The 115,343-nt window shown below is 48.2% G+C and carries 102 protein-coding genes and 6 pseudogenes (1 of these 108 running past the window's edge); 71 read left to right on the plus strand and 37 right to left on the minus strand.

Going from position 1 to position 115,343, the window contains the following annotated elements:
* Positions 1-507: IS256 family transposase (locus FYJ39_RS05155; protein WP_195840382.1), on the plus strand; the 507-nt coding region annotated here is incomplete at its 5' end.
* A gap of 202 nt (positions 508-709) precedes the next feature.
* Here the strand turns inward: FYJ39_RS05155 and FYJ39_RS05160 are convergent.
* The 11 genes and pseudogenes from FYJ39_RS05160 to FYJ39_RS05215 all read right to left on the minus strand — a co-directional run.
* Positions 710-1,914 (minus strand): annotated as a pseudogene (locus tag FYJ39_RS05160) (IS256 family transposase).
* A 113-nt stretch (positions 1,915-2,027) separates the two neighbouring features.
* The gene (locus FYJ39_RS05165) at positions 2,028-3,332 is read right to left on the minus strand and encodes an RNA-binding domain-containing protein (protein ID WP_154471411.1); all 1,305 of its coding nucleotides are present in this window, start codon (positions 3,330-3,332) and stop codon (positions 2,028-2,030) included.
* 1,208 nt (positions 3,333-4,540) lie between these two features.
* The gene (locus tag FYJ39_RS05175; protein ID WP_154471412.1) at positions 4,541-4,768 is read right to left on the minus strand and encodes a hypothetical protein; all 228 of its coding nucleotides are present in this window, start codon (positions 4,766-4,768) and stop codon (positions 4,541-4,543) included.
* Positions 4,756-6,747, minus strand: a complete 1,992-nt coding sequence (locus FYJ39_RS05180; protein WP_154471414.1) for an HD domain-containing protein — start codon at positions 6,745-6,747, stop codon at positions 4,756-4,758. The genes FYJ39_RS05175 and FYJ39_RS05180 overlap by 13 nt, the downstream gene beginning before the upstream one ends.
* A gap of 94 nt (positions 6,748-6,841) precedes the next feature.
* Positions 6,842-6,982 carry a hypothetical protein gene (locus tag FYJ39_RS05185; protein WP_154471416.1) on the minus strand — a complete coding sequence of 47 codons (141 nt, stop codon included), beginning with the start codon at positions 6,980-6,982 and terminating at the stop codon, positions 6,842-6,844.
* A 27-nt stretch (positions 6,983-7,009) separates the two neighbouring features.
* Positions 7,010-8,155: a plasmid recombination protein gene (locus tag FYJ39_RS05190; RefSeq protein WP_456236680.1), complete on the minus strand. Its 1,146-nt coding sequence runs from the start codon at positions 8,153-8,155 to the stop codon at positions 7,010-7,012.
* A 150-nt stretch (positions 8,156-8,305) separates the two neighbouring features.
* Positions 8,306-8,545, minus strand: a complete 240-nt coding sequence (locus FYJ39_RS05195; protein ID WP_154471418.1) for a hypothetical protein — start codon at positions 8,543-8,545, stop codon at positions 8,306-8,308.
* Between the two features lie 74 nt (positions 8,546-8,619).
* Positions 8,620-8,853 (minus strand): complexin-2, encoded by a 234-nt coding sequence (locus FYJ39_RS05200; RefSeq protein WP_154471420.1) that lies wholly within the window; start codon positions 8,851-8,853, stop codon positions 8,620-8,622.
* 69 nt (positions 8,854-8,922) lie between these two features.
* Positions 8,923-9,918, minus strand: a pseudogene (locus tag FYJ39_RS05205) (AAA family ATPase).
* A gap of 99 nt (positions 9,919-10,017) precedes the next feature.
* Positions 10,018-10,395, minus strand: a complete 378-nt coding sequence (locus FYJ39_RS05210) for a plasmid mobilization protein (RefSeq protein WP_154471422.1) — start codon at positions 10,393-10,395, stop codon at positions 10,018-10,020.
* Positions 10,392-10,568 (minus strand): annotated as a pseudogene (locus FYJ39_RS05215) (site-specific integrase); the annotation flags it as partial. The gene FYJ39_RS05210 and the pseudogene FYJ39_RS05215, both read right to left, overlap by 4 nt.
* A gap of 261 nt (positions 10,569-10,829) precedes the next feature.
* Here FYJ39_RS05215 and FYJ39_RS05220 point away from each other — a divergent pair.
* The 21 genes and pseudogenes from FYJ39_RS05220 (at position 10,830) to FYJ39_RS05330 (ending at position 27,204) form a co-directional block, all read left to right on the plus strand.
* Entirely contained in the window at positions 10,830-11,744 is a 915-nt protein-coding gene (locus tag FYJ39_RS05220) for a ParB/RepB/Spo0J family partition protein (protein ID WP_154471424.1), read from the plus strand.
* Between the two features lie 54 nt (positions 11,745-11,798).
* A complete protein-coding gene (locus FYJ39_RS05225; RefSeq protein ID WP_154471426.1) occupies positions 11,799-12,413 on the plus strand; it encodes a hypothetical protein in 615 nt (204 codons plus the stop codon).
* Positions 12,403-12,669: a DUF5720 family protein gene (locus FYJ39_RS05230; protein WP_154471428.1), complete on the plus strand. Its 267-nt coding sequence runs from the start codon at positions 12,403-12,405 to the stop codon at positions 12,667-12,669. The genes FYJ39_RS05225 and FYJ39_RS05230 overlap by 11 nt, the downstream gene beginning before the upstream one ends.
* Positions 12,670-12,689: 20 nt before the next feature.
* Positions 12,690-13,193 (plus strand): hypothetical protein, encoded by a 504-nt coding sequence (locus FYJ39_RS05235; protein WP_154471430.1) that lies wholly within the window; start codon positions 12,690-12,692, stop codon positions 13,191-13,193.
* A 34-nt stretch (positions 13,194-13,227) separates the two neighbouring features.
* Positions 13,228-14,010: a phosphoadenosine phosphosulfate reductase domain-containing protein gene (locus tag FYJ39_RS05240; protein ID WP_154471432.1), complete on the plus strand. Its 783-nt coding sequence runs from the start codon at positions 13,228-13,230 to the stop codon at positions 14,008-14,010.
* Between the two features lie 28 nt (positions 14,011-14,038).
* Positions 14,039-14,905 carry a DUF6017 domain-containing protein gene (locus FYJ39_RS05245; RefSeq protein WP_154471434.1) on the plus strand — a complete coding sequence of 289 codons (867 nt, stop codon included), beginning with the start codon at positions 14,039-14,041 and terminating at the stop codon, positions 14,903-14,905.
* A gap of 48 nt (positions 14,906-14,953) precedes the next feature.
* Complete coding sequence (locus tag FYJ39_RS05250; protein ID WP_154471436.1) at positions 14,954-15,316, plus strand: DUF7768 domain-containing protein; 363 nt, start codon at positions 14,954-14,956, stop codon at positions 15,314-15,316.
* Positions 15,309-15,656: a hypothetical protein gene (locus FYJ39_RS05255; RefSeq protein WP_154471438.1), complete on the plus strand. Its 348-nt coding sequence runs from the start codon at positions 15,309-15,311 to the stop codon at positions 15,654-15,656. Before FYJ39_RS05250 ends, FYJ39_RS05255 begins: the two co-directional genes overlap by 8 nt.
* A gap of 86 nt (positions 15,657-15,742) precedes the next feature.
* On the plus strand, positions 15,743-16,219 hold the full coding sequence (locus FYJ39_RS05260) for a PcfB family protein (protein ID WP_328597521.1): 477 nt from the start codon (positions 15,743-15,745) through the stop codon (positions 16,217-16,219).
* Positions 16,216-18,003 (plus strand): VirD4-like conjugal transfer protein, CD1115 family, encoded by a 1,788-nt coding sequence (locus FYJ39_RS05265; RefSeq protein WP_154471440.1) that lies wholly within the window; start codon positions 16,216-16,218, stop codon positions 18,001-18,003. Before FYJ39_RS05260 ends, FYJ39_RS05265 begins: the two co-directional genes overlap by 4 nt.
* A gap of 99 nt (positions 18,004-18,102) precedes the next feature.
* Positions 18,103-18,231: pseudogene (locus FYJ39_RS05270) on the plus strand (Maff2 family mobile element protein); the annotation flags it as partial.
* Positions 18,232-18,883: 652 nt separating this feature from the next.
* Entirely contained in the window at positions 18,884-20,803 is a 1,920-nt protein-coding gene (gene tet(W), locus FYJ39_RS05280; protein ID WP_154471442.1) for a tetracycline resistance ribosomal protection protein Tet(W), read from the plus strand.
* Between the two features lie 50 nt (positions 20,804-20,853).
* Entirely contained in the window at positions 20,854-21,621 is a 768-nt protein-coding gene (locus FYJ39_RS05285) for a class I SAM-dependent methyltransferase (protein ID WP_002586626.1), read from the plus strand.
* 171 nt (positions 21,622-21,792) lie between these two features.
* On the plus strand, positions 21,793-22,215 hold the full coding sequence (locus FYJ39_RS05290; protein WP_002586616.1) for a sigma-70 RNA polymerase sigma factor region 4 domain-containing protein: 423 nt from the start codon (positions 21,793-21,795) through the stop codon (positions 22,213-22,215).
* On the plus strand, positions 22,208-22,420 hold the full coding sequence (locus tag FYJ39_RS05295) for a helix-turn-helix domain-containing protein (protein ID WP_002586615.1): 213 nt from the start codon (positions 22,208-22,210) through the stop codon (positions 22,418-22,420). The genes FYJ39_RS05290 and FYJ39_RS05295 overlap by 8 nt, the downstream gene beginning before the upstream one ends.
* A gap of 497 nt (positions 22,421-22,917) precedes the next feature.
* On the plus strand, positions 22,918-23,316 hold the full coding sequence (locus FYJ39_RS05305; protein ID WP_002596229.1) for a plasmid mobilization protein: 399 nt from the start codon (positions 22,918-22,920) through the stop codon (positions 23,314-23,316).
* A complete protein-coding gene (locus FYJ39_RS05310; RefSeq protein ID WP_002596230.1) occupies positions 23,288-24,913 on the plus strand; it encodes a relaxase/mobilization nuclease domain-containing protein in 1,626 nt (541 codons plus the stop codon). The genes FYJ39_RS05305 and FYJ39_RS05310 overlap by 29 nt, the downstream gene beginning before the upstream one ends.
* Positions 24,903-25,289 carry a cysteine-rich VLP domain-containing protein gene (locus FYJ39_RS05315; RefSeq protein WP_002596231.1) on the plus strand — a complete coding sequence of 129 codons (387 nt, stop codon included), beginning with the start codon at positions 24,903-24,905 and terminating at the stop codon, positions 25,287-25,289. The genes FYJ39_RS05310 and FYJ39_RS05315 overlap by 11 nt, the downstream gene beginning before the upstream one ends.
* Positions 25,290-25,304: 15 nt before the next feature.
* Positions 25,305-26,156: a replication initiator protein A gene (locus FYJ39_RS05320; RefSeq protein WP_002596232.1), complete on the plus strand. Its 852-nt coding sequence runs from the start codon at positions 25,305-25,307 to the stop codon at positions 26,154-26,156.
* Entirely contained in the window at positions 26,153-26,995 is an 843-nt protein-coding gene (locus FYJ39_RS05325) for an ATP-binding protein (protein ID WP_002596233.1), read from the plus strand. The genes FYJ39_RS05320 and FYJ39_RS05325 overlap by 4 nt, the downstream gene beginning before the upstream one ends.
* A gap of 14 nt (positions 26,996-27,009) precedes the next feature.
* Entirely contained in the window at positions 27,010-27,204 is a 195-nt protein-coding gene (locus FYJ39_RS05330; RefSeq protein ID WP_002596234.1) for a transposon-encoded TnpW family protein, read from the plus strand.
* Between the two features lie 64 nt (positions 27,205-27,268).
* Here the strand turns inward: FYJ39_RS05330 and FYJ39_RS05335 are convergent, their stop codons facing one another.
* Entirely contained in the window at positions 27,269-27,469 is a 201-nt protein-coding gene (locus FYJ39_RS05335) for a hypothetical protein (RefSeq protein WP_002596235.1), read from the minus strand.
* 225 nt (positions 27,470-27,694) lie between these two features.
* On the opposite strand from FYJ39_RS05335, the gene FYJ39_RS05340 reads away from it, so the two are divergent.
* The 14 genes and pseudogenes from FYJ39_RS05340 (at position 27,695) to FYJ39_RS05405 (ending at position 41,966) form a co-directional block, all read left to right on the plus strand.
* Positions 27,695-29,311 carry a recombinase family protein gene (locus tag FYJ39_RS05340; protein ID WP_002596236.1) on the plus strand — a complete coding sequence of 539 codons (1,617 nt, stop codon included), beginning with the start codon at positions 27,695-27,697 and terminating at the stop codon, positions 29,309-29,311.
* Between the two features lie 87 nt (positions 29,312-29,398).
* A pseudogene (locus FYJ39_RS20810) lies at positions 29,399-29,494 on the plus strand (Maff2 family mobile element protein); the annotation flags it as partial.
* 79 nt (positions 29,495-29,573) lie between these two features.
* On the plus strand, positions 29,574-30,443 hold the full coding sequence (locus tag FYJ39_RS05350; protein WP_154471444.1) for a VirB6/TrbL-like conjugal transfer protein, CD1112 family: 870 nt from the start codon (positions 29,574-29,576) through the stop codon (positions 30,441-30,443).
* A gap of 20 nt (positions 30,444-30,463) precedes the next feature.
* The gene (locus tag FYJ39_RS05355; protein ID WP_154471446.1) at positions 30,464-30,895 is read left to right on the plus strand and encodes a PrgI family protein; all 432 of its coding nucleotides are present in this window, start codon (positions 30,464-30,466) and stop codon (positions 30,893-30,895) included.
* Positions 30,816-33,221 carry a VirB4-like conjugal transfer ATPase, CD1110 family gene (locus tag FYJ39_RS05360; protein WP_154471448.1) on the plus strand — a complete coding sequence of 802 codons (2,406 nt, stop codon included), beginning with the start codon at positions 30,816-30,818 and terminating at the stop codon, positions 33,219-33,221. The genes FYJ39_RS05355 and FYJ39_RS05360 overlap by 80 nt, the downstream gene beginning before the upstream one ends.
* Positions 33,218-34,954: a C40 family peptidase gene (locus FYJ39_RS05365; protein WP_154471450.1), complete on the plus strand. Its 1,737-nt coding sequence runs from the start codon at positions 33,218-33,220 to the stop codon at positions 34,952-34,954. Before FYJ39_RS05360 ends, FYJ39_RS05365 begins: the two co-directional genes overlap by 4 nt.
* 13 nt (positions 34,955-34,967) lie before the next feature.
* On the plus strand, positions 34,968-35,207 hold the full coding sequence (locus FYJ39_RS05370) for a DUF4315 family protein (RefSeq protein ID WP_154471452.1): 240 nt from the start codon (positions 34,968-34,970) through the stop codon (positions 35,205-35,207).
* Positions 35,200-36,225 carry a CD1107 family mobile element protein gene (locus FYJ39_RS05375; protein WP_154471454.1) on the plus strand — a complete coding sequence of 342 codons (1,026 nt, stop codon included), beginning with the start codon at positions 35,200-35,202 and terminating at the stop codon, positions 36,223-36,225. The genes FYJ39_RS05370 and FYJ39_RS05375 overlap by 8 nt, the downstream gene beginning before the upstream one ends.
* A complete protein-coding gene (locus FYJ39_RS05380) occupies positions 36,222-36,410 on the plus strand; it encodes a hypothetical protein (RefSeq protein ID WP_154471456.1) in 189 nt (62 codons plus the stop codon). The genes FYJ39_RS05375 and FYJ39_RS05380 overlap by 4 nt, the downstream gene beginning before the upstream one ends.
* Positions 36,398-38,439 (plus strand): annotated as a pseudogene (locus FYJ39_RS05385) (DNA topoisomerase 3). The gene FYJ39_RS05380 and the pseudogene FYJ39_RS05385 overlap by 13 nt, the downstream one beginning before the upstream one ends.
* A 6-nt stretch (positions 38,440-38,445) precedes the next feature.
* Positions 38,446-38,784, plus strand: a complete 339-nt coding sequence (locus FYJ39_RS05390) for a hypothetical protein (RefSeq protein ID WP_154471458.1) — start codon at positions 38,446-38,448, stop codon at positions 38,782-38,784.
* Positions 38,781-39,146 carry a cysteine-rich VLP domain-containing protein gene (locus FYJ39_RS05395; protein WP_154471460.1) on the plus strand — a complete coding sequence of 122 codons (366 nt, stop codon included), beginning with the start codon at positions 38,781-38,783 and terminating at the stop codon, positions 39,144-39,146. Before FYJ39_RS05390 ends, FYJ39_RS05395 begins: the two co-directional genes overlap by 4 nt.
* A gap of 170 nt (positions 39,147-39,316) precedes the next feature.
* On the plus strand, positions 39,317-41,734 hold the full coding sequence (locus FYJ39_RS05400; RefSeq protein WP_154471462.1) for an LPD16 domain-containing protein: 2,418 nt from the start codon (positions 39,317-39,319) through the stop codon (positions 41,732-41,734).
* A 1-nt stretch (position 41,735) separates the two neighbouring features.
* Positions 41,736-41,966 (plus strand): transposon-transfer assisting family protein, encoded by a 231-nt coding sequence (locus tag FYJ39_RS05405; protein ID WP_154471464.1) that lies wholly within the window; start codon positions 41,736-41,738, stop codon positions 41,964-41,966.
* Position 41,967: 1 nt separating this feature from the next.
* Here the strand turns inward: FYJ39_RS05405 and FYJ39_RS05410 are convergent, their stop codons facing one another.
* Positions 41,968-42,729, minus strand: coding sequence for a hypothetical protein (locus tag FYJ39_RS05410; RefSeq protein WP_154471466.1), 762 nt, complete (start codon positions 42,727-42,729; stop codon positions 41,968-41,970).
* Between FYJ39_RS05410 and FYJ39_RS05415 the strand changes: the two genes are divergently transcribed.
* The 10 genes from FYJ39_RS05415 to FYJ39_RS05465 all read left to right on the plus strand — a co-directional run bounded on the left by FYJ39_RS05415 (position 42,728) and on the right by FYJ39_RS05465 (position 56,637).
* The gene (locus tag FYJ39_RS05415) at positions 42,728-43,081 is read left to right on the plus strand and encodes a TnpV protein (protein ID WP_154471468.1); all 354 of its coding nucleotides are present in this window, start codon (positions 42,728-42,730) and stop codon (positions 43,079-43,081) included. The two genes, FYJ39_RS05410 and FYJ39_RS05415, sit on opposite strands and share 2 nt — an antisense overlap.
* 59 nt (positions 43,082-43,140) lie before the next feature.
* Positions 43,141-51,849, plus strand: a complete 8,709-nt coding sequence (locus tag FYJ39_RS20815) for a MutS N-terminal domain-containing protein (RefSeq protein ID WP_456236682.1) — start codon at positions 43,141-43,143, stop codon at positions 51,847-51,849.
* Positions 51,846-52,346 carry a DUF3849 domain-containing protein gene (locus tag FYJ39_RS05430; RefSeq protein ID WP_235919745.1) on the plus strand — a complete coding sequence of 167 codons (501 nt, stop codon included), beginning with the start codon at positions 51,846-51,848 and terminating at the stop codon, positions 52,344-52,346. Before FYJ39_RS20815 ends, FYJ39_RS05430 begins: the two co-directional genes overlap by 4 nt.
* 3 nt (positions 52,347-52,349) lie before the next feature.
* A complete protein-coding gene (locus FYJ39_RS05435) occupies positions 52,350-52,688 on the plus strand; it encodes a plasmid mobilization protein (protein WP_154471470.1) in 339 nt (112 codons plus the stop codon).
* A gap of 127 nt (positions 52,689-52,815) precedes the next feature.
* Entirely contained in the window at positions 52,816-53,133 is a 318-nt protein-coding gene (locus FYJ39_RS05440; RefSeq protein ID WP_154471472.1) for a hypothetical protein, read from the plus strand.
* Positions 53,121-53,408 (plus strand): CD1845 family protein, encoded by a 288-nt coding sequence (locus FYJ39_RS05445; RefSeq protein ID WP_154471474.1) that lies wholly within the window; start codon positions 53,121-53,123, stop codon positions 53,406-53,408. Before FYJ39_RS05440 ends, FYJ39_RS05445 begins: the two co-directional genes overlap by 13 nt.
* A gap of 98 nt (positions 53,409-53,506) precedes the next feature.
* The gene (locus tag FYJ39_RS05450) at positions 53,507-54,100 is read left to right on the plus strand and encodes a type IV toxin-antitoxin system AbiEi family antitoxin domain-containing protein (protein ID WP_154471476.1); all 594 of its coding nucleotides are present in this window, start codon (positions 53,507-53,509) and stop codon (positions 54,098-54,100) included.
* Positions 54,097-54,942, plus strand: a complete 846-nt coding sequence (locus tag FYJ39_RS05455; RefSeq protein ID WP_154471478.1) for a nucleotidyl transferase AbiEii/AbiGii toxin family protein — start codon at positions 54,097-54,099, stop codon at positions 54,940-54,942. The genes FYJ39_RS05450 and FYJ39_RS05455 overlap by 4 nt, the downstream gene beginning before the upstream one ends.
* A 2-nt stretch (positions 54,943-54,944) precedes the next feature.
* Positions 54,945-55,157 (plus strand): hypothetical protein, encoded by a 213-nt coding sequence (locus FYJ39_RS05460; RefSeq protein WP_154471480.1) that lies wholly within the window; start codon positions 54,945-54,947, stop codon positions 55,155-55,157.
* 55 nt (positions 55,158-55,212) lie between these two features.
* Complete coding sequence (locus tag FYJ39_RS05465; protein WP_154471482.1) at positions 55,213-56,637, plus strand: relaxase/mobilization nuclease domain-containing protein; 1,425 nt, start codon at positions 55,213-55,215, stop codon at positions 56,635-56,637.
* Between the two features lie 270 nt (positions 56,638-56,907).
* Here FYJ39_RS05465 and FYJ39_RS05470 read toward each other — a convergent pair whose 3' ends face one another.
* Positions 56,908-57,255, minus strand: coding sequence for a helix-turn-helix domain-containing protein (locus tag FYJ39_RS05470; protein ID WP_154471484.1), 348 nt, complete (start codon positions 57,253-57,255; stop codon positions 56,908-56,910).
* A gap of 150 nt (positions 57,256-57,405) precedes the next feature.
* Here FYJ39_RS05470 and FYJ39_RS05475 point away from each other — a divergent pair, with 150 nt between their 5' ends.
* From FYJ39_RS05475 to FYJ39_RS05545, 15 genes are all read left to right on the plus strand, one after another.
* Entirely contained in the window at positions 57,406-57,594 is a 189-nt protein-coding gene (locus FYJ39_RS05475) for a helix-turn-helix domain-containing protein (protein ID WP_154471486.1), read from the plus strand.
* A complete protein-coding gene (locus FYJ39_RS05480) occupies positions 57,587-58,285 on the plus strand; it encodes a response regulator transcription factor (protein WP_154471488.1) in 699 nt (232 codons plus the stop codon). The genes FYJ39_RS05475 and FYJ39_RS05480 overlap by 8 nt, the downstream gene beginning before the upstream one ends.
* Positions 58,282-59,511 carry a sensor histidine kinase gene (locus tag FYJ39_RS05485; RefSeq protein ID WP_154471490.1) on the plus strand — a complete coding sequence of 410 codons (1,230 nt, stop codon included), beginning with the start codon at positions 58,282-58,284 and terminating at the stop codon, positions 59,509-59,511. Before FYJ39_RS05480 ends, FYJ39_RS05485 begins: the two co-directional genes overlap by 4 nt.
* A gap of 64 nt (positions 59,512-59,575) precedes the next feature.
* Entirely contained in the window at positions 59,576-60,271 is a 696-nt protein-coding gene (locus FYJ39_RS05490; RefSeq protein WP_154471492.1) for an ABC transporter ATP-binding protein, read from the plus strand.
* On the plus strand, positions 60,255-62,615 hold the full coding sequence (locus FYJ39_RS05495) for an ABC transporter permease (protein ID WP_154471494.1): 2,361 nt from the start codon (positions 60,255-60,257) through the stop codon (positions 62,613-62,615). Before FYJ39_RS05490 ends, FYJ39_RS05495 begins: the two co-directional genes overlap by 17 nt.
* 564 nt (positions 62,616-63,179) lie before the next feature.
* Positions 63,180-63,656: a sigma-70 RNA polymerase sigma factor region 4 domain-containing protein gene (locus tag FYJ39_RS05500; RefSeq protein WP_154471496.1), complete on the plus strand. Its 477-nt coding sequence runs from the start codon at positions 63,180-63,182 to the stop codon at positions 63,654-63,656.
* Positions 63,657-64,229: 573 nt separating this feature from the next.
* A complete protein-coding gene (locus tag FYJ39_RS05505) occupies positions 64,230-64,454 on the plus strand; it encodes a DUF6870 family protein (protein ID WP_407923829.1) in 225 nt (74 codons plus the stop codon).
* A gap of 123 nt (positions 64,455-64,577) precedes the next feature.
* Positions 64,578-66,224: a recombinase family protein gene (locus FYJ39_RS05510; RefSeq protein WP_154471498.1), complete on the plus strand. Its 1,647-nt coding sequence runs from the start codon at positions 64,578-64,580 to the stop codon at positions 66,222-66,224.
* 2 nt (positions 66,225-66,226) lie between these two features.
* The gene (locus FYJ39_RS05515) at positions 66,227-67,885 is read left to right on the plus strand and encodes a recombinase family protein (RefSeq protein ID WP_154471500.1); all 1,659 of its coding nucleotides are present in this window, start codon (positions 66,227-66,229) and stop codon (positions 67,883-67,885) included.
* Positions 67,870-69,396: a recombinase family protein gene (locus FYJ39_RS05520; protein WP_154471502.1), complete on the plus strand. Its 1,527-nt coding sequence runs from the start codon at positions 67,870-67,872 to the stop codon at positions 69,394-69,396. The genes FYJ39_RS05515 and FYJ39_RS05520 overlap by 16 nt, the downstream gene beginning before the upstream one ends.
* Positions 69,397-69,627: 231 nt before the next feature.
* Positions 69,628-70,542 carry a hypothetical protein gene (locus tag FYJ39_RS05525; protein ID WP_154471504.1) on the plus strand — a complete coding sequence of 305 codons (915 nt, stop codon included), beginning with the start codon at positions 69,628-69,630 and terminating at the stop codon, positions 70,540-70,542.
* A gap of 347 nt (positions 70,543-70,889) precedes the next feature.
* Entirely contained in the window at positions 70,890-71,921 is a 1,032-nt protein-coding gene (locus tag FYJ39_RS05530) for a Fic family protein (protein ID WP_195840383.1), read from the plus strand.
* Between the two features lie 31 nt (positions 71,922-71,952).
* On the plus strand, positions 71,953-74,925 hold the full coding sequence (locus FYJ39_RS05535; protein ID WP_154471508.1) for an HsdM family class I SAM-dependent methyltransferase: 2,973 nt from the start codon (positions 71,953-71,955) through the stop codon (positions 74,923-74,925).
* Positions 74,926-74,929: 4 nt separating this feature from the next.
* Positions 74,930-75,598 carry a hypothetical protein gene (locus tag FYJ39_RS05540; protein WP_154471509.1) on the plus strand — a complete coding sequence of 223 codons (669 nt, stop codon included), beginning with the start codon at positions 74,930-74,932 and terminating at the stop codon, positions 75,596-75,598.
* A gap of 172 nt (positions 75,599-75,770) precedes the next feature.
* Entirely contained in the window at positions 75,771-77,513 is a 1,743-nt protein-coding gene (locus FYJ39_RS05545; RefSeq protein ID WP_154471511.1) for a hypothetical protein, read from the plus strand.
* A gap of 24 nt (positions 77,514-77,537) precedes the next feature.
* On the opposite strand, the gene FYJ39_RS05550 is transcribed toward FYJ39_RS05545, so the two are convergent.
* Together FYJ39_RS05550 and FYJ39_RS05555 are read right to left on the minus strand one after the other, a co-directional pair.
* Positions 77,538-78,473, minus strand: coding sequence for a site-specific integrase (locus FYJ39_RS05550; RefSeq protein WP_154471513.1), 936 nt, complete (start codon positions 78,471-78,473; stop codon positions 77,538-77,540).
* Positions 78,431-78,706 (minus strand): ICEBs1 excisionase, encoded by a 276-nt coding sequence (locus FYJ39_RS05555; RefSeq protein WP_407923830.1) that lies wholly within the window; start codon positions 78,704-78,706, stop codon positions 78,431-78,433. The genes FYJ39_RS05550 and FYJ39_RS05555 overlap by 43 nt, the downstream gene beginning before the upstream one ends.
* A gap of 177 nt (positions 78,707-78,883) precedes the next feature.
* Here FYJ39_RS05555 and FYJ39_RS05560 point away from each other — a divergent pair, with 177 nt between their 5' ends.
* Positions 78,884-79,426 carry a helix-turn-helix domain-containing protein gene (locus FYJ39_RS05560; protein WP_154471515.1) on the plus strand — a complete coding sequence of 181 codons (543 nt, stop codon included), beginning with the start codon at positions 78,884-78,886 and terminating at the stop codon, positions 79,424-79,426.
* 144 nt (positions 79,427-79,570) lie between these two features.
* Entirely contained in the window at positions 79,571-80,296 is a 726-nt protein-coding gene (locus FYJ39_RS05565; protein ID WP_235919746.1) for an EcsC family protein, read from the plus strand.
* Between the two features lie 64 nt (positions 80,297-80,360).
* Here the strand turns inward: FYJ39_RS05565 and guaA are convergent, their stop codons facing one another.
* From guaA to ftsH, 4 genes are all read right to left on the minus strand, one after another.
* Positions 80,361-81,902, minus strand: coding sequence for a glutamine-hydrolyzing GMP synthase (gene guaA, locus FYJ39_RS05570; RefSeq protein WP_154471517.1), 1,542 nt, complete (start codon positions 81,900-81,902; stop codon positions 80,361-80,363).
* 454 nt (positions 81,903-82,356) lie between these two features.
* A complete protein-coding gene (gene uvrA / locus FYJ39_RS05575; protein WP_154471519.1) occupies positions 82,357-85,182 on the minus strand; it encodes an excinuclease ABC subunit UvrA in 2,826 nt (941 codons plus the stop codon).
* Positions 85,183-85,892: 710 nt separating this feature from the next.
* Positions 85,893-86,177, minus strand: a complete 285-nt coding sequence (locus FYJ39_RS05580; RefSeq protein WP_154471521.1) for a DUF6809 family protein — start codon at positions 86,175-86,177, stop codon at positions 85,893-85,895.
* A gap of 336 nt (positions 86,178-86,513) precedes the next feature.
* Positions 86,514-88,391 (minus strand): ATP-dependent zinc metalloprotease FtsH, encoded by a 1,878-nt coding sequence (gene ftsH / locus FYJ39_RS05585; RefSeq protein WP_154471523.1) that lies wholly within the window; start codon positions 88,389-88,391, stop codon positions 86,514-86,516.
* A 180-nt stretch (positions 88,392-88,571) separates the two neighbouring features.
* On the opposite strand from ftsH, the gene FYJ39_RS05590 reads away from it, so the two are divergent.
* Positions 88,572-89,072 (plus strand): MarR family winged helix-turn-helix transcriptional regulator, encoded by a 501-nt coding sequence (locus tag FYJ39_RS05590; RefSeq protein WP_154471525.1) that lies wholly within the window; start codon positions 88,572-88,574, stop codon positions 89,070-89,072.
* A gap of 109 nt (positions 89,073-89,181) precedes the next feature.
* Here FYJ39_RS05590 and FYJ39_RS05595 read toward each other — a convergent pair whose 3' ends face one another.
* The 9 genes from FYJ39_RS05595 to FYJ39_RS20820 form a co-directional block, all read right to left on the minus strand.
* A complete protein-coding gene (locus tag FYJ39_RS05595; protein ID WP_195840391.1) occupies positions 89,182-89,904 on the minus strand; it encodes an amino acid ABC transporter ATP-binding protein in 723 nt (240 codons plus the stop codon).
* A 16-nt stretch (positions 89,905-89,920) separates the two neighbouring features.
* The gene (locus tag FYJ39_RS05600; protein WP_154471527.1) at positions 89,921-90,613 is read right to left on the minus strand and encodes an amino acid ABC transporter permease; all 693 of its coding nucleotides are present in this window, start codon (positions 90,611-90,613) and stop codon (positions 89,921-89,923) included.
* Positions 90,614-90,779: 166 nt separating this feature from the next.
* Positions 90,780-91,625, minus strand: a complete 846-nt coding sequence (locus FYJ39_RS05605) for a basic amino acid ABC transporter substrate-binding protein (protein WP_154471529.1) — start codon at positions 91,623-91,625, stop codon at positions 90,780-90,782.
* A 136-nt stretch (positions 91,626-91,761) separates the two neighbouring features.
* Entirely contained in the window at positions 91,762-92,607 is an 846-nt protein-coding gene (locus tag FYJ39_RS05610; protein WP_154471531.1) for a bifunctional 5,10-methylenetetrahydrofolate dehydrogenase/5,10-methenyltetrahydrofolate cyclohydrolase, read from the minus strand.
* Between the two features lie 22 nt (positions 92,608-92,629).
* Entirely contained in the window at positions 92,630-93,256 is a 627-nt protein-coding gene (locus FYJ39_RS05615; RefSeq protein WP_154471533.1) for a cyclodeaminase/cyclohydrolase family protein, read from the minus strand.
* Between the two features lie 52 nt (positions 93,257-93,308).
* The gene (locus tag FYJ39_RS05620; RefSeq protein ID WP_154471535.1) at positions 93,309-93,911 is read right to left on the minus strand and encodes a pentapeptide repeat-containing protein; all 603 of its coding nucleotides are present in this window, start codon (positions 93,909-93,911) and stop codon (positions 93,309-93,311) included.
* A gap of 70 nt (positions 93,912-93,981) precedes the next feature.
* Positions 93,982-96,960 carry an AAA family ATPase gene (locus tag FYJ39_RS21355; RefSeq protein WP_287846895.1) on the minus strand — a complete coding sequence of 993 codons (2,979 nt, stop codon included), beginning with the start codon at positions 96,958-96,960 and terminating at the stop codon, positions 93,982-93,984.
* Positions 96,957-98,150: an exonuclease SbcCD subunit D gene (locus FYJ39_RS05630; RefSeq protein ID WP_154471537.1), complete on the minus strand. Its 1,194-nt coding sequence runs from the start codon at positions 98,148-98,150 to the stop codon at positions 96,957-96,959. The genes FYJ39_RS21355 and FYJ39_RS05630 overlap by 4 nt, the downstream gene beginning before the upstream one ends.
* Positions 98,151-98,280: 130 nt before the next feature.
* The gene (locus FYJ39_RS20820) at positions 98,281-98,586 is read right to left on the minus strand and encodes a hypothetical protein (RefSeq protein WP_353847331.1); all 306 of its coding nucleotides are present in this window, start codon (positions 98,584-98,586) and stop codon (positions 98,281-98,283) included.
* On the opposite strand from FYJ39_RS20820, the gene FYJ39_RS21475 reads away from it, so the two are divergent.
* From FYJ39_RS21475 to FYJ39_RS05660, 6 genes are all read left to right on the plus strand, one after another.
* Entirely contained in the window at positions 98,502-98,687 is a 186-nt protein-coding gene (locus FYJ39_RS21475) for a prepilin peptidase (RefSeq protein ID WP_154471684.1), read from the plus strand. The genes FYJ39_RS20820 and FYJ39_RS21475 overlap by 85 nt on opposite strands.
* Before the next feature lie 282 nt (positions 98,688-98,969).
* A complete protein-coding gene (locus FYJ39_RS05640) occupies positions 98,970-99,464 on the plus strand; it encodes an NADH-quinone oxidoreductase subunit NuoE family protein (protein ID WP_154471539.1) in 495 nt (164 codons plus the stop codon).
* A 4-nt stretch (positions 99,465-99,468) separates the two neighbouring features.
* Positions 99,469-100,026, plus strand: a complete 558-nt coding sequence (locus tag FYJ39_RS05645) for an ATP-binding protein (RefSeq protein WP_154471541.1) — start codon at positions 99,469-99,471, stop codon at positions 100,024-100,026.
* 348 nt (positions 100,027-100,374) lie between these two features.
* Entirely contained in the window at positions 100,375-100,749 is a 375-nt protein-coding gene (locus tag FYJ39_RS05650; protein WP_154471543.1) for a (2Fe-2S) ferredoxin domain-containing protein, read from the plus strand.
* 18 nt (positions 100,750-100,767) lie between these two features.
* Positions 100,768-102,558 (plus strand): NADH-quinone oxidoreductase subunit NuoF, encoded by a 1,791-nt coding sequence (gene nuoF / locus FYJ39_RS05655; RefSeq protein WP_154471545.1) that lies wholly within the window; start codon positions 100,768-100,770, stop codon positions 102,556-102,558.
* A 17-nt stretch (positions 102,559-102,575) separates the two neighbouring features.
* Positions 102,576-104,321, plus strand: coding sequence for an NADH-dependent [FeFe] hydrogenase, group A6 (locus FYJ39_RS05660; protein WP_154471547.1), 1,746 nt, complete (start codon positions 102,576-102,578; stop codon positions 104,319-104,321).
* Between the two features lie 168 nt (positions 104,322-104,489).
* On the opposite strand, the gene FYJ39_RS05665 is transcribed toward FYJ39_RS05660, so the two are convergent.
* From FYJ39_RS05665 to FYJ39_RS05700, 8 genes are all read right to left on the minus strand, one after another.
* A complete protein-coding gene (locus tag FYJ39_RS05665) occupies positions 104,490-106,226 on the minus strand; it encodes a CotH kinase family protein (RefSeq protein WP_154471549.1) in 1,737 nt (578 codons plus the stop codon).
* Between the two features lie 4 nt (positions 106,227-106,230).
* The gene (locus FYJ39_RS05670) at positions 106,231-106,902 is read right to left on the minus strand and encodes a DUF4956 domain-containing protein (protein ID WP_154471551.1); all 672 of its coding nucleotides are present in this window, start codon (positions 106,900-106,902) and stop codon (positions 106,231-106,233) included.
* A gap of 32 nt (positions 106,903-106,934) precedes the next feature.
* Positions 106,935-107,606, minus strand: a complete 672-nt coding sequence (locus FYJ39_RS05675) for a polyphosphate polymerase domain-containing protein (protein WP_154471553.1) — start codon at positions 107,604-107,606, stop codon at positions 106,935-106,937.
* A 115-nt stretch (positions 107,607-107,721) separates the two neighbouring features.
* On the minus strand, positions 107,722-108,942 hold the full coding sequence (locus FYJ39_RS05680) for a sensor histidine kinase (protein ID WP_154471555.1): 1,221 nt from the start codon (positions 108,940-108,942) through the stop codon (positions 107,722-107,724).
* Complete coding sequence (locus FYJ39_RS05685) at positions 108,939-109,613, minus strand: response regulator transcription factor (protein ID WP_154471556.1); 675 nt, start codon at positions 109,611-109,613, stop codon at positions 108,939-108,941. Before FYJ39_RS05685 ends, FYJ39_RS05680 begins: the two co-directional genes overlap by 4 nt.
* A 211-nt stretch (positions 109,614-109,824) precedes the next feature.
* Positions 109,825-112,320, minus strand: a complete 2,496-nt coding sequence (locus FYJ39_RS05690; protein ID WP_154471558.1) for a sensor histidine kinase — start codon at positions 112,318-112,320, stop codon at positions 109,825-109,827.
* The gene (locus FYJ39_RS05695; RefSeq protein ID WP_154471685.1) at positions 112,292-113,002 is read right to left on the minus strand and encodes a response regulator transcription factor; all 711 of its coding nucleotides are present in this window, start codon (positions 113,000-113,002) and stop codon (positions 112,292-112,294) included. Before FYJ39_RS05695 ends, FYJ39_RS05690 begins: the two co-directional genes overlap by 29 nt.
* Before the next feature lie 278 nt (positions 113,003-113,280).
* A complete protein-coding gene (locus FYJ39_RS05700) occupies positions 113,281-114,753 on the minus strand; it encodes a DUF512 domain-containing protein (protein ID WP_328597523.1) in 1,473 nt (490 codons plus the stop codon).
* Between the two features lie 486 nt (positions 114,754-115,239).
* Between FYJ39_RS05700 and FYJ39_RS05705 the strand changes: the two genes are divergently transcribed.
* Positions 115,240-115,343, plus strand: the 5' end (the start) of a protein-coding gene (locus FYJ39_RS05705) for a hypothetical protein (protein WP_154471562.1). Its footprint extends 205 nt past the window's final position; 104 of the gene's 309 nt are visible here — the first part of the coding sequence; the start codon lies at positions 115,240-115,242; its stop codon lies off the right edge, out of view.

Here is a 115,343-nt window from a genome sequence, read left to right on the forward strand (position 1 = left end):
GGGCTCAGCGGCATCAAAGAGGCAATCGCCGCAGCGTATCCAAAGACCGAATATCAACGCTGTATCGTGCATCAGGTGCGTAATACCATGAAATACGTGTCAGACAAAGACAGGAAGCCCTTCTGTGAGGATCTTAAAACAATCTACCAGGCGGCAGCGGAAGAAAAAGCGCTGGCCGCCCTGGAACGGGTCACGGAAAAATGGAGTGAAAGATATCCCAATTCCATGAGGAGCTGGAAACAGAACTGGGACGCCATCTCCCCGATTTTCAAATGTTCCACAGCGGTCAGAAAGGTCATATATACGACCAACGCCATTGAGAGCCTGAATGCCACTTACCGAAAGCTGAACCGTCAGGGAAGCGTGTTCCCAAGCGATACTGCTCTGCTGAAAGCGCTGTACCTGTCTACGTTCGAAGCCACAAAGAAATGGACGATGCCAATCAGAAACTGGGGACAGGTATATGGTGAACTGAGCATTATGTACGAAGGCCGGCTACCGGAATAAGAGAATTCACCTTAGTTTCACAGGCGGATTTTCCGCCTGCTCTTGACATGCAGCGATAGTTGTTGTTATAAATAAAACAAGGGCTGAACATCCCAAAAGGTACTTTCAGCCCAGTTATATCATAGAAGATCGTATTTACAGACTTTTCTTCACACACTCGGGCTGCCCAGGCAACCCGCCAGCTGCCCTTCACTGCTTATAATCAGGACAATCGTTCTTCAAAAAATATTTCCAGTTGGGAATGGATCTGCCCCCAATCCTGACGGTGCCCCGTCCATTTCTTCGTGATATCCATCATTGCAAGATACAGCATTTTTAATAGGCTGTCATCGGATAGGAATACCGTCTTCGATTTGGTCACTTTTCTCAGCTGACGGTTAAATCCTTCAATGGTATTTGTCGTATATATCAGGCGTCTGACTGCCTCTGGATACTTAAAATAGGTGGATAGATTTACCCAGTTATCACGCCAGGACTGGCGATTTTAGGATATGTTCCACTCCATTTTTCATCAAAACTGTCCAATTCCGATAGGGCGGTTTCCTCAGTCGGTGCCGCATACACTTTCTTTAAATCAGCCATCAGTGGTTTGATCTCTTTGCAGGAGACAAAACGGGTGGTGTTGCGGATCTGATGGATGATGCACTGCTGGATTTCTGTCTGGGGATAAACGGCTTCTATCGCCTGTGGGAAACCGGAAAGCCCATCGACACACGCAATCAGGATATCCTCCACACCCCGGTTCTTTAATCCGTTCAGAATGGAAAGCCAGAACTTGGCGCTTTCATTCTGCCCTACAAACATACCCAGGACATCCTTCCTCCCGGACATATCAATCCCTATGGCGATATACACGGCCTGCTTTACAATACGTCCCTCGTTGCGTACATGGAAGTGGACGGCATCCAGGAACACCACTGCGTAAATCTCTTCCAATGGCCGTTCCTGCCATTCCTTTACGATAGGCAGGATCTTGTCCGTGATACGGCTGATGGTACTGTCTAAGATATCGATGTCGTATAGTTCCCGCATATGGCTCTCGATATCATTGGTGGTCATGCCCTTGGCGTACATGGAGAGGATCTTTTCCTCCATGTCCTGGGTGACGGTATTCTGATATTTTTTGACCACCTGAGGTTCGTATTCCCCCTTTCTGTCCCGTGGGATATCAATCTCCATGTCTCCGTAGCTGGTGTGCATTCTCTTCTGGGAATGGCCGTTTCTGCTGTTGTCTGTTTCTTTGTTACGGTAATCATACTTGGAGTATCCAAGCTCCTCATTCATTTCCTCATCGAGGGCACCCTCCAATATGACACTCATCATGTCACACATAATCGCATTGACATCTGTGCCATCTTTGATCTTGACGTTGTTCTGTTTGAGGTAACCGCTCATGAGTTCCCGCATTGCCGCTTTCTGTGGTGTGTCATTTTTCCTTGCCATAATAAAACCTCCAAACTGAGTAATTCTATCTGACATCAGTTTAGAGGTTTACACAATCTTTGGGATACTCCCGATATTTAATGTGGTAATATATATTTTGTATTTTTGCCTTGTCTGATTTGTAAAATCAAGTTCGTTTGAACCATCTTGCTTAATAGGCGTCCGGCAGCCGTTTGATTTATCGCTGCAACGGTTTCAACTTCTTTACGTGTGATTGAGCCGTGGTTCTGGATGAACTCCAATACCGATTGCTCCAGTTCATTGCCTGCGTCCGGCAAAGGCAGTATATAATTACCCTCGTTCAAATTGGGCAATACGATTTTAAAGGCATTATCCGTCGTTTCGATTGCCGGCTTATGACTGCTGTTTTCATACGCCCGCATAATCTTCATCATGCCGGTCCCATACGCCTCAATCAGTTGCAATCGGTAGAACACATTTGCCAGCTTCTGGTTGCGACAGACAGATAATCCAAGCATTATATCATTTAGGGAAATACCGTCCGGAAGACCGCCGATGCTCGTAAACTCAATCCTATCATCATATACACTAATCAATGTGCTGGCGCTGAAAGAATAGTCACGATGGACCAGAGAGTTAAGCAGCGCCTCACGGATTGCCACTTCCGGATAATCCCTCGTGTCAATTCTACGCAGTTTGTCAAAAGTAGCCTTAACTTGATTTCGGCGGTCGATATACTCATAGACTTCATTCAACTGCTGAAGGAGAGATCCGGTAAACTCCTGCCGATCCCGAAAGACGCTTTGATCGGTTCCTTCAAACACCGCCCCTTTCACTGTATGCGTACATTGTTCAGACAGCAGCAATCCTAAATTTGTATAAATACCATCGGTATTGAGAAGCCCCAGCGTTTTCATCTGGGCAGACCCAAACTCAATTTTCCGTAACTGAAACTCTTTTGTGGCGGCCTCAAAGGTCAGGGTTTGCTCCAAAGACCGCATCGCTTCAAAGCTGTCGCCGTCCGTATCTTTTATCATCCTGCGGATTGCCGTAGTGGTTGCTGGGACAGAAGAAGTCCCTTGACGGACATATACTCCCTCTGGGCGCAGTCCCTTTTTTGCCAGATAATATGGACGCTCTGTTCCTCGCTGAACTTCCACGGCAATAACCTGTTTGCCCTCCGCCTCCTTTGTATCGTAGCGGGTAAACATCGTAACATCCGGTTTGATGCCGTCACGAACCATGTTGGAAATCTGTTGTGTTGCCATATCCGGGTTATCCACACCCACCACACTGCCATTATCAGAAATGCCGACATACAGTGTCCCTCCGGCGCTGTTGGCAAAAGCTATAATTTCTTTCTTTATATCTTCCACAACAATTTCTTTCAGCTCAACGGTTTCACTTTCTTGAAAAGCCATACAATCGCCCCCTTAATATAGTACTACTCACATTCTAACGCTTCTAATCGTTCTTGTCAACAAATATGATTAGAATTGAAAAGAAATGACAAGATTTTATCCAAAATGAGAACCTTCTATCCGATTTCGACAAAGACACTTTGGAGTCATTTCTCTATCAACTATCTAAGGGTTCGCCCCAAAAAAGCACTGCACAAAAAGCTATTGATGTTCTGAGTAAATTTTTACCATTTACAACCGCAATAATAAATATGATAAAAGCAGTTACTTTTTAACACAAAAAGCCATTAGCTATGAGTTTCTATCCACAGTTAATGGCTTTCTTAAATAATATGGCTCTGAACGCTTTGTTGTACAACCGCCTGACAATCATTCTCTAACCATAAAACCACTGGATTACAAGAATAATGGCTCTTATACAACTGTTATCAATTTGTTATCAAAAGGCTTTTGAAAGTGCCGCAAACCCGCATAAACACTGGGTTTCTTCAACTTCCCACCTTATTCGAACTCCTCAGCGGATAAATTGCACTGGCTACTTTTCTATATTTTTTAATGATTTTATTATTCCCATTTTTCAAAATTTCTTCTCGTATTTGTGCCGGTTCAAATTTTTAGAGCCAAAATAGAGCCAGTTAGAACCGCTATCTGGGCTCCTTCAGTTTCTTCAATATCGCTATAACATCTGGCTGCGTTGGCGTGAATTTAACACCACGTTTCAGCATTCCCATAACTTTTCCCGCTTTTTGCTCAATCTCTCTGGCGGTATGCTCACTGGTCAACATCAAATGATTTCCAACAATTGTGTATTTCCGTTCTATGTATTCGTCTATTATCGGAAACATATCCTGTATCAGAAATGCGCTTTCTCAACTGTCATCCAACTTCTCAATATGAAGAATATCTCAAGGTTTCCCTTCTTCTCCATAATTCGTCTGTATTTGTCAATACGACCGAACGATGGTATCATCCAATATATTCCGGTACTTGCATCCTCAAAGCAGTAATAATGCAGTCTGTTGCATACTTTATTCCCTTTGAGGTATGGAACTAGCATATACTCAAAAAAGTTATCTTTGATAATATAAAGCACTCACCAAATTGAAAAATATAATAATAGTCTCCCATTATTCTTTGGATTAAAAAGACACAGAAATTTAATTTCTGTGCCTCCAAATATTGTACTCTATTTTAATAGAAATCTACTTTTATCTACCACATATAGAATAACTTCTAAAATTTTGATTAACTAAACCCGATTTTACGAATGTATTTATTTCCTTTTGAACAAATTCAGGAGATAAATCTAAATTATATTGATGTAATTCGTCTACCAATTGAGCTACTGTAAATCTGTATGTATCTTTCGAAAAAAGATGATTATAAATTATAAACTCAATATTTCCAACGGAATCCTTCATTACTACTTTGCACATAATTCTCCCTCCATTTGTTCAATCTGCGATTTCAGCACTCCTACTATTTTTTCTTTAAGCCTAAGTCCAACTTTTTTACCTATACTCGCCAAAAGTTCTTCTCTTTTTTCTCTAACTACAGAGTCTCCATCTTTTATTAAAGTATAGATATAAAACACAGGCAAATAGTCAGAATCCAATCGCAAAATATTAGAAATACCGCTAATTTCATCCAGTGTATATATTTTTCCGTTGTAATCATAAAAAAATATCGGGCTATCTAAGCCAATAGAAATGTTTTTAAATACGACTATAGTATCATAAAATTTTGTATTTGTAAACGCATTTTTCGTTTCTTGCTCAACTATCTCTTTTATAAAACTCTTGAACGAATCTATCTGAATAGCTTTATAACGTCTAGAAACAAACGACAGCACAAAACCTTTTGGTGTCTTAGTAGTATTACTCAATATTTCTTCAATAAAATCTAAAGTCCCTTTAATATCGATGGTTGTTCCTTCTGATACTGTTGTCAAATTTAGAGATGATGATAATTCATTGGTTTTCTTAACCAAATTTTCAATTTCTTCCCTATTTTCTGCAAGCACTGCTTTAACAGCATCATCTATCACCTTAAAATTTTCACTACGTTTTATCAATGAATAGTAACATTTGTTATTACGTAAAAGCTCAGATAACCTTTGTTTCAAAATATATTCAGCTGTTCCACTCTTTATAGTTCTATTTCTATAATATTCTGTATAATAGATTTGTTTCAAAACTGTCATTAACCATGAATCATTCCATTGAGATAAAGCATTGGATTTTTCAGATGTTGTACCTTCTCTCAAAGGAAACCATAAACCCGATATATCAAACGGAATTAAAACCCTATTGTTATGAAGTTCACTATCTGATGAACCTTGTAAATATTTTTTTACCAAATCCCTTACTGTGTATTCCAACAAATAATCAGTTTTAATTACCCTATGATGGTATATTATATCTTTATATATGTTATAACGCCGTTTTATAAAATCTTCTACAGAATTAACTGCTTTCAAGGGAACACAAAAAAAGACTTCTTTTTCATCTACAATAAGCTGCATATCATTAATAATTCTATTATAATCAATTTTCCCTGAATCCATCCCAGAATTCAAAGAATCACGTGTCACATAATCTAAACGATCTCCATCTAAACTACTGTCAATAATGCGATGTAAATAAGAAAATGGCTTTTCCTCTCCAAAAATTTTTTTTACGCTTTCTAACACAAGAACTTCAAACAAATTTTCATTATAGCCTTCATCTTCATCGCTAATTGTATGAATGATTTCTCTTAATATACTATCGCTAATTTCATCCCCCATTTGTTCATGTAATTTTTTATTATCTTCAAAATATTTAGCCATCGTATCCAGAAATATCTTTAATTTCGTTCCTTCTTCTGGCTGCATTTTCTTATTTTCTTCATATACTGCCTTTAATGCATATTCCACAATATGACTAAATGGTGGATGACCGATGTCGTGTAACAACGCCGCTGCCCTTATTGATTGTATTAAAAGCAAATGTAATGTTTGATACCTTTCCGGTACATTATGAGGAATTAAAGAATGGCGGAATTTATCAAACTCTATCTGAGGCATTTTATCTGGGGTTCTTCCGCCTAATTTCTGTTCACAAAAGCCATGCTCTTTTGCAATCTTACTTATTATATTTTCATATTCCTTCAAAAAGAACTTATAAAATTCATTCAAACTTTCCGGAGTTGCATTCAATACTAAATTAAAAAACATATCCGAACACAACTTCATTGTTCCAATTGAATGTTCAAATCGTTTGGTTCTATTTGTTGGAAACGTAAGATATACTGTTGAATTTTGATAGACGTCATGCAAACGATTAAATCCTACACTCGAAATAATTCTTTTTTCATATTCTGACAAAGGAATTAGGCCATGAATAGAGTCATTTAAATATATTCCCTTTTTCAATATTATCCCTCCCTCATAATTTATTTAATTATAATTCTTTTTTCTTCAAAAATCTACAATTTTCAGCAAGAAAAACAGAATTTAAAATGTTTCTTCATCTCTCCCCTCTGTCTATCTTCCTTTTCTGCCCCTTCTTTTGCATTCTCTGTGCTTCTTCCAGACTTTTCTCCTTCTGAACAATCGTTTCAACTGTATCTCGTCCTAATGCCCGTTCTACCCTGCCAAAGTCTCCCAAACGTTCCCTCAGGGCTCTGTTTTCATTCTAAAGTTCTTCTACACGGGCAGTAAGAGAATTAACCTTACTCCACGCCTTCTCATAAGATTTCTGCATATCACTGAATCTTCTGGACAAGTCAAGATAAGCCCGATAAGCTGACCGCAACACTGTCACAATCTTTTTAATCAGCGGCTTTACTTTCTTTTTTCGGTAGGATTTCCCCGTTTCCAGCGTTCCCGCCTCCGGCATCACTTCCTCTGGATCACCAGAATATTTCTCTGCGAACCGCTCCATATCTTTTACCATAGGCGCAATTTCCGTCAGTTTTTTCTCATATTGTGATGCCTTTTTCTTTGCCTGTTCTGCCTGCTTATCAGCCTTTTCCCTGTTTTCCTGCGCTGAAAATATTTCCTTCTCAATATTCTCCAACTGGTCAAGCCATTTTTCATTGACTTCCTGCATAGTAGCATTACGTTCTTCCAGTTCCGCTTTCTGTGCTTCAAGCACAGCCACTTCTTTTACCCTCTCCTGTTTTTCAAAATCCAACAAGGACAAGTGCTTTTCATGTGTACCTTTCTGTTCCCATTCAATTCCATGCTCCAGCATAATTGAAGCAAGCTGCTGCTTTTCAGCCGACACCCACTGATTTAATTCTGTTTCCCTTCTCGTTCCTCCTTTGAAGCCAAAGGCTGTCAACGCCTGTTTTAGAGACACCCTTGTATCAAGCCCCCGTTTGCTCCCTGTAATATAAGGCACGAAATCTATGTGCAGATGTGGCGTTGCTTCGTCCATGTGGAGATGTGCCGAGAACACTCTTAATGTTGGATTTCTTCTCTGGAAATCCTGCATGTATTCGTCCAGTATCTTTGCCGCAAGCTGTCCTTCTTCTGTTTCTGCTCCCATTGTATCCTTATCCCCGATCTGCAGGATAATTTCATGGAATGGCTTTTCCTGTTTCCCAGAGCGGATTTTTTCGTAATAATCGTCAATCCGACGGTCATTCCTTGTCTGTTTTTCATTATAACGGGATAATGCTTCATCAAATAATTCGCGATAGACGTCTTTGATATTTTCATTGCAGTATTCCACATTCAGATAACTTCTCTCTGGATCTGTATTTTTTGCACGGAATTTCCTGCTGTTATGGTTGACAGAACCTTTTCCTGTCATAAAACTGATCGTTCTCTTCAATAACTCTCCTCTCTCCCTTTTCGGGCAGTAATCAGCGCCGGATACGGCGCAAAGCTTTGTTACTTTCGCCGAAAGTAACGCAAAAGCACTTTTGACAGCCGTTCCGTCCATCAAAAGCTGCCTTTGCGCCCTGCCGGGGGCTTTTCCGTCCTATGGACGGAGCGGCTGTTCCTGCCGCTCTGCTTCCGCCGCTATCGCTTTTCGTACTGCGGATACCATATTTGCCACTGTGCTTTCCTCCCAGCCTGCAAGCCATACCAACGTCCGCATTTCTCTCTTTGTCAGATCTACATCCCCAAAGATTTCATTTAGCATAGCGATCTGTCTCATCTCCATCTCGTAAAAGTTCTCATTTACATTCCGTGATGCACGTTCTGGTTGAATCATCATATAACTCCTCCTTCTGCCTTGTCTGATATCACAGGAGCGTGACACGCTCCTGTCTCATATCATCAAAGAAAACATTACCAGCGAAAGCTGTCAGGTATCCCCCGCCTATCCAGATACTCCTTCCGGGCTTTTTCCCTTTCAGCCTCCGTCGGTGCAGTCTTAGACTTTCCATACAGTTGACGCAATACCATTGCATCCAGTTTCTTCCCCAGTTCTATCTTTATCTCATCCACAAGGCTGACATCATTCATCAAATGATAGCGGATCAGCAGCACAAACAATTCCTGTGGTATCTGTATCTGTTTCATTCAAATCTCCTTTCAAGGTAGCAACATTACCTGTTCCTAAAGAAATGGTAATCTTGCCATGTTAATTTATTATTCCGGCAACATCCATGACCAATGGTCACCCGTCTTTTTTGACTGGACACCAAGAGCCTTCTTCGCATTCCAAAGCGTTTTTCCTTTAATCCCACGACTCTCCGATTCCTTAATGATTACATTCTGTTCAACTGCCTCATCTGCCAATATCTCAAGTAGGAACTCTTTCGCTTCTTTTATCTTCTGTCCACGGTTATTGCCGCTCAGCAGATCATCCGCATTGATGTCATATTCCCCGATCCATTCAAATCCGTTGTATTTGTCCAACCGGAAAGCAATTGATTTTCCTTCTGACGCAAGAGAACTTTTCACATGGCAAATTACTCTGATTTCCGGCTTATTCTTTACTCTCCCTACAATCAGGACGCTCCTTGCCGCCGCCTGAAAGTCAATAGATCCAAGTCCTCTGTATGAAGATTTTCCGGTGCTGTTCTTGTTCATATGACCGATCAGGATAATCGCACAGCGATACTTTTCCGCCAGTACAGATACCCGTTTCATCAGCGGACGGATTTCATTTGCCCGGTGCATATCTACATCTGCTCCAAGAAAACTCTGAATTGGATCTAACACCACAAATCGTGAATTAGTCTGCTGGATTGCCTACTCCAATCGTTCATCTAACATGGTCAAAGACTGTTCACTGTCGTCAATGACAAGCACTTTGGAACAATCTGCCCCAGCTGCCAGAAGACGGGGCTTTATGGTATCCACCAGCCCGTCTTTTGCTGTCTGGTAGATCACGTTGACTGGCTCGCCTGCCTGTTCTACGGGTTCTTCCTCTCCGTCCATTACTGGCAGCACAGGCTCACCTTTTGTCAGTTTTGCTATGAGCTGTAACACCATTGTTGTTTTCCCCTCCCCGGGATCTCCCTGTATGATTATCACTTTCCCATAGGGGATGAACGGATAGAGCAACCATTCCACCTGCTCTACCGCTACGTTCTCCATGTTAATCAATCGCAGTTCAGTCTTTAATTTTCTATTCTGCATTTCAGCCTCCCATTGTAAAAAAAGATTGTCACAAATGGGAAACTCTGTTATACTCGCATTGTGATAGTTGATAACAGAAATTTCCCAGTTATCACAGCCCTAACAGTTGCCGCTGTCGGGGCTTTTTTCTTTATCCTGCCACAGATAACTTGCGCTATCCAGCAGCCAAATAATTGCTTTCAACATATCCATACAGTCATTTTTCATATCCTGCAGTCCTTCTTCTGACAGTGTTCTTTCTGCCTGTTCAAGCTGTTCTGTCACTTCACGAATATTTGTCTGCATGATCTTTAATTCCTCTACCAACTGATAGATCAATTCTTTCTTTCCAACTACGCATACCCGATTATAAATACAGGAGTGTACAAAATAATCTCTTTTTGACATTCCACTTGCTAAAATCTTTGCTTCAATTTCTTCCCTTTCTCTGGGTGAAATCCGAAAGCTGATTGTCGGATACTTATGAACTCCGCTCATTCCTCGTCCTCCCTGTTATTTTCAATTTCCAGCCTGTCCGCAAGCTCTCCCTGTTTGTTGGGATATAAATGCGAATAGGTGTTTAACGTGGTTTCAATTTTCTCATGCCCCAGCCGATCCGCAATCGCCAATGGAGTAAATCCCATTTCCACAAGTAGAGAAGCATGCGAGTGCCCTTACGGTATAATTACGACAAACCGGAAAAGCCCCGTATTTCAAGGGTTTTCGGTTATCAGGCAAGGTTTTTCATCCTTTTCCAACCCGAAAAATCAAGCCGCGAAGTAGTTATATCGTAGGAGGTGTTATATTAACGACAAAAACTAAATACCGTTTGGGCGGGCTGTCTGCCTGCCCAAGAAATCAGGACATTTCCTCTGAAAAGAAGAAATGTCCTTTTTTTGTACCCAAAATCCAATACCGATAGGAGGAAAACAATGCCGGAGAAAACCACGCAGAAAGAGCATGGTAAAAAGACCGCGCCTCCCTCGGAAAAGGAAGTACAACCGGAAGTCGTTATCCAAATCCCACTTGCCGAACTGCATCCTTTTCCAGATCACCCATTTCAGGTGAGGGATGATGATTCCATGAGGGAAACCGCAGAAAGCGTCAAGGCGTATGGCGTACTCGTCCCCGCGATTGTCCGTCCACGGGAAGAAGGTGGATATGAAATCATTGCCGGACACCGCCGCAAACACGCCTGTGAACTGGCAGAGCTGGCTACCATGCCTGCCATCGTCCGAAACATGGACAGGGACACCGCAACCATCATCATGGTGGACAGCAACCTTCAGCGCGAAAACATCCTGCCCTCTGAACGCGCCAAAGCATACAAGATGAAAATGGATGCCATCAAACGGCAGGGCGCACGGACGGATTTAACTTCGCCGAATATTTCGGCTAAGTTCCGAAGCGACGATGAAATCGGACAGGAAGCCGGTGTGAGCGGTGATACCATCCGCAACTATATCTCCCTGACGCAGTTAGTCCCGGAGCTTCAGCAGATGGTGGATGAAAAGAAAATCGCCCTTACTCCCGCGTATCAGCTTGCGGCGCTTACCCCCAAGGAACAAACCCTGCTGCTTGAAACCATCGACAGCGAACAGGCCACGCCCTCGCTGTCCCAGGCGCAGAGAATGAAGAAACTCAGTCAGAGCGGCGAACTGAATGAGGACACCATGCTCTCGATTATGATGGAGCAGAAGAAACCCGAAGTGTGGAATTTGACCATTCCCATGGACAAGATCAAAAAATACTTCCCGCGCTCCTACACGCCGCAGCGCATGGAGGAAGTCATATTCAAGTTACTGGACGCATGGCAGAAAAAGCGCCAGCGCGACCAAAGCCGATGATCGGACGAGCCTTTATGCTTGTCCGATATTTTTTATGCCCGGAAGGAGGAACCCATGTATATCAATACTTTCAAATACAGCCCGGAGGATGTTAGCTGCCATCTTTGCACCGAGTATGTGAAAAAAGTGGGCTGTACCGCTCTGCGCTGCCCTTGGCTGGCAGAACGCATCGAAGCCGGTGTGGTAGGCTACCGCGAAGCGATCATGGAAACCTTTTCTTATGACCGCCGCCTGTTCTACCGCTTCAAGCTGCTTATCAAGCATTTCCACGGAAGTCTGTGGAGCAACGAACAGCATGAGCGCAGGATGCACTTTGAACGCGCCATCCAGAAGTATCGCCGCTCCCGCGATACCAATGCCTACCATGCGGCGATGTATCTGCTGACTGCCAATGATGACATTCACCGCCGCACGGCGAACTGCTTCTGCAAGCATGGCATTGAGTTTGGCTATGCCGTACTTCGCAACATCTCTCCCCATAACTACGCCCTGTTCATGGCGGCGCGTGACCTGTACTCCAAAACGGAATCTGTCACCGTAGAGGACTTGTCAGACCCGGAGATCATCGACCTGGAAGCGCTGCGCCTGATCGTCAATGCCACCCTTATCGCAAGATATGGCCTTGCCGCCTTTCAGATCAAAGCGCGTGGTGCTGAGTATGGGAGCTGATGCTGACTTCATCGGCGGTCACGACATCCTCGCGCTGGAACGCTTCATGGATGAAACCCGCCACATGATTATTTTTGATGTGCTGACCGCGGAATCCCCTGTGGGTGATAAAGGTGAGCGGCTGCGGCTGTTCCTCTCCGATAAGGGGTACGAAAAAGCCCTGGCATCCGAAAAACGCGGTGAAATCAAAATCCGCAAACACGCCGCCATTATCGAGGGACATATCCTCGCTGACCGGAAAAAGCGGCGTCACTAAAAAGATTGGAGGGATTTACCTTGAACAAAGTAACAGAACTGGAAAATGCGCTGACCGAGCTTTTCCGCAAAGGTACAGAAGTCGGCTATTCCGAAACGGAGATCGACGAGTTTCTGGAGGACATAGACTACGATACCCTGCTGCAAGCGGTCTGGAACAATGCCGAAACGGTCTACTCCTACCGCGCTGACGGTGAGCATGAGTTCAGTATGGACTATCGCGGCACTGAGTTGTTTAAGCAGAGAGCAACCCTGCTGTATGAGGATATGGGTGAGGGCTTCGCCGGTGCGGTAGTTGCCGCCCGTTCTATGGAGCTGTGGCTGCTTGAAGATATGGGCTTTGCCATCGTTGCGAACTTCTATGTTGAAGTGGGCAACGGCGAGTACATCACCGAGTACCGTGTTTACAAGGGCAGCGATTGGACGGACAGCGACCTTGATCTGGATTTGGAGGACTTGGTTGCCGAGCTTGCCGCCATGTGCGAACCCTACTACGACCATACCCAGCCTATCTATGAGCTGTAAAAGCGGAAAGGAGTGAAAACAGAGGGGCTTCCCCATGCGGGAAACCATTCAGAACAATACTGAAAAACAATTTCATGCGGTCAGCCTGTCGGGTGGAAAAGACAGTACCGCTATGCTTCTGCTGATGATCGAGCGCGGTATGCCCATCGACATGGTACTGTCTGCGGATACCGGCATGGAGTTCCCGGAAATGTATGAGCATCTTGCCAAGCTGGATGACCACCTGTGCCGGGAGCGCGGTCTGCATATCACCACCCTGCGCCATCCCAAAGGCTTTGAATACTGTATGTTCGATGAACCGAAGCAGAAACCGAAAAGTCTGGAAAACCGTGCAAGGCTGGGCATCCCTCCTTACGGCAATGGCTGGCCGGGAATCCGTGTGCGCTGGTGTACCGGGCAGCTCAAAACCCACCTTATCAGCAAGGAAGTCAACCGGCTCAAAGGCGAATTGGGTGCGCTTCACTATGTCGGCATTGCCGCAGATGAAGCGTGGCGCTGCAAGGATGAACAATATCCTCTTGTGGATTGGGGCATCACGGAAGCACAGGCGCTTCAAGCCTGTTATGACCGGGGATTTGATTTCGGCGGGCTGTATGAGATTTATAACCGTGCATCCTGCTGGTGCTGCCCGTTCCAGAGGATCGGTGAGCTTCGGAAACTGAGAAAACATCACCCGGAGCTGTGGGCGAAGCTGCTGGAAATGGACAACCGCGCAAGGGCGCAGTTCGGCCCCGGCCCGCTGGGACAGTTCAAAAAGGACTGGAGCGTTGAGCGGCTGGAAGTACGATTCGCCAAGGAGGACGAACAGGAAGCCTGACCGCAGTACGGAAAGGAAATAAACTGCCATGGCTGTATTTCGCGTTGAACGGACGCGGGATTATACGGTGATGTGCAACCATCACCTGAAAGACAGCAACCTTTCCCTCAAAGCAAAGGGACTGCTATCCATGATGCTGTCCCTGCCTGATGAGTGGAACTACACTACGCGAGGGCTGGCGGCAATCTGCAAGGAGGGTGTAGATGCCATAGGCAAAACGCTCAAAGAGCTGGAACAGGCAGGCTACATCATACGCCAACGGCTTCGCGGCAAGGATGGGCGGATCTCCGACACGGAATACACCATCTTTGAGAAACCCCGGAAACCGAAAAACTCTGCACCGGATACGACCCCACCAGATACGGAAAACCCGTATATGGTAAATCCAGATATGGAGGAATCAGATGCGGAGAAACCGGATACGGATAATCCCGCGCAATTAAATACTAAGAAATCAAATACTCAAAAAACAATTACTGATCTATCAAATACTCATTCATTCTTTCCTTCTGCTGCGCCTACGGCAGACAGACTGACGGACGGATTTGATAAAAGAGCAGAAATCAAGGAGCAGATAGAGTATGACTGTATCTGCCAGCAGCATGACCGTATGCAGCTTGACGAGCTTGTGGAAATCATGCTGGAGGTTGCCATGAACCGAAGTCCCACCATCAAGATCGGGCGGGATGCGGAATACCCCACGGGATTTGTCCAACAGCGGTTTGAGAAGATAACCTCCATGCACATCGAAAAGGTTATGGACGGTATCCGGGAAAACACTACCCGCGTCTGGAACACAAAAGCCTATCTCATGGCAGCGTTGTTCAACTCCGTTTCCACCATCGACAACCACTACACCATGCTGGTCAATCACGATTTTCACAGCGGCCTGTAAAGGGTCGCTATTTTCATGCCCGAAACGGAAGAAAGGAGTTTGATACCCATGAAACGCCCTATTGCCTACATCACCGCCCCCTGGGGCGAGAACGAATTTGAAAACACCGAAAATGCCGCCAAGTATTGCAGGGCTGTCTATGACGCTGGCTTCTCGCCTATCTGTCCCATGCTGTTCCTGCCCCTGTTCCTGAGTGATGAAATCCCCCAGGAGCATAAGGACGGTATCGACATGGCGCGTGAATATCTGCGCCGCTCCCATGTGCTTGTTGTCTGCGGCAATACCGTGGACGAAAGCATGAAGAACGACATTGCCGTTGCGGAACGCCTGCGGATCACCGCTACCACGCTGGACGGCATCCTGACCGTTAAGGGACAGGGACGCGCAGAAGGAGGACACCGCCGTGAATAAGAACGATGAAAAGAAACGGGCAGAGTACTATCTGCGCGTATCCAAAATCCTGCGGGAAGCATCCATCAAAATGGGGCTTCGCTCTGCGCTGGGGTATGTATTCACATCCGAGGAACGAAAAGCCCTGTCGGATATTCAACAGATATTCTTCCCGGAGCAGGAAGCTTCAACGGATGTGGATTACACCGTTCTCAATAAGGCTTCCGGTATTCTGATCGACGCATGGGCTGGTGTTCCCGTTGCATATCTGCCGCCCGCCAACAAACTGCGGATTGCCGAGAATACGGCAAAGCAGCTTCGCAACCAGCCGGTACATTTCGGAGAAAGGAGAAGCAAATGAGGATTATCTATCTTCGCCGTTTGGTGGTTCCACCTTAGTGCCTGCCCGTTCTCCCTGCAAATCTGAGGAAAGGAGCGTGATAAGTCGTGCAGGAAGAAGTTGAACAGAAAGTAGTTTCGCTGATCGTAGACTGCGGAAAGCTGGGCGAACAGGAATTGCGAAAAGCCCTTGCCAAACTGGTGGAGCAGATGAAAGCAAGCCATCAGAAGCATCAGTACAACAAGGAAAATCCCCACGGCAAGATGACCGTCAAGCAGCTTGCCGCCAAGGATAAGGGCTTGCAGAGCATCGAGGTCACGGATAAGAACATCGGCTCATTCAACCGCGTTGCCCGGAAGTACGGCATTGACTTCGCTCCGTTCAAGGTCAAGGGTGAAAACCGGTATTTGGTGTTCTTCAAAGCACCGGATGCCGATGCCATGACTGCCGCGTTCAAGGAATACACCGCCAAACAGGTCAAAAAAGCGGAGCGCCCCTCCGTACTGGAAAAGCTCCAGCATTTCAAGGCGCTTATTAAATCGGCTGTGGTGGACAGGACGAAACGGAAGGAGCTGGAACGATGAAACAGATCAATTACAAAAAGCTCATTCTTCCGAACATCCCGTATGTGTTCATCGCGCTGCTTATTACCAAAATGAGCGAAGCGGCGCGGCTGGCTCCCGGCGCAGACATTTCCGGGAAGCTGCTGAACATTATGACCGGCATGCGTACCGCGTTCCAGTCCATCATGCCCAGCTTCCATCCCATTGACCTGTGCGTAGGCATTGCCGCCGCCGTTATCATTCGGCTGGTGGTCTACTTCAAGGGCAAGAACGCCAAGAAGTTCCGCAAAAATCTGGAATACGGCAGCGCCCGTTGGGGTACAGCCGAGGACATCAAGCCCTATATAGACCCCGTGTTTGAGAACAATATCATACTCACGCAGACGGAGTGCCTGACCATGAACAACCGCCCGAAAGACCCGAAAACGGCGCGGAATAAGAATGTTTTAATCATCGGGGGAAGCGGCTCCGGTAAGACCCGCTTCTGGTTGAAACCCAATTTGCTTCAATGCACATCCAAAACCTATCCGGTCAGCTTCGTGGTCACAGACCCCAAGGGCAGTATCGTGACGGAGTGCGGAAATGCGCTGCGGCGTAATCAGTACCGCATCAAAATCATGAACACCATCAATTTCAAGAAAAGTCACCACTACAACCCCTTTGCCTATATCCATTCGGAAAAGGACATTTTGAAGCTGGTCACGACCCTGATCGCCAACACCAAGGGAGAGGGCAAGGCCGGGGATGATTTTTGGGTGAAAGCGGAAACCCTGCTCTATACCGCGCTCATCGGCTACATCCACTATGAAGCGCCGGTGGAGGAACAGAATTTCTCCACCCTCATTGAGTTTATCAATGCCATGGAAGTCCGGGAGGATGATGAAGAATTTCAGAATCCCGTTGACCTGATGTTTGCCGAGCTGAAGGAGCGCAAACCCAACCACTTTGCAGTCCGTCAGTATGCCAAGTACAAATTAGCTGCCGGCAAAACCGCAAAAAGCATCTTGATTAGCTGCGGTGCGCGCCTTGCGCCCTTTGATATTCAGGAGCTTCGGGAGCTGACAGCTTATGACGAACTTCAACTGGACACCCTGGGCGATAGAAAAACCGCCCTGTTCATCATCATGTCCGATACGGACGATACCTTTAACTTTCTCATTTCCATGTGTTACACCCAGCTCTTTAATCTGCTCTGCGAAAAAGCAGACGATGTGTACGGTGGGCGTTTGCCTGTCCATGTGCGCTGCCTGATCGACGAGGCGGCGAATATCGGGCAGATACCCCGTCTGGAAAAGCTGGTGGCAACGATCCGTTCCAGAGAGATTTCCTGTTGTCTTGTCTTGCAGGCGCAAAGCCAGCTAAAAGCCTTATATAAGGACAGCGCAGACACGATTGTGGGAAACATGGATTGCTCCATCTTCCTGGGCGGAAAAGAACCCGGTACGCTGAAAGAACTGGCGGCGGCGCTGGGTAAGGAAACCATCGACAGCTACAACACTGGCGAAAGCCGAGGACGCGAGGTTTCCCATTCCCTCAATTATCAGAAATTGGGTAAGGAGCTTATGAGTGTGGACGAGCTTGCCGTTTTGGACGGTGGCAAGTGCATCCTTCAGCTCCGTGGTGTGCGCCCGTTTCTGTCCAACAAATATGATCTCACCAAACATCCCCTCTATCGCTATACATCGGATTATGACAAGAAAAACGCCTTTGACATAGAGCGTTTTATGTCCCACCGCCTCAAACTCAAGCCGGATGATGCTTTCGAGGTGTATCGCGTAGACCTTTCCGGTGAACCTGTTGCCTGATGGCAGCATCCTAACTTTTTAACGAACCAGTGAAAAATCGTGGAATGAATGTACCTTCCAAAATCTAAATCAAAAAATTATTTTTTCGGAGGTACTTTTATGGCTTTCTTTAACTCTGCTGTTGGTGTTCTTCAGACCCTCGTTGTTGCTCTCGGCGCTGGCCTCGGTATCTGGGGCGCGATCAATCTGCTGGAGGGCTATGGTAACGATAACCCCGGTGCCAATGCTCATGTACGGTAAGGAAGCAAGCAACCGAAAACAAGAGATAGACCGCCAGCACTACACTATTCCGAACCAAAGACCAAAAGATAAGCATTGTGGGAAAATCTAAACTTTTGGATTTTCCTACAATGCCAACTACGGCGGAATCCCTCCCACTCCTTATATCTTTCTGTATACATTGAATTTGTATTTAGTAAAATGCAGACAACACCACGGATCGGCTTTTGGTTGGACAATTCCAACCAAACACCACAGCAGACAGCAGAAAACATTCTGAACGCTAGGAAGCCGGTATGATTGTTACATATAAGGGGAAGAAAAATTTCTTTTAGGTACTTGCTTTCCTAAAACTGATGTGATACAATGATTTAATCCAGAAAAGGAGTAAAAAATATGCGGCAAGGTATTCTTAAATAAAACTATAATCAAATAGTGGGAACAAAGGATTATGATAGCTCCTTTTGTAGGGGCTTAGTTTTTTGTACCCAATTTAAGAATACTTTTGCCTTATCAATTTTGACATATCCCCAAAAACAGCAATCACAAACAGGTGTATGCTGTATATGTGTATGTCCGCAACTTATAATCCCCAGTGGTAAAAGTATTTTACTGCTGGGGATTTTTATGCCCTTTGGGGCTGTAAAGGGAGGACAATCACATGAAAATAATCAATATTGGAATTCTTGCCCATGTAGACGCTGGAAAGACGACCTTGACGGAGAGCCTGCTATATGCCAGCGGAGCCATTTCAGAACCGGGGAGCGTCGAAAAAGGGACAACGAGGACGGACACCATGTTTTTGGAGCGGCAGCGTGGGATTACCATTCAAGCGGCAGTCACTTCCTTCCAGTGGCACAGATGTAAAGTTAACATTGTGGATACGCCCGGCCACATGGATTTTTTGGCGGAGGTGTACCGCTCTTTGGCTGTTTTAGATGGGGCCATCTTGGTGATCTCCGCTAAAGATGGCGTGCAGGCCCAGACCCGTATTCTGTTCCATGCCCTGCGGAAAATGAACATTCCCACCGTTATCTTTATCAACAAGATCGACCAGGCTGGCGTTGATTTGCAGAGCGTGGTTCAGTCTGTTCGGGATAAGCTCTCCGCCGATATTATCATCAAGCAGACGGTGTCGCTGTCCCCGGAAATAGTCCTGGAGGAAAATACCGACATAGAAGCATGGGATGCGGTCATCGAAAATAACGATGAATTATTGGAAAAGTATATCGCAGGAGAACCAATCAGCCGGGAAAAACTTGCGCGGGAGGAACAGCAGCGGGTTCAAGACGCCTCCCTGTTCCCAGTCTATCATGGCAGCGCCAAAAATGGCCTTGGCATTCAACCGTTGATGGATGCGGTGACAGGGCTGTTCCAACCGATTGGGGAACAGGGGGGCGCCGCCCTATGCGGCAGCGTTTTCAAGGTTGAGTACATCGATTGCGGCCAGCGGCGTGTCTATCTACGGTTATACAGCGGAACGCTGCGCCTGCGGGATACGGTGGCCCTGGCCGGGAGAGAAAAGCTGAAAATCACAGAGATGCGTATTCCATCCAAAGGGGAAATTGTTCGGACAGACACCGCTTATCAGGGTGAAATTGTTATCCTTCCCAGCGACAGCGTGAGGTTAAACGATGTATTAGGGGACCAAACCCGGCTCCCTCGTAAAAGGTGGCGCGAGGACCCCCTCCCCATGCTGCGGACGACGATTGCGCCGAAAACGGCAGCGCAAAGAGAACGGCTGCTGGACGCTCTTACGCAACTTGCGGATACTGACCCGCTTTTGCGTTGCGAAGTGGATTCCATCACCCATGAGATCATTCTTTCTTTTTTGGGCCGGGTGCAGTTGGAGGTTGTTTCCGCTTTGCTGTCGGAAAAATACAAGCTTGAAACAGTGGTAAAGGAACCCTCCGTCATTTATATGGAGCGGCCGCTCAAAGCAGCCAGCCACACCATCCATATCGAGGTGCCGCCCAACCCGTTTTGGGCATCCATAGGACTGTCTGTTACACCACTCTCGCTTGGCTCCGGTGTACAATACGAGAGCCGGGTTTCGCTGGGATACTTGAACCAGAGTTTTCAAAACGCTGTCAGGGATGGTATCCGTTACGGGCTGGAGCAGGGCTTGTTCGGCTGGAACGTAACGGACTGTAAGATTTGCTTTGAATACGGGCTTTATTACAGTCCGGTCAGCACGCCGGCGGACTTCCGCTCATTGGCCCCGATTGTATTGGAACAGGCATTGAAGGAATCGGGGACGCAGCTGCTGGAACCTTATCTCTCCTTCATCCTCTATGCGCCCCAGGAATACCTTTCCAGGGCTTATCATGATGCACCGAAATACTGTGCCACCATCGAAACGGCCCAGGTAAAAAAGGATGAAGTTGTCTTTACTGGCGAGATTCCCGCCCGCTGTATACAGGCATACCGTACTGATCTGGCCTTTTACACCAACGGGCGGAGCGTATGCCTTACAGAGCTGAAAGGATATCAGGCCGCTGTCGGTCAGCCGGTCATCCAGCCCCGCCGTCCAAACAGCCGCCTGGACAAGGTGCGCCATATGTTTCAGAAGGTAATGTAAAGATACATAATCGTCAAGACGGCAACAATCAGAAGTTATGGAGGGTAACAATGGAATATAGTAAGGAAGATTTAATGGAAGCAAAAAAGCAAATTTGGGGAGTGGGAGAGAACATGGGAACAGAGGAAAGTAAAAAAATCTGGGAGGAGAACGCACAATTTTGGGATAATGCAATGGGTGACGAATCTAATGAATTTCACAGAGAGGTAGTGCGTCCCAAAGTAACGGAACTTCTATCTCCTAATCCTGCGGATTACATTTTGGATATTGCGTGTGGCAATGGAAATTATTCTTCGTATCTTGCACAAAGAGGCGCTTCGGTTGTCGCTTTTGATTACAGCAAAAAAATGATAGAATTGGCTAAAAGACGGCAATCACAATATGCAAAACAAATTGAATTTTGTGTGGCGGATGCGACCGATAGAAAAAGTATATTAGAATTAAAAAGAAATCGAGCCTTTACGAAAGCAGTTTCTAATATGGCAATTATGGATATTACGGATATTGAACCACTTCTTATGGCTGTTTATGAACTGTTGCAGGAAAGCGGAATTTTTGTCTTTGCAACGCAACACCCTTGTTTTGTCACGTTGACTGAAAAATATATGACACCGCACAGTTACTATGATATAGCGATTGAAGGGCAACCGAAAGAGCAGATTTATTATCATCGTTCCATACAAGATATTTTTAACCTTTGTTTTAGAGCTGGATTTGTCATTGATGGATTTTATGAAGAATGTTTTAAAACCAACAAAGAAATTCCTATGGTAATGATAGTAAGGCTTAAGAAGGTAAAACGTGATAGCTTAAAATAAATTCAAGTTTGTCGGGTAAATAGCAAACCCAGCCGAGCCAGTCAACGGTCAAGATGAACGGCGCATATGCGCAGCCGTTGACAGCCCCGCCCGCCTTTGCTGGTAGGCAATCAAGGGGCGACAGCAAGAAGTGCCACCGCCCCGCACTATTATTCAGAAAGGGGAATTTCCATGACCGACCAGATAGCCTATCAAGAATATATCCAGCGCAGGTACAACGCCTTTTGCAAGACTGTTATCCGCTGTGCCGCCTTGGACAAGATTTTGAAGCTTAAACGGCAATGGGAACGGCAAGTTTCCCTTGACTATCTGATGAACGAGAAGTTTGTCCAGTTTGCCGCGTCGGAGCCGGACGAGGAATACCCATTTACCGTCTGCGGTCAGACCGTCCTGCTCTGCAACGCCGCCCTTGCCGACGCGATCTCTGTTTTGCCGGAGCAGACGCGGGAAGAAATCCTGCGCTATTACTTTCTGCGCCAGCCGCAGCGCGTGATCGGCGCGTGTATTGGCCGGTCACGCAGCACAGCGGGGCGGCATATCCAGCTTGCCTTGCAGCGGCTACGCGAAGAAATGGGGGTGAGCCGGTATGAGTAGACTTCTCCCCTATGAAACAATCCTCAAAGCCCGTGAGGGCGACCCAGAAGCCGTGAACGCTGTCCTGCTCCACTACGCCGGATATATCCGCTATTTCTCAAAAGTGAACGGGCAGGTCAACGCCGAGGTGGAGGACTATGTAAAGCAGCGGTTAATTGACTGTCAATTCAAGTTCCGGCTTGACGAACCACCGGACAAGTCATAAAAACTGAATACCAGCCGCCACCGACGCGGCCAGCGAAAGCAGTAAGTCTTGAAAAAGATTTACTGCTTTTTTTGTTGTCCGGCTCCGCTCCCGGCCATTTTGCCCCCTGCCGGTTGTAGTAGTAAGCGAGGAGGGAATTTTTCTGCCCTGGTGTTTGGCATTTGGAGCATTTACCCGTAGTAGAGGGCAAAGAGAAAGGATTTCTCCAACACCGGGTAGAAACCACTGCGTCCGGTGTCATTTTAGCGAAAGCGGGCAGGAATGCCCTTTACAGGATTAGTAGTAGCAGAAAAAGAGAAACAAACTTTTGTGGTTGCAGTTTTCCAAAAAAGTGGCGGACGGAAGTGAGAGAAAGTTTGCAGTCACGGAGAGCAAGTTTCTACCACGGTGCCAAAATCCGCAATTCTGCAGTTTTGCCCCTCGCGGGAAACTTGTTGGGGAGTGCCTTCCCCAAACCCTGCTCATGCGCCCTTACGGGCGAGAAAGGAGGTCACACCATGCGAAAGAAATACAACACGCCCCACCGCAGCCGCGTTGTGAAAACCCGGCTGTCCGAAGATGAGTATGCCGACTTCACAGCGCGGCTTGCGCCCTATGGTATCAGCCAGTCCGAATTTCTCCGGCAGGCGATACGGCGGGCGACCATACGCCCGGTTGTCCATGTGTCGTCGGTCAATGACGAGTTGCTTTCCGCTGTCGGGAAGCTGACAGCCGAGTACGGCAGGATCGGCGGCAACCTCAATCAGATTGCCCGGTATCTGAACGAATACGGCGTACCCTACAACACCCTTTCCGGCGAGGTACGCGCCGCCATATCCGACCTTGCCGTCCTCAAGTATGAAGTCCTCAAGAAAGTAGGTGACGCGGTTGGCAACACTCAAGCATATCAACTCTAAAAACGCCGACTACGGAGCCGCCGAGCAATATCTTCTCTTTGAGCATGACGAGTTTACCATGAAGCCCGTCCTTGATGAAACCGGCAGGCTTATCCCCCGCGAGGACTACCGGCTGTCCACGCTGAACTGCGACGGGGAGGATTTTGCCGTTGCGTGTATGCGGGCCAATCTCCGCTATCAGAAAAACCAGCGGCGGGAAGATGTGAAAAGCCACCACTACATCATCAGCTTTGACCCGCGGGACGGGCCGGACAACGGCCTGACCGTAGACCGGGCGCAGGCGTTGGGGGAACAATTCTGTAAAGAGCATTTTCCCGGCCACCAGGCCCTTGTCTGCACCCACCCGGACGGGCATAACCACAGCGGCAACATTCATGTGCATATCGTCATAAACAGCCTGCGGATTGAGGAAGTGCCGTTCCTGCCCTACATGGACAGGCCGGCCGATACGAAAGTCGGCTGCAAGCACCGATGTACCGACGCTGCCCTGCGCTACTTCAAATCCGAAGTCATGGAGATGTGCCACCGGGAGGGGCTTTATCAAATCGACCTCTTGAACGGCAGCAAGAACCGCGTCACCGACCGGGAGTATTGGGCGCAGAAAAAGGGACAGGCCGCGCTGGACAAGCAGAACGCCCCCATGATTGCCGATAGTATCACGCCCCGGCAGACCAAGTTTGAAACGAACAAGGAGAAGCTGCGGCAGACCCTACGGAAAGCCCTTGCCACCGCCGCCAGCTTTGACGAGTTTTCCTCTCTGTTGCTGCAGGAGGGTGTGACCGTCAAGGAGAGCCGGGGGCGGCTTTCCTACCTCACGCCGGACAGGACAAAGCCAATTACCGCCCGGAAGCTGGGCGACGATTTTGACCGCGCCGCTGTCTTTGCCGTTTTAGAGCAAAACGCCGCCAGAGCAGCCGAAGCGCCAGCCAGATCCCCCGATCCCCCACGCACCATAAAAGACCGCTTGCAGGTTGCCAGAGCCGAGATAGCCGCCCCGAAACAGGACGGAGTGCAGCGGCTTGTGGACATTGAGCAGAAAATGGCCGAGGGCAAAGGCCGGGGCTATGAACGCTGGGCGAAGATACACAATCTGAAGCAGGCCGCCAAAACGCTGTCCGTCTACCAGCAATACGGCTTTACTTCCCCGGAGCAGTTAGAAGCCGCCGTTGACACCGCCTATCAGAAAATGCGCCAGACCAGCGGCGAACTGAAAGCACTGGAAACGAAGCTGCAAGGGAAAAAGAAGTTGCAGCGGCAGGTGTTGGCCTACGCCCAGACCAAGGCCGCCCGCGACGGGCTGCGGGCACAGAAATCCGAGAAAGCCCGCGCCGCATACCGGCAGGCCCATGAGAGCGATTTTATCATAGCCGACGCAGCAGCCCGGTATTTCAAGGCGCATGGCATTACCAAGCTGCCCGCCCGGAAAGCGTTGCAGGCCGAGATCGAGCAGCTTATCTCCGAGAAAGACGGCCTGTATAACACCTATCACGAACAGAAACAGCGGTTCAAGGAGTTGCAGACCGTCAAGCGGAACATCGACCAGATTTTGCGCCGGGACGAGCCGCACCGCAGAAAGGAGCAGAGCCATGAGCGATAACCTGCCCCACATGGACTACCGCCAGCACCGGCGGGCGCGGCGGCTGGTACATGAGTGCTGTAACTACGATGAGGGGAACTGCCTGCTATTGGACGACGGGGAGCCTTGCGTGTGCGTCCAGAGCATTTCCTTTTCCCTCATGTGCCACTGGTTCCGTGTGGCTGTCCTGCCCCTTGACGGGGAGCTGGCCGCAGCCCTCTTGTGCCGGGGAAGCCGGAAACGGTGTGCCGTCTGCGGGGCGGCCTTTGTCCCCAAATCCAACCGGGGAAAATACTGCCCCGACTGCGCCGGGCGCATGAAGAAAATCAAAGCCGCCGAGAGAAAGCGGAAACAAAGGCAGAGATGTCACGCTTTAGAGCCTTTCAAACCCGCATAAATCAAGGCTTTTTTCGTGGGTGTCAAAGGGTACGCGATACATTTATCCTTTTCCCCCGGAAACGGCGTTTTAATGCGTGACAATACGCCAAAATCAACCCGAACACAGGGAGGTGATCCTATCGCTGATTATATCAGGGCAGACACGCGGCTGCCCGCCTATCTGCCGTATCCCCGTTTCCTGCTGAAAATGGAGATTTCACAGACCGCCAAGCTGCTGTATTCGCTGCTGTTAGACCGTTCCACCCTCTCCCAGAAAAACAAGTGGCTGGACGACGAGGGCAGGATTTATATTATCTATCCCATCGCGGAGATAGCAGAAATACTGGATAAAGGCAGCACCACCATCAAGGGGGCGCTTAATGAACTGGACACGGCGGGGCTGTTGGAACGGGAACGGGGCGGCTTCTCCGCACCGAACCGGCTTTATGTCAAAGTACCGCCAGTGCCACAGGTACAGTTTTCAGACCAACTGATGGCCGGAAGTCCGCCCCTCATAGAGCCGGAAAACCGTCCTACTGATGGTCAGAAAACCGACCTTATGATGGTCGGAAAACCGTCCCCTAACCAAACTACTATAAACAACCTTACAGAGAGCCAAACAAAGGGAGTGAGTGGGGGGCCGTCCGCGCCCTATGGCCGATATGGAAATATTTTTCTGTCACAGACCGAATACGACGAGTTGCAGGCAGAGTACCCTGACAGGCTGGAACGGTTCATCGAGGAAATGAGCCGCTACCTTGCCGCCAACGGGAAAAGCTACCAGAACTATGCCGCCGCCCTGCGGATATGGGCGGGGAACGACAAAAAGGAAGCCCCTAAAAAGGGCATACCAGACTACTCATGCAAGGAGGGCGAGAGTTTATGAAGAATGAAATCAACGCGGTTTTGGAGAATATGACGACCACCATCCCGGAGCCGGAGGACTACACCGGCGAGGACGGTTTACTGTACTGCGGCAAGTGCCGCAAGCCGAAAGAAGCCTATTTTGCGCCGGATAAGGCCGCTATCTTCGGGCGCGACCGCCACCCGGCAGAGTGCGACTGCCAGAGAACCGCCCGCGAGGAACGGGAAGCCGCCGAAAAGCGGCGCAGACACCTTGACACCGTGGAAGAACTGAAACGCCGGGGCTTTACCGACCCCACCATGCGGGACTGGACTTTCGAGAACGACAACGGCAGGAACCCGCAGACCGGGCTTGCCCGCCGGTATGTGGAGCATTGGGAAGATATGCGGACAGACAATATCGGCTGCCTGTTCTGGGGCGGCGTAGGCACCGGCAAAAGCTACCTTGCAGGCTGTATCGCAAACGCCCTCATGGAGAAAGAAATCCCCGTCCGCATGACGAACTTTGCTCTTATCCTCAATGACCTTGCCGCCAGCTTTGAGGGGCGCAACGAGTACATTTCCCGCCTTTGTCGTTATCCGCTGCTGATCCTTGACGACTTCGGCATGGAACGCGGGACGGAATACGGGCTGGAACAGGTGTTCAATGTGATTGACAGCCGTTACCGCAGCGGCAAGCCGCTGATCGTCACGACCAACCTTACGCTGGACGACCTGCACAACCCGGAGGACACCGCCCATTCCCGGATTTATGACCGCCTGCTTTCCATGTGCGTCCCGGTACGCTTTACCGGCGACAACTTCCGGCAGGAAACCGCCAAGCGGAAAATGGAGAGCATGAAGAAACTGATTACCGACTGAAAGGAGTATTGCCTATGGCAGATAACAAGCAGCACGACACCCGCACCACCCGCCGCCCTGACTGTGTGACGGAAATCCGCATGGGCAATTCCGTCCTTGTCGTGTCCGGCTATTTCAAGAAAGACACCACAACCACAGCCGCCGACAAAATGGCGCGGGTACTGGAAGCGGAAGCCGCTGCTACACAGGAGCCGACTTATCCGGCGTGAACCGGGGCATGGAAAAGCGGCCATGCCAGGGAGCATGACCGCTGGAACGAAAATCGGAAGTGCTTTAGCAATTCTTAATCTCATTCTCTATAAAATAATTTGCAATTTCAAAGGCTTTTATTCTTCTCTTTGCCAATGTGATTTGTGATTTATAACGCTCGGAATTATCCTTTGATTCAAATGTTTTTACTGTTTCTCTTAGCTTGTGCAGAGTTGAATCAATTTGCCTTTTGGCCGCGGTTAATTCATCTATTGTATACTTCATGTTTTCTCCTTTAACTTCTGATTTTTTTGTTAAATCAGAGTATACCACGGAGTTATGAACTTTTCTACTGCAAATATGGGACGACAACCCATACCATAAAAATCGGAAAATTGAAAAGCTGTAAAGAAGCAAATTTAACGCTTTTGCCGCTGTACAGCCCCCGCCGTTCCGTGGTACAATGAAACCACGGAATAGTGGGGCTGGCTGTCGGAAACGGAGGATTTTATGTTAAGACAAGCCACCCAAAACCTCATTACCGCCCTTTATCCGAGATTGTCCCACGAGGATGAATTGCAAGGCGAGAGTAATTCCATATCGAACCAAAAAAGGATACTCGAAACCTACGCAAAACAGAACGGCTTTACCAATCTGCGCTGGTACACCGACGACGGTTTTTCCGGCGCGAACTTCCAGCGGCCCGGATTTCAAGCCATGCTTGCGGACATTGAAGCCGGGAAAGTGGGTACGGTCATCGTCAAGGACATGAGCCGGTTAGGGCGAAACTACTTGCAGGTAGGGTTTTACACGGAAATGCTGTTCCCTCAAAAGGGTGTGCGTTTTATCGCTGTCAACGATAATGTGGACAGTGCCAGCGAGGGCATGGACAACGATTTTACCCCGCTGCGAAATCTGTTCAATGAATGGCTGGTGAGAGATACGAGCAAGAAAATCAAGGCAGTGAAAAAGTCAAAAGGCATGAGCGGCAAGCCTGTTACCAGCAAGCCGGTTTACGGCTATGTGATGGACGAGGACGAGAATTTTATTATAGACGAGGAAGCCGCCCCGGTGGTGCAGCAGATTTACCAGCTTTGCCTTGCCGGGAACGGCCCGACCAAGATTGCCCGTATGCTGACGGAGCAGCAAATCCCCACGCCGGGGACGCTGGAATATCAGCGGACAGGCAGCACCCGCCGTTATCACCCAGGCTATGAGTGCAAATGGGCGACCAACACCGTCGTTCATATCCTCGAAAACCGAGAGTACACCGGATGTCTGGTGAACTTCAAAACGGAAAAGCCTTCTTATAAGGTCAAGCACAGCATAGAGAACCCCGTCGAGAAGCAGGCCATTTTCGAGAACCACCATGAGCCGATCATCGACAAGGAAACATGGGAACGGGTGCAGGAGTTACGCAAACAGCGCAAACGCCCGAACCGCTACGATGAAGTGGGGCTGTTCTCCGGGATTTTGTTCTGCGCCGACTGCGGCCATGTGCTGTATCAGCAGCGGTATCAGAACAAAGACCGCAAACAGGACTGCTACATCTGCGGCAGCTACAAGAAGCGCACCCGCAACTGTACGGCGCACTTTATCCGCACCGATCTGTTGACCGCTGGTGTCCTGGCAAATCTCCGGCAAGTGACCGAATACGCAGCCAAGCATGAGAGCCGGTTTGTGAAACTACTTGTCCAGCAGAACGAGATCGGCGGCAAGCGAAAGACCGCCGCAGCCATCAAGCAGCTTGAACAGGCGCAGGAACGCATTTCTGAAATCAGCCGCATTATCAAGCGGCTGTATGAGGACAATGTAAACGGCAAAATCAGCGATGAGCGTTTCATGGAACTGTCGGCTGACTACGAAGCCGAGCAAGCGGAGCTGAAAAAGAGAGCCGCCGCCCTGCAAGCCGAACTGGACAAGTCACAGGCAGCTACCGTCAACGCCGAGAAATTTATGGGCATTGTCCGCAAGCACCTTGCCTTTGAAGAACTGACCCCCACTCTCTTGCGGGAAATGATCGAGAAAATTGTGGTGCATGAGTGCAGCTATGATGAGAACGGCACCCGCAGGCAGGACATTGAGATTTATTACAGCTTTGTCGGCAAGATTGACTTGCCCGAATAACCGCCCGACCTATCCGACACAATGGCCAAGTGTCGGATAGGAACGGCAAAATTTTTTGCACTTCTATTGCTTCTTTATCACACATAAGCAAAGTCCCAGGGCATGAAGCAGCTCATGGCTGGCGGCGGCGTTGCCCTCATCGGCATCACTCTGGTTCCCCTGCTCTCCGGTCTGTTCGGTTAATCGGCGTTTCGTTTGTTACCCATAAATCCCCGGAGGGTGCCGCCTCAGGGCGGCATCCTCCTGAAAGGAGGGCAACCCTATGGATTTCTTATGGGATAAGATCACGGAATGGCTGAAAGAAATGCTCGTTGGCGGTATCGTGAGCAATCTGTCCGGGATGTTCGATGCGACCAATCAGAAGGTTGCCGAGATCTCCGGTCAGGTGGGCTTAACGCCGCAGGCGTGGAATGGCAGTATCTTCAATATGGTACAAAGCCTGTCGGAAACCGTGATTGTCCCCATTGCAGGCGCAATTCTCGCTTTCGTTATGACGCTGGAGCTGATCCAGCTCATTACCGATAAAAACAACTTGAACCATGTAGACACATGGATGTTCTTCAAATGGGCGTTCAAGTCTGCTGCCGCTGTCCTCATTGTGACAAATACATGGACGATTGTGATGGGTGTGTTCGACGCAGCCCAAAGCGTAGTTGCCAGCGCGTCCGGTGTCATCGTTGGCGATGCCAGCATCGACATATCCACGGTCATGGTGGATATGGAAGCGCGGCTGATAGAAATGGAGCTGGGGCCGCTGTTCGGCTTGTGGTTCCAATCCCTGTTTGTCGGCATTACCATGTGGGCGCTGACGATTTGTATTTTTATCGTCATTTATGGGCGCATGATCGAAATATACCTTGTGACCTCAATCGCCCCCATCCCCATGGCAACCATGATGGGCAAGGAATGGGGCGGCATGGGACAGAACTACATCCGCTCTCTGCTGGCGCTGGGTTTCCAGGCGTTCCTGATTATCGTCTGTGTGGCGATCTATGCCGTGCTGGTACAGAATATCGCCGTTGTGGATGACATCAGCAATGCCATCTGGACTTGTATGGGCTACACGGTGCTTTTGTGTTTCTGCCTGTTCAAGACGAGCAGCCTTGCCAAGTCCGTGTTTAATGCCCATTAAGGCCGGAAAGGAGTGCAGCTATGGCCTATGTCAATGTCCCGAAGGACTTAACCAAAGTAAAAACCAAAGTGCTGTTCAATCTCACGAAAAGACAGCTCATCTGCTTCGGCTGCGGCGCGCTGATCGGCGTACCGCTTTTCTTTTTGCTCAAAGGTAGTATCGGCACCAGCCCTGCCGCCATGGTGATGATGGTGGTAATGATACCGGCAATGTTGTTTGCCATGTACGAAAAGAACGGTCAGCCGCTGGAGGTAGTCATCCGCAATATCTATCGCGTGTGTTTCCAAAGGCCGAAGCAGCGACCCTATAAGACCAACAATTTCTATGCCGTCCTGGAGCGGCAAAACCAATTAGACCGGGAGGTGTATCGAATTGTCCACAAAAAAGAAACTGACCCGCGCCGAAAGAAAACAGATCGAGGCCGCCATCGCAAGGGCGAACAGGACAGATAAGAAAGAGAAATCGGCGCAGGACAGCATCCCATATCAGCGTATGTGGCCTGACGGTATCTGCCGTGTGACCGATACGCGCTACACCAAGACCATCCAGTATCAGGACATCAACTACCAGCTTTCGCAGAACGAGGATAAGACCGCAATCTTTGAATCGTGGTGCGATTTTCTGAATTACTTTGACAGCTCTGTGCAGTTCCAGCTCTCATTTGTCAACCTGTCGGCATCACAGGAAACCTTTGCCCGAAGCATCACCATCCCGCCCTGCGGTGATGAGTTTGACGCCATCCGAGCCGAGTATGCCGAGATGCTGCAAAACCAGCTTGCACGCGGTAACAACGGTCTGATTAAGACCAAGTACCTGACCTTCGGCATCGAAGCAGACAACCTTCGCACTGCAAAGCCCCGTCTGGAACGCATTGAAACCGACCTTCTCAACAACTTCAAGCGGCTGGGCGTTGTGGCTGCACCGCTGAATGGGTATGACCGCCTGCGCGTCATGCACGACATTCTCCGCATGGATGAACAGGAACCGTTCCGCTTTTCGTGGGATTGGCTGGCTCCCTCCGGGCTGTCCACCAAGGACTTTATCGCGCCCAGCTCCTTTGAGTTCAAGACCGGCAGGATGTTCCGCATGGGCAAAAAGCTGGGCGCGGTCAGCTTCGTGCAGATTTTAGCACCGGAGCTGAATGACCGTATGCTGGCAGACTTTCTTGATATGGAGAGCAGCATCATCGTCAATCTCCATGTGCAGTCCATGGATCAGGTCAATGCCATTAAGACGGTCAAGCGCAAGATCACCGATTTGGATAAATCCAAAATCGAGGAACAGAAAAAAGCTGTTCGCGCCGGTTACGACATGGACATCATCCCGTCCGACCTTGCCACCTACGGCGCGGAGGCTAAGAAGCTGTTGCAGGATTTGCAGTCCCGCAACGAGAGAATGTTCTTGCTGACATTCCTCATTATGAATACGGCGGATACGCCCCGTCAGCTTGACAACAACATCTTCCAGACTTCCAGTATCGCGCAGAAATATAACTGTGCGCTGACCCGTCTGGACTTCCAGCAGGAAGAAGGGCTTATGAGCAGCCTGCCCCTGGGCATGAATCAGATCGAGATTCAGCGCGGTCTGACCACTTCCAGCGTGGCGATCTTTGTTCCCTTTACCACGCAGGAGTTGTTCCAGAGTGGCATGGAAGCCCTGTACTACGGCATCAATGCCCTTTCCAACAACCTTATCATGGTAGACCGCAAGCTGCTGAAAAACCCGAATGGGCTGATACTCGGCACCCCCGGCAGCGGCAAGTCCTTCTCCGCAAAGCGTGAGATCACCAATGCGTTTCTGATTTGCCCCAAGGATGACATTATTATCTGCGACCCGGAGGGTGAATACACGCCGCTGGTGGAGCGCCTGTCGGGGCAGGTCATCAAGCTGTCACCCACCGGCAAGGGCTATGACGGTCTTCCTTGCTACATTAACCCTATGGACTTGAATCTGGATTACAGTGATGACGATAACCCGCTGTCGCTGAAATCCGACTTTATCCTGTCGCTGTGCGAACTGATCGTTGGCGGCAAGGATGGGCTTGCTCCGGTAGAAAAAACCATCATTGACCGCTGTGTGCGTATCGTCTACCGGGACTACCTCAACGACCCAAAACCGGAGAATATGCCGATTTTGGAGGACTTGTATAACGCCCTCCGCGCCCAGGATGAAAAGGAAGCGCAGTACATCGCCACCGCACTTGAAATCTATGTCACCGGCTCCCTCAATGTGTTCAATCACCATACTAATGTGGATGTGAACAGCCGCATTGTCTGCTACGACATCAAGGAGTTGGGCAAGCAGCTCAAAAAAATCGGGATGCTGGTGGTACAGGATCAGGTGTGGAATCGCGTTACCATCAACCGCGCCGCACATAAGACCACAAGATACTACCTGGACGAGTTCCATCTGCTTTTGAAAGAGGAACAGACCGCTTCGTACAGCGTGGAGATCTGGAAGCGTTATCGAAAATGGGGCGGCATCCCCACCGGAATCACGCAGAATGTCAAAGACCTGTTATCCTCCCGCGAGGTTGAGAACATTTTTGAAAACAGCGATTTCATCTATATGCTCAATCAGGCGGCGGGCGACAGACAAATCCTTGCAAAGCAGCTCAACATTTCGCCCCATCAGCTTTCCTATGTGACCCATTCCGGTGAGGGCGAAGGACTGTTGTTCTACGGCAACACCATCCTGCCCTTCGTTGACCACTTCCCGAAGGACACTGAGCTGTATCGGGTGATGACCACCAAGCCGCAAGAGGTGGCGAAGGAATGAAAAGAGAACCCCGCTTGCACTTCTCCGATGCCGACCTTGCCGAGCCAAAGCTGAAAAAGCCCATCAAGAGGGTGGAAAAAGCGGCGGCAAAGGCAGATAAGGCACAGGCGAAAATCCCCAAGAAAACCGTTGTCAAAAAAGAGCGTGGTTTTGACCCTGCCACCGGCAAGGTGAAAACACACCTCCGATTTGAGGAAGTGGACAAGAAAAAACCTCCCTCCAAGCTGACCCATGCGGCACAGGATGCGCCTGCAAACCTTGTTCTTTCTCAGTTCCATCGGGAAGTCCAGCAGAGCGAGGACGATAATGTGGGCGTGGAATCCGCACACAAGCTGGAGGGCGCAGCCGAGAGCGGCGGGCGGTTGATACAATCCGCCCATCGTTCCCATCAACTCAAACCCTACCGTGCTGCCGCCAGAGCGGAAACCCGGCTGGAAAAGGCAAATGTTGATGCGCTCCAAAAGAAAGCGCAGATAGAACACCCCACCAGCAACCCCGTTTCCAAGTGGCAGCAGAAACAGGCTATCAAGAAGCAGTATGTCGCCGCCAAGTACGGCAAGACCGCAAAGAATACGGCAAAGACCACGGAGAACACCACAAAGGCGGCGAAAAAAGCCGCTGAGAAAACCAAGCAGGCAGGTCAGTTTGTATGGCGGCACAAAAAAGGCTTTGCCATCGCCGCCGCGCTGTTTCTGATGCTGGCGTTCTTCCTAAACGGTCTGTCCTCCTGTTCTGTGCTGTTGGAAGGCGCGGGTTCCGGTATTGTTGCAAGCACCTATCCCTCACAGGATGCGGATATGCGCGGTGCGGAAGCAGCCTACTGGGATATGGAAGCCGAGCTGCAAGAGTATCTGGACAACTATGAGCGTACCCACGACTACGACGAGTATCACTTCGATCTGGACGATATTGAACATGACCCCTATGTGCTGATCTCTATTCTCACGGCACTGCATCAGGGCGAATGGACGCTGGATGAAGTACAGGGAACGCTTCAAATGCTGTTCGAGAAGCAGTACATCCTCACGGAAGATGTCGTAGTGGAAACCCGCTACCGGACGGAAACCCGGACAGGCAGCTACACCGTCACCGACCCGGAAACCGGAGAAACCAGCACCGAGGAATATGAATACGAGGTTCAGGTTCCCTATGACTATTACATCTGCACGGTCACGCTGGAAAACTTCAATCTGAGCCATGTTCCCGTCTACATCATGGGCGAAGAACAGCTTGGGATGTATGCCACCTACATGGCAACCCTGGGCAACCGTCCAGACCTGTTCCCCGGTTCGGAGTATATCGGGAAATATGCCGAGGGCAGCTATACCGATTACGAAATTCCCCCGGAAGCTCTGGAAGATGAAGTGTTCGCCGCCATCATCACGGAAGCGGAGAAATACCTTGGCTATCCCTATGTCTGGGGCGGCAGCAGCCCGTCCACTTCTTTTGACTGTTCGGGCTTTGTCAGTTGGGTCATCAATCATTCCGGCTGGGATGTTGGCAGATTGGGCGCACAGGGACTTTGCAACATCTGTACCCGCGTATCCTCTGCCAATGTGCAACCCGGTGATTTGGTGTTTTTCACCGGAACCTACGATACCCCCGGTGTCAGTCATGTAGGTATCTATGTGGGAAATGGAATGATGATCCATTGCGGCGACCCGATTTCCTACGCAAACCTAAATTCAAGCTACTGGCAGTCCCATTTCTACTGTTATGGGCGCTTGCCGTAAAGGAGAGTGAAATATGAATCCCAAAATCACGAAGCTCCGCACGGAGTTTGAAAAGAACAAGAGAAAGATTTCCGATCTGCAAGGGCGCAACCGCGAACTGGAAAAGCAGATTCGTGAACTGGAGGATACCGACATCATCGGTATGGTGCGTGAAAACGGCATGACGATGGAGCAGTTTGCCGAACTGTTCCGCCGTATGCAGGGCGCGCCTGCCCCGATCACTTCTGAACAGGAGGAACCGAGCCATGAGTAAGACGAAACCCCGTATTCTTCTCAGCCTTTTGGCTGTGATTCTCTGCATCAGCATTTTCCCCGTTACCGCATTTGCCAGCGGCGGCGATTACCACGACTATGAGCTGCCCCCTCCCGAAAGCACCGAGGCGGAAAAGACGGAGGAAGCCGAAACCGAGTACACCGGCACCGTGACCACCAACGGCGGCAACCTCAATGTCCGTACCGGTGCAGGGATGGATAACAAAGCATTTACCCAGCTTGCCAACGGCACGGTGGTGGAAGTCATCGGCACAGATGGCGATTGGATCAAGATTCTTCTGCCGGAGCGTGTCGGCTATGTTCATGGAAAATACCTGACCATCAGCAGCACCGAGAAAAAGCCGACTGACACAGGCGAAACGACCACCCCGGAGCCTACGGAACCCTCCACCGTGCAGGGCGAGCCTTTCAGCGAAGATTCGGACATTTCTACCCGTGACCTTCTGTATGACAAGGAAACCAACAAGCAGTTCATCACCGTACAGGACAGGGATGGAAACACCTTCTACATCATCATTGATTACGATTCTCCCGTGGGTGAGGAAGAAGAACAGTATAAAACCTACTTCCTGAACCCGGTTGACCTTGCTGATATGGAAGGACTGGCAGAGGATGGCGGCGAAACGGAAACGCCCACCTGTGTCTGTGCCAATAAGTGCGCGGCAGGAAGTGTCAATACCGGCTGCGAGGTGTGCGCGGTCAACATGACCGAGTGCATGGGCAAGGAACCCGAACCGGAAGTGCCTGACGAGCCTACCGAGCCTGTGGAGGAACCGGAGGAAAAAGGCGGCATGGGAGGCATTATCGCATTTGTGCTGATCGCAACTTTGGGCGGCGGCGCGGCGTTCTACTTCCTCAAAGTGAAAAAGGGCAAGCCGCAGACCAAGGGCAGCTCCAATCTGGATGATTACGACTACGGCGAGGACGATGAATACGAGTTTGAGCAGTATGATGAAGAATCCGATGCGGAGGATGAAACGGAGGACGAGGACGCATGAGATACTTCACCAATAACCCGCTGGAACGGATGATGATGCAGAAACCCAAACCCATGCGGGAGGAACCCCCTCCCGCAGCCCCCAAGGGGCATCCCTGTTACGGGTGCAGGCGTTTCGGAGAGGAATGTGTCCGTCCCTGCTACCGTGATATTCAGAGGATGGAGGTGGTGCCATGCGCCTTGTAATCGCTGAAAAACCCTCTGTGGCGCAGAGTATCGCCGCAGTCCTGAACGCAAAGAAACGGCATGACGGATATTTGGAGGGCGGCGGATATTTGGTGTCCTGGTGCTTTGGGCATCTGGCGGAACTGGCAGATGCCGCCGCATACAACGCCGACTATGCCAAGTGGACGATGAAAGACCTCCCCATCGTGCCGACAAGCTACCGCTTTACAATCCGCGAGGACAAGCGCAAGCAGTTTGATATTCTGCGCGGCCTGCTCCGCCGTGAGGATGTGTCCGAGGTGGTCAACGCCTGTGATGCAGGGCGCGAGGGTGAGTTGATTTTTCGTACTGTCTACTGCCTTGCGGGATGTTCCAAACCCATTTTGCGGCTGTGGATCTCATCCATGGAAGATGATGCAATCCACGCCGGTTTCAAACAGCTAAAGTCCGGGCGCGACTATGAGGGGCTGCATCAGTCAGCACTATGCCGTGCAAAGGCCGATTGGCTGGTAGGCATCAATGCTACCCGGTACTTCTCCCTTACTTACGGACGCACCTTGAATATCGGGCGTGTCATGTCCCCAACGCTGGCGCTGCTGGTACAGCGGGAAGCGGATATTTCCGCATTTGTCCCGGAACCGTTCTACACGGTACAGCTTGATTGCGGCTTTATCGCCGCGACAGACAGAATGAAGGACAGAAAAACCGCAGACAGCATTGCCAACGCCTGCAAGGGTAAAACGGCAACCGTGAAATCCGTGGAGCGAAAGGAAAAGGCAGAAAAAGCCCCGGCGCTCTACGATCTGACCGCGCTCCAGCGTGATGCAAACCGCATCCTGGGCTACACCGCCCAGCAGACCCTTGATTATCTCCAAGCCCTCTATGAAAAGAAGCTCTGTACCTACCCCCGTACAGACAGCCGCTTTCTGACCGAGGATATGGAGGACAGCATCAGCGGCCTTGTTTCTTCTGCCGCCGCTGTCTGTGGTATGGCATCGCCCACGACCATCCATGCAAAACAGGTGTGCAACAACAATAAAGTGACCGACCACCACGCCATCGTCCCCACCGTAAGCGCAGGAAAAACCGATTTGATGTCGCTGCCCCTGGGGGAACGCGAAGTGCTGAAGCTGGCGGCAAAAGGTTTGCTCCGCGCCATCAGCGAGGCACACCGCTATGCGGAAACGGTCATTACGGTGGAATGTGCCGGTCACAGCTTCACCGCCAAGGGCAAGACCGTCCTTGTCCCCGGCTGGAAGTCCTACGAACAGGAACAGACGGAAGCGGCATCCACCCTCCCGGAAGTTGCGGAGCATCAGTCCCTTTCCGTATCGGCTGCAACGGTCAAGACCGGCAAGCCCACGCCTCCCAAGCATTTCACCGAAGATACGCTGCTGTCAGCGATGGAAAGCGCGGGAAAAGAGGATATGCCCGACGATGCGGAGCGCAAGGGCATCGGAACCCCGGCAACCCGTTCCGGTATCATTGAAAAGCTGGTGTCCTCCGATTTTGTGGAACGCAAAAAGTCCAAGAAGGTGGTCAACCTCCTGCCCACATCCACCGGCACGGCGCTTATCACCGTATTGCCCGAACAGCTCCAGTCCCCACAGCTTACCGCAGAATGGGAACACCGCTTGAAAGAGATCGAGCGCGGAGAAATTGTCCCGGACAGCTTCATGGACGGAATCACCGCCATGCTGGGTGAGCTGATGCAGACTTATAAACCCATCCCCGGTGCGGAAGTCCTGTTCCCCTCCGGGCGCGAGGTGGTAGGAAAATGCCCCCGATGCAAAGCGGATGTGACGGAAACGCCCAAGGGATTTTTCTGCGAAAACCGCGCCTGCTCCTTCGCCTTGTGGAAAAACAGCAAGTTCTTTACCGCAAAAAAAAGACCCTGACAAAAACCCTTGCCGCCACGCTGCTGAAAGATGGTCGCGCCCCGCTGAAAGGCTGTTATTCGGAAAAGACAGGAAAGACCTATGATGCCGTGGTGGTATTGGAAGATGACGGAACAAAAACAGCCTACCGGCTGGAATTTGAAAGAAGGTGAACATGAATGGAAAACAGCATCAATAAAATCCGCGCCGCTCATTTGATTCTGTCTGCGATCCCCAAAGCATTGACCGCCAATGCCAGCGCCTTTATGGAGTGCTGCGACAGGCACGATAATCTGACCGCCGCTGTGATTGCCGCCTTTGCGGATTTGGACTATCGGGAGCAGAGGGTCATCGGTATGCGCCTGGGGTTTGATGCACGGGCAGGCTTTGCCCCTGCGCCGGTCTGCCGGTATCGGGAGATTGCAACAGCCTTTGAACTGACCTGTGATGCAACCGCCAGCAAAATCTTCCGTCGCGCCTGCCGCAAAATTGCCGCTTCCATCATGGGGGCGGTATGAGCGGTCTGCCGCGAATGGACGAGAAGCAGCTACGCCGTGCCAGAAAGCTCATCCGGTCACAATGCTGCAATTACGACCACGGCAACTGCATCCTTCTGGATGACGGGGAACCTTGCGTATGTGTGCAGGGCATTTCCTATTCGGTGTTGTGCAAATGGTTCAGAAATGCAGTCCTGCCCGCTGACTGTGAGCTGTATGCAGATGTCATGCGGAACAGGCCGGAAAAGAGCTGCCTTGTCTGCGGCAAGCCTATCTTCTCCACCTCCAACCGCGCCAAGTATTGCCCATCCTGCGCCAAGCGGGAGCGCAGGAAACAGGACGCGAAAAGGAAGCGCGAACACTACTGGAACCTCCGCAAATAGAGGGCATAAAAGCCCCTGTTTGCAAGGGTTTTCCGGCACGGAAATCCAAGGGGCTGATAGTTTACACCCGTAAGAGCAAAACCGGGTTCTATATGCGGAGAATTGCCCCTGTGCAGGATGTGTTTTCACCTGTGCAGGGGCGCTATTTTTTTATCTGAAAGGAGATCGTCATGGCTGAGAAACAGACCAGCAAAGACCGGATGCGGGAAATCGTAGACAGTATCGAAACCGGCATCAAGGAACTGTTTGAAAGCGACAAGTACAGGCAATACCTGTCCACCATGAGCCGCTTCCACCGCTATTCGGTCAACAACACCATGCTCATTTATATGCAGCGCCCCGATGCCACCCATGTGGCAGGTTTCAACAAGTGGCGCGACCAGTTTGGGCGCAATGTGATGAAAGGCGAAAAAGGTATCAAGATCATCGCGCCTACGCCCTACAAGAAAAAGATTGAGGAAGTTAAGCTCGACCCCGACACCAAAGCGCCGATGCTGGATGCAGACGGTAAGGTTGTCATGGAGGAAAAGGAAGTCAAAATCCCCATGTATAAGGTGGTATCCGTCTTTGATGTGTCGCAGACCGAGGGAAAGCCCCTGCCGCAGCTTGCTTCCGACCTGAACGGCAATGTCCAGCAGTATGAGGTTTTTATGGAAGCGCTGCGCCGTTCCTCTCCCGTACCGATGGAGATAAAGCCCATTGAGCGCGACACGGATGGTTATTTTAACTCCACCAATCAGAGCATCACCATCCGGGACGGTATGAGCGAGGTGCAGACGGTGTGCGCCGCTGTCCATGAGATTGCCCATGCCAAGCTCCACAACTACGAAAAGGAGCGCGGAACCGCTGCCGCCGGGGATGAAACTGCCGAAAAGGTAAAGCCCAAAGACCGGCACACCGAGGAAGTGGAAGCAGAAAGCATTTCCTATGCGGTCTGCCAGTATTACGGCATCGAAACCGCTGAAAACAGCTTCGGCTATATCGCCACATGGTCACAGGGCAAGGAACTGAAAGAACTCCGCGCCAGTCTGGAAACCATCAGCAAGACCGCTTCCGGGCTTATCTCCGATATTGACCGCCACTTTGCGGAAATCTGCAAAGAGCGCGGCATCACTCCGCAAATCCAGGGACAGACGGAAATCCCCGAACAGGCAGCGGAGCCGGTTTCTCCGTTTTTAACACAGGAGGAAATCACGGCATTTTCCAATGACTTCGCCGCCTTTATGGTAAAGGTCAATGAGGTTGAACCCGGTCAGAGCATCCCTGCTGCAGATGAAGCAGGGATAGCGGCATGGGCAGATGAAAGAATTAAAACCCATGATCTGCGTCCCCTTTCCGATGCGCTGCTGGATGTATATAAAATCATCGGTGAGGATGGACAACCCCGCTTTACCGAGCAGGGTGCGCTTATGGATAGGTTGGCACAGCTCAACCAGCGGGAATTTATCCCCACCGTTCCCGAACAGGAAACAAATCAGCCTGTTCCCGCACGGTTTGAGTACAAGCTGCACAGCAATTTCAACCGCACTACTCCCGATGATAACACCTATATTCAGCAGTACACGGTCACAAAGGATTTTGCCCTTGTCCCCGGCGATGTGCTTTATGTGGGCGCATACGAAAAGTGTCTGGAATTACAGGAAGCGTTAAAGTCCGGCACCATGACCCCCGAACAGGTCAAGGGACTGGAACAGTCCGAAAAGCTCTACCTTGTATCGGACAGCACCTATCTCCACATACAGAGAAGCAATGAAGGGTTTGACTACACCCTTTATGACAAAGAAACCATGCGTCTGCTGGACGGAGGGCAGCTTGACAACCCCAATATTCTGCTTTCCACCGCCTGCATGGAAATCTGCAAACTGCACGATCTGGATACCTACGCCGTGCGGCTTGCTTCGCTGGATATGCTGGAAACCTTACAGGAAGCGCAGAAAGCCCCTACGCCAGTTGTCGGTGAGGATATGGACAGCGGCGCGGATGACGGTGCGGCAGCAGCACCGGAAACCATGCTCCCGGATGCGCCCGAACAGGCCATGGACGAACCGCTCCCTGATCCTGCGGTCACGCCGCAGATGATGGAAAGTTTCGGTTATCTTGACAGCGATATGCTTCCACTCTCCAAAGAACGCGCCATGGAACTGACGGAACGGGATATAACCGTCTATATGCTTTTCTCCGACAATACCGAAGCGATGGTGTTCGATACCGATGATGTGGAAAACCATGATGGGCTGTTTGGCATTGCCCGTGAGGACTGGCACAACACACCGGAGTATTCTGACTACCAGCAGACAGCAAAAAAGGAAGCAAGTGCCGACAACATTGCTTTACCCAACGATGCCGTGTTATCCTCTCATCGCCCGGAGCGAACTATGGTGCAGGCCCCGGAAAGCCATTTGAAAGCCGCTGAAATGTCTATGGAAGATGATTACGGCATGATTGACGGTATCATCAACAACGGGAAAGCGGCTGACCATGATCGCAAGGAAAACAAACCTTCCGTTTTGGAACAGCTCAGAAACCAGCCCGTCCAGGAACGGACACACAAGACAGCGCCGAAAAAGAGCGCGGAAAGGGAGATATAACATGAACATCACTTTTGACGAGCAGCAGCTTATGAGCCTTTACAATCCCGGCACACGGGAGGGGCTGATTGCGGCGCTGACAGAAATGCGCGGCTACCTTGCCGCCGATGAAGCGGAGCTGCGTGAGCTGACGGACAGCGCCATTGCGAAACTGAACGGGATGACCGATGCGGAGTTTGAAACTCTGGACTTATTCCCGGATTTTGAAAAGGAGGACATGGATGCCGAGTAAATTACAGTTCTACGCACAGATGGCAGACCACACGGCGGGGCAGATCACGGGAAGCTACCAAAAGTGGACGGCGTTTCTGACCACCGCTGCAAGGCTGTATAAGTACCCCTACAATGAACAGCTTATGATTTTCGCCCAGCGCCCGGAAGCTACGGCCTGTGCGGAATATGACCTCTGGAACAAACAGATGCGCCGGTATGTACGGCGCGGCAGCAAGGGTATTGCCCTCATTGACACTACCGGAGATAATCCCAAGCTGAGATATGTATTCGATGTATCCGACACAGGCGGCGAGAACTCTCGCCGCCCTTACTTTTGGGAATATCAGCCGGAGCATCGGGATGTGGTGTCTGCGGCGCTGGAACGCCGTTTTGATATTTCCGGTGAAAACGGTCTTGCCGATCAGTTGGAGCGTGTCGCGGCGCAGCTTGTGGATGAATACTGGAACAACCACGGGCGCGACATCCTCGGCATCGTTGACGATTCCTTTCTGGAAGAGTATGATGATTTCAACATCGGAGTGGCTTTTCGGAACGCCGCCGTGGTCAGCACCACCTACGCATTGCTGTCCCGCTGCGGCATGGAGCCGGGAGATTACTTCGAGCATGAAGATTTTCTGAATGTCTTTGATTTCAATACCCCTCAGACCGTTGCCGCCCTGGGTACGGCTATCAGCCAGTCCAGCGAACAGGTATTGCGGCAGATCGAAGTTACGATTAAAAACTATGAGCGCGAGAAAATCGCGGAAAGGAGCGAAAACCATGAGCGAACTGACTTACACGCGCAGCGGGGATTATCTGATTCCCAATCTGAGCCTGAGCGAACAGCCGCAGACCACGTTGGGCAAGTACGGGAGGATGCGGAAGAATTATCTGAAGGAGCATCGTCCGGTGCTGTGGAACAGCCTGCTGCTGTCGGAGAAGCTGTACCCCCATCTGCGGGAGATCGAGGAAGCAGCGAACAACCGTCTGGAACTGATGATGCCCGAACTGATGAAGTCGGCGGGCGTGACGGAGGAACTGAAAGCCAGCGACCCGATGAAGTGGGCGGGACTGATGAACACCCTCAAAGCACAGGCCGAGGAAGTGATCCTCGCGGAGCTGGTGTTCAGCTAAGCATCTTTGATGCCCCCGGCGGCGGGCAGCTATCCTTCTTCCCCACGGAAGCAGAACAAATCCAATACATCGCACAAGCGGAGAGCGTAACAAAAACGCCCTTCGCTTTTTCTTTTGCCCAGGATGAAATCGACCATTTCCTGCGCCTTGGAAGCAATGCAGACCACCACCGCAAAAAGATTGCCGCAGAGTTTTCCAAGCAGAAGTCCGTGGAAGAAAATGCGGAATACCTCAAAAATCTGTTTTATGGCGGCAACGGCATCAAAATCGGTGATAAGAGCATCAGCGCGTGGTATGCCGAAGATGGCATCCATCTGGCAAAAGGCAACACCGCCCGGTACTCTGCCACTGCACAGGTCATTTCATGGCAGGAAGCCGCCGAGCGTATCGGTCAGCTCTTGGATGCCGGTCAGTATGCCACCAATGTGGAACTGGAGGAAGCCCACGGGCATGAACGCGACCTGATTGCAAGCGCCCTTTGGCATCTGCGCGGAGATCTCAGCGAGGATGCACGGGAACAAGGGTATCTGTCCTGTTTGCAGGAATACCGCAGGGGCGGCTATCCCGAAGCTACCGCAAGACTATCCGAAGCTCTCAAAAACCCCGCTTTCAGACAGACCCTTTTAGATGAATATGCCGCCTTTTGGACTGCATACAGCCAGGATCGGAGTCTGATGCGTTTCCACTTCCATAAAACACAGGAAATCTGGAACAATCTGAAAGACCTGTCCCTGCCGCGCCGCGAGTTTTCCACCGCTATGACGGAGCTGCCCGAAACAAAGCAGTTTATCACCGAGGACGAAATCAACGCAGCCCTGTCCGGTGGAAGCAGCTTTTCCGGTGGGAAAGGCCGTATCTATGACTTCTTCCGGGAACCCCACACCCCAAAGGAACAGACGGACTTCTTGAAAAAGGAGTATGGCATCGGCGGTCATTCCCATGCCCTTTCCCGTGCAACGGGAAGCCATGAAGATCACGATGGTAAAGGTCTGCGCTACAACAAGCGGGATTGCGCCGATGTAAAGCTGAACTGGAATCAGGTTGCCAAGCGCATTGACGAGCTGATCCGCAAGGGGCGGTACTTCACCCCGGAAGTTCTTGAAAAGTACGAAGCGGAAAAGGCAGCAAAGGCACAGGAAGAAGCGGGTAAAATTGCGGAAGAAACCGCCGAACAGCCGCAGGAAACTGTTTCTCCATCCCCGGCTTTTCTGGACTACAACGACATCAAGCATGACCATCGGGACGATATTGTTCTGTATCAGGTGGGTGATTTCTTTGAGATGTACGGCGAAGATGCAAAAACCACAGCCGAAAAGCTGGATTTGCATTTGACTACACGCCCCATCCCCGGAGCAGGCCGCGTGGAAATGTGCGGTGTTCCCGCACACGCGCTGGAACAGTATGTGGAGCGCCTACGGGATGATTACGATGTGACCATTGCTTCGTTGAACCGTGACAGCGGCGAAAGGAATATCTACACCTTGCTTTCTGTTGACCATGAAGCAGAGCGGGCAATCGACGTCCATGAAGCAGAGTTTGGTGCAGACGGTACAAGGGTATTCCATAACCCTGCCTCTGATCAGCAGCCTACCGTAAAGGAACTGTTTGAGCAGTACAAGTTATCCGTTGGTAATACGCTGGTTGCAGACCCCGCCTATATCAACGCCTGCCGCAACTCTGACCGGGAAAACGCTTATATCGAGGGCGCAGCCGCTATCCAGCGAATTGTCACAGAATCCGGTGATCTCCAACTTACAAAGCTCTATTTTGATATGCCGACCTTCCATAACCGTCTGCATCAGGAGCTTTTGGAAGAAACCTATCCCGCACTGGCAACTACGGTAACACCTTCACCGTATAAAGTCACACAGGCAGATATTGACGCGGCCTTGCAGGAATGGAACGGCAATATCGAAAGCAAACGCGCTGTCATGCGCTATATGAAAGAGCATGGGCGGGAAAAGGACACCGCCGCATGGCTGGCACAGGAATATGGCATGGGCGATACAGCCCTGCCGTTGCAAATCTCCGTTGGCAATTCGGAGCCTGCGGTACTGCCGTGGGCAAAGGTACAGCGGCGTATCGCACAGCTCATCAAAGAGGATAAATTCTATACCGAAGCGGAGTATGACCGTCTGGACGATGTTGACCCCATTGCCATCCGTGAAAACCTTGCCCAACGCGGCATTGTAAACGGCGAAGTAGTTGACCCCGAAAAGCTTGACAATGACCCGTTCATCCGTCAGGTGATGAATGATGTGGAGCAGATCGCCGCACAGGAAAAGGCAATGGATGCCCCTGACCGCTATTCCATCCGTCTGCTGCCTTATGAGGGCGGCATTACCGGCATTTGGGATGATGCTATCAAGAAGTATTACGGCGAGGGCGGCCAACTGCTTCGCTTTGCGGAACAGGCAAATGCGATTGACTATCTTGCCGCTATCCAGCGCACCCAGGGCATCCCGGAATCTGTGATTTTCACCACGCCAAACGGAAACGCCTACCACCCCGGCGATCATCTGCTTGCATCCTTTGATGCTGACACAAAGGTTTCCATGGTCATTGACCGTGTGGACGAGGATGATGTTTGGTACACCATGCCAAGCGTACCGGAGCAGGAAGCTGTCAGCATGGAGCGAACCGACTTTGAGCGGTACATGGATCAGGGCAATATTATTGTTGTCCCTGCGGAACAGGCGATTGCGGCAGAAAAACCGGAGCCGGTTGCCGAAACGCCTGCGGCGGTATATACCGAAACACCCTACAAGGTGGGCGATACTGTCTATTTGGATGACACCCTCTTTGAGATCACCGAAGTAGGGGACTACAATGTGCAGCTCCGTGACCCGGCGCTGGCCTATCCCATCTTCCGTGCGGAAAGCAAGGCGCAGTTTGAGCGGCTGTTGCAGCAGGACTACCGCAACGGCGGTATCACAGAATTTCTCCCTGCGGAGCTGGATATTACCGACACGGATTTGCAGGATGTGTTGACCGGCGAAGGCGGTCTGCTGGATGCAAGGGATAAGGAAATCATCTCCAAGTGGTTCCGCAACGGTGAGGGCAATAAGAAAATCAGTCACCGTATGTCCGAAACCTACGCGGGAACCGTAGAAACCATGAACCTTCTCAGTGGCGAGGAAGCTGACTTCCGTGCTACCACCGTGGGGCTGGAAATTGAAATCCAGGACAAATTTAATACCAAGCTGTCTTTCAAATGGGACGAAATCGTGCCTGTTCTCCGCGCCATGTATCAGCAGGAACGCGATGGTTTCTATCACGAACCTGTTTCACGGGAGCCGATCACGCTGGAGGGCGTTCCGTCCTACAAAGTGGGCGATACCGTGGTCGTGCCGTACCCTGACCGCGACATCAAGGGGACAATCGGCTACATCGGAGAGATTGATGTGCGGATCGACACCGGCCCGTATAGCTGGAGCCATCAAGCCATCAACCGGGAAATGTTCGAGGACTACATCCGCAGGGATGAGCGCAACGCGCATCTGTTCACACCGGAAGTAAGGGAAACAGGACAGCCGCAGATCACCACCGAACCCGTGGCATTTTATTCCGGCGAGAAAAACAATCTTCCCTATGACATTGTGGTAGAGCGGCTGCGGGTGGACGAACCGGAACATGACCCGCCTGCACAGACTATTTCTGCTGACCGGGAACCCGATTTGGAGGAAGTGCTGGACGGAAATCCCGTATCTGTTCGGATTGATGGTGAGTGGCGCACCTTCCCCAACACCGCCGCTGCCGAGGAAGCTATGTATGAGGAATCCAAGGCGGAGATCCGCAGGAACGCGCAGAATTTCCATATCACGGACGATAACCTGGGCGTGGGCGGCGCAAAAGCGAAGTATCAGGCGAACATCAATGCCATTAAGCTGCTGAAATCTCTGGAAGCGGATGGCAGACAGGCAATCCCTGAACAGCAGGAAGTGTTGTCCCGTTATGTGGGCTGGGGCGGTCTTGCAGATGCCTTTGACCCCACAAAGGAAAACTGGCGCAACGAATACACCGAACTGAAACAACTGCTGACCCCGGAGGAATATGAAGCGGCAAGAGCTTCCACCCTGAACGCTCACTACACCAGTCCCACCGTTATCAAGGCGATCTATGAAGCGGTTGGCAACATGGGCTTCCAGACCGGCAACATTCTGGAGCCGTCTATGGGTGTGGGCAACTTCTTCGGGCTTCTCCCGGAGGAAATGCGAAACAGCCGCCTGTATGGTGTGGAGCTGGACAGCATCACCGGACGCATTGCACAGCAGCTTTACCCCAAGGCCGACATTACCGTGGCTGGCTTTGAAACCACAGACCGGCGCGACTTCTTCGACCTTGCCATCGGCAATGTGCCTTTCGGACAATATCAGGTAAATGACCGGGCTTATAACAAGCTCGGTTTTTCCATTCACGATTACTTTTTCGCTAAAACGCTCGATCAGGTGCGTCCGGGCGGCATTGTTGCTTTCGTAACCTCCCGCTATACCATGGATAAGCAATCCCCCGAAGTACGCAAGTACATCGCGGAACGGGCGGAGCTGCTGGGCGCGATCCGTCTGCCGAACAATGCTTTTAAGGCAAACGCCGGTACGGAAGTGGTATCGGACATTATCTTCCTCCAGAAGCGTGACCGTTCTATTGACATTGAACCGGAGTGGGTACATCTGGGGCAGAACGAGGACGGGTTTGCCATCAACAGCTATTTCATCGACCACCCGGAGATGATCTTAGGCAGACAGACCTCAGAAAGCACCCAATATGGCAGACAGGACTTTACCGTTGCTCCCATTGAGGGACTGGAACTTGCTGACCAGCTTCACGATGCCGTGAAGTACATTCGCGGCAAATATCAGGAAGCGGAGCTGCCGGAGCTGGGCGAAGGTGAAGAAATCGACACCTCTATCCCCGCTGACCCCAATGTAAAAAATTACTCCTATACCGTGGTGGATGGCGAAGTGTACTACCGGGAAAACAGCCGCATGGTAAAACCGGAGCTGAATGCCACCGCCGCAGAGCGTGTCAAAGGCATGGTTGGCCTGCGGGATTGCGTGAATGAGCTGATCGACCTTCAGATGGACGAATACAGCCCGGAAAGCGCCATCCGTGAGAAACAGGCAGAGTTAAACAGCCTGTATGATGCGTTCTCTGCAAAATACGGTCTGCTCAATGACCGTGCAAACCGTCTTGCGTTCTCGGACGATTCCTCTTACTACCTCCTGTGTTCTCTGGAAGTGCTGGATGATGACGGGAAGCTGAAACGCAAAGCGGATATGTTCCATAAGCGAACCATCAAGCAGCAGACCCGTGTTGAAACCGTAGACACCGCCAGCGAAGCACTTGCAGTCTGCATCGGAGAAAAAGCCTGCGTAGATCTCGGCTTCATGGCCTCCCTTATGGGCGGCAGCGATAAAATCCCGCAGATCGTAGAGGACTTGAAAGGCGTAATCTACAAAGACCCCACCACCGGCGCGTTTGACTTGGAAGATGGCGGCACGAAATGGAGCAAGGGATGGCAGACCGCCGATGAATACCTCTCCGGTAATGTGCGCCAGAAACTCCGCACCGCACAGCGGGCGGCGGAGCGTGACCCGTTCTTTGCCGGGAATGTGGATGCCCTGATCGCCGCGCAGCCCAAAGATTTGGAAGCCAGCGAAATTGAAGTGCGCCTGGGCGCGACATGGATTGACAAGAAGTACATTCAGCAGTTCATGCACGAAACCTTTGAAACGCCCCGGTATCTGCGTGGAACCATCGAGGTCAACTATGTGCCTTATACGGCAGAGTGGCAGGTATCCGGCAAAAACTCCGTGCGCTACAACGATGTGGCGGCATACACCACCTACGGTACAGACCGTGCCAATGCCTACCGTCTGCTGGAAGATGCCCTAAATCTCCGCGACATCCGTATCTATGATACCGTGGAGGATGCAGACGGGCGGGAACGGCGCGTACTTAATGCCAAGGAAACCACCCTTGCGGCGCAGAAGCAGCAACTTATCAAGGATGCGTTCAAGGATTGGATTTGGAAAGACCCGGAGCGCCGTGAAACGCTGGTGCGCCAGTACAACGAGGAAATGAACAGCACCCGCCCCCGCGAGTATGACGGAAGCCATATCGTATTCTCCGGCATGAACCCCGAAATCACCCTGCGGGAGCATCAGAAAAACGCCATTGCCCATGTACTGTACGGCGGCAATACCCTGTTGGCACACGAAGTAGGCGCAGGCAAAACCTTTGAAATGGTTGCCGCCGCTATGGAAAGCAAGCGGCTGGGCTTGTGCCAGAAATCCATCTTTGTTGTGCCGAACCACCTGACCGACCAATGGGCGGCAGAGTTTTTACGCCTTTACCCCTCCGCGAACATCCTTGTCACCACCAAAAAGGACTTTGAAACCCGTAACCGAAAGAAGTTCTGCGCCCGAATTGCCACCGGCGATTATGATGCCGTTATCATCGGTCATTCGCAGTTTGAGAAAATCCCCATCAGCCCGGAGCGGCAGGAGCGTTTGCTGCGCCAGCAGATCGAGGAAATCACCGAAGGTATCAGCGAAGTCAAGGCAAACAGAGGCGAGAACTTCACCATCAAGAGTTTGGAGCGCACGAAAAAGGGACTGGAAGCGCGGCTGAAAAAGCTGCAAGACACCAGCCGCAAGGACGATGTAATCACCTTTGAACAGCTCGGCGTGGACAGGATGTTCGTGGATGAATCGGATAATTACAAAAACCTGTTCCTCTATACCAAGATGCGGAATGTGGCGGGACTATCCACAACAGACGCGCAGAAATCCTCGGATATGTTCTCCAAGTGCCGCTACATGGACGAGTTGACCGGAGGGCGCGGCATTGTGTTCGCCACCGGCACCCCTGTTTCCAACTCCATGACAGAGCTTTACACCATCCAGCGTTACTTACAGTATGACCGTCTGCAAGAGATGGGCATGGGACACTTTGACTGCTGGGCAAGCCGCTTCGGTGAAACTACCACCGCTCTGGAGCTTGCCCCGGAGGGAACCGGCTACCGGGCAAGAACGCGCTTTGCCAAGTTCTTCAACCTCCCGGAACTGATGAATATGTTCAAAGAGGTTGCCGACATCAAGACCGCAGACCAGCTCAACTTGCCGACCCCGGAGGTGGAGTACCACACCATTGCTACCAAGCCTACGGAAATTCAGCAGGAAATGGTGAAAGCTCTCTCGGAGCGCGCCACCAAGGTACACAGCGGTCAGGTCAAGCCCGAAGTGGACAATATGCTCAAAATCACCTCGGACGGGCGCAAGCTGGGACTTGACCAGCGCATTATCAATCCCATGCTCCCCGATGAGGAAACCACCAAAGTCAACCAATGTGTCGCAAATGTCCTGCAATACTGGCGCGACGGTGAAGCGGATAAGCTGACCCAGCTTGTGTTCTGCGACATATCCACCCCCAAGACCGCTCCATCCCAAAGGGCGGCAAAGGCAGCTCCCGGCAATCTGGACAGCCCGGAAATCCGTGCGTTGGAGGATGCCATCCCTCTGGACGATGAAAAGGATGAATCTCCCTTTACGGTTTATGAGGATGTGCGCCAAAAGCTCATTGCCGGTGGTATGCCCCCGGAGCAGATCGCCTTTATCCACGATGCCAATACGGAAGTCAAAAAGCGCGAACTGTTTGCCAAAGTCCGAAGCGGTCAGGTGCGTGTCCTGATGGGCAGTACCGCCAAGATGGGCGCGGGAACCAATGTGCAGGATCGCTTGATTGCCCTACATGATTTGGATTGTCCGTGGCGACCCCGTGACCTTACCCAGCGAAAAGGCCGTATTGAACGACAGGGCAACCAAAACGAAAAAGTCCATGTATGCCGCTATGTCACCGAAGGAACCTTTGATGCCTACCTCTGGCAGACCGTGGAGAACAAGCAGCGGTTCATCTCGCAGATTATGACCTCGAAATCCCCGGTACGCTCCTGTGAGGATGTGGATGCCACGGCGCTGTCTTTTGCGGAAATCAAAGCGCTGTGTGCCGGTGATCCGCGCATAAAAGAGCGTATGGATTTGGATGTGGAGGTTGCCAAGCTCAAAATTATGAAAGCAGACCACCAAAGCAAGCAGTTCCGGTTGGAGGACAATCTGCTGAAATACTTCCCGGAGAAGATTGAAGAAAGCAAGGGCTTTATCCGTGGACTGGAAGCAGATATGCAGACCCTCGCGGCGCACCCGCTCCCGGTGGAGGGCTTCATCGGCATGGAAATCCGTGGCGATAAGCTCACCGATAAGGAAAACGCCGGTGCCGCCCTGCTGGATGCCTGCAAGGAGGTAAAGGGCAAAGACCCGGTGCAGATCGGCAGCTATCGCGGTTTTGCCATGTCCGTTGCCTTTGATTCCTTCCAACAGGAATACACGCTGACACTCAGAGGGCAGATGACCCACCGTATCGAACTCGGCACAGATGCAAGGGGCAACCTTGTCCGTATCGAAAATGCGCTGGAGAAAATGCCAGAGCGTTTGCGGAATGTGCAGGATCAGCTTGAAAACCTCTATAACCAGCAGGCGGCGGCAAAGGCCGAAGTCGGCAAACCGTTCCCCCAGGAACGGGAGCTGGCGGAGAAAACGGCGCGGCTCATTGAGTTGGATATGGAATTGAATCTGGACAGCAAGGGACAGGCACAGCCCGAACAGATCGTGGCAAAGTCTGCCCGTCCTTCCGTCCTCGACAAGCTGAAAGCACCGCCGGTACGCGGCACACAGGATAAGCCCCACAAGAAAGAAATGGAGGTACGATGATGAAAGATGTTCCCGTTTACAAATACCCTGCGTCCCATGCACAGGAGCATGACGAGCTGAACGCCTACCGTGCTTCCAACAAGGCGAACATGGCCTGCAAGGAAGCCATTGAAGCGGCGATCCGCGACCATTACCGCGATAACCGCCTTGGCAGCGATGCCGTGAAACAGGTGGTGGAGCAGTTTGGATATGACCGTGTTTTCCATGTGCTTGCCGTAACCGTCCAGCAGAAGGATTGGGATGGTCGCATTTCGCAGGACAACAAGGCATGGGCAAAAACCGTTCCCATCTTTGAAAATCCCGATGCCTGGGGGACTGACCGCAACTGCTATCTTGTGGTAAGCAGCCATCCCGGTCTGACCGACCTGTTTCTCTCACAGGCAAGGAAAACACACGCCCAGGAACAGCAGAAATCCTCTGTCCGTGATAAGCTGAAAAAGCAGTCAGAAGCAACTTCGCCGAAACTTTCGGCTAAGTCCAAAGGGCAGGAGCGTTAAGCCATGGCGAAGCGGAAAAGGGATATTCAACTTAAATTTCGCGTGACCCCACAGGAACGGGAAATGATCGAAACCAAAATGGTGCAGTTCGGCACTACCAATATGGCAGCATATCTCCGCAAGATGGCGATTGACGGTTATGTGGTGAAGCTGGACTTGCCGGAGCTGCGGGAGCTGGTGTCCCTGCTTCGCTATTCCAGCAACAATCTCAACCAGCTCACCAAGCGCGCCCACGAAACAGGCCGTATCTATGAAGCCGATCTGGAGGACATTCAACAGAATCAGGAACGGATATGGACAGCGGCGGAGCAAATCGTTTCCGCACTGGCGGCGCTCAAATAACATCAGAAGGGCGGCGGCATTTTCGCCGCTGCCCCTCTTTTGCCATATCATTGCAAAAAAAGCCGATACTCGGTATGCTTATATCGTAACAAAAAACAAGGCCGCGAAGAAAGGAGATGCGGAGCGTATGCTGACAAATGAAATCGTCCTGACCGTATTCGCTGACTATCTCAGCCGCGATGCGGATTTTGAAGTCATCCTCACCAGCCGGGGGTACACGGTCATGGGCTGGGATAAATACCGCGAGGACTGGAACACCGTGGAATACTGCCCCACACCGGAAACCCTGCGGGATGCGCTGCTGGATGCCTACACCAGCTTTCGGGAAATGGAACTCACCGATGGGGAGCGCGATATGACCGCCGCCGAAAAAGCGAAGGTCAAAACGGAGTGTGATGCGCTCACGGAACAATGTGAAAAGGAGGCCGCGATATGTTCCTCTTGAAAATTCTCTTTGCGCCGGTATCGTTGGCACTGACCCTGTTCACCTGGCTGTGTGCCGGTCTGATCTCCTGCTCCGCCTTTGTGTTCAAGCTGGCAAGTGCGCTGCTCTCCCTGCTTGCCGTAGCGGTGCTGATTACCTACTCCGTGAAGAACGGCATCATCCTCCTGGTGATTGCATTTCTCATAAGTCCCCTCGGATTGCCGATGCTGGCGGTCTGGATGCTGGGCAAGCTGCAAGGTGCAAATGCGGCAATGAAAAACTTTTTATATGGATAAACAGCAGGCCGGGGCAAAATTGCTCCGGCTTGTTTCAAAATCGCTGTTTACTTTCTTGCTAATCTCGATTATAATATTAGCAAAAAAGGAGTGAGCGCATGACAACCTTTGAACAGCTTGACTTGCTCTTTGAGCAAAATCACGGCATTGTCAAAACCGCACAGGTTTTGGAACATGGCATTGCGAAGCATACGCTTTACGCTTACGCAAAAAAGAACGGCATTGAGCAGGCCGCGCATGGGATTTACATTGCTCCCGATGCCTGGACGGATGCCATGTATATCCTTCATCTCCGCTGCGCCCAGGGCGTATTCTCCCATGAATCCGCTCTGTTTCTTCACGACTTGACAGACCGGGAACCGAGCGAGTATTCCATCACCGTAAAAACCGGATACAATCCTGCCAGTCTGAAAGCAGATGGTATTAAGGTCTACACAATCAAAAAGGAATTGCACGGTGTTGGTGTGATTGAAATGAACACGCCTTTTGGCCATGCGGTTCCGGTATATGATGCGGAGCGCACCATCTGCGATATTATCCGCAGCCGAAGCGGTATTGAGATGCAGACTTTTCAGGATGCACTCAAACAGTATGCAGCCCGGAGACAAAAGGATTTACGGAAGCTGATGCAATATGCGCAGATGTTCCATGTAGAAAAAATGCTACGACAGTATATGGAGGTACTTCTATGATAAAGACAGCAAGACAGCTTAAAGATCTGATTCGCAATCTGTCAAAGACCAAATCTGCGGATGCACAGATTTTAATGCGGAACTATATGATGGAGCGTTTTCTGGAACGCATATCCCTTTCGGAGTACAAGGACAAATTTATCTTAAAAGGCGGTATGCTGGTAGCTGCTATGGTTGGCCTGGATGCCCGTTCCACCATGGACATTGATGCAACCGTCAAAGGCACAACTGTCGGCATTGAGGAAGTGGAGAATATGATTGCCGCCATCATTTCTGTTCCGATAGACGATGGTGTAGATTTCCGGGTAAAGCGTATTTCCGAGATCATGGATGAAGCGGAATATCCCGGCATCCGCGTCAGTATGGAAACAGAGTTTGACCGTGTGATTACGCCGCTGAAGATCGACATTTCCACCGGCGATGCTATTACTCCGCGAGAAGTCCGGTACAGCTTCAAGCTCATGCTGGAGGATCGCACGATTGAAATATGGGCGTACAATCTGGAAACAGTTCTGGCCGAGAAGCTGGAAACTGTTGTTTCCCGCGCTACTGCCAACACCCGTATGAGGGATTTTTACGATCTGCACATTCTGAATCAGCTCCACGGACACAGCATCTCCGCCGCTGATTTGAGTGCCGCTCTGATTGCTACCGCTACAAAGCGCGGAACAGAAAAGTACCTTGCAAATGCAATGGAGGTATGCGACGAAGTGGAAAATAGTCCGGTCATGGAAAAGCTATGGGCGGCATATCAGAAGAAATTTTCCTATGCTTCCGACTTGCCCTGGCACACAGTCATGGATTCCATCCGCAGCTTGTATGAGTTGGCACAGGTAAAATAACGATGGGCGCGAGTAATAAGATCTGTCCCAACTGCGGCAGAAAAATGAAGCAGCAATTCATCGGCTTACAGCATTGCAAATGTGGTGTAAGCTGGAAAAAGGACGAGGGATATTTTCAAAGAACTTCCGATATGGTTTTTGCTCTGGAACGCCGGAAAGTAGGAAAAAAGACAAAACAGTTCCCTGTTGTACGCTACAAATCCGATAAACAATAAAATGAAACGGTCTGCTTCGGCAGGCCGTTTTGTTCTGTTGGGAGGTGAACACTCTATGGCAACCACACGCCTGATGCCCCTGCACACCGGCAAAGGCCGCACCGTAGGACAGGCAATCAGTGACATCATCGACTACTCCAAAAATCCACAAAAGACGGATAATGGCAGACTGATTACGAGCTGGCAATGTGACAGCAGGATCGCGGATGCTGAATTTCTTTTTACCAAGAACCAGTACATCCAAAAGACCGGCAGAGTGCGCGGCGAGGATGATGTGATCGCCTACCATTTGCGGCAATCTTTTGTCCCCGGCGAGATCACCCCGGAGGAAGCAAACCGCCTGGGCTGTAAGCTTGCCAAGCGGTTTACCAAGGGCAACCACGCCTATATCGTCTGCACCCATATCGACAAAGAGCATATCCATAATCATGTGATTTGGAACTCCACCGCGCTGGATCAGACACGGAAGTTCCGCAACTTTTGGGGCAGCACCCGCGCTGTGCGGCGGCTCAATGACACCATCTGCATTGAGAACGGATACTCCATCGTGGAGAATCCGAAGCGTCACGGCAAGAGCTATAATAAGTGGCTGGGCGATAAGAAAAAGCCCTCCCACCGTGAGCGGATTTGCGCCGCCATTGATGATGCGCTGGCGCAAAAGCCCGAAAGTCTTGAAGCTCTGCTGGAACTGCTGCAGCAGGCCGGTTATGAAATCAAGGGAAAGAAAGTCCCGTCCCTGTTCGGCGGTGAACAGCAATATTCCATTCGCATGGACACCCTGGGCGCAGGCTATACGCCCGAAGATCTCCGCGCGGTGATTGCCGGGGAAAAGGAACACAAGCCCCGGAAACGCTGGACAGGAACAGCGACACCGGAGAAGCGCAGCGGGAATCTGCTGGTGGACATTCAAGCAAAATTGCAGGAGGGCAAAGGTGTCGGTTATGCGCGTTGGGCTACTCTGTTTAATCTGAAACAGATGGCGCAGACGGTAGCCTATCTGCAAGATCACGAGCTTATAGATTACAGCGTTCTCTCAGAAAAAGCGGCGGCAGCTTCCACCAGGTTCAATGAACTTTCTGCGAAAATCAAATCCGCAGAAGCGCGTATGGCGGAGATTGCCGTGATGCGAACTCATATCATCAACTATGCCAAGACCCGCGATACCTATGTTGCCTATCGCAAGGCCGGTTACTCCAAGAAGTTTCTTGCGGAGCATGAAAGTGAGGTCACACTCCATAAGGCGGCAAAGAAGTTTTTCGATGACCAGGGCATCCAGAAACTCCCCACTGTCAAGAGTTTGCAGGCCGAATACGCCGCGCTGATGACAGAGAAAAAAGCGGCATACGCCGAGTACCGGAAAGCCCGCGAGGATATGAAGGAGCTGCTGACCGCCAAGGCGAATATTGACCGCATTTTGGAGCTGGAAGAAGTACGGGAGGAACCGAATGTGCAAAAAGAGAAAGAGGCGGAGCAGCGTTAAGCTGCCTGCATCCAGCGATTTGAAAAATCGCGTAGCCGCAGGATTTATCCTGCGTTCCAGAACACAACTTTTGTGTTCTGCGGGGATTGGGGCGGAGCCTCAACAAGCATGAAACGGTCGGTTTCCGCAAAAGCGGAAATTGGCAGTTTTCGCAAAGTGGGTACCGCTTTGCATTGCTTGCCGCTTTCTTTCCTTCCCGTTTTCCCTCTCCGCAACGGCTTGCCACACAAAGAAAAATAGAGGCCGCTCTAACTATTCGTAAAGCGACCTCTATTCGTCGTCCAGCTTGATTGCACCGTCAATGGTTGCCTCGATAATCGGCAGATATTTTTCCGGGCAGAGCCGCAATTTGTGTGATACGCGCTGCCGTTCATCGCTGATGCCAGCCACGGTTTCAGGATTGAAATACCGTGCAAAGGGCAGCTTGCAAATTTTGATGAGCTGTATTACCACGGGCATACTCGGTATATCTCCGCTTAATTCTATATTTGCAAGATAGCGCGGGTCGATATTCACCTGCTCAGCCAGCGCCCTGCGGGACAGGCCGATGGCTTCCCGTGCCATTACAATATCGCGTCCAAAGGTTTCAAAGCCGGGACAGTCTTTCACTTTTGCCATACGAATCACCTCCAACACTTACATTGTATAGTTCATAGTCTGCGCTGGGAATGATGGCGTATGCGCTTTATCTACATTTTATAATTCACAATCCCCAACTTGCTTTCTTCGAGCAAAAGAAATATAATATTGGGTGTTGGAGGTATGCTTATGGATTACATGACGCTGAAAGAAGCAAGCGAGAAATGGGGTATCTCTGCCCGGATGATAAATTACTACTGCGCCGATGGGCGTATCCCCGGTGCTGTGAAAATGGCTACTGTCTGGCTGATACCAAAAACTGCGGAGAAGCCAGTTGATGGTCGGACAAAACAAGGAAAGGAACTAAAACATGAATAGAATATTGCTATTGGAGGATGATGTAAGTCTGATAGATGGCTTGGTCTACTCTTTGAAAAAGAATGAATTTGAAGTTGAAATTGCCCGTACAGTATGTGAAGCAAAACAAAGCCTATCTGAACTCGACCGATACGATTTATTGATTTTGGATGTTACTCTGCCAGATGGAACAGGATTTGATGTATGCGAAAGAGTAAGAAAAGAAAATCAGCAGATACCGATTATCTTCCTGACTGCATCGGATGAAGAAATCAGTATAATCCGTGGATTAGACAGCGGTGGGGACGATTATATCACCAAGCCTTTCAAACTGGGGGAATTGTGTTCCCGCATCCGGGCGTTGCTGCGTCGGGCCGGAGTTTCCAAAAACGAAAAAAACGCTTCTATGGAATGTGGCGACATTACCATTGATCTGTTTGGTAGCCGTGCAACCTTAAAGGGAAAAGCACTGGATTTGACAAGCGCCGAATATCGTTTGCTTTGTCTGCTGGTGAGAAATGCAAATCGCGTTGTGACAAGGGACATCATTCTGAATGAGTTGTGGGATGACACAGGAAATTTTGTGGATGATAACACCCTGTCCGTCTATGTACGGCGGCTTCGTGAGAAAGTGGAAACCGATCCGTCCCATCCAGAACACCTCATAACCATCCGGGGATTTGGCTACCAATGGAAAGAGGTGTCTGTATGAGCTTGTACCAAGATAGACAGATGAAAGGCTTCCTGATATTTTTAATTTTGTTTTCCCTGTTGTTTGTAGGGACCGGAACTGTTTTGACTATTTATCAGGTGAACGATGTGGAAGTCCTGTGGCTCAAACACGATGAAGCGATTTCGTCCTCACTTTTGGAACAGGGGGTTTCTAAAGAAGTGATAGCAGTTGCCTTTACGAATACGAACATTTGTGAAGGCGGCAGGTCATTATTAACGGCTGCGGGTTTGGGAAAACAGGCAGAAAGCAGTATGCGGCCTTATTTCAATCAATTTCAGCGTTCCGTTTTCTGCACCATGCTATGCACTGTGTTATTTTTTCTCTTTGTGCTTACCATAGGAGTATTCGTTTTTTTCTGGAAAAGGAAGCGATTGTACCAACAGGCCGACAAAATATTATCAAATTACATAAATGGAGATTATTCTTGTCATTTACCGCAGAATTACGAGGGCGCAATCTATCAGGTGTTTTCTTCGATAGAACAGCTTGCAACCATGCTCCAATCCAAAAATGAAACAGAATATAAAGCAAAAGAGTTTTTGAAAGACACCATATCCGACATATCTCACCAGCTCAAAACGCCTCTGGCAGCCCTCACTATGTATCAGGAGATCATTGAAAGTGAGCCGGAAAATGCGGAAACGGTCAAGCAGTTTGCGGCGAAGATGGGGATTTCTCTAAAGCGTATGGAGCAGCTAATCTTATCCATGCTGAAAATAACCCGGCTGGATACGGGAAACATTGTTTTTGAGAAAAAAAGCTGCCGTGTGTCCGAGTTGATAGCTCATTCCGTCAATGAACTAACCACAAGGGCTAAAAGCGAAAACAAGCAGATTCAGATAGATGGTGATGGTGAACAACAGCTTATCTGTGATATGGAATGGACAGGCGAAGCAATTGGAAATATTGTAAAAAATGCGCTGGATCACACACAAGCTGGCGGCATTGTCTATATAACATGGGATCGCACTCCTGCCATGTTTCGGATTTTCATTTCTGATAATGGAAACGGCATAGCCCCGGAAGATATTCACCATATTTTCAAACGCTTTTATCGCAGCAAACATTCCATTGATACACAAGGAATCGGGCTGGGGCTTCCCCTTGCCAAGTCCATTATTGAAGGGCAAGGCGGTGTTATCTCCGTACAAAGTGAATCTGGAAAAGGTACGCGGTTTACACTTTCTTTCCTTACGGAACTGTAAGGTCAAATTCACCTGCTTGTAAGCTGCTTTTGCTATCCTTTTGAGAAAGGAGGTACTGATGACTATGGAAATATTGAAAGTACAAGATTTATGTAAAACTTATGGCAAGGGTGAGGCGAAAGTCGAAGCATTAAAAAAGGTTTCCTTTTCGCTGGACAAGGGTGAATTTGCTGCCGTTGTGGGAGAATCCGGCTCTGGCAAAAGCACACTACTGAACTGTATTGGAGCTTTGGACACTCCTACTTCCGGCCACATTTTGGTAGATGGACAAGACCTGTTTTCCATGAAAGAGGAACAGCGCACGATTTTCCGCCGTCGTAATATCGGTTTTATCTTCCAATCCTTTCAGTTGGTTTCCGAGCTGAATGTGGAGCAGAATATCATGTTTCCGCTTCTCTTGGACTATCGCAAGCCAGACCCGGCAGCGATAGAAGAAATTTTGGAACTCTTGGGGCTTACTGAGCGTCGGCATCATCTGCCGAGCCAACTTTCCGGCGGACAGCAGCAGCGTGTTGCCATTGGTCGAGCGTTGATCACAAAACCCAAACTGATTCTGGCGGATGAACCTACTGGCAATCTGGACAGCAAGAATAGTCAGGATGTTATTACCTTGCTTACACAGGCGTCCCGTCGCTACCAGCAAACAATCTTGATGATTACCCACAATAAGAATCTGACTGCATCCGTTGATCGGGTGTTCCGGGTATCCGATGGTGTTTTGACGGATTTGGGAGGAAAAACAAATGAAGCATTATCTTGACCTTGTTCCCATATCCTCAAAAATCCACAAGAAGCAAAGCAGAATGTCTATATTTTGCATTGTGCTGGCGGTCTTTCTGGTTACAACTATTTTTGGAATGGCAGATATGTTCATCCGCAGCCAGATTTTACAGGCACAGCAGGAGTCTGGAAATTGGCATATTGCCATTCGGAATATCAGCAATGAGGAAGCAGCAATTATCGCTTCACGGCCTGATATAGAAGTGTTTTCACCGTATGGTGTTCTCAACTATCGTGGAAATTTAGGCTATACTTTGGGCGGAAAAAATGTAGCAATATGCGGTTGTGATGAGAGCTATATAACTGAAATCTGGACTGACCAACTTGAAGAAGGTGTTTTTCCGCAGACAAGCAATGAAGCGTTGGTGACTGAAAATGCAAAGCAGATAATGGGGGTTGTGATTGGTGATCCCATTGCCGTAGAAACGCCTGATGGCGATAAACTGAATTTTACCATATCAGGATTTATGAATAATACCGCCTCGATCATGAGTGGTGACTCCTACGGCATCATTTTGAACACAGAGGATTACTGCACTATTTATCCGAATGTATCAGCCGGGGAACCGAATGATTATGGCATCATGTTTTATGCCCGATTTGCAAATACAAGAAATATACAAGGGAAAATTGCAGATTTGAAAGAACAATGCAATTTATCGGATGAACAAATATCTTCCAACAATAATCTGCTTGGATTGCTTGGACAAAGCCGTGTTCCCTTTTTATTACAGGTTTATTTGGCTGCGGCTGTATTGTTTGTACTGGTAATGTTAGCTGGCATTATGATGATTGCAAGCAGCCTGAACAGCAATGTAGCCCAGCGTACAGAATTTTTCGGACTTATGCGCTGTATCGGTGCAACACCAAAACAGGTTATGCGCTTAGTACGGAAAGAGGCGCTTAGTTGGTGCCGTTTGGCAATCCCTGTGGGTATTTCCGTCGGTGTAGTTGTCATTTGGATCTTATGTGCGATTTTGCGTTTCCTAAGTCCAGAATTTTTCAAAGCGATGCCTACATTCGGCTTTAGCGTACCAAGTATTCTTGCAGGAATCGTTGTGGGTTTGGTAACGGTTTTGTTCGCCGCCTATTCTCCGGCAAAGAAAGCAGCAAAAGTATCTCCGTTGGCAGCGGTTTCCGGTAATGCAAACGACTTGGAGCCTGCAAAAAATGCCGCTAATACACGACTGTTTAAGATTGATACAGCACTTGGGATTTATCATGCAAAAGCAAATCGAAAAAATTTGTTTTTGATGACAAGCTCATTTGCTCTTAGTATTATCCTTTTCCTTTCATTCTCTGTGACAGTGGAGTTCATGCAGCATACCTTAACACCGCTCCAACCTTGGACGGCAGATGTATCTATCATAAGTCCCGAAAACTCCTGCGCTATTGACAAAACAACACTCGATAGTCTAAAGGAAACTCCTGTTGTGGATTTAGCGTATGGAAGAAAATTTGCATACGAGGTTCCGTCTGTCACAAACGGCATTGAAAAAAAGATGGATTTGATCTCCTATGAGCAGTATCAATTTGATTGGGCAAAGGATTATTTATTGGAGGGTTCTCTGGAATCTGTGCAAATGGATGCAGGGACGGGGTTGATTGTTTATAATTCGCAGAACACAATAGAAACCGGCGATACGGTATCCCTGGATATAGACGGAAAAAGCAAAGAAATTCAAATTGTTGGAATACTGTCCAACTGTCCGTTTTATAGTGCCGCCGGTGTTGGAACAATTATCTGTTCAGAGGATACATTTGAACAACTTACTGGCGAATCGAAATATACGGTTATTGATGTGCAGTTAGCAAAAGAGGCAACAGACGAAGATGTTTATGCGATCCGCCAAATGGTAGATTCCTCATTTACTTTCGCTGATGAACGCATGGGTAACAACAGTACCATGGGAACTTACTATTGTTTCTGGCTGTTCATCTATGGATTCCTCGTCCTAATTGCAATGATCACAATTTTTAACATAATCAATAGTATTTCAATGAGTGTGTCTGCGCGGTTAAAACAGTATGGCGCTTTCCGCGCGATTGGCGTTAGCGTGGGACAGCTAAGTAAAATGATCGTTGCAGAAGCCTTTACCTATACCATAATCGGAGGTGTAGTTGGTACGGTGTTGGGACTGCTTTGTAATAAGTTATTGTTTGGAATGTTGATAAGTTATAGATGGGGAGATGCTTGGACTACTCCATTACCAGAGGTAGCCGTTATTCTGTTGATTGTTGTAATCTCTATAATTTTGGCTGTGCAAGGGCCAATCAAGAGAATACGCAATATGTCTATTGTTGATACAATCAGCGCACAATAAATTCAAATCGTATATAAGCAGGTGGGTTTTTAATTAAGCCCACCTGCTATTATTGAGCTTACAGTTTCGTAAGTCAAAATTCACCTGTTTGTAAGCTGGAACCGTTATCATTAAAGCAGAAATTGAAAATACATATCTGCCGCACGACGGCAAAAGAAAAAAAGCCGTCGTACAGCAGCCCTTTTGACACGCCCGTTTGAAGCGGCGGCTTTGAGAAATCAGAGCCGCCGTTTCCTTTCGTCTATCTAAAATGAACGACGACCCTAACATCATGTAAAGGCACGGCGGCACATAGGAGGATGCCGCCGTGCTTATTTTTTGTTTTCTACACAATACCCATGAGCTGCACCAGCTAAAAAAAGCGCAGCTCCCCCTCCGGGTAAGTCCGGCATTGAGTATGAACTATACTGTGTAGCATCCTGCGGTTTTGCATCACCGTGCGCCCGATTGGTCTTTGACCTGTCGGGCGCTTTTTGTCGTTTATACAGCTTTTCTGTCGGCTGTCGTTCTCCGCCGTTTTGGGTTCGGTTCACCACCCACCCAAAACGAAACGGAGGACAAAGTATGTTCAACAGAAAAAGCAGCTATGCGCTGAATAAGAAAGATGCCAACGCCATTGTTTACATAGACGCCAACGGAAATATCATCCGGTTGACCCACGAGGACTTCGCCAGCGAGGAAGAATTTCAAAAGTGGAAGTCCTGGTCGGATAAAAACTACCACACCGAGGACAACCGGGATGTGGCAGAGGGTAAGCACAATACGCCCATTGATGATCTGTCTGAAGCTGCGCTTGCCATTCCTGCCATTGATGTGGTTATGGAACGCCGGCATGAAAAAGCCGAGCGGCGCAGACAGGCTTCTGCAATGGTTTCCCAGATCCGGGACAAGCTGACGGAAACACAGTTCCGCAGGCTTTGGATGTACTTCGTTGACGGAATGACCATTGATGAGATTGGAGAGATCGAGGGTGTCAGCCATCAGAATATTTCCAAGAGCATCGGTTCCGCAATGAAGAAAATCAAAAAAATATTTCCGTAAGCTCAAAAACAGGGTGCAAAATCGCCCTGAAAAAGATGATAAGTGAAGGGACATTCTCCACGAAACCTTTCACTGATCGTTGACAACTGAATAGACCATGATGCAGGCACAAAACCCGCGTGATAGCGGCATAAGGCGCGCCGCCATGACGATAGCTTTAAGGAGGTGATTCTGGACAAGCTATCTGAGCGATCTACGCAGCCTTAGACCCGGTTCGGCAAATCGGGCGCGATGACAGCGCGGCGGATAATGAAACTTGCTCACGCCCTCCCACAGACTTGAGGGGGAACCCTGCGGTATGCGCCAGTCCTTTGGACAGCGGTATCGCGGAGTTATGACAGCCCTGCCAGGGGCGGCCTGCATCATGCCTGCCATCCGGGGTGCGTGGCAAACAGGATGGATGATCTCAAAAAACGAACAGGACAGCCGCGCCGTTTTCTGCCTATGTTATGTGGCTCCAACCATACCGGCGCGGCTATTCCTTGAAGTCAGATACCCTGCGCTGACGGTTTTGCCGTCAGCGTATTCATGTGACTTTAAGGAAAACCCATAGACCAAGGAAAGGAGATCACCATGATGCAATCGACACAGGATGAATTAAGAAACCATGCGGACGAGCTGGTGGACATTCGTGAAATTTCGGTAGACAAAGACTTGCCGAAGGAAGAACGCATTGCCGCCTTTATCCGCCAGATCAAAAACCCTTACCGCTTCCGCTGCGGCGAATTTGTGGTGAACGCCTGCTTCGCCGGCAATGGGGTAACATTAGAAGAATGTCTGCAAGGCATTTTGCGGTAAACGACAACCTCGCATTTTTCCGCAGAGAGTGCTACAATAGGTGTGGAAAAGGATGAAAACTTAATAGACCTGATAACCACTCTTTTCATGCGGGAGCAATCCGGGAGAAAGGAGTGCTTTTTCATGCCTAAATTCAAAGCAACAGCTTATATTCGTCTGTCTTACACAGATGACCGCTCCAGCGAGAGCGACAGCGTTTCCAATCAGCGCAGGCTCATTGAAAACTTTGTGGAGCGCAACCCGGATATTGAGGTTGTGTCCGAAAAGATTGACGATGGTTACAGCGGTATTATTTTTGACCGTCCAGCGTTCAAGGAAATGATGCAAGACATCACCGATGGCAACATCAACTGTGTTATCGTGAAAGACCTCTCCCGCCTGGGGCGCGAGTACATCGAAACAGGCCGCTATCTGCGCCGGGTGTTCCCGGCCTACGGTGTGCGCTTCATCGCTATCACCGACAACATCGACACCGCCCATGACAGCAGCGGCGATGATCTTACCGTATCGGTAAAAAACATAATGAACGAAGCCTACTGCCGTGATATTTCCATCAAGACCCGCAGCTCTTTGGATGTAAAGCGGCGCAACGGCGATTTCGTCGGAGCGTTCACGGTCTATGGCTATATGAAGTCCGAGGATAACAAGAATCAGCTTGTTCCCGATCCTTACGCTTCCCGCGTTGTCCGTGATATTTTCCGTATGCGGCTGGAGGGCGCAAGTGCTTCCAAGATCGCGGCGGAGCTGAACCGGCTGGGTATTCTCTCCCCGCTGGCCTACAAGAAAAACAACGGTCTGCCCTATGCAAAAAAGGGCTACGCCGACAAAGCCGATTGCAAATGGTCGGCAACTACCATCATCCGCATTTTGCAGGATGAAACCTATACCGGAACTTTGGTACAGGGCAAACAGGGTACGCCCCACTACAAAATCAAGCAGATGGAACAGCGCCCCGCTTCTGAATGGGTGCGTGTACCGGAAGCCCACGAACCGCTGATTGCCCGTCAGGACTTTGAACTGGTGCAGCGTATCAAGGGGCTGGACACCCGGACTTCTCCCAAGGAAGATACCGTGTATCTGTTCTCCGGCATCCTGATATGCGGCTGCTGCGGCAGTCGTATGACCCGCAAGACCAATCGTGCAGGCGGCAAGGAGTACCACTACTATTATTGCCCTACCGGAAAGAAAAAGGGCTGTACCCATCCGGTTATGCTCAAAGAAAGCAGTCTGATCGCCTGTGTGCGGGACAGCTTGAAAGCCTACATTGACAATGTAGCATCTCTGGAAACGCTGCTTGCCGACATTGACCAAGCAAGCATCAACCAAGCCCTTGCTAAAGAATACAGCGACCACATCACCGACAACGAGCGCCGTTTGGAACAGGTTTTGGAGTTCAAGGCGCGGCTTTACGAAAGCCTTGTGGGTGGTATGCTCACCAAGGAAGAATACGCTTCCTATAAAGCCAAGTACACCAAGCAGGCAGAGGACATCAAGGAAAGTATCCGTGTCCTCAAAGAAAAGCTGACCGATGTGCTGGAAAACAGAAGTGAGCGAAACCGCTGGATTTCTCAGTTTACGCAGTTTGCCACTCTGGAAACCTTAGACCGCAGGGCACTCATCCACATGGTACAGAGCATCCGTGTCCAGGGAAAGAAAGAACTGGCGATTGCCTTTACCTACGAGGACGAATACAAAAAGGCGTTGCAGCTCATTAAGCTGGCGGCGCAGAATCAGCAGGCCGAAGAATTTGAACATAGAAAGGCGGGTTAAGTATGGCAAGAAAAAGCAGAAAAGAAACGGTTGCCGTTATCGCACCGGAAGTCGATAACACTTGCCGCGCCGCTATCTATGTCCGTCTTTCAGTAGAAGATTCCCATACCCGCAGCGCATCCATTGAAACACAGCAGTTGATTATCGCCCGGTTTCTGGAACAGAACCCGGAGATCACTGTTTACAATACCTACATCGACAACGGAGCTACGGGAACAAACTTCCACCGTCCCGGCTTCCAGCAGATGCTCTCCGATATTGAAGCCGGTCATGTAAACTGCGTGATTGTCAAAGACCTTTCCCGTTTGGGACGGAACACCATCGACACCGGCTATTATATCGAGCAGTATTTCCGTATTAGAAATATCCGCTTTATCGCAGTCAACGAGAACTACGACACCGCTGCCCCGGAAGATGCCCACTCAGGTATCATCATCCCTCTGCGGAACATGATAAACGAAGCCTATGCTTTGGATATTGGGCGCAAGATCAGGGCGCAGCAGCGGCAGGCCATGAAGGACGGAAAGTTTATCGGAGCGCGTACTCCTTACGGTTATCTAAAAGCCAAGGACGATTGCCACCAGCTTATTATCGACCCTGTTGCCGCCGTTGTAGTGCAGAAGATGTTCCAATGGGCGTATGAGGGCGCAGGGCTGAATACCATCGCCGTGCGGCTGAATGAGGAAGGTTTCTTACCTCCGAGCCACTACAAAAAAATTCAGGGAACAATTACCCATGAAAATCTGCTGGGCAACGGCAAATGGCAGACCCGGACAGTCGGCGTAATTCTTCGCTCCGAAGTTTACACCGGAGATCTCGTCCAGGGGCAGACCAAAACCGTAGACCACAGACAAGTCAAGGCAGATGCCGATGAATGGACGATTGTTCGCGGCACTCACGAAGCAATCATCAGCCGGGAACAGTTTGACGCGGTACAGAAAATCCTCGACCAAACCGCACAGCGCGCCAAGGCACGGGAAGTCAAATCCTATACCCCGAACATTCTGAAAGGCAAGGTGTTCTGTTCTCATTGCGGCGGCAGCTTACACAGACAGAGAAACATCCGTAAGAAATCCGATGATGTTTACCTGTACCATTGTCTGAGCAGAAGCAGAATCAGCAAAGATTCCTGCCCCGGCGCAACCATCCGTGAGGATGCGCTGCTGGATATGCTGGCAGATATGCTTCAGGAAGCACTCAATACCGCATTGGGTAAATACACCCTGTCATTGGCAGAACAGCCCCAGCAGGCCGCTGAACGGGCGGAGCCGCGGGACAAAATCACCAGCCGCAAGCAGGAAATCCAAAGGTTGCGCGGCATCGTGCGGAGCCTTTATGAAAACCTTATCCAAGGTGTTCTCACCAAGGACGAATACTTTGACTACAAGGAAAAGTACGAAAGCAAGATTGCTGACATTGCTCTGGAAGTTGAGCAGTTGGAAGAAGGTCTGCGAACTATGGACGAGCAGATCGAGCAGTACCGGGCGTTGGCACGGGATGCAGAAAGTATCAAAGCTGACCGGGAACTGACCGCCGCCCTGATTGAAAGACTGATTGACCGTATCGAGGTATCCCACGACAAGCAGATCACGGTTTGCTATCGGTTCCAGAGTGAATTTGAAAACTATGTGGAGGTGTTGAAACAATGCAGAAATATGTAATCGCCCTCTACATCCGCCTGTCCATTGAGGACTACAAGTATGATAGTCTGAGCATTGAAAACCAGCTCCTTGTTCTCAACGAGTATGCGGCGGCAATGCCCGAATATCTGAACGCTGAAATCTCGGAGTTCATCGACAACGGTTACAGCGGCACGAACTTTGAACGCCCCCAGGTGCAGAAGCTGATTGAAATGGTAAGGGCAAATCGAATTGACTGCATCATCGTCAAGGATTTCTCCCGCTTCGGACGAAACAGCATTGAAACCGGCTATTTCATTGAGCGTGTGTTTCCTCTGTTCCATACCCGTTTTATCTCCATCAGCGACGATTTTGACACCAACAATTTCAAAGGCGATACCGGCGGCATGGATGTCGCTTTTAAGTATCTTATCAGCGAGTATTACAGCCGCGATATGTCCATCAAGACCAAGAGCGCGAAATACGCCAAGATGCAGCGCGGTGAGTATCAGAGTAAAATCTGTCCTTATGGCTACCGTAAAAGCGCCGATGGCAGAATGGAGCCTGACCCGGAAGCCGCTGCCGTTGTGCAGCTTATCTTCCAGCTTGCCGCAGAGGGCAATAATGGCACCGCTATCGCCAGAGAACTATTCCGCAGGGATATTCCTACCCCCGGCGAATACAAGGCCGCACGGGGCAACCACACCCACGACATATCCCGTACCCGTGGGATATGGAGTCCGTCAACGGTTCTCCGTATTCTGGAGGATGAAAGATACATTGGTTCCTATGTGATCGGCAAACGAGCTGTCCTTGAAGTGGGCGGCACTCGGAGCCGTATGAAGAACAGGGACAAGTGGTATATCATCCCCGACCATCACCCGGCAATCGTTGAGAAATCCGTGTTTGAAAAGGTGCAGACCAGCCAGCTCCGGTTTTCTCAGCCCAACAAAAAGAAACGGGACTATCCGCTGAAAGGCAAGGCGTTTTGTGGATGCTGCGGTCATGCGCTGTCCCGCACGATGCAGAAAACATCGTATTACTACTGCCGCCATTCCGAAGCCGACGAAGCCAGCAGATGCCATAAGATGAGGATCAATGCTGCGGAATTGGAAAAGGCAGTATTTATCACGCTGAAAAAGCAGATGGAAGCTGCCGCATCCCTTAACCCCGATGGCACTGTCCGTCTGGAAGCTGCCGCCCCGGAACGGTCTGAATATGAGCAGCAGATCGAAGAACTCCAGGATGGCAAGCGGTTACTGTATGAACGGTATCTCTTGGGAGAAATCGACCTTGATACCTATAAGGCAGAAAAAGCGGCGTGTGATGAACTGCTTTTGAAAACAAAAAATGCCTATGCCGTAGTATTGGCACAGGCGAAGCAGAAGCAGGAAGAACAGGTACGGCATGACAACCGACAGGAAGCCGCAAGAGCGGTTTTCAATTCCGAAGGTCTGACTGCCGAACTGACCGATCTTCTCATTGACAGGGTGCTTGTGTACCCCGATAACCGCATTGAAATCGCGTATAAAATCAAAGACATTTTCGATTGAGGTATTGACCATGAAAATTGCTTTTTATTGCAGGATCGGAGGAAAGGGTTATGGTTTCCTCCTTCCCGAAGATGCAGAAAAGCTCCGCGAGTTTTTCGCAGAGCATCAGGAACCGACTGCGCTTGAAAAAACTTCAAGCGCATTATAGACCAATCTATGAAAATCGACATTTTATGCTATAATATCCGTAGAAGCTATGTGATGTAGTAACCGACAAAACGGAGGGCTTTTATGGAAAAACGAACATTTGAAGATGTTAAAAAATATGTCGAGTGGCAAAGCCAAGGCAAATGTACTGTGTTAAGCGCCAAGCCAGAACAACATTTTGATGATTTGGGTGTTGATGTCTGTGTCTGGAATGTCAAAACCGATACCGATGGTGATTGGTGGGTAGTAGAAGGCGATGGCGTTCCAATGAACTTATATCCTCAAAGCGCCTACTACTTTGGAACCGATGAGGTGTACTCATTTCACATGGGGTTAATGCAAAGAATGAGTGCAGCTCACGATGAGTACCATCCCGAAGATTTTGTGAACGGTGTTACTCTCGGAACAGAAATTGCCCCTCAACTATTTCGGAAATTAAAAAGTGTGGCTACATTGATTGATACTGCTAAGGAGACGGAAGATTTTCAAGCGATAGGCGTTCAATGTAGGGAAACACTAATTGAACTCGGCAACCATATTTACAAGCCCATGATGGCAGGGGCTGAGGAACAGCCCCAAGCATCAAATTTTAAGCGCAAAGCGGAATTGTTTGTTCAGTTTTACTTGAAGGGATCGGAAAATTCCGACTACCGTAGTATCATTAAGAAACTGACAGAGGCGACCTGGGATTATGCAAATAAAATCACACATTCGCGAAGTGCTACATACTACGAAGCATCAACTTGTGTTACTGTGTGCATCTCTCTCGTTGGCACTTACGAAAACATTCTTCAGAAAATATTTGACCCTCTCGCACAATATCATTGTTCAGTATGCAAGAGTAAGAAGCTCAGTATAGATGGCGATGATTCGGATGACGATGGTATGGTTGAAAAACTTTATCTACACTGCGAAGAATGTGGCGCAATAACCGAAGTCGTTTTTGAGAAAAACAGTAGCGATAGTCCATCATACATTACTGGCAAGGTTATAGAATGAGACATAGAAACAGAAACCCCAGACTATCAATAGGCGTTGGTAGTTTGGGATTTCTGCTTTTGCAGAGCTATATTTTTTTGTCGTGTGCTTGACATACGGGTGTCTAATTCATGGAACTCGATTTTTAATTTATATTGCACTATTTCTAGATTTTTTGAAATAAATTGAAGAAATAGTACTTTTCTTATTTCAACATTGATGATATACTGAAAATAGATTTTTATATTGAGGTATATGAGATGCTTCCCTATACAGGAGATTACACTGAGCATATTGATAGCACCACAAATAACTTCAAATACTATACTTTTACACCTCGTCCTCTAATGAACGGGAACATGTATCAGATGGACGATGAATTAGCAGCATTGTTAACTGAAGCTCACCGTAATATTGGCTTTCTGGAAGGGCTTATTAAGTTCGCTCCGAATAGAGACTCATTTACAGAGCTGATGCTGCTGAAAGAGTGTACCTATTCCCGTATGATTGACTGCAACGGTCCTGATTTCAAAGACGTGCTTACCAGCTGCGGCACTGGTAAAGGTGATATATCGCCAATCATGAATCTGGAGTCGGCATATAGAACAGCGATGAATATGGAAATCGCAGCTCCTGACTTGAGCCGTATTTGTGGAATTGCCCTTTATGGAGGTGCAGAAGCAATCTCAATAGATGTTAGGGATCATCAAACTTTCTGGCTGGACGCAAAAACAAATTTGAGAGGATACAACCCTACTGCACCTAACGCTGTGTTGCCGGCACTGGCCGATATTTCTGCTTATCTCTATGACAGTGAGGATGATCCCCTGATTCAAGCTGCGCTGGTACACTATCAGTTTGAAATGATACACCCATTCGAGAAGTATAATGGGGTTGTTGGACGTATCCTGATATTCATGGTTCTGCAAAAAATTGTAGGCAAAGCGTTGTCCGGGCTGTGTTTCTCTGAATACCTGTTCTTCAATAAAAACGAGTATTTTGATATGCTCCGAACAACACAATACAGTGGTGGTTATGTACGTTGGATTAAGTTTTTTTTACGGATTATCAACGAAGCTGCCAGAAACAGCGTAGCACTACTCAAAAAATACGAAGAAAAAATTAAGCTGGATGAGGAAAGGTTAAGATCTGCAATACCGCAAACAAGAAGTTTTTGGAGCGTGTATGAGTACCTTAAGGCTTTTCCTGTTACAAGTATTCCTATTGCGGCAAAGCATCTTAGCTTATCGTACAATTCTGTTTCTAAAGCGTTTTCTACCTTGCATGAGAACAAGCTTATTATGCAAAGAAGTAATACCACAAGGAATCGAATTTGGGAATACTCCAATCTTGATTTTATATTTACATTACCAAGCATCAATGAAACAACATGTGATTAGATTTGAAAATAATTAATGTGGGGGCAGAAATATGAGTGAGTTACTAAATGGCATATTTGAATGCCTTGATATAAACAGCAGTACCGGTTTGGCTTCAGAAGACAGTTTGCGGAGCATGAGCCCCTTTCAAAGACTATTCTATACACAAGTTCATGAAAAGATAGGAATTGATGCCGTGTATTTTCTTCGCGATGCAAATGGGATTGCCAAAGTTCCGCTTATCTATTTTTCCATTATCCAGAAATATGATGCAAAGGAAGTTGCAGAATTGCATCGTCTTTCGTGGAATCTCGGAGAGGCTCCGCTGCTATTTGTAGTGACTCCGGATGAGATTTTGATTTATAACAACTACGAGGCGCCTCGAGCCGTTGAGGACGGAAACCTTGACCCCACCGCAGGAATAATTGAAACATTGAGCCTGACCGATGGATTGGCTTCACAGCGACTTGCACTACAGAAATATCATCGCTCATTGCTTGAAAGTGGCGAATATTGGCGGCAAAGCATGACTAGATTTGACGCTCAAGGCCGGGTGGATGCCACATTGATGTCAAATTTGAGAATAATGCGAAGAACGCTTATCAATCAAATCAGCAAAAGGTGTGATAAGAGTAAGGAAACAATCACGAGCGTAGTTCACTCTTTGCTCAGTCGGTCGATTTTTATTAAGTACCTGGAAGAACGAAAAGATTCAAACGGAGAAACAGTATTTCCGCAAGGTTTTTATTCCAATTTTTTGGAGTCAGCGAAACAGTATACCGATGTGCTAAACAGTAAAGAGGCAACTTATAGCTTGTTTAGAACACTTAAAGAGAAGTTTAATGGTGATACACTGCAAGTCTCAGAAGTTGAAATAGAGATTATTACTCAAAATGACTTGGATGAGCTTCGCACATTTATTCTAGGTGATAGCGAATTAGAGAGCAAACAACTCGCGTTATGGCCATTTTATAGTTTTGACATTATCCCCATTCAATTGATCAGCAGTATCTATGAGCTGTTTTTTCACCTGTCAGACGAAGATGATGAGAAGGGCACGTATTATACACCTCTCCATCTTGTCAACTTGGTCATGGATGAAGTGTATCCGTGGGAAGGCGAGTATAAAGATACATCCTTTTTTGATCCATCATGCGGTTCGGGTATTTTCTTGGTTGAAGCATACAGAAGACTTGTTTGCAGATGGATGTCCCAAAATGACGTTCATACGATCACCTGTGATCAACTGAATCTTCTCTTGAAAAACAGTATTTTCGGTGTAGATATTAATGAAGAAGCTATTCGAGTTGCCTCGTTTAGCCTTAGCTTAGCTATGTGTGATTTCCTCGATCCACGAAGCATCTGGGATAAGCTTTCATTTCCGCGTCTACTAGATAACAACTTGATTTCAAGTGATTTTTTCGAAGAGGATAAATCTTTTAATAACAGAAGATATGATGTCATTGTCGGCAATCCGCCTTGGCAGAGTAACATTACTGGAAAAACGAAAGAGTACTTGAAAAAAGCAAATCGCGTCATAGGTGACAAGCAAATTGCGCAAGCATTTTCTATCAAGTGCTCAGAGTTGTGCAAGCAAAACGGAATTATTTGTCTCCTTATGCCTAGCAAAGGATTGCTTTTTAATAGATCAGATAAAAGTAGGACGTATAGGGCAAATCTGTTTTCCGATAACAACGTCCTAGCGATTATTAATCTATCAGTATATAGAAAATTCTTGTTTGATCACGCTAGTGGACCTGCTGCTGCCATTATCTATACTCCTAAAAAGGAAGAGATCAATCAGCCAATCGTTTATTGTACGCCAAAGCCAATTTACACAATTGAAGATATCAGGAAGTTTTCTATTGATCCTACCGATATATGTAGAATACCCCGTGACATTATTGATGACGATAGGATCTGGAAAATTGCAATGTGGGGAGCACCTAGAGATCTTGAATTAATAGGAAAAATGCAAAGTACTTTTGCACCTATGGCATCATTTATTGAAGAAAATCACATGACAACTGCCGAGGGGTTCAAAAGAGGAAACAGGAAACACCAATGTTATGACTTCAAAGGTCTTCCATTGGTGGAAGCCAAATCCTTTAAACCATACTATGTTTCATCCGATGAGCTTCCGATAGTTGATTTCGATGATTTTGAGTGCATTGTTAAAAATGCCAGAGAAATTTTTGCAGCCCCACACTTGATAATTAAACAGAGCCATAAAAATGGAACATTTCTTTCAGAAGTGCTGGATTATGATGCTGTGTTTAACCATAGTCTTTTAGGAGTACACGGCAACATAAATAAGCTTAAATACTTGAGCGTGATAATTGGCTCGAGAGTTTTTTCGTACTATCATATTCTTACAAATAGGAAATGGCTTGTAGAAAGAGATGAGTTAGAAGCAGGAGATATTTGGCAAACACCTATCCCCAGCCCAAGCGATGCAGAAATTGCTGAAGCATGCGGAATATTTGATGAATTGGCGGTCTCACCAGCGAAAAAGGAAAAAGCAGAACAATTTGTGCGCCATATGTATCGGCTAAAAGAATATGAGAGCTATCAGATAGACGATGTAATTGATTATGTATACGACTATTTCAAAAAAAAGCAGCATTCAGTATCCTTTGAACGGCCGAACACCGATGCTTACAAACTGTATTATGATTCCATTAGCGAGGTGCTGACGAACACATTTGGAGCAAGTACAGGGTTAACTGGAGATCTATATTTTGGCGATGCTCCACTGTCTGTGCTTATTTTAAATGTTGGACAACAAAACGATACGGATCTAAATTTTGTAAAAAACAATGATAGATTGAATGAAATACTCCTGAGCTTGGACAGTGCATTGGCCGATAACCAGAAAATGGTATTCATTAGGCGAAATCTCCGAATTTACCAGCCGAATAGGATATTTATCATTAAGCCGTCCCAACGTAAATATTGGACATATTCCGCTGCCTGCAGGGATGCAGACGAGATATTCGAAGATGTTTCTAAGGCGTGGAGGTGATACAATGAGCAGTATAAGAAATATAACAGCATCCACAGCTGTTCCGGATGATTTAGCAAAGCGGCTTGGCCCTTCTGGGGTTAATGAGATTTTATTGACCCTGTGGCAGGGATATCATGATTTAATAGCAGATACGAACATAACTATCTCCGAAACCGCTAAGGAAGATGATATCACCTTGGAATGGTATGGGAAAATATCGCAGCGCTGGGCCAACGAGAATCGGGCCACCACTCTGAGAATAAATAACATTGGACCTGTTCATCAGTACCCAGACCCCACGTTAAAAAAGGGCCGTGGATATAAACCTACGATTGATTTTTGTTTTCGTGATTGGGATACTTCAAACAGTTATTTTGGCGCAGAATGCAAGAATCTCTATAATCACAAGAAAGATAAAATTAAAAGATATGTCGATACAGGAGTGAAAAACTACACGTCAGGACGCTATGGATCACAGTCATCAGAATCCTCAATCATCGGGTATGTATTAAGCGGAAAGATTCCGGAAATTGTAATGGAACTGATTACTGAAATCGCAACAGTTGTGCCAATAAGCAATCTGTCCCGGGAATTACGTTTCAAAGAACCGCAGTACGCCTCACAACACAAGAGATCCACAGATGAAAGTGAAATTACATTGCATCACTTGTTTTTTGATTTTACACATTAAGAAAACTAAACCGTTCGTATGAAACATGCTGACTGCCGAATTAGTGCCAAGACGATCTGCATTAACATATTTATCAGTTTGTTTTCAAAAATATTTATCCCGATAGTCAAAATCAAAAATAGAAAGGCTGGTGGAAATGCGTATATCTTTTTCAATGGACGGCATTAGAAGCATGGATCAGCTATATACCTATACGACAGAACATCATCCAGGATTTGGGGAGGGACATGTAGAGCATTATTATGGTGATAATTACTGTGAAAATGTAATTACTGACGTGTTAAATGCCCTTACACCTTCAGACTGGGCAGGGCAAAAATATCTTGGTTCTCGTGATCGCATAGCAAATGAGACATTTATGCTCTCATCAACTGCTGGTTCAGAGTACAATATATCATTTGCCGTCAACACATATAATCGAGAAGCAGCCCGTTTAGAAATTACCATCACAGCGCCAGAAACCGAAGGTTACGACCATAGACTCGAAAAACTGAAAATTGCGTTGAAAAACCGGCTTCTCCCAGATTGGCACCAATGTACATGGCTTGTGGATGAGCAGGCGGCTGCGTTGTGTAAAAACGCATATGAGAAGACATTTGTAATCGAAAACAATCTAAGAGCTTTTGCAAGCAAAGTACTAATTCACTTTCTTGGTGTAGATTGGATTAAAAAAGCTGGCTTGGAAAAAGAAGCTGAATCGGTAGACACTCTGAAAGAAAAGTTTATCCAGCGTGTTTCGGATTTTGACAACATTAATACAGACTTTCTCTCTATGACCCTCGAGACTTTGGTTGGGGTAATGTTCAAAGGGGTTACATACATGGATGATGTTATTCTGAGCCGACAAGACTATACAAAGGTTCAAGCGATGGGAGCTAGACAAAAGACCACAGGGAACAATATAGCTGAGTATATTAAAAATCTGAGAACTGTGGATAAACGAATTTGGGATGATCTTTTTGTTCCATATATTGATGATCCAAGCGCTTTCAAAACTGCTGTCCACAATTTTATTGAAGATCGTAATCATGTTGCACATAGTAAGGTGCTCTCTTGGAGTGCCTATCAAGTAATTCTTCAAGATTTTGAGAAAATGGACTCCCTAATTTTGTCAGCAGATGTCAAGTTCGAGCATGAAGAGACAGCAGATGAAGTCATCCAAACATGGCAAGTAGAACAGGAAAATGATGAATATGAGCAAGAATACTATCGTGATCGGCTAGCAGATGAAACTGGGATGGACATCCTGAATGAAAATGAGATAAAAAACTGGTTTGAGGAAGTCCTGCATGAACTTTTCGATTTGGTCTATCAACAGTACCATTTGGATGTTTGTTATGATATTTCCGATTTGACTACACCCAATGAAGATGAAGTCGCGTTCACAATATCCTGCCCGGCCGTTGAGGATGGCAGTGCAAAAATAGATATTGTTGCGGAATATTCTATTGATGATGGCCTCGGCGAAGATAGTGTTTGCTATATTATCGCCAAAGACGGAGCTGGAAGAGAAATCGGCAAAGCAGAAGTTCGCTTTCACAATGGGAATGGTTGTGAAAGTGAAGAAGGAATTATGGAAGCTACTGATAATTCTGAGTATGATACTTCTGAACTGGATGGGTTTCAAGATGATCTTCTTGCTGCCATTGAGTCTTTGAATCCGTATCCGGAAAAATTGAACGCGCTTTCCTATGAAAACAAGGGTGCCGTGCAGTTCGTTGCTGACTTCCCTTGTGAGCAGTGCGGGAAGTTTGGCATATCCATCGATGAAACCTTTCTGACTATAGGTAGATGTTGTTATTGTGGCTATGAAAATGAACTAGCGAAATGTGAACGATGTGGTGAAATGGTAAATGTAGATATTCTTGAGCATGGCTTATGCCCATCATGCGCTGCCTATATAGACAATCAGTAAATAAAAAGCAGAAACCCCAGACTATCAATACTTTGGTAGTTTGGGATTTCTGCTTTTGCAGGATATATTTTTTGTCGTGTGCTTGACATACGGGTGGCGTAAATCATGCAGCCTTATCCTCTTTACACCGGAATCCTTAATCCCTCTGATAATCTCATGTTCCATATAAGATTTTGTAAATCGGAATATTCTCTCATCCGCCATAATCCCGTATAAATGAGACATATAATCCCGTAATTCTTCTGCAAGAAATGGCGGTATCGTCACGATACGTTTGCTTTTTGGAGTCTTGGGTGGTGTAATAATATCCCTGCCATCCAGACGCTGATATGATTTATTGATTGAAATTGTGCGTTTTTCTAAGTCAATATCGTTATAGGTCAACGCAAGCAATTCTCCAATCCTCATGCCTGTCCAGTAAAGGAGCAAGAAAGCCATCCTTGCCTCTGGTTTGTCTTCTACAGTCACAAGAAATTGCTTAAATTCCTGCTTCGTCCAGAACTGTCTTTCTCCGGCATGGCTTTTCCCTATGCTTCCAGCTTTTCTGCATGGATTATCCCGCAGATCATAATATTTTACTGCATAGTTAAAAATGGCGGACAACTGATTGTTTACAGTTTTCAGATAGGTCTGTGAATAGCCCTTTTTCATAAGAGCATTCTGCCATGCTCGTATATCCGAAACCTTAATTTCATTCATCTTCTTATTCCTGAAATAAGGAATAATTTTCAGATCAATGATAAACTTCTTTGTCCGCATGGTATTTTCACGCAGCCGGTGTTCCATATCTTCGTAATAAATCTGAACAAAGTTTTCAAAATTGATGTCCAGATTGCGCTGCTGTTGCTGAAGGAAATCTCGCTCCCACTGTTCTGCTTCCGCTTTTGTTCTAAAGCCTCTCTTGTTTTTCTTATGGCTCACTCCCTGCCAGTCTTTGTAATAAAACTGACTGCGCCACATCTTACCGTCTCATGTTGCCGACATAAACTCCCTCCTCTCTGCATTGTCACGGTCAAGCCGTAAAACTTTTCTTCAAAATACTTCGTTGGAACTTTACCACAGATTGTCCGATACCCTTTTTCTTTCAATTCTTCATTTAATCCCCGGATAATCTTATAGGCATAACCTGTTGACACGCCAAGTATTTCCGCCGCTTCTTCTGCTGTTACATACATTTTTCTTGTTTTCTCCATAGCATTGTCCTCCTTGTTATTTATAAGGCACATTTATGCCTTATTTTGTATTTTCATTATATAGGCTCTTTTGTTCCTTATCAATATAGTTTTCAAATTTTTCTTCCCTATTTCATTTGAATATGTCAGAATACAAATGTGCCTATTATTTATATTCACTCTGAAAGGAGTCACCTTATGACTGTAGGAGAAAAGATTAAAACGTTCCGAAATATCCGAGGAATTTCACAAAATATGTTAGGTAAGCTTGCTGGCATAGACGGAACCACAATCCGTAAATATGAACTTGGCAGCCGTAATCCCAAGCCCGACCAGCTTTTAAAAATTGCAAACGCTTTAGGCGTAAGTATCAATGTTTTTACGGATTTTGATATAGAAACTGCTTCTGATGTACTTACCTTACTTTTTAAAATGGACGATCAGATAGATATGGAGATTGACGGAGATAAAGATGAGGATGGAAATCTCATTCTAGAGACAATCTATATCCGTTTTAAGCACCCGGCAATCAATGACCGGCTGGCTAAGTTTGCTAAAACAAAGAAATGGCAGGAAAATCTGCTTGCCTCCAAAGACGCATTTCCAAGCGAAGAAGCGTTCCATCAAGAAGTAACACAGATGAACGAAACCTGTGAACAAATCAAACAGCATTTAGTTGATACGAACATTGTCGTCAAAAAAGGCGTTTCTGGAATAGCTGTCAAAGTATTTCCCCAATAATTTATCGCCTCGCCAAAAATACATTCTCTTTTCTGAAAGGAGCAAAATGGAAATGGAGAAATCGACATTGAAGATTTTATTATTATTGGTTTACAGACCCCCGGCATTAAAGTAAACCGAAAAGATTTTCTGCAAAAAGAATTGATGAAAAATTATCCGCAAGAGACTATTGACAACGCAATTGCTCACACTCCTGCCTATGCCCAAATTCCAGTTAATGAAATTGATAAGATTGCTGATGAGGTAATTAAATTTGAACGGAATTGCGTATCTGGAATTTCTGCTGCCCTGGGTGCACCTGGCGGAGTAGCTATGGTCGCCACTATCCCTGCTGATTTAGCTCAGTATTATGGCTACATGCTACGAGCAGCTCAAAAACTTATGTATTTGTATGGTTTTCCAGAAATTGATACTACAGATAAGGGGCATAAATTTGATTCCGAAACCATGAATCTGTTAATTGTTTGCCTCGGCGTTATGTATGGCGTACAAGGTACCAATACCGCTCTCAAGGCAATGGCGACAGCTTTAGGAAAAGGTGTAGAGAAAAAATTGATGAGAACCGCCCTCACTAAAGGAACAATCTACCCCATTGTAAAAAGTGTATCAAAATGGTTTGGCGTAAATATGACAAAGCAAGTATTTGCCGGGTTCTTCAAAAAAGCCATCCCAGTTGTAGGCGGTGTCATTGGAGGAGGTATTACATATCTATCCTTTAAACCATGTTGCGACAAATTAAAAGCTTCACTACAAGATACTTTATTAAGTAATCCTGAACATCATACTACAGAAGAGGAATCTTTGGTTATTGACGCCATTGAAGCAGAAGAAATTCAAACTTATTATTCTCAACAATTAGAGCCATTTTAGAGCCAAACGCCAAAATACAACGCCGGAAATGCCCATTCTATCAGCATTCCCGGCGTTTCGTCCGTTATTCAAACTCTATCGTAGCCGGCGGCTTCCCCGTACAATCATACAGTACCCGGTTAACCCCTTTCACCTCATTCACAATCCGGCTGGTTACTTTCCCCAACACCTCCCAAGGCAACTGTGCAGACTCTGCTGTCATAAAATCAGAAGTCGACACTGCCCTTAATGCCACCGCATAATCATAGGTCCTCTCATCGCCCATGCAGCCTACGGAACGCATATTGGTCAATGCCGCAAAATACTGCCCAAGTCCCTTATTCACTCCGGCTTTCGCAATCTCCTCACGGTAAATTGCATCAGCATCCTGTACAATCCTCACCTTCTCAGCAGTAATTTCACCTACAATCCTTACTCCAAGACCTGGGCCTGGAAATGGCTGTCTGTACACCAGATATTCAGGAATCCCCAGCTCCATACCAACCTTCCTTACCTCATCCTTAAACAGCAGGCGCAAAGGTTCAACCAGCTCCTTAAAATCTACATGCTCTGGCAGGCCGCCAACATTATGATGTGATTTAATCACTGCAGATTTTCCTAATCCTGACTCAATCACATCAGGATAGATAGTCCCCTGAACCAGATAGTCCACAGTACCAATTTTCTTAGCCTCTTCCTCAAATACACGGATAAATTCCTCTCCGATAATTTTTCTCTTAGTCTCTGGTTCTTCTACTCCCTTCAGTCTGGCATAGAATCGCTCCTGGGCGTTAATACGGATAAAATTCAGGTCATATTGCCCCTCAGGCCCAAATATAGCCTCTACCTCATCTCCTTCGTTTTTGCGAAGCAGCCCATGATCCACAAATACGCAGGTCAGCTGCTTTCCAATGGCTTTGGACAGCAAAACTGCTGCAACAGATGAATCTACACCGCCGGACAGCGCGCAAAGCACTTTACCGCCGCCAATCTTTTCACGAAGAGACTTAATAGCAGTATCTACAAAAGAGTCCATCTTCCAATCCCCAGAACAACCGCAGACATTGTACACAAAATTGGACAGCATTCTAGTTCCTTCCTTGGTGTGAACCACCTCCGGGTGAAATTGTACCGCATATAAATTCTTTTCAGACCATTCCATTCCAGCCACTGGACAAGAATTCGTGCGGGCAGTTACACGAAAGCCAGCTGGAATTTCCGCAATATACACCCCATGACTCATCCAACAAACAGTTTTTGGAGAAACTCCCTCAAACAGCTTGGAAGCCGTATCTATCTCTACCTCTGTATAGCCATACTCACTGACAACCGCTTTCTTAACCACACCACCCATCAGATAACTCATCAGCTGCGCACCGTAACAGATTCCCAGAACCGGTATACCCAGCTCAAATATCTCACTGGAACACCGGGGCGCTCCTTCTTCAAATACTGCATCAGGGCCACCCGTGAAAATTATCCCCTTGGGCTTCATCTCCTTAATTCTCTCCAGGCTCATATTATAGGGATGCACTTCGCAGTATACATTACACTCACGTACACGGCGGGCGATCAACTGATTATACTGACCGCCAAAATCCAATACAATGATCATCTCTCTCTCCATGAAATGTTTTCCTCCACATTCTTCTGAAATATATTGTTTCAATTTATGCTATGTTAAAGAAATACTTCCATAATTCTACTCAGGAAAGAATTCGACCTGAAAACCTCCCTCGTCAAGCGGAGCCTTTTGTAACCACGACAAAGGCATGAATGGACAAACTGTAACTGAATCTGAATTCGGATTTGAAAATTCCTCATGCCCCTCTGCCACATAAGGCCTACAGCATTCCCCTTCTTATACGAATAATTTATAAACCCGCTCCATATAATAACCGATTTATCGGCAAATATCAATTTCTCCATAAATTGAAAGAGATTGTACCCATCAGTACAATCTCTCTTTTATCTTTCGTGTGCTCTTATTATATAATATATAAATCAAAATAGCAAGCAATTTCGACAAAATTTTTATATTTTTTCTGTTACTATAAAATCTCCCCGAAGCATTTTTCAGCCTACTGCAGGTACCTCTTTACATATTTGCCTGTATAAGATATTGGATTCTCAGCCACTTCCTCCGGTGTGCCCTTTGCGATGACCGTACCTCCCTTATCTCCGCCTTCAGGCCCAATATCTATGATATAATCCGCAGTCTTAATCACATCCAGGTTATGCTCAATTACCACAACGGTATTGCCGCCCTCTGATAACCTTCTGAGAATATCAATCAGTTTATGAACATCCGCAAAATGCAGTCCTGTGGTAGGCTCATCTAATATATAGATGGTTTTCCCCGTGCCGCGCTTGGACAGCTCCGCAGCCAGCTTAATACGCTGGGCCTCACCACCTGACAGCTCTGTAGACGGCTGCCCCAAACGGATATATCCCAGTCCTACATCATATAAGGTCTGTATTTTTCTGATAACAGAGGGTACATTCTCAAAAAATTTAAGGGCATCCTCAACCGTCATATTCAGAACATCGAAAATGCTCTTTCCTTTGTACTTTACATCCAAGGTCTCACGGTTATACCGCTTTCCACCACAGACCTCGCAGGGGACATACACATCAGGCAGAAAATGCATTTCTATCTTGATAATACCGTCACCGCTGCAGGCCTCGCACCGTCCCCCCTTTACGTTAAAGCTGAAGCGTCCTTTGGAATATCCCTTTGCTTTGGCGTCGGAGGTGGCTGCAAACAGATCGCGTATCAAATCGAACACTCCCGTATAGGTGGCAGGATTGGATCTTGGCGTACGGCCAATCGGCGACTGATCGATGGTGATAATTTTATCCAGCTGTTCCGTCCCTTCGATGCACTTGTGCTTTCCCGGAATGGTTCTTGCCCGGTTCAACTTCCTGGCCAAAGCCTTATAAAGAATTTCATTAACCAATGAGCTTTTACCAGAACCAGACACCCCGGTAACGCAGGTCATCACACCCAAGGGGAAATCCACATCAATATTTTTCAGATTATTCTCCGCAGCCTTACGAACTGTAATCCAGCCGGCAGGCTTTCTTCGCACTGAAGGTACCGGAATTTGTATCCTTCCGCTAAGATAGGCACCCGTAATGGAAGCCTCGTTTTCCATAATCTCCTGCGCAGTTCCCATGGCAATCACTTCACCGCCATGCTCTCCTGCGCCAGGACCAATATCCACAATGCAGTCTGCTGCCCGCATAGTATCCTCATCATGTTCCACTACCAGCACGCTGTTGCCCAGATCCCGCAGATGAAGCAACGTCTTTAACAGCTTATCATTATCCCTCTGATGAAGTCCAATACTGGGCTCGTCCAGAATATATGCCACTCCCACCAGACCGGAACCAATCTGGGTAGCCAGACGGATTCTCTGAGCCTCGCCGCCGGATAAAGTACCTGTCGCTCTGGACATGGACAGATAGTCCAATCCCACATCAATTAAAAAGCAGATCCTGGCTCGGATCTCCTTCAAAATAGAATCTCCGATGGTCTGATGCATCTGCGACAGCTTCAGCCCGTCTATAAACTCCTTAAATTTCACTATAGACATATTAGTAGCTTCGTAGATATTCAGATCACCCACTGTAACTGCCAAGGATTCCCTCTTTAGCCTCTGACCCTTGCACACCGGACAGGGAGTTATCCGCATATAAGACTCATATTCAGCTTTGGAGCTCTCGGAAAAGGTTTCCTTGTAGCGGCGGTTTACATTTTCTATCAATCCCTCAAAGGCTACATCGTAGACTCCCTCTCCTCTCTGGCTCTTGTAATGAACCTTTACCTCCCTGCCGTCTGTGCCATAAATCAAAATGTGGTGAATCTCCTCCGGATAATCCTGGAAAGGAGTATCCAGCCGAAAGTTATACTCCTTTGCCAAAGCCTCCAGCACAGCCCTTGTATAGCTTCCCTTATCGGTGCAGGACTGCCATCCCAGCACTACAATGGCTCCCTCGTCAATGGACAGAGATTTATCAGGGATCATCAAGTCCTCATCAAACTTCATCTTATATCCAAGTCCGAAGCACTCAGGGCAGGCTCCGAAGGGATTATTGAAGGAAAAGCTTCTGGGCTCCACCTCATCTACGCTGACACCGCAGTCAGGACATGAAAAGCTCTGGCTGAAGTTCACCGGCTGTCCGTCGGTCACATCTACCATCATCAGGCCGTTGCTCAGCTCCATCACTGTCTCAATGGAACCGGTCAGGCGCTTCTCAATTCCTTCCTTCACTATGAGACGATCCACTACAATCTCGATATTATGCTTGATATTCTTCTCAAGCTTAATTTCCTCGGAAAGCTCATACAGGTTCCCGTCGATACGGACACGGACATAGCCACTTTTCCTTGCATGCTCCAAAAGCTTAGCGTGTTCGCCCTTCCGTCCCCGGACTACCGGAGCCAGAAGCTGGATCTTAGTGCGCTCCGGCATAGCCATAATCTGATCCACCATCTGATCGATGGTCTGCTTGTGGATTTCCTTGCCGCACTTGGGGCAGTGGGGGATACCGATTCTGGCATAGAGAAGCCTCATATAATCGTAAATTTCCGTTACTGTTCCCACAGTAGAACGAGGGTTGCGGTTGGTTGATTTCTGATCAATGGAAATAGCAGGTGACAGGCCCTCAATGCTCTCTACATCTGGCTTCTCCATCTGCCCCAAAAACTGCCGGGCATAGGATGAGAGAGATTCCATATAGCGTCTCTGTCCCTCTGCATAGATGGTGTCAAAGGCCAGAGATGACTTTCCGGATCCAGAAAGTCCGGTGAGAACCACTAACTGGTTTCTGGGTATATCCACAGAAATATTTTTCAAATTATGCTCATTAGCCCCGCGGATTTTGATATATTGCTTTGACATTAAAAATGCTCCTTATCTCTTATAAGTAAAAGTGCTAATATCTATATGGCGCCGGCGCAATATCTACTCCCTGTTTCTGTACACATCCTCTGTCCCGGTATCCTGAACGGGAAAATACATAGTCCCATAGTATTTTTCAATGCTTCATTTGCTGCTGAAAGGGAGCAGTGCCATATCTGGTGTTATTATACCATATCCTCCGGCTATGGTATCCCTCCGGGGGATGCACATGGTTCGGATCGGTGCTCTGCCACGCATTCGCGTGTCACCGAACCAGCGCGGTACAATATCTAGCGATATTATACCACACCTCTCACGATTTTTCAAACATTTGTTCGATTAAATAACACCGCTTAATAAAATCTTAAATTCCCCTCCAGGATCAAATACTGGTATTTCCATTTGCACTCATTAAATTCAATGCTCACACTGAACGCCATATTACTCCTCAAAATCCTGCCGTTTGAACATTACCAAAAAAACCAGGCACAAAAACCAACGAATGGAAGGAAATAAAGCAGCCATTGCCCCGGCAAAAGCAATAGAACCGCACATTTATGTTATGGATACACACCCCCAACCACAAAAATCAAAATCCCAAGCAATCGGCAAGGAATCAACAAAACGATCTAGCCATAGCATAAAAACTAAAACGGAATCCACTGACATACCAACAATCCCCCCTTATAATCTGAATCTATACCTATATTTCACGCCTGCTTTCGGCTATTTTCATAAAACACTTCACACATCAGCCCTGCCCCAATGCGAAAGCCATCGCCGAAGGTCTGGGTCTTTTCCATATAAGTGAGCTCCAGATAATGTTCCATCAGCCCGTCAAATTCCTCCCTCATATCCACATCCAGCTTCTTGGAGAAACGTTCAATTTCTTCCAGTGATTCCCTGCACAAAGCCTTGTATTCCTCATTGTCACATGAAATCCGCTCGCATGGCTGTATCTCTCCTGCATATAGTTGCTCCAGTAACTTTCCCATATTCTTACCTGCCTTTCATCTCTGTAGTTTTCACAGCGATGGGGGTAATTTTTCTCTGTATCCCGCCTCCCAGCCTTCTACCGTCTCTCCGCTTCCCTATTTCTCTCCGCTTCCCTATCTCTCTCCACTGTATCCCGGGGCTGTCATACGCCGCCGCAGTACTGCTTCTCTTTTCGCATCCAAATATATCTTAATCTCATGGCGCAGACCAGGAGCATTTTCAAAGATCCCCCACCCTTGTACGCCTTTAAGAATAGCATAGCCCCGGAGCAAATGCAATCGAACAAATCCTTACAATTACATTTTCCCAAAGACAGGTCTTTCTGTAAGTATTCTCTATTCTTCCGCATCTCCTGCTGTCTTGGAAGTCCCGTTAAATATCTTCATAAACTCATCCCCTGTAATAGTTTCTTTTTCCAGAAGGTATCCAGCTATTTCATGCAGTTTTCCTTCCTGTTCCCTCAAAATATCCAGAGCCTTCTCATGCTGCTCCTTCACAATTCTCACTACCTGCTCGTCAATCCTCTTTGCTGTCTCCGGAGCGCAGCAAAGGGTCGTATCCCCTCCCAGATACTGGTTGTTTACCGTCTCCATGGCAACCATATCAAACTCATCTGTCATTCCGTACCTTGTTACCATAGCCCTGGCAATCCGGGTAGCCTGCTCTATATCGTTGGAGGCCCCCGTTGTTATGGAATGAAAGATCAATTCCTCTGCTGCCCGGCCTCCTGTGAAGGTGGCAATTTTATTCAAAGCCTCCTCCTTGCTCATGAGGTATTTCTCCCCTTCATCCACTTGCATGGTGTATCCCAACGCACCGGAGGTTCTGGGAATAATGGTAATTTTCTGTACAGGAGCCGAATGGCTCTGGCAGGCGGCTACCAGAGCATGCCCCACCTCATGGTATGCCACAATTCTCCGCTCGTTTTGGGAAATGACCGCATTTTTCTTCTGATAACCTGCGATTACCGTTTCCACACTTTCCTCTAAGTCAGCCTGCGTTACCGCCGTCCTTCCAAACCGCACTGCTCTCAAAGCAGCTTCATTAATTATATTGGCCAGCTCTGCTCCGCTGGCTCCTGCCGTAGACCTGGCAATGGCATTATAGTCCACATCATCAGACATCTTCACCTTTCGGCCATGTACCTTTAAAATGGCCTCACGGCCCTGCAAATCCGGCAACTCCACCGGCACGCGCCGGTCAAAACGTCCCGGTCTCAAAAGAGCCTTATCCAGTGATTCCGGGCGGTTGGTAGCCGCAAGAATAACAACCCCCTTCTTGCCGTCAAAGCCGTCCATTTCTGTCAGAAGCTGGTTTAAAGTCTGTTCCCGCTCGTCGTTGCCTCCCATTCCCCCATTATCACGTTTTTTTCCAATCGTATCAATCTCATCAATAAATACGATGCAGGGAGCTTTCTCATTGGCCTGCTTAAACAAATCGCGAACCTTGGAAGCTCCCATACCTACAAACATTTCCACAAACTCAGAACCAGAGATGGAAAAAAACGGCACATGAGCTTCCCCTGCAACTGCTCTGGCAAGCAATGTCTTACCTGTTCCAGGAGGACCTACCAAGAGGGCTCCCTTGGGCAGGTTCGCGCCGATATCTCCATACTTTTTAGGGTTATGGAGAAAGTCCACAATCTCTTTCAACGCGTCCTTGGCTTCCTCCTCGCCTGCAACATCCGCAAAGGTAATCCCGGTTTCGCTTTCCGCATATATCTTAGCATTGGACTTGCCAAAGGTCATGGCATTGCTTCCGCCCATACGCTTGGATATCATACGGCCCATAATCTGGCCGACAATGACAAACATCAGGATAGGGGCCACCCAGGACATAAGAAAGCTTAAAAGCGGAGAGGCTTGAGTGGCAATTTCACTGCCATAATTCTCTACCCCCGCCTTTTCCAGCCTGTCCGCCAGATTATCTCCTGGGAAAGGGGCCGTTTTATAGGTAATATTCCATTGCTGCCCCTTCTGGGTGAACTGTATTTCCGTATTGGAGCTATTTACATAAACATCCTCAACACTTCCTGCCTCCAGCTCCTTTACGAACTGGCTGTAAGGCACTTCCACAGAACGCTCCATCATAGGAAATACCAGAGCATTCAGAACCATTACCACCAGCAACACAATAAAATAATAATAAATAAATGGTTTTTTACTTGGAACATGGCTCCCGGAGCTTCTCCGGTCATTTTCTTTTGGGCCCATATTGCTTCTCCTTTTCATAATCATCCGTTTCCATTATTCATTTGTAAGATAATACTCCAGGAAACTTTTGTCAATATATTATTATAATATTTTATTTACTTTTACTTTTTGTTAATATTTGACATTTGGTAATTATTATGATACAACAAAACATAAGAAGTCAAAGGGAGGTTAGAACCTATGAGCCAATACTCTGATGACTGCCAAAGTGCAGGAGAACAATTTTTAAGCTTTACTATCCGTTTTTTCAATCTGATAAAGGCAAGCTACCAGCAGCATAATCAGATCAAAGCCAATACAGTAGCGTTCCATGCTATGGTGCGTCTCAATCAGCCAGATACCCAAGCGCCCACTATGTCGGAGCTGGCCAAAGAATTGGATATCCCTAAACAGCAGCTAACCAAACTTGTCAATGGCCTAGAAAGCAAGGGCCTGGTGAAGCGCCAACACGATTCCGTAAATCGCCGTCAGGTACATTTATACATAACCCCCTCTGGATCTGCCATTATGCACCAGCTGAAACAGGCTATGCTGGACTGCACTGTAACAGGGCTTACCTCGTTTTCCAAGGAGGAGCTATATGATCTGACCTGCTGCCTGGAGCGTCTTTCACAATTACTAAAGAAATTCCGACCGGAACCACCAGATGAAACTGCCTACAGGAATTTTCCCAATCTATAATCTGTTCCCACATACTGTTTTATCTTTACCAGCTAATCACGTTACAGCAAAAGAGTGTCCCAAAGGTCATTGAGTCTAAAGCGACATCTGGGACACTCTCCTGCTCCACCTACAGCACTTTGCTGAGGAATAATTTCAAACGCTCATTCTTGGGCTTTCCAAAAAATTCCTCTGGCGGCGCCTCCTCCAAAAAATATCCATCATCCATAAACATAACCCGGGTAGCAACCTCCTTTGCAAAGCCCATCTCATGGGTAACCACCACCATAGTCATTTTTTCCTTTGCCAGATCACGCATAACCCCCAGTACCTCTCCAACCATCTCCGGATCCAGAGCAGAGGTTGGCTCGTCAAAGAGCATCACGTCAGGCTTCATGCACAGGGCTCTGACAATGGCAATACGCTGCTTCTGTCCTCCAGAAAGCTGGCTTGGATATGCATGGGCCCTGTCAGCCAGTCCTACACGCTCCAAAAGGGTTATAGCTTCCTTTTCAGCCTCCCTTTGAGGCTTTCCCTGGAGCTTCATAGGAGCAATGGTCAGGTTCTTCATAATATCCATATGAGGAAACAGGTTAAACTGCTGAAACACCATCCCCATTTTCTGGCGGTGTTTGTCAATATCTGTTTTAGAATCGGTAATATCTGTTCCCTCAAAAAATATATGACCCTCAGTGGGCTCCTCCAAACGGTTTAAGCAGCGAAGGAAGGTGCTTTTTCCAGAGCCGGAAGGCCCTACTACAAATACTACATCACCCTTATTAATATCCACATTAATTCCTTTTAATACATGGATATGGCCAAAGCTTTTCCCAAGATTCTGAACCCGGATCAGGGTCTCCTTCTTCACATCAGCGCTCATTCTGTCTCAGCCTCCTCTCCAGAATCTGAATCAGCTTTGTAAATATCATTACGATTATAAGATAAATAAGTGCAACTGCAATCAAAGGCATAAAGGCGCTGTATGTCCTGCTTCGGATAATATCTCCTCCCTTTGTCAAGTCCTGAATCGCAATATACCCGGATACAGAAGTTTCCTTCAGCAGAGAGATAAACTCATTGCACAGGGTGGGAAGGACTGTCTTGAACGCCTGGGGCATAATAATATACCACATAGTCTGAATATAGTTAAAGCCCAGACTTCGCCCTGCCTCCATCTGCCCCGGATCAATGGACATAATCCCACTTCGGAATATTTCTGCCACATAAGCGCCCGAATTAATTCCAAAGGCCAAAACAGCCACAAACACCTTGTCAATTCTGGCGCTTCCAAATACGACAAAGTAAATGATCAGAAGCTGTACCAGTACGGGTGTGCCGCGGATAACTGTAAGATACACTTTACAGATAGCGTTCAACACCTTCAATTTCCCGGTTTTCTCATACGTAGAGCGGATCATACCCACTACAAAGCCCAGTACAATGCCCATCAGGCAGGCAAAAAATGTAATTATTAAGGTTGTCTTAAAGCCCTCGGTCAGATACCGCCAGCGGTTATCATCCATAAAGTTGAGGTAAAACGCATCCGTAAAGGTTTTCCACATGCTTATCATCCTCTGCCCTTTCTTACTAATCGTTTCTTCATAACGTGCTTGCAGTTTAAACCAAGACTTTGGAATCCAGCCAAACTGTAAGTACTAAAAAACTGCCTCAGGCCTCCTGGAACATTGCCTTTCCCAATCTCAGCCTGTGGCAGTCACATTTACTGAATTATTCTGCTGTGATGTATTTTGCTACTATCTCATCCAAGGTTCCGTTTTCCCTCAGAGTCTTTAATGCAGCATTAATCTTATCCAGAAGCTCAGTATTTCCCTTCTTAACCGCAATGGCATACTCCTCATCTGTAAAGGACTCTTCCAGAATCTTCAGTCCTTCAATCTGGGAAACAAAGGTCTTGGCAGGCTCTCCGTCGATAACCACCGCGTCAATCTTGCCCTGACTCAATGCCTGAACAGCCTCAAAGCCCTTATTGTAGCGCTCTACGGTGGTTCCCTCTGCCTCCAGATCCGACACATAGATATCGCCAGTTGTTCCTAGCTGTACGCCAACAATCACACCTGCCAGCTCGTCAGGGCCGGCAAGTTTGCTGTCCTCTTTAACGATAATCTTCTGGGAGGCTGCCGCATAGGTATCAGAGAAATCCACATTCTGCTTGCGCTCATCTGTTACCGTTATACCCGCCAGTCCCATATCAGCCTTTCCTGATACAAGCTCAGGAATAATGGAATCAAAGGCAATGTCCTCGATCTCCAGCTCCATCCCCAGCTCGCCGGCAATAGCCTGGGCGATCTCCACATCAATGCCTACAATCTTATCTCCGTCATGAAACTCATAGGGTGGAAACTCTGCGTTGGTTGCCATAACCAGCTTGCCGCCTGTTGCCTCCGTACTGGACTTATCAGCCTCTGCCCCAGTTGTTCCATCAGCTGCTTCAGTCTTGTCTGCCGCAACTGTATCTGAAACCGCCGCCGTAGTTACATTGGAAGCGCCGCCGCAGGCAGTCAGGGAAGCTGCCATAAGAGCCGCCATGGTCACTGCTAAAACTCTCTTTTTCATAATTACTCTCCTCTTTTCTTTATGCACAAAAATGCATAACTATAAAAACCTTAACGTTTAATATTATAAATCATTTTTTCTTTTTAGCAAGAGGAAAATCAGGGAATTTCCCTTGTTTTTATCTTTTTTAGCCATTTTATACTTTCTGGGCCAAACCTGCGGCTCTTACCAGATGCTTCGCCAGAACCGCTGTGGTAACTGCTCCGACGCCACCAGGTACCGGAGTAGCCATGGAAGCAATTTCTGTTATAGAGTCGAAGTCCACATCTCCGCAAAGTCTCCCCTTCTCATCCACATTGATTCCCACATCAATGACCACCGCATCCTTTCCCACAAAGCTTTGGTCTATCATTCCAGCCTTTCCGGCTGCCGCTACCAGAATCTCAGCGCTGCGGCAGGCGCCTGCCAGCTCCCGGGTTCTAGTGTGGCAGATCGTGACAGTGGCATTTTCCTGTAAAAGGAGCATTGACAAGGGACGCCCTACTACCATGCTTCGCCCTACGATGGTGATTCTCTTTCCTGATATGGAAATGCCGGCAGCCTTCAGCATCTCCACCACAGCCTCAGCCGTACAGGGAGCAAAGCCGGTGCTGTCGCCTGCGAATACCTTAGCGATATTAGCCGGTGAAATGCCGTCCAAATCCTTTGCGGGGTCAATCATATTTTCAATCTGCTTTTCCGAGATCTGCCCAGGAAGGGGACGCAAAAGAAGGATGCCTGCCACATCCGGATCTTCATTTATCGTTCTGAATTCTTTCTCAAAATCCTCATGGCTGATCTTCTCTGGGTATACATAAGACTGAACTCTCAGGCCGAAGCTCTCCATCCGCTTGACGGCCCCCCGCTCATAGGATTTGTCATCAGCCCTCTCCCCCACTCGGATAATCCCCAGCTTAGGAACCTTCCCCTTCAACCTTTCCAGTCCCTCTGCAACCTGTATTTTTATCGCCGCAGAAGCATCTGCGCCCTTCAAGATTCTCATGGTTTTTCTAGTCTCCTTCCCTCTATTTCAGCTGTGTCAGCACCTTTTCGTAAATAGCATCAGCCCGCCTGGTCCCATCCTCCGTCAGCTCTCTGGCCTCCTGATTTAGTTCCTCTGCCTTCTCCCTATTCCTCATGGAACTGGTATTGATATACACATTCATCACAGCACCCAAAATGGCGGTTCTGATAAACTGGACTCCTACGCCCACATCGCTGACAGCCAGACGGCTTCCCTTCTCTGCAAGGAAATCCAACATTCCCAGCATTTCTACTGCCTTTTCCATAATCTCCAGGGGAACCAGGCTTGCGGCCACCAGACATTCCTCCATTACTTTGTCCTTGTAGGCCCTTTCCTCCTCTGTAAATGAGGGCAGGCCGTAGCAGCGGGCCAGGGGCGCAAAAACCTGCGCATCTCTGTCCGCCAGATACAAAAACTGCTCCTGAAGCCCCTCCATCTGTACAAGAAGCTCCTGCACCTGCCCTTCCACCTGGGCGTACTTTTTCTTTCCAATGGTCAAATTGGCCACCATCTGCCCCAGAGCATTGCCCAAAGCTCCTGCCAAAGCTGAAGCGCCTCCGCCTCCAGGCACCGGCTCCCTGGATGATAATGCTTTAAGAAACGTGTTTATGGTTGACTGTTCCAGCATATGTGCCTCCTTAATCTTTATTTTGTTGGGTTCCGAAACTGAAAATTTATGTTTACAGGATTTTCACGCCCATCAGCTTTGCCAGCTCCGCTGCCTGAAAGAGATTTACCTTTACTCCGGCCAGCTCCTTAAACTGATCCGAAACCAGTATCCCCTCAATGGTACAATCAGACAAATCCAACCCCTTCAAAGCAGTTTTGAAAAAATCAGTCCCTGATAAATCCGACTTTGAAAATATAGTCTTTTTAAGCTTCATCTGAGACATAAAGGCTTCCCTGATATGACAGCCGGTAATTTCGCAAAACTCCCAGCAGGCCATTGAAAAGTTGGCATAATTGAACTGACAGTTCCCAAGCGTTACCCACTTAAAGGATGAATTTGAAAACTGGCTTCCCTCTGCCTTACACTCTCTGACGTTCGTATTCTTCCAGTAATTATCAGAAAACGTGCAGTTGGAAAAATCACAATTATCAAAGGTTACATTGCAGAAGGACGCGCCTGAAAAATCGCACTTTGAAAGCCTGCACCTGTGAAATACTACCGTATCCAGCTCAACCCTTCCCACAATCTGGTCTGTTACTATCTCATCTGAAAATTCCTGCCCCGCGATCAGGCTCTCCTCCATGACCGCAGTCTTAAGCATCTGCTCCAGCATACTGTTCTCTCCTGTCATCCTTACTCTAAAAGCCTGTTATCCCTCTCCATTACAGCTGCTCCTTTAACCGCTACGAAAGCTGAATACCAGCCCGGCTGCCTCCGTTTCGCTCCTTCACCACTACAATCTGACGCTCAATCCGCGTCTTAAGCTCCGACACGTGGGAAATGATTCCTACCAGACGCCTGCCTTCCGCCAAATCATCCAATGCCTTGATAGCCAGATTCAAGGCATCCTCATCCAGAGAGCCAAAGCCCTCATCCACAAACATGGCGTCCAAACGGATTCCTCCTGCCTGAGCCTGAATCTCATCAGACAGCCCCAGTGCAAGGGAAAGGGATGCCTGAAAGGACTCTCCTCCGGACAGGGTTTTTACGCTTCGCTCTGTTCCGTTGTAGTGATCGACCACGCTAAGTCCCAGGCCGCTCTTCCCCCGGTTATCCTCCTCGGTGCATCGCTTCAGTTCATACTGGCCTCCGCTCATAACCATAAACCGGGTGTTGGCCCGGGCAATGATACGCTCGAAATAAGCCATCTGCACATAGGTTTCCAGTGTAATCTTCTCCTTCCCTGCCACCTCTCCCGATGCAGTATCAGAAAGGCCCTTCACCCAGCTCCACTGCTGCTGCAGCTCCTCCATGGAAGCCTTTTGCTTTAATATATTAGCCCTTGCCCTGAGATTTGTTTCCAGTCGGAGGTGAACCCTGTTTTTTTGTTTCTCCAGCTCTTCCAACTCCGTTTTCGCCTCCTGCTGCCGAATGGTTAATTGCTCCGCTCGAGCTTTCGCAGCTTCCCGCCGGCGAACCAGATCGTCCTCGCTTCTGCTGTCCGTCTCCCAAAAGCCGGCCCGTACGTTCCTGACTTTGCAAGCATCCTCCCAGCTTGTTGCCGCTAACTCTGACGCAGCAGTCCTTCCCGGCTCCTCCCTTGCCTCCAGACGTTTATCCAAGGCCTCCAGCTTAGCCCTGGCTCCGTCCGCCATACGATTTACAGCTTCATATCTGTCCTGGGCCGCTTTAAAAGCTTCCTCTCTCTCCCGCAGCCGCTGCCGCAGCTTGACCAGCGCTTCCCCGGCTGCCTCTCGGTTTTCATAGGGCAGTCTTCCAGCCCTATCCTGTATCTGCCTTCCCAGTTCCTCCAGACGGGTTTTAGCCTGTATGCAGCGCTCCTGGGACTGCTGCTGCTTCCTTCCTGCCCCCTCAACAGCATGCTGCGCAGACAGCCTTTTTTCTTCCAGCTCCTTCTTCCGCTCCACCTGCTTCTTAAGATAGTCCAATCGTTCCAGGCTCTTACCCTCCTGAACCTCTAGGTAGACCTTGAGCTTCTCAAGCATTTCCCCCCAGATTGCAAGGAAACGCTCCCTGGCCGCCTCTCCCTCCTGCCTCTCCCCCTCTGCCGCTAAAAGCTTTTCCCTCCAGCTTTCCTTCCAGGTGCCAACTTCCCCGTCAATCTGCTCTCTCATTCTGGCATACTGGTTTTCTAGGCTTCCGGCCAGGGTTCCTGCCTCCAGGCTTAAAGCTTCTGCTGTCCGTCTTTCCTGTTCCGCAATCTTAGCCGCCTTATCCACCTGCTCCTTTGTAATATCTTTGCCATCCTCCCTTCGGCATGCAGGGGCAGGATGCTCCTTTGAGCCACACACCGGACAGGGCCTTCCCTTCACCAGCTCACTTGCCAAAATGCCTGCCTGATTATCCAGAAACCGCTGATACAGCTCCCTATATATTCCTTCTGCAAGCCTCCGTTTTTCATCTCCTCTCCGGTAAGCTTCCTGGGCCTTCTTCAATCTGGCAAGCTCTCTCTTATATGTCTCTAATTCCCGGCCCAGAACCATGACCCGCTCCCGGTACTCTGACAGCTTCTGGCAGGCAGCAATGGCAGCCTGATGCTCCTCGCCGGAGCTCTTTAATTCCTCCAGCTCCTTCTCATATCTAAAAAGCCGCTCCCTCCACAGAGCCTCCTCTTTAACAGCCGCCTCCAGCTCCCTCCCCCATCGGTTCGTTTCCCTACGGCAGATGCTCTCCCCCTTTATCAGCTCATCCAGCTGCCCGTAGGCCTCAAGAGACTCTTCCATCCTGGCGATTGAGGAAATGAGCTTGTCCCGCTCCTGCTGCCTGTCCTTCTCCTTCTGGAACAGCAGTTCTGCCTCTCTGCTTATCGGAGCCAGCTCGTTTAAACGCCGGATGGTCTCAGCCATATCCGTTAAAATTCCATCTTCCGTCTGAGCCTTGCCAAGATCGATCCCAAGGTTAGACAACTCCTCTCTATGGGCCTTCATTTCTCCATCTAAGGCTCTGTCCTGCTCCTTATCTGCATCTATCATCTGACTCAGAAACCCCAGAGCTGTCTCCAGGTCTCCCTTAGAAGCCTCCTTCCATTGAAGCCCCAGCTCTACCCGGCTCTCATCTGTCAATACCCCATCTATATACTGCTCTATCCTCCTTAGGCTGTCACAGTACTGTCCGTACAGGACTCTGGCTCTCTCCTTCAGTCGTTCCTGGAACTGCTGATAGGGTCTGGTCTTAAATATTTCCCGAAAGATGGCGCTACGATCCTCTGTTTTCCCTGACAGAAGCTTAGAAAAGCTTCCCTGGGCCAGCATCGCTATCTGGGAAAACTGCTCTCTGTCCAGACCCAGCAGAGCTTCTATCTCTTTAGTAACGGCTTTATCGCCTGTAACCAGGCGTCCTCCCGGCATATGAAGCTCACCGTCGCTCCGTTCCTTGGTCTCCCCTTCTCCCCTTTGCTTGACCCGCATATACTCAGGACTCCGCCTTACGGTGTACTCCTGTTCGTTATAGAGGAATTTCATTTCCACAAAGGTTTTTGTATCAGCCGCCGCGTATTTGCTGCGAAGCATCTTCGGCTTTCTGCCGTCGCCGCTGGCATTTCCGTAGAGCGCAAAGGTTATAGCGTCAAAAATAGTCGTCTTTCCTGCGCCTGTATCGCCGGTAATCAAATACAGTCCCCGATCCCCCAGGGCCTCCAGCTTTAACCTCATCTCACCGGCGTAAGGCCCAAATGCAGAAATTGTAAGCTCTGTCGGTCTCACTCCTTATCCTCCCATATCTCTTCCATAAGGCCCGCTGCAAGCTCCCGCTGCTTTTGGCTCATAGGCCGGTTATTCTGATGCTGGTAAAGCTCTTCCAACAGCTCCATAGGAGACTTCCCTTCCTCCTTTACATGAGCTGCAGCGCCTCCTTCTCTGGTTCTCCGGTTGTCATAGTCCAGCTTCATTATATTTGGATAAATGGCTCGAAGCTTGCCCATGGCATCCAGGACATCTTCCTCGTCGGTGAGAGTGATATGTAAAAAATCGTCCACAGCAGTACCCTGATAAAATTTTCTGCCGGCTACCTCCTCATAGGCTCCCCGTATTTCCCGCATATCACGCAGAGGCGTCAGAGGACGAACCCTAACGCATACATGCCCCTTCTCGAAAAGCTCTGCTACAGTTACCGACTTTTTGTGAGTTACCTCCGAAAAAGAATATTTTAAAGGTGTACCGCAGTAGCGCACGGTCTCCCGCCCGATCCGCTGAGGGCCGTGAATATGCCCCAGAGCCACATAGTCAAAATCGTCAAATATATCTGCGCCAACCTGATCTAAGCCTCCGACAGACAGCTCCTCCGAATCACAGCAGGACGCGCCCGCTACAAACTGATGCGCCACCAGAATATTCCTGGCGCTCCTGTCAAAGCTTTGTCCGGCCGCAGACCCATCCAGAAAATCCGCATCTGTCCCGTCTTTGCGCCGGCCTGTCATATGACTCACCGCACAGCGCACTCCATCCTCGAAGCTCTCTATCTCTTCCTCCGGAAAGCATCTTCTCACTATGCCCGGTTTCACAAAGGGCAGCATATAAACAAATACACTGCCGTACTCATCCCTCAGCCTCACCGGCGCCACACAGCCTTCATAGACCGGGGCCAGATACACCTTCTTTCCCTCCATAAGGTGCCTGCCAAATGCCAGACGCTCCGGGCTGTCATGGTTACCGCTGATGACAAACACAGAAGCCCCGCTATCTGCCAGCCTTGTGAGGAACCAGTCGAATACCTGGACAGCCTCCGCTCCAGGCACCTGCTTATCATATACATCTCCTGCAATCAGAATCCCATCCGGTTTTTCCTCGTCTATAATTTCAAGTATTTTCTTTAGTATATACTTCTGATCCTCCAGCATGGAAAACTCATTCACCCGTTTTCCAATGTGAAGATCCGATAAATGGATAAATTTCATATATGTTCCTTCCTGATATGCGGGTAGCGTCAAGCATGCGGCCACTGGACCAAGCTTGCTATATCATACCATGCAGAAGGCTTGATTAGCAACCCTGCATTGGCAGGCTAACGAGGGAATGATATGAAGGTCATAGGTCTGTTTCAGCATGGAGCTGGCAAAAAACCTTAAAGGCCGCCTCAAAAATAGGCATATCTGCGGAAAGGACGGTGATTTCCTGCTCCTCTGCCTTCTTGCTGGCAGCCTCGTCCAGAACCGCGCCCTCTGCCAGTATAATGCAGGCGGCATCTGTTAAAGCAGCCACTGCCAGCGTATTTATATTTCCTATAACCGTCACCCAGGCGCAGCCTTCTGGCGCGCGAACCATGGCAATGCTTAAAAGATCGCAGCAGAAGGGCGTCGTTATCTTCTTTAACCTCCCCTTCCCCAAATTCACAACATGAAATATCCCCTTATCAATTAATCCCTGTACTGTCATTTCTCACCCTCCGTATCCAGCTCATCTTCAGACTGCCATATTCATTTCATCCCAGTTAAGAGCCCCTTGCGGAGCGCCCCAGGGACAATGTCCGTCTGCTTTAATTTCCGTGTCACATCACTGTCAGCCTCCCTGCCCTGATATATGGCTCCCTCCGTGCATTTCAGACTTTGGGCTGCATTTGTACAGCATACCATTCATTTTGTCGATTTTCAACACACGCTTGATTTTAACATGTTTTTATCGTTAGATTTTTCACATAAAAGGTAGATTTTTTTCCATTTTCATGATAAAATATCGATACATTGCACAATGTATAACTATGAGGAGGAAATAAAAAGATGGCTTGCAAAAAACAAACCGTTCCCTTTCAGGGAACACCTGAGCAGGAAGCAGCGCTGAAATCAGTGATTGCCGAGCTTAAGGATCAGCCTGGCGCTCTGATGCCGGTTATGCAAAAGGCCCAGGACATTTATGGTTATCTTCCTATCGAAGTGCAGACCATGATATCCGACGAGATGGGTATTCCGCTGGAAAAAGTCTACGGAGTATCCACATTTTATGCCCAGTTCGCTTTACAGCCAAAGGGTAAATACAAGATATCCGTCTGTCTCGGTACGGCATGTTACGTGAAAGGTTCCGGTGATATCTTCAGCAAACTGGAAGAATTGCTGGGCATCACCAATGGTGAATGTACAGCAGATGGCAAATTCTCTCTGGATTCCTGTCGATGCGTCGGCGCCTGCGGACTCGCTCCCGTCATGATGATTAACAGCGAGGTATACGGCAGACTGACAGTTGATGATATACCGGGCATTTTAGCTAAGTACAACTAAGCCTATGATGACAGAAATTTCCCTTCATGTACTGGATATAGCTGAGAACTCCATAAGGGCAGGAGCGTCTGTCGTGTCCATTCTGGTGACGGCTGACGCCGCTCATGACAACCTGACGATTGTCATAGCAGATGACGGCTGCGGAATGACTGCCGAACAGGCGGCCCACGTAACCGATCCTTTTTTTACCACCCGAACTACGAGAAGGGTAGGCCTGGGAGTTCCGTTTTTCAAGATGGCTGCGGAATGCACCGGCGGAGGCTTCCGCCTTGAATCAGAGCACGGGAAGGGTACCACGGTTACAGCAGTCTTTGCATTGTCTCACATCAACCGGATACCTCTCGGAGATATGAACGTGACGATTCATAATCTGATCGTATATCATCCTGATACAGATTTTATCTATACATACACGTATAATAGAGCATCCTTTACCCTGGATACGCGAAAAATGCGGGAAATCATAGGAGCAATCCCCCTAAACAGCCCGGAAATATCCGCTTACATACTGGAATATCTGACAGAAAATCAAAGAGAAACTGATGGCGGCGCCCCAATTTGAAAGGGATGTGCCATCTGACGTGTATCACACGTAAGCTCATAACGAGCAACTGTACTAAGCGGTCATAAGACAACCACTAAGTACCAGTTTCATGTTTCGCGCGTAAGAGACCAAAATACGGTCTCTAAGCGCTCATAACGAGCAACTGTACTAAGCGGTCATAAGACAACCGCTAAGTACCAGTTTCATGTTTCGCGCGTAAGAGACCAAAATACGGTCTCTAAGCGCTCATAACGAGCAACTGTACTAAGCGGTCATAAGACAACCGCTAAGTACCAGTTTCATGTTTCGCGCACAAGAGACTCAAATTCGGTCTCTGAGCGCTCATAACAAGGAGGATAATCGCACATGAAAACTCTTGCTGAATTACAGGCAATCAGAGAAAAAATGAAGAGTCAGGTTAACCTTCGCGCCGAAGACCACAGGCATACCCGAGTTGTAGTGGGAATGGCTACCTGCGGCATTGCCGCCGGCGCAAGACCTGTTCTGAATACACTGGCGCAGGAAATACAGAGACGAGGCCTGACTGATAAAATCACCGTAACCCAGACCGGCTGCATCGGTTTATGCCAGTACGAGCCCATTGTCGAGGTTGCAGAGCCTGGCAAGGAAAAAGTTACTTATGTAAAAATGAATACCGGCAAAGCCCTTGAGGTCATAGAGCGTCATTTAATAGGCGGCCATCCCGTTGAGGAGTATACCATGGGCGCTGCAAGGTCTTAAATAAAGGAGGAAAATGCCATGTATCGTTCACACGTATTAGTCTGCGGTGGTACCGGTTGTACTTCCTCTGGAAGTCCAAAGATTATAGAAACCCTGCAGTATGAAATTAAAAAACAGGGACTGGAGGATGAAATAGCGGTGGTTGAGACAGGTTGTCACGGCCTCTGCGCTTTAGGACCCATTATGATTGTGTATCCGGAAGCTACCTTCTATTCCATGATACAGCCGGAAGATATCGCTGAGATCGTAGCCGAACACTTTTTAAAGGGCCGCGTGGTGACACGCCTTCTCTATCAGGAGACCGTAAGCCCCGGAGGCGGCATCAAGGCTTTATGCGATACCGCTTTTTATAAGAAGCAGCACCGCATCGCCCTTCGCAACTGCGGCGTTATTAACCCTGAGAATATTGAGGAGTATATCGGCACAGGCGGCTACCAGGCCCTCGGTAAGGTCTTAACAGAAATGACGCCTGACCAGGTTATTCAGATCCTGCTGGATTCAGGTCTGAGGGGCCGTGGCGGCGCCGGCTTCCCAACCGGCTTAAAGTGGAAGCTTTGCAAGCAGAATGACGCAGACCAAAAGTATGTCTGTTGCAATGCCGACGAGGGAGATCCCGGAGCATTTATGGATCGTTCCGTATTGGAGGGAGACCCTCATGCTCTTCTGGAGGCTATGGCGATTGCAGGCTATGCGATTGGCTCTAGCCAAGGCTACATTTATGTTCGCGCAGAGTACCCCATTGCCGTTGAGCGTCTGAGAATCGCTATCGATCAGGCCCGTGAGATGGAGCTTTTAGGAAAAGACATTTTCGGAACCGGCTTTGATTTTGATATTGACCTCCGTCTTGGAGCAGGAGCATTTGTCTGCGGTGAGGAAACTGCCCTTATGACCTCCATTGAGGGCAAGAGAGGCGAGCCAAGGCCAAGGCCTCCCTTCCCTGCCCAAAAAGGTCTGTTTGGAAAGCCAAGTATTCTAAACAACGTTGAGACTTACGCCAACATTCCTCAAATCATCTTAAATGGTCCTGAGTGGTTTGCCTCCATGGGTACTGAGAAATCCAAGGGAACCAAGGTATTCGCACTGGGCGGCAAGATTAACAATACCGGCTTGGTAGAGGTTCCTATGGGCACTACCCTCCGCACCGTTATCGAGGAGATTGGCGGGGGTATTCCAAACGGGAAAAAATTTAAGGCGGCGCAGACTGGCGGTCCCTCCGGCGGATGTATTCCTGCCCAGCATTTCGACATCCCCATCGACTATGATAACCTGCTTTCCATCGGCTCCATGATGGGCTCTGGAGGCCTCATCGTAATGGATGAGGATGACTGTATGGTAGATATCGCGAAATTCTTTCTGGAGTTCACAGTGGAAGAATCCTGCGGCAAGTGTACAGCCTGCCGTATCGGTACAAAACGCATGCTGGAAATCCTGGAAAAAATCACCAAAGGCCAGGCTGAGCTTCAGGATCTTGAAAAGCTGGAAGATCTCTGCAACTACGTAAAAGCCAACTCCCTGTGCGGTCTGGGACAGACTGCGCCAAACCCTGTACTGTCCACCCTTCATTTCTTCCGCGATGAGTACGAAGCGCACATAAAGGAAAAACGCTGCCCTGCCGGTGTATGCAAGGCGCTTCTGTCTTATGTAATCGACCGTGACAAGTGCCGCGGATGTACATTATGCGCACGTACCTGTCCTGCCGGAGCTATCGTTGGAAGCGTTAAGAACCCCCACGTCATCGATCTTAACAAGTGTATCAAATGCGGCGCTTGTATGGAAAAGTGTAAATTCGGCGCAATCTACAAAAAATAAGGGAGGGAGAATAGACAATGGAGACAATTAATCTTAAAATAAACGGCATTGCAGTTACCGCTCCCAAAGGTTCCACGATCCTGGAAGCAGCTAGACTGGCCCATATTGAAATTCCTACGCTGTGCTTTTTAAAGGAAATCAACGAAATCGGCGCCTGCCGTATCTGTATCGTAGAATTAAAAAACGGTAAACTGGTAACTTCCTGTGTTTTTCCAGCAGAGGAGGGCATGGAGGTATTTACCAACACCCCAAAGGTTTTGGATTCCAGAAAGAAAACAATTCAGCTTTTATTGTCCAACCATAACCGTTCCTGCTTATCCTGTGTCCGCAGCGGACATTGCGAGCTTCAGGAGCTGGCTTATGAGCTTGGCGTTGACGATGAAGAATATTACGACGGTGAAAAGACCCCCTCAGAAATCGACTACTCTGCCGCCCATATGATTCGCGATAACAGCAAATGCGTCCTCTGCCGCCGCTGTGTGGCTGTCTGTGAAAATGTACAGAGCATTGGTGTTATCGGCGCAAACCACCGCGGCTTTGCAACAGACATAGGCTCCGCATTTGAGATGGGTCTGGGAGAAACCTCCTGTGTATCCTGCGGACAATGTATTGCCGTATGTCCTACCGGTGCATTAACAGAAAAGGATTACACGGACGACGTTTTTGCAGCCCTTGCAGATCCGGCCAAGCATGTAATCGTACAGACTGCTCCTGCCGTACGTGCAGCTCTGGGAGAAGCCTTTGGCCTGCCTATCGGCACCGATGTGGAAGGCAAGATGGCGGCAGCTCTGCGCCGTCTGGGCTTTGACAAGGTTTTCGATACCAATTTCTCCGCTGACTTAACCATCATGGAGGAAGCCCACGAGTTCGTTGAGCGTGTAAAAAATGGCGGCGTGCTGCCTATGATTACTTCCTGTTCACCTGGATGGGTTAAATACTGCGAGCACTACTTCCCTGATATGACGGAGAACCTGTCCTCCTGCAAGTCTCCTCAGCAGATGTTTGGCGCAATCGCCAAATCCTACTACGCAAAAAAGGCAGGCATTGATCCTAAAAATATTGTCAGTGTAAGCGTAATGCCTTGTACAGCCAAAAAGTTCGAGATTGGCCGTGATGACCAGGATGCCAACGGCGTACCTGACGTGGATATTTCCATCACTACCAGAGAGCTGGCCCGCATGATTAAGAAAGCTGGTATCCGTTTCTTAAATCTTCCGGAAGAGCCGTTTGACGAGCCTCTGGGCCTTAGTACAGGCGCAGGCGTTATTTTCGGCGCTACGGGCGGCGTTATGGAAGCGGCCTTGAGAACCGCTGTGGAGACATTGACCGGCGAGGAGCTTCCTAAGCTGGACTTTGAGGATGTTCGCGGCATTCAGGGCATCAAGGAGGCTACCTACAATGTGGCAGGTATGGATGTGAAGGTTGCGGTAGCATCTGGTCTAGGAAATGCCAAGAAATTGCTGGAAAAGGTGAAGTCAGGAGAAGCCAGCTATCACTTCATCGAAATCATGGGCTGCCCCGGCGGCTGTGTTAACGGGGGCGGACAGCCTCAACAGCCTGGGCATGTGCGCAATACCACAGATATCCGCAGCCTGCGCGCAAAGGTATTATACGAGATTGATTCCAGCAATCCCATCCGCAAGTCCCACGAGAATCCCGCAATCAAGGAGCTCTATGCATCCTTCCTGGGAGCGCCCGGAAGCCAGAAGGCTCATCACCTGCTTCATACCACATATGTAAAGAGATCCATTAACCAGCATTAATGGTCCGTGATCCTTAGAGGAGAGGGTTCTAAGTGGCTTTTACAGCTACCGGAACCGTGGTACCCAAATTGTAAAGATACAGTTTGAGACCCTTTCTCAGAAAAATAAAACCGCTGCAACTTCCATCCTAAGCGGGGATGAAAATTGCAGCGGTTTTTCTATTGCCCGTTAATGCTTATACAGCTTCGCAATGATTAAACCAGCGCCAAGAATCAGTACAGATATGGAGAGCCATATCCAGTTGGCGCTGCTTGAAGCGTTATTACCCATACCGTTCACATTGAAATTTAAATCGCCGCTGGGCATCTGCCAGGGATCGAAGCCTTCCTTCATTTCAGGCATTCCTTCTGATACAGATATTCCCTGATTGTTCAATCCAGAAGATGCATTTGCATCTGTATCGGGCCTTGTGTTTTTTTCAGTATCTTCGGAAGTTGTACCGCCCGGCGATCCACGACCACCAAAGCCAACTTTGCTTCCACCCATGTCCGGCATACCTCCGTCACCAAAGCCGCCACCCCTTCCCATGGAACCCATGTCGGACAAGGTAAGGCCGGAAGCATCTACATAGCTCACAGCGCTTGTGGTTTCACCGTTTGCAAGCTGCATGGAAATGCTTTCAGAACGCATGCTGCAGAACTGACGCATGGTTTCAACACCTGCTTCAAATTTTTCGTAGGTATAAAACGCTGTAGGGTCTTTTTCTACATAGGATTGGATCAGACTGTAGGCGTTGTCGATGATGCCGCCAATATCCACCGTGTTCAAAAATTCTGCAAAATACTTATGATACAGCTCAGTATAGGTTTCATCAGACAGAATCCAGTTCCACATGGGACGGTCTTCACCAGAGCCACCGGACACGGGAGAATCAATGGGTTCGTTGACCGTGCTCTGCGCATTTCCACCTTGGAAAGTACCAAATGCCAGATTGTAGTCCCACGGTATCATTGCCATCTGTCCGTTTTCTTCGTACAGATAGTAGTTGTGAATCATAGAGCCGGTGTAGCTGTCTCTGTTGCAGACATAGTTGTGAACAACGAAATAACGGATAACCTGCTCAATATCCACCACAGATTCGATCTGTTCACTGTTTGACAATTTTCTCAGAGATTCAATGAGCCGTGTCTGATCGGCCGTAGTAATACCGGTCTTGGCATTGTTCCAGATGTTAGTGTAGCTGCCGGCATTATCATCGACATACTGCAGCTTCACATCAGAAGATCCCTCACGCTTCATAAAATCATTCAGTTTGAAATCTTTTCCGTTTCCTCGACCACCGCCAAAGCTCATGCTGTCTGGCTTGTACAGTTCACCGCAATTTGAGCCGTAATTCCGTTCAAGGAAACTGTCTTCCACGCCTTCTACTGCCAGATACAGCCCCCAATCCTCTCCATTGACGGTGATATACACGAAGCTGCATAGGGGAGCTGTCACACTAAATTCCTTCATCATGGTGTAGGTCAGATAGTCCTTCATCATGGTGGAATCCTGAATCAGATTGTTTAAGCTCAGTTTATCAAGACCGTGATAGGTAATGGAACTGTCGTAGTGATCGAACTCCACCTTGAAGCTATAGCGGTTGCTGTTCATGGTAGAAACCGTGGAAAGAGATGTATTTCCTTTCCCACGAATGCCCACGTTCTTATAGGCTTCTCCGTCAATCACCACAGCAGCTGTATAGTATTCTTCGCTCGTAGCATTGTCAATAAATTTGTCCCAATCGTTCATGACAATATCAATGGTATGCACCCAGGTATTGTCGAACAAACGGTTTTCATATCCCATGGTATGCTCCATAGCCTCAAGACCAAGGGCGCCGCCATTCATAAACAGAATGGTAATGACCAATAGTAAGGCTGTGACTGTCCATGCAATTTTGTCCAAATGTTTACTTACCACCATTGCCTTACCCCATGTAATCGCCATTATAGGAGACGATTACTGCGCTGTTCACACCGGGCATTTCGGAGAGAAGATTGATAAAATCGGTATCGCCCTCCTTCAGACGGACTTCAATGTTCATTTCAATCGCACCCTTTACAGCAGATTTGCTTTTGACCGTGGTGCGGGTTACATTCTTTGCAAGAAATTCCTTGGCTTTCACTTCCGCATCATGATTTACGCAGTTTAGCACGACCATGTAAGGATGGGTATAGGATTTCTGATTGACAAATACCAGCAAAATCAGACCGATGCAGACGCTGCCGATGATTACCAGAGGGATCATGCCTGCTGCAAGGATAATACCTGCACCGATCGCCCAAAACAAAAAGGCAATATCCAGAGGATCTTTGATGGCAGTACGGAAACGAACAATAGAGAGCGCACCGACCATACCGAGAGACAGAACTACATTAGAGGTTACTGCGAGAATAACGATGGATGTAATCATAGTCAGAGCAACGAGCGTTGTGCCAAAACCTGCGGAATACATCACACCACGGTAGGTTTTCTTATAGACGAGGAAGATAAACAGACCAATGCCAAAGGACAGCACAATGGTCAACAGCATATCAAAAATTCTGATAGAAGATACATTTTCCAGAAAACTGGACTTGAAAATATCGTTGAAAGTCATGATTACTCCTTTATAGTTGTTAGAATTGTTTCTTAATCGTACATACGGCAAGCGGCATATTTAGAAAAAGCCGCACTGTGCCTGCCGTCAAGCTGTATCACATCCCGAATCACATCGGGAAGATAGTTGTCCCACTTCACTTCGAGGATACAGGGAGAATCCGTGATGGGGACAGTCACACAATCCGGATTCAGAAAATCCGTGCAGCTCATGCCCGTGCGAATATTATAATCCAACGTCACGCGAACGTTGCCGGGAGCGAGCACAAAAGGCTCACGGATATAATCCACAATGACTTTGGCTTTTAGTCCTTCGCTTTTGATGCGGGTATAAAAGCCGAGAATCACTTCATCCGTACTTTCAGCCATCCAACTGACATCCCCTCTGGAAATCGCCTGTGCCTGTTCCGATGTCAAATTGGCAAAGTCCTTATAACCAAGTCCTCCGTGTTTGAACTTCCGCTCCAAATGGATACTAGAATGATCGTTGTTATACAAGCGAATGCGGTATTTTTCACGGATATTCACGCCGTTCAGCTTCTCTCTGAGAGCTTTATCGTCAAGATTGTCAAAATATAAACTGCGTATTTCATATTGTCCGTTTACAGCATGTCTGTCCGGTTTCATCACGGCTCGTAATCTCTGCCGCAGGATCAGCATATCGTGATTGCTGATTTCATGCTTAACCTCATGTCTGAATTGCAAACAGCACTCCTCCTTTCTATGCCAATATTATAAAAAACGAACCTATGATTTGCATAAGAAAAACCTTCCCATGTGTGAAGAAACACGGGAAGGTTTGTGAACATTTATTGAATTCTCAAAATCTGGCGGTGAAACGGATACTTCCGGCAGAAGGGTATCCCGCTGTCAGCTTTCCACCAAAATTCTCACAGATAGCACGGGCAGCGGACAGCCCGATTCCATAGCCAGAGGACTCCTTACTCTGTGTTCGTGCGGCGTCTCCACGGTAAAACCGTTCAAACAATCGCTCCGGATCTGGCTCAAAGGATGGATCGCAGGTGTTTTCTTCGATGATTTGAGTATGTCTGCCGTTTCTTGTCAGCGACAAATGAATATACCCATGATCGGGAGTATACTTCAGAGCGTTATCAAGCAGAATCGTCAGCATTTGACGAAAACTATCTCTATTGGTCTGTATGGTAATATCCGGCTCGATCTGCATATTGAAATGAAGATTTCGCGCCTGCGCATCCTCTTGATAAACGGGCAATAGCTCATTTGTAAGATCACTGATGTTTACCGATTCCGTTGGCAGAGGGATTTCCTCATCCAGCTTGGCAAGGGTCAGCAGATTTGACATCAGCACATTCAGCCGTTTAGTCTGTGCACGGATATGCACATTGTACTTATTCTCTCCGTGGATGAGTGCCATCGTGTCGTTATTCGATTGAATAATCGCCAGCGGTGTTTTCATCTCGTGTCCGGCATTGGTGATGAACTGCTTTTGCTTTTCCATACCTGTAAGCACAGGGCGAATCACCTTGCCCGAAAGCAGGATAACAATAATCAGTAGAATCAGCCAGCAAAGCGCTGATATCGCTCCCGAAGCAAACAAGACCCTATAGAAACTCTCGCTCTGCCCCGATGTATCAATAAAGAAAGTGAGCCGATTAGCTCCCATCTGTTTAACCGCAAATTTGTAGCCCTCCATTCTTCCAAATTCTTTTCCAGACTCCCAAACTGTCAAGGCATAACTTTTAGCCGTCTCATAATCTATCGAGGATATTTGATCGGTATTCACATCCATGATATTGCCATTCGCATCACTTCGGACAATAAAGAATCGTGAAGAACGCATTCTGTCCATATCCAGCGGGTGTGAAAACGGTGGGGGACGGTTAAAATCCATTTTATGAAATGCACCGCCGGAGTCTACAAGTATATCAAGTACCGTATCGGACTGACGCTCCAGCATTATCCAGTTCAGTCCGTTAATTGCAAGTACAATGAATATCAAAAGACAGGTAACTGCCGCCATGGTGAAGATAATAAATCGTCTTTTTAATGTCTTCGTCATGATTGCAGCTCCAATTTATAACCGATATTCCGTTTTGAGACGATCTCCACCTTGGAGTTCATTGCTAAAAGCCGTTTTCGCAAATAGGAAATATACAGCCAAACGCTGTTTATGTCCGTTTCTGTATTATATCCCCATGCCTTTACAAGTAAATCCTCCGTGGACAGATACATCGAATGATTCAGCATAAGCTGCTCCATTAGGCGATATTCCTGCTTGGGTAACTGGAAAGACATATCTCCCAAGTGGATCGCTCCAGACTGCATATTTAACGTCAAGTCACCAAAGCAGATCAGATCGGGGTGAAACTCTTCCCGGCGTCTTAACATGGCACGGATTCTGGCAATCAGTTCACCCATGTCGAACGGTTTGGGGAGATAGTCATCCGCACCGGTATCCAAACCACGAATACGATCTTCTACCTGCGTTTTTGCTGTCAATAGAAGTACAGGCGTTCTGCATCCCTTTTTGCGCAGCGCAGAAAGCACCTCCAAGCCATCCCGTTTTGGCATCATAATATCAAGAATAATTCCATCATATTCACCAGGAATGGCGTAATCATAAGCATCTGCGCCATCATATACGGCGTCAACGATATATTTATGATATGTAAGATAATCAACAACCGCTTCGGAAAGAGCCGGTTCATCTTCAGCGTATAGCAGCTTCATCGCAACCTCCTTAAAATTGGATTGGGATATATTTTAATAATTATAACACGCAAATGTGACGAATTCTTCAACACTGCGTATGAATGGCAAGAAATATATTTATAATTATATCATGTGAAACTTAGACGAACATAGGAAACCACGAAAAACATCTGATCAATAACAAAGCCACGACCTCAGTTCAAATCGAAACCTCAGTCGAGGCGCAATTTCAGTCTAAGGGTTTATACTCTGTAACAGTTCTCAGGTTTATTGTATCTTTTTCCTGCTCCGTTTCTGCCCTGACTGGCTCCTCTTTAGATCCTTCATCTTCCATTCTCTCCTCATCCGCCCATTTTTCAAACTCTTGAAATTCTGGTTCTTTACGTTTTTCCTTCCATCGGATTACCACCCGAAATAGGTCGTCCTCCACCTCGATATCCATGCTTCCTTCCTGAGCCTCTACAAAGCCTCTTGCAATAGCAAGCCCCAATCCTGAGCCTTCTGTGTTTCTGGAGGCATCTCCCCTCACAAACCGCTCGCTTAGCTCCTCAGGAGACACTTTCAGCTCTTCGGCCGACACGTTGCGCATAGAAATAACCACGCTGCCCTCCTGATCCCGGAATACCTGAACATAGGCCCTTGTCCCCGGCATTCCATATTTGATAATATTCACCATCAAATTTTCAAATATACGATAGGTCTTTTGACTGTCCAGATACAGTATCACCCGTTCCTCAGGCAAATGGAAGCGAAATTCGATGCCGCTTTCTTCAATCTTATCTGCCAGTTCAAATCTTACCTGCTTTAAAAGGCTGATTATATCCACATTCTCAGGGTGGAGCGAAACAGTCCCGCAGCTGGCTTTGCTAACCTCGAACAAATCCTCTATCAGCACCTTTAAGCGCATCGCCTTCTGATCCAGCACCTGAATGTAGGCAGCCCGTTCCTCATCTGTAATATGTTCCTGTTTCAACAGGTTTACATACGTTATAATTGCGGTTAGAGGCGTCTTTAAATCGTGGGACACATTTGTAATAAGCTCTGACTTGGTATGCTCGCTCTTCACCTCCTGGGCCACCGCCTTCTTGAAGCCTGTTTGAATTCGGGCCAGCTGTTTCTTAAATGAATTAAATACTCCTAAATCCTCGTCAATCTCTATATCCAGATTTCCCTCTGCCATAGAGTTAATTCCTTCCAGCAGCCTGTTATATTTTTCCTGCATCTGTCCCCAGTATTTTTGGATAAGGAAGAATAGAACCACAGAGTAAATAATCAGAGCTCCGATCCCCCAAAACCACAGGCAGGATATCAGAGTCAGGATCATAAAATTGGCAATGACCGCCTTCCCAATCATCCTTGTAGAACGGCTTTCCCAATCTGTCTCGTCGAACACATTGAACATCTTTACAAGCCATCTTTGGCTAAAGCACAGGAACCGTCCCAGCCAGGTTCTCTCTTTACAGTACCTCCAGAATCCCAGTGAGAAGATAGCCCGGTAACAGGTAATACCCCAGTAAAAAAAGCCATAAACCACAGACCAGAACAGTATATTAATAAGCACAGCCATCGCCTTTGCCGATACAGGCAGTAAGCCAGCTTTCAGCAATTCCTCGCCCAGTCTTCCGTCCATAGTGCCTGCTATCATTGAGGCGGGCAGTCCTCCAGATCCCATAATAGCCATCCATACCGCGCCCATACAGCTTAAAGGCTCAAATGACAGTCTGCATAGCGCGCTGCGGCCAATTTCAAAGCGTTTTACTGCGGGCAGGGCCAGAGCCAGCACTAGAAGGAAGAAGCATATACTGCCGATGACAGGATAATAGCTGCTGTCAATATAGGACTGGTAATCCATTCCGGCTTTTCCGTCCATATTTAATGCTTGATTCGTTACCTTGTCCGGAAAGCACCGGAACTGAACCGTCATATTCCTGGGACCAAGGAACCGGACGCCACTATATGGATATGACTCATCTGTCCTGGATACCAGAGGATCATAAAATTCATATCGATTCATAGCCTGTAAAAATGTGAACCAATCACTATCATCACCTTTAAAATCTGTTACCTTCATACTTCCGGAGGAGGAAAATTGTACTGTGAATACAAACTCCCTCTCCTTGTCGCTGAGAGGCTTCCCAAAACATTCATCAGGACGGTTTACATTGCTTCGAAGCGTTTCACCATTGGCTCCAACTACCCTGTAAAACAAATTGGAGCTATACCTGCGATAGTAATTCTCCCAATCATTCCCCGCTTTATTCATCTGATTCCGAAGATCGTTGTAGTAATCCACATCGTAGGGACCAGATCCCAACTCTTCGGCATAGCTGCTATAGTCTGAATCATTCCCATCTCCGGTTTTCCCAGTCTCATTACCTGCGGCGGCAGGCTCGCCCTGGAGCTGCTGAGCCTGTTTTGTCCGCTGAAGCTCCCGCAGCTTTTCATCAAGTCCCGGCAGATAGGTTTCAGAGTAGGTCATAATACGACCTGCCTCCTCCTGCTTTTGCTGATGCCAGATTACATAGCTAAAGTTCATTACCTGGGTTGATAAATCACTGTAGTCACGGATTTTCTCCTTTATTCTGGAGGTCCGGTATGCTTCATAGTCACGGGCTTTATTTGTCATATAGGGGTAGAGCTTCACCGTGGCTGCCGCTGCCCCTAAGACTGCCAATATAATAATTAAAACGCCCCATTTATGGCTGCTTTTCGATTTTATATCCAACTCCCCACACCACCTTTATGTACTTGGGCTCCTTAGGATTTACCTCAAGCTTTTCCCTAAGATTACGGATATGCACCATAACGGTATCCGTATTAATAGCTCTCTCATTCCAAACCCTCTGGTAAATTTCCTCTGCTGGAAAAACCCGGCCTGGATTCTGTATTAACAGTAACAAAATCTTAAATTCAATCGGTGTCACCTTCACTAGGCGATCATCTACCAACACCTCCACCGTCTCCTCATTCACCTCCAGCCCACCCACACGATGAATCCTAGAATTCTCATTCTGGCTGGAATTGAGCCGATCCAAAAATCGGTGATACCTCCGAAGATGGGAATTCACCCTTGCAAGAAGCTCCATAGGAGTAAATGGTTTTGTAACATAATCATCGGCTCCCATATTAAGCCCCAGTATCTTATCCACCTCCTCAGACTTAGCAGACAGGAAGATAACGGGAAAATCATACTTCTCCCTGAGCTTTGCGGTCATAGTAATTCCATCCATACGGGGCATCATCACATCTACAATAGCCAGCTGAATCTCCCTTTCCTCCAGTATCCTTAGACCCTCCAGTCCGTCAGCTGCCTGATATACTACATAGCCCTGACTCTTTAAAAATATCTCCACTCCCTCTCTAATATCTTTATCATCCTCCACCAGCAAAATCCGGTCCCCATTCATCATTTCTTCCTCCTTGTGCATATCATTCTAACAGGCAAAACAAAAATCTGCCTGTATAAAAAACAAAAGAATTTCTAAAATCCTATTGTATCATTCATAAAGCCGATCTTCAACGGAAGGATGCTCCTGGGTATCCTTTTCAGAAACCGTCGCCTTATATGTATTTTACGGCACAATAAAGCAGATAAGAAATCTTCGAAAAATTATCAGACTTCTTATCTGCCGTCACTTTCATACAGCTATGAACAGATTATTATCAGCATTTGTACCCGCTGGCTTTACTGGTCAGAAGCCCGCTTCTCTCTGTCATATGCCTGTATATACACGAAGTTGTCATTATTCCGCTCCATTCTGTATTTAGGCTCCAGTATAGCCTTTATAAATTCCCGTCCTCCTGGCTCTACGGCAACTAATGCCATTTCCAGCTCCCTTTCAACATCCTTCACTGTCAAATCATCCAGAAAAACCTGCTCCCCCATTCGAAGCATATTGGACGGAATCTGCAATACATTTCCCAAATCCTCCCCCCCTTCCTTTCGGGCCCTCAACTGCTTGATTAAATCCTGACCTGTAATGAGTCCGGACACCGTGATTGTCTCCCCGAAAAAATCATTCCTGATAAAGAAAACATGAATTGTAAGTAAGGGAAAGGCCTCCATCAGCTGTTCTGCAAACCTGTAGATTGTAGGATAAGCCAGCTTTCCGGTTGCAACTGTCAGAGTCCGGTTCACCGTCCCTTTCAGCTTTTCATATTCTGGGCCTCCTATTATTTCCTTTAGCGCCTCCTCAAACTCATTGATAAACAGACGCATCATGCCCACGCCATTCTCCAGTTGAATATAGCCGTCATACCGCTCTTCTTCTGGAAAGCTCCTTCCTGCAGTTATATACCACTCATCACTAGCATGAATAAAATGAAGACCATACCTTTCATAGTATTCCTTTTGATAGCCTTCTATCATATCAATAATGGCTCCTGCCTCCTCTTTTGTGTAGAGTTCAAGGGGAAACAGTCTGTCCCTGTATTTTGTAATCCCTGCCGGAACCACGGAAACACTCCTTAAAAAAGGCAGATACTGCGCCAGGTCATTGATGGATCGCTCCAGCTCCTTACCATCATTAACATTCTTACAGCATACAATCTGCCCGTTCATTTCCACATGTCCCTCATACAGCATCTTCAAGTATTTCAGCTTCTCCCCGGCAAAGCGGTTGTGAAGCATTTTACATCTGAGATCCGGATTCGTAGTCTGTATAGAAATATTAATGGGAGCCAGCTGCATTCGGATAATTCTCTCTATGTCCCGTTCCTTCATGTTGGTCAAGGTAATGTAATTCCCCTGGAGAAAGGAAAGGCGTGAATCATCATCCTTAAAATACAGCGTTTCTCTCATTCCAGGAGGCATCTGATCTATAAAGCAGAACATACATTTATTGCTGCAGGAACGATAGTCACTCATCAGGCCGTTTTCAAACTCCACACCTAAATCATCATCATATTCCTTATCGATTTCAAGCAGCCATTCCTCTCCATCCTGTTTTCTTATGAGAACCTCAATATATTCATCCTTAACCAGATATCTGTAATCCAATACATCCCCAATCTCTTCATTATTGATAGACAAAAGCACATCTCCCGGTTTAATCTCCATTTCCTCTGCTATGGAACCAGGATATACCTCTTTTATCACATGTTCATTCTTCTTCATTCCATTCTTCTCCCTGATTCCATCCGACGAAGCCTTTGCCACTCTATGAAGAAAATCCTGTTCACGGCATTACAGCTTGTCCGCCGATTGACCTCAATCTCCTGAATCCTTCAAATAATCCCCGTATCCCATTTATTTCATACGGAAAGCGGCCATTTTTACTATAACATCTTAGCCCTTGCCATTTTCCAATCTTCGCCTGTGCTGAGATAAAAGAGCCCTTTCAAGGGCTTGTCTCTCCGTGAGGCTCCTGTCTCTATCATCCGTTTCTTACCCGCCCTTATATTTGAGGCGGACTATCTAGTTTTTATTCGCCTGCTCATCACAGAGGCTTCCTGCTATGGTTATTCGTATCCGAATATAGCAAAACAGATAATGTCTGTCAAGAATATTATAGCTTGAGTTTCCGCAGCTAATCCTCTTTCATGTAAATTTAAACTGTCTAACAAGACCCCTACCCCCGCATACAGAAGCTGTGGCAGATGACCTTTGTTTATGTGGGTGGTTATCCCATAAGGGCAAAATCTTATGAGCGTTTTACAGACCATTGACCTAAAAAATGCATTACACGCATCATTGCCGTTACTGCTGTGGATTTACGTTTTTTCCGAAAAAATTGTGAACGTGGCAGC

This window comes from Clostridium porci (genome assembly GCF_009696375.1).
Lineage (GTDB): Bacteria > Bacillota > Clostridia > Lachnospirales > Lachnospiraceae > Enterocloster > Enterocloster porci.

Excerpts from the sequence above, each read along its gene's own strand:
- FYJ39_RS05680 (WP_154471555.1), bottom strand. The coding sequence starts at position 108,942 with ATGACGAAGACATTAAAAAGACGATTTATTATCTTCACCATGGCGGCA.
- FYJ39_RS05330 (WP_002596234.1), top strand. The coding sequence starts at position 27,010 with ATGGCAGATAACAAGCAGCACGACACCCGCACCACCCGCCGCCCTGAC.
- FYJ39_RS05665 (WP_154471549.1), bottom strand. The coding sequence starts at position 106,226 with ATGGTGGTAAGTAAACATTTGGACAAAATTGCATGGACAGTCACAGCC.
- FYJ39_RS05355 (WP_154471446.1), top strand. The coding sequence starts at position 30,464 with ATGGCCTATGTCAATGTCCCGAAGGACTTAACCAAAGTAAAAACCAAA.
- FYJ39_RS05540 (WP_154471509.1), top strand. The coding sequence starts at position 74,930 with ATGAGCAGTATAAGAAATATAACAGCATCCACAGCTGTTCCGGATGAT.
- FYJ39_RS05500 (WP_154471496.1), top strand. The coding sequence starts at position 63,180 with ATGTTCAACAGAAAAAGCAGCTATGCGCTGAATAAGAAAGATGCCAAC.
- FYJ39_RS05395 (WP_154471460.1), top strand. The coding sequence starts at position 38,781 with ATGAGCGGTCTGCCGCGAATGGACGAGAAGCAGCTACGCCGTGCCAGA.
- FYJ39_RS05645 (WP_154471541.1), top strand. The coding sequence starts at position 99,469 with ATGATGACAGAAATTTCCCTTCATGTACTGGATATAGCTGAGAACTCC.
- FYJ39_RS05285 (WP_002586626.1), top strand. The coding sequence starts at position 20,854 with ATGGAATATAGTAAGGAAGATTTAATGGAAGCAAAAAAGCAAATTTGG.
- FYJ39_RS05265 (WP_154471440.1), top strand. The coding sequence starts at position 16,216 with ATGAAACAGATCAATTACAAAAAGCTCATTCTTCCGAACATCCCGTAT.
- FYJ39_RS05230 (WP_154471428.1), top strand. The coding sequence starts at position 12,403 with ATGGGAGCTGATGCTGACTTCATCGGCGGTCACGACATCCTCGCGCTG.
- FYJ39_RS05615 (WP_154471533.1), bottom strand. The coding sequence starts at position 93,256 with ATGCTGGAACAGTCAACCATAAACACGTTTCTTAAAGCATTATCATCC.
- FYJ39_RS05340 (WP_002596236.1), top strand. The coding sequence starts at position 27,695 with ATGTTAAGACAAGCCACCCAAAACCTCATTACCGCCCTTTATCCGAGA.
- FYJ39_RS05475 (WP_154471486.1), top strand. The coding sequence starts at position 57,406 with ATGGATTACATGACGCTGAAAGAAGCAAGCGAGAAATGGGGTATCTCT.
- FYJ39_RS05175 (WP_154471412.1), bottom strand. The coding sequence starts at position 4,768 with ATGTGCAAAGTAGTAATGAAGGATTCCGTTGGAAATATTGAGTTTATA.
- FYJ39_RS05530 (WP_195840383.1), top strand. The coding sequence starts at position 70,890 with ATGGACGATGAATTAGCAGCATTGTTAACTGAAGCTCACCGTAATATT.
- nuoF (WP_154471545.1), top strand. The coding sequence starts at position 100,768 with ATGTATCGTTCACACGTATTAGTCTGCGGTGGTACCGGTTGTACTTCC.
- FYJ39_RS05495 (WP_154471494.1), top strand. The coding sequence starts at position 60,255 with ATGAAGCATTATCTTGACCTTGTTCCCATATCCTCAAAAATCCACAAG.
- FYJ39_RS05640 (WP_154471539.1), top strand. The coding sequence starts at position 98,970 with ATGGCTTGCAAAAAACAAACCGTTCCCTTTCAGGGAACACCTGAGCAG.
- FYJ39_RS05315 (WP_002596231.1), top strand. The coding sequence starts at position 24,903 with ATGAGCGATAACCTGCCCCACATGGACTACCGCCAGCACCGGCGGGCG.
- FYJ39_RS05335 (WP_002596235.1), bottom strand. The coding sequence starts at position 27,469 with ATGAAGTATACAATAGATGAATTAACCGCGGCCAAAAGGCAAATTGAT.
- FYJ39_RS05695 (WP_154471685.1), bottom strand. The coding sequence starts at position 113,002 with ATGAATGGGGACCGGATTTTGCTGGTGGAGGATGATAAAGATATTAGA.
- FYJ39_RS05580 (WP_154471521.1), bottom strand. The coding sequence starts at position 86,177 with ATGGGAAAGTTACTGGAGCAACTATATGCAGGAGAGATACAGCCATGC.
- FYJ39_RS05610 (WP_154471531.1), bottom strand. The coding sequence starts at position 92,607 with ATGAGAATCTTGAAGGGCGCAGATGCTTCTGCGGCGATAAAAATACAG.
- FYJ39_RS05490 (WP_154471492.1), top strand. The coding sequence starts at position 59,576 with ATGGAAATATTGAAAGTACAAGATTTATGTAAAACTTATGGCAAGGGT.
- FYJ39_RS05485 (WP_154471490.1), top strand. The coding sequence starts at position 58,282 with ATGAGCTTGTACCAAGATAGACAGATGAAAGGCTTCCTGATATTTTTA.
- FYJ39_RS05670 (WP_154471551.1), bottom strand. The coding sequence starts at position 106,902 with ATGACTTTCAACGATATTTTCAAGTCCAGTTTTCTGGAAAATGTATCT.
- guaA (WP_154471517.1), bottom strand. The coding sequence starts at position 81,902 with ATGGAGAGAGAGATGATCATTGTATTGGATTTTGGCGGTCAGTATAAT.
- FYJ39_RS05290 (WP_002586616.1), top strand. The coding sequence starts at position 21,793 with ATGACCGACCAGATAGCCTATCAAGAATATATCCAGCGCAGGTACAAC.
- FYJ39_RS05620 (WP_154471535.1), bottom strand. The coding sequence starts at position 93,911 with ATGCTGGAGCAGATGCTTAAGACTGCGGTCATGGAGGAGAGCCTGATC.
- FYJ39_RS05375 (WP_154471454.1), top strand. The coding sequence starts at position 35,200 with ATGAGTAAGACGAAACCCCGTATTCTTCTCAGCCTTTTGGCTGTGATT.
- FYJ39_RS05555 (WP_407923830.1), bottom strand. The coding sequence starts at position 78,706 with ATGGAGAAAACAAGAAAAATGTATGTAACAGCAGAAGAAGCGGCGGAA.
- FYJ39_RS05240 (WP_154471432.1), top strand. The coding sequence starts at position 13,228 with ATGCGGGAAACCATTCAGAACAATACTGAAAAACAATTTCATGCGGTC.
- FYJ39_RS05410 (WP_154471466.1), bottom strand. The coding sequence starts at position 42,729 with ATGGTTTTCGCTCCTTTCCGCGATTTTCTCGCGCTCATAGTTTTTAAT.
- FYJ39_RS05435 (WP_154471470.1), top strand. The coding sequence starts at position 52,350 with ATGGCGAAGCGGAAAAGGGATATTCAACTTAAATTTCGCGTGACCCCA.
- FYJ39_RS05600 (WP_154471527.1), bottom strand. The coding sequence starts at position 90,613 with ATGTGGAAAACCTTTACGGATGCGTTTTACCTCAACTTTATGGATGAT.
- FYJ39_RS05605 (WP_154471529.1), bottom strand. The coding sequence starts at position 91,625 with ATGAAAAAGAGAGTTTTAGCAGTGACCATGGCGGCTCTTATGGCAGCT.
- FYJ39_RS05370 (WP_154471452.1), top strand. The coding sequence starts at position 34,968 with ATGAATCCCAAAATCACGAAGCTCCGCACGGAGTTTGAAAAGAACAAG.
- FYJ39_RS05220 (WP_154471424.1), top strand. The coding sequence starts at position 10,830 with ATGCCGGAGAAAACCACGCAGAAAGAGCATGGTAAAAAGACCGCGCCT.
- FYJ39_RS05400 (WP_154471462.1), top strand. The coding sequence starts at position 39,317 with ATGGCTGAGAAACAGACCAGCAAAGACCGGATGCGGGAAATCGTAGAC.
- FYJ39_RS05380 (WP_154471456.1), top strand. The coding sequence starts at position 36,222 with ATGAGATACTTCACCAATAACCCGCTGGAACGGATGATGATGCAGAAA.
- ftsH (WP_154471523.1), bottom strand. The coding sequence starts at position 88,391 with ATGGGCCCAAAAGAAAATGACCGGAGAAGCTCCGGGAGCCATGTTCCA.
- FYJ39_RS05630 (WP_154471537.1), bottom strand. The coding sequence starts at position 98,150 with ATGAAATTTATCCATTTATCGGATCTTCACATTGGAAAACGGGTGAAT.
- FYJ39_RS05560 (WP_154471515.1), top strand. The coding sequence starts at position 78,884 with ATGACTGTAGGAGAAAAGATTAAAACGTTCCGAAATATCCGAGGAATT.
- FYJ39_RS05390 (WP_154471458.1), top strand. The coding sequence starts at position 38,446 with ATGGAAAACAGCATCAATAAAATCCGCGCCGCTCATTTGATTCTGTCT.
- FYJ39_RS05195 (WP_154471418.1), bottom strand. The coding sequence starts at position 8,545 with ATGATGATTCAACCAGAACGTGCATCACGGAATGTAAATGAGAACTTT.
- FYJ39_RS05470 (WP_154471484.1), bottom strand. The coding sequence starts at position 57,255 with ATGGCAAAAGTGAAAGACTGTCCCGGCTTTGAAACCTTTGGACGCGAT.
- FYJ39_RS05535 (WP_154471508.1), top strand. The coding sequence starts at position 71,953 with ATGAGTGAGTTACTAAATGGCATATTTGAATGCCTTGATATAAACAGC.
- FYJ39_RS05590 (WP_154471525.1), top strand. The coding sequence starts at position 88,572 with ATGAGCCAATACTCTGATGACTGCCAAAGTGCAGGAGAACAATTTTTA.
- FYJ39_RS05445 (WP_154471474.1), top strand. The coding sequence starts at position 53,121 with ATGTTCCTCTTGAAAATTCTCTTTGCGCCGGTATCGTTGGCACTGACC.
- FYJ39_RS05165 (WP_154471411.1), bottom strand. The coding sequence starts at position 3,332 with ATGGCTTTTCAAGAAAGTGAAACCGTTGAGCTGAAAGAAATTGTTGTG.
- FYJ39_RS05350 (WP_154471444.1), top strand. The coding sequence starts at position 29,574 with ATGGATTTCTTATGGGATAAGATCACGGAATGGCTGAAAGAAATGCTC.
- FYJ39_RS05440 (WP_154471472.1), top strand. The coding sequence starts at position 52,816 with ATGCTGACAAATGAAATCGTCCTGACCGTATTCGCTGACTATCTCAGC.
- FYJ39_RS05505 (WP_407923829.1), top strand. The coding sequence starts at position 64,230 with ATGATGCAATCGACACAGGATGAATTAAGAAACCATGCGGACGAGCTG.
- FYJ39_RS05460 (WP_154471480.1), top strand. The coding sequence starts at position 54,945 with ATGGGCGCGAGTAATAAGATCTGTCCCAACTGCGGCAGAAAAATGAAG.
- FYJ39_RS05565 (WP_235919746.1), top strand. The coding sequence starts at position 79,571 with ATGAAAAATTATCCGCAAGAGACTATTGACAACGCAATTGCTCACACT.
- FYJ39_RS05250 (WP_154471436.1), top strand. The coding sequence starts at position 14,954 with ATGAAACGCCCTATTGCCTACATCACCGCCCCCTGGGGCGAGAACGAA.
- FYJ39_RS05450 (WP_154471476.1), top strand. The coding sequence starts at position 53,507 with ATGACAACCTTTGAACAGCTTGACTTGCTCTTTGAGCAAAATCACGGC.
- FYJ39_RS05480 (WP_154471488.1), top strand. The coding sequence starts at position 57,587 with ATGAATAGAATATTGCTATTGGAGGATGATGTAAGTCTGATAGATGGC.
- FYJ39_RS05365 (WP_154471450.1), top strand. The coding sequence starts at position 33,218 with ATGAAAAGAGAACCCCGCTTGCACTTCTCCGATGCCGACCTTGCCGAG.
- FYJ39_RS05210 (WP_154471422.1), bottom strand. The coding sequence starts at position 10,395 with ATGAGCGGAGTTCATAAGTATCCGACAATCAGCTTTCGGATTTCACCC.
- FYJ39_RS05545 (WP_154471511.1), top strand. The coding sequence starts at position 75,771 with ATGGATCAGCTATATACCTATACGACAGAACATCATCCAGGATTTGGG.
- FYJ39_RS05510 (WP_154471498.1), top strand. The coding sequence starts at position 64,578 with ATGCCTAAATTCAAAGCAACAGCTTATATTCGTCTGTCTTACACAGAT.
- FYJ39_RS05550 (WP_154471513.1), bottom strand. The coding sequence starts at position 78,473 with ATGTGGCGCAGTCAGTTTTATTACAAAGACTGGCAGGGAGTGAGCCAT.
- FYJ39_RS05305 (WP_002596229.1), top strand. The coding sequence starts at position 22,918 with ATGCGAAAGAAATACAACACGCCCCACCGCAGCCGCGTTGTGAAAACC.
- FYJ39_RS05325 (WP_002596233.1), top strand. The coding sequence starts at position 26,153 with ATGAAGAATGAAATCAACGCGGTTTTGGAGAATATGACGACCACCATC.
- FYJ39_RS05295 (WP_002586615.1), top strand. The coding sequence starts at position 22,208 with ATGAGTAGACTTCTCCCCTATGAAACAATCCTCAAAGCCCGTGAGGGC.
- FYJ39_RS05245 (WP_154471434.1), top strand. The coding sequence starts at position 14,039 with ATGGCTGTATTTCGCGTTGAACGGACGCGGGATTATACGGTGATGTGC.
- FYJ39_RS05465 (WP_154471482.1), top strand. The coding sequence starts at position 55,213 with ATGGCAACCACACGCCTGATGCCCCTGCACACCGGCAAAGGCCGCACC.
- FYJ39_RS05225 (WP_154471426.1), top strand. The coding sequence starts at position 11,799 with ATGTATATCAATACTTTCAAATACAGCCCGGAGGATGTTAGCTGCCAT.
- FYJ39_RS05415 (WP_154471468.1), top strand. The coding sequence starts at position 42,728 with ATGAGCGAACTGACTTACACGCGCAGCGGGGATTATCTGATTCCCAAT.
- uvrA (WP_154471519.1), bottom strand. The coding sequence starts at position 85,182 with ATGTCAAAGCAATATATCAAAATCCGCGGGGCTAATGAGCATAATTTG.
- FYJ39_RS05525 (WP_154471504.1), top strand. The coding sequence starts at position 69,628 with ATGGAAAAACGAACATTTGAAGATGTTAAAAAATATGTCGAGTGGCAA.
- FYJ39_RS05685 (WP_154471556.1), bottom strand. The coding sequence starts at position 109,613 with ATGAAGCTGCTATACGCTGAAGATGAACCGGCTCTTTCCGAAGCGGTT.
- FYJ39_RS05520 (WP_154471502.1), top strand. The coding sequence starts at position 67,870 with ATGCAGAAATATGTAATCGCCCTCTACATCCGCCTGTCCATTGAGGAC.
- FYJ39_RS05660 (WP_154471547.1), top strand. The coding sequence starts at position 102,576 with ATGGAGACAATTAATCTTAAAATAAACGGCATTGCAGTTACCGCTCCC.
- FYJ39_RS05455 (WP_154471478.1), top strand. The coding sequence starts at position 54,097 with ATGATAAAGACAGCAAGACAGCTTAAAGATCTGATTCGCAATCTGTCA.
- FYJ39_RS05515 (WP_154471500.1), top strand. The coding sequence starts at position 66,227 with ATGGCAAGAAAAAGCAGAAAAGAAACGGTTGCCGTTATCGCACCGGAA.
- FYJ39_RS05430 (WP_235919745.1), top strand. The coding sequence starts at position 51,846 with ATGATGAAAGATGTTCCCGTTTACAAATACCCTGCGTCCCATGCACAG.
- FYJ39_RS05405 (WP_154471464.1), top strand. The coding sequence starts at position 41,736 with ATGAACATCACTTTTGACGAGCAGCAGCTTATGAGCCTTTACAATCCC.
- FYJ39_RS05650 (WP_154471543.1), top strand. The coding sequence starts at position 100,375 with ATGAAAACTCTTGCTGAATTACAGGCAATCAGAGAAAAAATGAAGAGT.
- FYJ39_RS05200 (WP_154471420.1), bottom strand. The coding sequence starts at position 8,853 with ATGAAACAGATACAGATACCACAGGAATTGTTTGTGCTGCTGATCCGC.